This is a genomic window from Nesterenkonia sp. E16_10 (assembly GCF_017347085.1).
Taxonomy (GTDB): domain Bacteria; phylum Actinomycetota; class Actinomycetes; order Actinomycetales; family Micrococcaceae; genus Nesterenkonia.
The window spans coordinates 1-95,239 of record NZ_JADPSA010000024.1 but is presented as its reverse complement, the minus strand read 5'-3'; the positions used below and the strand labels follow the sequence as shown (position 1 = coordinate 95,239).

Annotated in this window: 88 protein-coding genes, 2 tRNA genes and 1 pseudogene; 66 read left to right on the top strand and 25 right to left on the bottom strand. The window is 68.0% G+C overall.

The genetic code is table 11. The features are described 5' to 3' along the window. Both I2487_RS08575 and I2487_RS08570 read right to left on the bottom strand, forming a co-directional pair. Positions 1-1,237: glycosyltransferase family protein (locus tag I2487_RS08575; RefSeq protein WP_207170713.1), on the bottom strand; the 1,237-nt coding region annotated here is incomplete at its 3' end. A gap of 123 nt (positions 1,238-1,360) precedes the next feature. Next, positions 1,361-1,741: a DUF1844 domain-containing protein gene (locus tag I2487_RS08570; RefSeq protein ID WP_207170714.1), complete on the bottom strand. Its 381-nt coding sequence runs from the start codon at positions 1,739-1,741 to the stop codon at positions 1,361-1,363. Between the two features lie 136 nt (positions 1,742-1,877). On the opposite strand from I2487_RS08570, the gene infC reads away from it, so the two are divergent. The 5 genes from infC to I2487_RS08545 all read left to right on the top strand — a co-directional run bounded on the left by infC (position 1,878) and on the right by I2487_RS08545 (position 4,885). Further along, positions 1,878-2,588 carry a translation initiation factor IF-3 gene (infC, locus tag I2487_RS08565; protein WP_084479376.1) on the top strand — a complete coding sequence of 237 codons (711 nt, stop codon included), beginning with the start codon at positions 1,878-1,880 and terminating at the stop codon, positions 2,586-2,588. 257 nt (positions 2,589-2,845) lie between these two features. Next, positions 2,846-3,040 carry a 50S ribosomal protein L35 gene (rpmI, locus tag I2487_RS08560; protein ID WP_036474096.1) on the top strand — a complete coding sequence of 65 codons (195 nt, stop codon included), beginning with the start codon at positions 2,846-2,848 and terminating at the stop codon, positions 3,038-3,040. Positions 3,041-3,089: 49 nt separating this feature from the next. After that, positions 3,090-3,470 (top strand): 50S ribosomal protein L20, encoded by a 381-nt coding sequence (gene rplT, locus I2487_RS08555; RefSeq protein ID WP_058888465.1) that lies wholly within the window; start codon positions 3,090-3,092, stop codon positions 3,468-3,470. A gap of 138 nt (positions 3,471-3,608) precedes the next feature. Continuing rightward, positions 3,609-4,583, top strand: coding sequence for a TrmH family RNA methyltransferase (locus tag I2487_RS08550; RefSeq protein ID WP_207170715.1), 975 nt, complete (start codon positions 3,609-3,611; stop codon positions 4,581-4,583). Continuing rightward, positions 4,580-4,885, top strand: coding sequence for an RNHCP domain-containing protein (locus I2487_RS08545; protein ID WP_207170716.1), 306 nt, complete (start codon positions 4,580-4,582; stop codon positions 4,883-4,885). Before I2487_RS08550 ends, I2487_RS08545 begins: the two co-directional genes overlap by 4 nt. Positions 4,886-4,920: 35 nt before the next feature. Here I2487_RS08545 and I2487_RS08540 read toward each other — a convergent pair whose 3' ends face one another. Next, positions 4,921-5,496, bottom strand: a complete 576-nt coding sequence (locus I2487_RS08540; RefSeq protein ID WP_255546130.1) for a DNA-3-methyladenine glycosylase I — start codon at positions 5,494-5,496, stop codon at positions 4,921-4,923. A gap of 197 nt (positions 5,497-5,693) precedes the next feature. Here I2487_RS08540 and I2487_RS08535 point away from each other — a divergent pair, with 197 nt between their 5' ends. Continuing rightward, positions 5,694-7,796, top strand: a complete 2,103-nt coding sequence (locus tag I2487_RS08535) for a S9 family peptidase (protein WP_207170717.1) — start codon at positions 5,694-5,696, stop codon at positions 7,794-7,796. A 160-nt stretch (positions 7,797-7,956) separates the two neighbouring features. On the opposite strand, the gene thpD is transcribed toward I2487_RS08535, so the two are convergent. The 3 genes from thpD to I2487_RS08520 all read right to left on the bottom strand — a co-directional run bounded on the left by thpD (position 7,957) and on the right by I2487_RS08520 (position 10,707). Then, positions 7,957-8,868, bottom strand: a complete 912-nt coding sequence (gene thpD / locus I2487_RS08530) for an ectoine hydroxylase (RefSeq protein WP_207170718.1) — start codon at positions 8,866-8,868, stop codon at positions 7,957-7,959. A 252-nt stretch (positions 8,869-9,120) separates the two neighbouring features. Beyond that, positions 9,121-9,462 carry an acylphosphatase gene (locus tag I2487_RS08525; RefSeq protein ID WP_207170719.1) on the bottom strand — a complete coding sequence of 114 codons (342 nt, stop codon included), beginning with the start codon at positions 9,460-9,462 and terminating at the stop codon, positions 9,121-9,123. A gap of 75 nt (positions 9,463-9,537) precedes the next feature. After that, positions 9,538-10,707 (bottom strand): amidohydrolase, encoded by a 1,170-nt coding sequence (locus tag I2487_RS08520; RefSeq protein WP_207170720.1) that lies wholly within the window; start codon positions 10,705-10,707, stop codon positions 9,538-9,540. Positions 10,708-10,802: 95 nt separating this feature from the next. Between I2487_RS08520 and I2487_RS08515 the strand changes: the two genes are divergently transcribed. The 23 genes from I2487_RS08515 (at position 10,803) to I2487_RS08405 (ending at position 38,981) form a co-directional block, all read left to right on the top strand. After that, the gene (locus I2487_RS08515; RefSeq protein WP_207170721.1) at positions 10,803-11,759 is read left to right on the top strand and encodes a cation diffusion facilitator family transporter; all 957 of its coding nucleotides are present in this window, start codon (positions 10,803-10,805) and stop codon (positions 11,757-11,759) included. Positions 11,760-11,836: 77 nt separating this feature from the next. Further along, complete coding sequence (locus I2487_RS08510) at positions 11,837-12,694, top strand: superoxide dismutase family protein (RefSeq protein WP_207170722.1); 858 nt, start codon at positions 11,837-11,839, stop codon at positions 12,692-12,694. Positions 12,695-12,908: 214 nt separating this feature from the next. Beyond that, on the top strand, positions 12,909-15,893 hold the full coding sequence (locus tag I2487_RS08505) for a DUF4040 family protein (RefSeq protein ID WP_207170723.1): 2,985 nt from the start codon (positions 12,909-12,911) through the stop codon (positions 15,891-15,893). After that, positions 15,890-16,453, top strand: a complete 564-nt coding sequence (locus I2487_RS08500; RefSeq protein ID WP_207170724.1) for a sodium:proton antiporter — start codon at positions 15,890-15,892, stop codon at positions 16,451-16,453. Before I2487_RS08505 ends, I2487_RS08500 begins: the two co-directional genes overlap by 4 nt. Beyond that, positions 16,450-18,054, top strand: a complete 1,605-nt coding sequence (locus tag I2487_RS08495) for a monovalent cation/H+ antiporter subunit D family protein (RefSeq protein WP_207170725.1) — start codon at positions 16,450-16,452, stop codon at positions 18,052-18,054. Before I2487_RS08500 ends, I2487_RS08495 begins: the two co-directional genes overlap by 4 nt. After that, on the top strand, positions 18,051-18,458 hold the full coding sequence (locus I2487_RS08490) for a Na+/H+ antiporter subunit E (RefSeq protein ID WP_207170726.1): 408 nt from the start codon (positions 18,051-18,053) through the stop codon (positions 18,456-18,458). The genes I2487_RS08495 and I2487_RS08490 overlap by 4 nt, the downstream gene beginning before the upstream one ends. Next, positions 18,455-18,721: an MrpF/PhaF family protein gene (locus tag I2487_RS08485; RefSeq protein WP_036474080.1), complete on the top strand. Its 267-nt coding sequence runs from the start codon at positions 18,455-18,457 to the stop codon at positions 18,719-18,721. The genes I2487_RS08490 and I2487_RS08485 overlap by 4 nt, the downstream gene beginning before the upstream one ends. After that, positions 18,721-19,080: a cation:proton antiporter gene (locus tag I2487_RS08480; protein ID WP_255546097.1), complete on the top strand. Its 360-nt coding sequence runs from the start codon at positions 18,721-18,723 to the stop codon at positions 19,078-19,080. The genes I2487_RS08485 and I2487_RS08480 overlap by 1 nt, the downstream gene beginning before the upstream one ends. Before the next feature lie 39 nt (positions 19,081-19,119). Continuing rightward, positions 19,120-20,391, top strand: a complete 1,272-nt coding sequence (locus I2487_RS08475; protein WP_207170727.1) for a YihY/virulence factor BrkB family protein — start codon at positions 19,120-19,122, stop codon at positions 20,389-20,391. Positions 20,392-20,848: 457 nt separating this feature from the next. Continuing rightward, a complete protein-coding gene (locus I2487_RS08470; protein WP_207170728.1) occupies positions 20,849-22,696 on the top strand; it encodes an ABC transporter substrate-binding protein in 1,848 nt (615 codons plus the stop codon). Positions 22,697-22,786: 90 nt separating this feature from the next. Then, positions 22,787-24,310, top strand: a complete 1,524-nt coding sequence (locus I2487_RS08465) for an ABC transporter permease subunit (RefSeq protein ID WP_207170729.1) — start codon at positions 22,787-22,789, stop codon at positions 24,308-24,310. After that, entirely contained in the window at positions 24,307-25,473 is a 1,167-nt protein-coding gene (locus tag I2487_RS08460) for an ABC transporter permease (protein ID WP_207170730.1), read from the top strand. Before I2487_RS08465 ends, I2487_RS08460 begins: the two co-directional genes overlap by 4 nt. Beyond that, entirely contained in the window at positions 25,473-27,206 is a 1,734-nt protein-coding gene (locus I2487_RS08455) for an ABC transporter ATP-binding protein (RefSeq protein ID WP_207170731.1), read from the top strand. Before I2487_RS08460 ends, I2487_RS08455 begins: the two co-directional genes overlap by 1 nt. Before the next feature lie 194 nt (positions 27,207-27,400). Continuing rightward, entirely contained in the window at positions 27,401-29,032 is a 1,632-nt protein-coding gene (locus I2487_RS08450) for a peptide ABC transporter substrate-binding protein (protein WP_207170732.1), read from the top strand. Positions 29,033-29,249: 217 nt separating this feature from the next. Continuing rightward, a complete protein-coding gene (locus I2487_RS08445; protein ID WP_207170733.1) occupies positions 29,250-30,176 on the top strand; it encodes an ABC transporter permease in 927 nt (308 codons plus the stop codon). Continuing rightward, entirely contained in the window at positions 30,169-31,107 is a 939-nt protein-coding gene (locus tag I2487_RS08440) for an ABC transporter permease (RefSeq protein WP_255546095.1), read from the top strand. Before I2487_RS08445 ends, I2487_RS08440 begins: the two co-directional genes overlap by 8 nt. 13 nt (positions 31,108-31,120) lie before the next feature. After that, complete coding sequence (locus I2487_RS08435; RefSeq protein WP_207170735.1) at positions 31,121-32,224, top strand: ABC transporter ATP-binding protein; 1,104 nt, start codon at positions 31,121-31,123, stop codon at positions 32,222-32,224. Then, positions 32,221-33,276 carry an ABC transporter ATP-binding protein gene (locus I2487_RS08430; RefSeq protein WP_207170736.1) on the top strand — a complete coding sequence of 352 codons (1,056 nt, stop codon included), beginning with the start codon at positions 32,221-32,223 and terminating at the stop codon, positions 33,274-33,276. The genes I2487_RS08435 and I2487_RS08430 overlap by 4 nt, the downstream gene beginning before the upstream one ends. Before the next feature lie 283 nt (positions 33,277-33,559). Continuing rightward, positions 33,560-35,506 (top strand): translational GTPase TypA, encoded by a 1,947-nt coding sequence (gene typA / locus I2487_RS08425; protein WP_207170737.1) that lies wholly within the window; start codon positions 33,560-33,562, stop codon positions 35,504-35,506. Next, positions 35,506-35,970, top strand: a complete 465-nt coding sequence (locus tag I2487_RS08420; protein ID WP_207170738.1) for a hypothetical protein — start codon at positions 35,506-35,508, stop codon at positions 35,968-35,970. Before typA ends, I2487_RS08420 begins: the two co-directional genes overlap by 1 nt. 38 nt (positions 35,971-36,008) lie before the next feature. Beyond that, entirely contained in the window at positions 36,009-36,329 is a 321-nt protein-coding gene (gene fdxA / locus I2487_RS08415) for a ferredoxin (RefSeq protein ID WP_036474056.1), read from the top strand. A gap of 58 nt (positions 36,330-36,387) precedes the next feature. Then, the gene (gene dapC, locus I2487_RS08410; protein WP_207170739.1) at positions 36,388-37,557 is read left to right on the top strand and encodes a succinyldiaminopimelate transaminase; all 1,170 of its coding nucleotides are present in this window, start codon (positions 36,388-36,390) and stop codon (positions 37,555-37,557) included. Positions 37,558-37,697: 140 nt separating this feature from the next. Continuing rightward, on the top strand, positions 37,698-38,981 hold the full coding sequence (locus I2487_RS08405; RefSeq protein WP_207170740.1) for a citrate synthase: 1,284 nt from the start codon (positions 37,698-37,700) through the stop codon (positions 38,979-38,981). Between the two features lie 147 nt (positions 38,982-39,128). On the opposite strand, the gene I2487_RS08400 is transcribed toward I2487_RS08405, so the two are convergent. Both I2487_RS08400 and dapD read right to left on the bottom strand, forming a co-directional pair. After that, on the bottom strand, positions 39,129-40,199 hold the full coding sequence (locus I2487_RS08400) for a hypothetical protein (RefSeq protein WP_207170741.1): 1,071 nt from the start codon (positions 40,197-40,199) through the stop codon (positions 39,129-39,131). 84 nt (positions 40,200-40,283) lie between these two features. Further along, positions 40,284-41,237 (bottom strand): 2,3,4,5-tetrahydropyridine-2,6-dicarboxylate N-succinyltransferase, encoded by a 954-nt coding sequence (dapD, locus tag I2487_RS08395; protein WP_207170742.1) that lies wholly within the window; start codon positions 41,235-41,237, stop codon positions 40,284-40,286. Between the two features lie 86 nt (positions 41,238-41,323). On the opposite strand from dapD, the gene dapE reads away from it, so the two are divergent. From dapE to I2487_RS08380, 3 genes are read left to right on the top strand one after another with little or no spacing between them, the layout of a single operon-like run. Then, entirely contained in the window at positions 41,324-42,457 is a 1,134-nt protein-coding gene (dapE, locus tag I2487_RS08390; protein WP_207170743.1) for a succinyl-diaminopimelate desuccinylase, read from the top strand. A 48-nt stretch (positions 42,458-42,505) separates the two neighbouring features. Further along, complete coding sequence (locus I2487_RS08385; RefSeq protein WP_207170744.1) at positions 42,506-43,219, top strand: SDR family oxidoreductase; 714 nt, start codon at positions 42,506-42,508, stop codon at positions 43,217-43,219. A gap of 10 nt (positions 43,220-43,229) precedes the next feature. Beyond that, positions 43,230-43,664, top strand: a complete 435-nt coding sequence (locus I2487_RS08380) for a GNAT family acetyltransferase (RefSeq protein ID WP_207170745.1) — start codon at positions 43,230-43,232, stop codon at positions 43,662-43,664. Positions 43,665-43,724: 60 nt separating this feature from the next. Here the strand turns inward: I2487_RS08380 and I2487_RS08375 are convergent, their stop codons facing one another. Continuing rightward, positions 43,725-44,330, bottom strand: a complete 606-nt coding sequence (locus I2487_RS08375; RefSeq protein WP_345941375.1) for an LOG family protein — start codon at positions 44,328-44,330, stop codon at positions 43,725-43,727. A 65-nt stretch (positions 44,331-44,395) separates the two neighbouring features. Here I2487_RS08375 and I2487_RS08370 point away from each other — a divergent pair. After that, positions 44,396-44,467 (top strand) — tRNA-Asn (locus tag I2487_RS08370). A 106-nt stretch (positions 44,468-44,573) separates the two neighbouring features. Continuing rightward, a complete protein-coding gene (gene purU, locus I2487_RS08365; RefSeq protein WP_207170746.1) occupies positions 44,574-45,449 on the top strand; it encodes a formyltetrahydrofolate deformylase in 876 nt (291 codons plus the stop codon). Between the two features lie 107 nt (positions 45,450-45,556). Here purU and I2487_RS08360 read toward each other — a convergent pair whose 3' ends face one another. Further along, positions 45,557-46,003 carry an Hsp20/alpha crystallin family protein gene (locus tag I2487_RS08360; RefSeq protein WP_207170788.1) on the bottom strand — a complete coding sequence of 149 codons (447 nt, stop codon included), beginning with the start codon at positions 46,001-46,003 and terminating at the stop codon, positions 45,557-45,559. Positions 46,004-46,231: 228 nt separating this feature from the next. Between I2487_RS08360 and I2487_RS15730 the strand changes: the two genes are divergently transcribed. Further along, entirely contained in the window at positions 46,232-47,098 is an 867-nt protein-coding gene (locus I2487_RS15730) for a siderophore-interacting protein (RefSeq protein ID WP_345941374.1), read from the top strand. 21 nt (positions 47,099-47,119) lie between these two features. Here I2487_RS15730 and I2487_RS08350 read toward each other — a convergent pair whose 3' ends face one another. After that, positions 47,120-47,566 carry an NINE protein gene (locus tag I2487_RS08350; RefSeq protein WP_207170747.1) on the bottom strand — a complete coding sequence of 149 codons (447 nt, stop codon included), beginning with the start codon at positions 47,564-47,566 and terminating at the stop codon, positions 47,120-47,122. A gap of 140 nt (positions 47,567-47,706) precedes the next feature. Here I2487_RS08350 and I2487_RS08345 point away from each other — a divergent pair, with 140 nt between their 5' ends. Genes I2487_RS08345 through I2487_RS08335 form a run of 3 tightly spaced genes read left to right on the top strand, consistent with a single transcriptional unit; the run spans position 47,707 to position 50,573 of the window. Further along, positions 47,707-48,660, top strand: a complete 954-nt coding sequence (locus I2487_RS08345; protein ID WP_207170748.1) for a phage holin family protein — start codon at positions 47,707-47,709, stop codon at positions 48,658-48,660. A 9-nt stretch (positions 48,661-48,669) separates the two neighbouring features. Next, the gene (locus I2487_RS08340; RefSeq protein ID WP_207170749.1) at positions 48,670-49,311 is read left to right on the top strand and encodes a CDP-alcohol phosphatidyltransferase family protein; all 642 of its coding nucleotides are present in this window, start codon (positions 48,670-48,672) and stop codon (positions 49,309-49,311) included. Then, complete coding sequence (locus I2487_RS08335) at positions 49,311-50,573, top strand: glycosyltransferase (protein WP_207170750.1); 1,263 nt, start codon at positions 49,311-49,313, stop codon at positions 50,571-50,573. The genes I2487_RS08340 and I2487_RS08335 overlap by 1 nt, the downstream gene beginning before the upstream one ends. A 34-nt stretch (positions 50,574-50,607) precedes the next feature. Here I2487_RS08335 and I2487_RS08330 read toward each other — a convergent pair whose 3' ends face one another. The 4 genes from I2487_RS08330 to I2487_RS08315 form a co-directional block, all read right to left on the bottom strand. Then, positions 50,608-51,867 carry a PQQ-dependent sugar dehydrogenase gene (locus I2487_RS08330; protein ID WP_207170751.1) on the bottom strand — a complete coding sequence of 420 codons (1,260 nt, stop codon included), beginning with the start codon at positions 51,865-51,867 and terminating at the stop codon, positions 50,608-50,610. Positions 51,868-51,981: 114 nt separating this feature from the next. Beyond that, positions 51,982-52,058, bottom strand: a tRNA-Ile gene (locus tag I2487_RS08325). 68 nt (positions 52,059-52,126) lie between these two features. Then, the gene (locus tag I2487_RS08320; RefSeq protein ID WP_036474028.1) at positions 52,127-52,513 is read right to left on the bottom strand and encodes a 6-pyruvoyl trahydropterin synthase family protein; all 387 of its coding nucleotides are present in this window, start codon (positions 52,511-52,513) and stop codon (positions 52,127-52,129) included. A 46-nt stretch (positions 52,514-52,559) separates the two neighbouring features. Continuing rightward, the gene (locus I2487_RS08315; protein WP_207170752.1) at positions 52,560-53,618 is read right to left on the bottom strand and encodes a zinc-dependent alcohol dehydrogenase; all 1,059 of its coding nucleotides are present in this window, start codon (positions 53,616-53,618) and stop codon (positions 52,560-52,562) included. A gap of 67 nt (positions 53,619-53,685) precedes the next feature. On the opposite strand from I2487_RS08315, the gene I2487_RS08310 reads away from it, so the two are divergent. Beyond that, positions 53,686-54,789, top strand: coding sequence for a glycosyltransferase (locus I2487_RS08310; protein ID WP_255546123.1), 1,104 nt, complete (start codon positions 53,686-53,688; stop codon positions 54,787-54,789). Between the two features lie 31 nt (positions 54,790-54,820). Here I2487_RS08310 and I2487_RS08305 read toward each other — a convergent pair whose 3' ends face one another. Together I2487_RS08305 and I2487_RS08300 are read right to left on the bottom strand one after the other, a co-directional pair. Further along, positions 54,821-56,053 (bottom strand): FUSC family protein, encoded by a 1,233-nt coding sequence (locus tag I2487_RS08305; protein ID WP_345941373.1) that lies wholly within the window; start codon positions 56,051-56,053, stop codon positions 54,821-54,823. A gap of 78 nt (positions 56,054-56,131) precedes the next feature. After that, positions 56,132-56,746 (bottom strand): murein hydrolase activator EnvC family protein, encoded by a 615-nt coding sequence (locus I2487_RS08300; protein WP_255546092.1) that lies wholly within the window; start codon positions 56,744-56,746, stop codon positions 56,132-56,134. 324 nt (positions 56,747-57,070) lie between these two features. Between I2487_RS08300 and rpsB the strand changes: the two genes are divergently transcribed. From rpsB to I2487_RS08265, 7 genes are all read left to right on the top strand, one after another. Beyond that, positions 57,071-57,967 carry a 30S ribosomal protein S2 gene (gene rpsB, locus I2487_RS08295; RefSeq protein WP_207170754.1) on the top strand — a complete coding sequence of 299 codons (897 nt, stop codon included), beginning with the start codon at positions 57,071-57,073 and terminating at the stop codon, positions 57,965-57,967. 19 nt (positions 57,968-57,986) lie between these two features. Continuing rightward, positions 57,987-58,826 carry a translation elongation factor Ts gene (gene tsf / locus I2487_RS08290; RefSeq protein ID WP_207170755.1) on the top strand — a complete coding sequence of 280 codons (840 nt, stop codon included), beginning with the start codon at positions 57,987-57,989 and terminating at the stop codon, positions 58,824-58,826. Positions 58,827-59,044: 218 nt separating this feature from the next. Beyond that, positions 59,045-59,767, top strand: a complete 723-nt coding sequence (pyrH, locus tag I2487_RS08285; RefSeq protein ID WP_207170756.1) for a UMP kinase — start codon at positions 59,045-59,047, stop codon at positions 59,765-59,767. A gap of 65 nt (positions 59,768-59,832) precedes the next feature. Further along, the gene (gene frr / locus I2487_RS08280; RefSeq protein WP_036474012.1) at positions 59,833-60,390 is read left to right on the top strand and encodes a ribosome recycling factor; all 558 of its coding nucleotides are present in this window, start codon (positions 59,833-59,835) and stop codon (positions 60,388-60,390) included. Next, on the top strand, positions 60,390-61,244 hold the full coding sequence (locus I2487_RS08275) for a phosphatidate cytidylyltransferase (RefSeq protein WP_207170757.1): 855 nt from the start codon (positions 60,390-60,392) through the stop codon (positions 61,242-61,244). Before frr ends, I2487_RS08275 begins: the two co-directional genes overlap by 1 nt. A gap of 2 nt (positions 61,245-61,246) precedes the next feature. Next, positions 61,247-61,804 carry a DivIVA domain-containing protein gene (locus tag I2487_RS08270; protein ID WP_255546089.1) on the top strand — a complete coding sequence of 186 codons (558 nt, stop codon included), beginning with the start codon at positions 61,247-61,249 and terminating at the stop codon, positions 61,802-61,804. Between the two features lie 202 nt (positions 61,805-62,006). Beyond that, positions 62,007-63,032 carry a putative endonuclease domain-containing protein gene (locus tag I2487_RS08265; RefSeq protein WP_207170759.1) on the top strand — a complete coding sequence of 342 codons (1,026 nt, stop codon included), beginning with the start codon at positions 62,007-62,009 and terminating at the stop codon, positions 63,030-63,032. 83 nt (positions 63,033-63,115) lie between these two features. Here the strand turns inward: I2487_RS08265 and I2487_RS08260 are convergent, their stop codons facing one another. Together I2487_RS08260 and I2487_RS08255 are read right to left on the bottom strand one after the other, a co-directional pair. Then, positions 63,116-64,774 (bottom strand): monocarboxylic acid transporter, encoded by a 1,659-nt coding sequence (locus I2487_RS08260; RefSeq protein ID WP_207170760.1) that lies wholly within the window; start codon positions 64,772-64,774, stop codon positions 63,116-63,118. Continuing rightward, on the bottom strand, positions 64,774-65,136 hold the full coding sequence (locus tag I2487_RS08255) for a DUF485 domain-containing protein (protein WP_207170761.1): 363 nt from the start codon (positions 65,134-65,136) through the stop codon (positions 64,774-64,776). Before I2487_RS08255 ends, I2487_RS08260 begins: the two co-directional genes overlap by 1 nt. A gap of 217 nt (positions 65,137-65,353) precedes the next feature. Here I2487_RS08255 and I2487_RS08250 point away from each other — a divergent pair, with 217 nt between their 5' ends. From I2487_RS08250 to I2487_RS08235, 4 genes are read left to right on the top strand one after another with little or no spacing between them, the layout of a single operon-like run. After that, positions 65,354-66,223 carry a sensor histidine kinase gene (locus I2487_RS08250; protein WP_345941372.1) on the top strand — a complete coding sequence of 290 codons (870 nt, stop codon included), beginning with the start codon at positions 65,354-65,356 and terminating at the stop codon, positions 66,221-66,223. Continuing rightward, complete coding sequence (locus I2487_RS08245) at positions 66,223-66,981, top strand: LytR/AlgR family response regulator transcription factor (RefSeq protein WP_207170763.1); 759 nt, start codon at positions 66,223-66,225, stop codon at positions 66,979-66,981. The genes I2487_RS08250 and I2487_RS08245 overlap by 1 nt, the downstream gene beginning before the upstream one ends. Continuing rightward, on the top strand, positions 66,981-67,517 hold the full coding sequence (locus I2487_RS08240; protein ID WP_207170764.1) for a hypothetical protein: 537 nt from the start codon (positions 66,981-66,983) through the stop codon (positions 67,515-67,517). The genes I2487_RS08245 and I2487_RS08240 overlap by 1 nt, the downstream gene beginning before the upstream one ends. Then, entirely contained in the window at positions 67,514-69,046 is a 1,533-nt protein-coding gene (locus I2487_RS08235; protein WP_345941371.1) for a sodium/solute symporter, read from the top strand. The genes I2487_RS08240 and I2487_RS08235 overlap by 4 nt, the downstream gene beginning before the upstream one ends. A gap of 79 nt (positions 69,047-69,125) precedes the next feature. On the opposite strand, the gene I2487_RS08230 is transcribed toward I2487_RS08235, so the two are convergent. Next, complete coding sequence (locus I2487_RS08230) at positions 69,126-70,280, bottom strand: Gfo/Idh/MocA family protein (RefSeq protein WP_207170766.1); 1,155 nt, start codon at positions 70,278-70,280, stop codon at positions 69,126-69,128. Between the two features lie 205 nt (positions 70,281-70,485). On the opposite strand from I2487_RS08230, the pseudogene I2487_RS15855 reads away from it, so the two are divergent. The 3 genes and pseudogenes from I2487_RS15855 (at position 70,486) to I2487_RS08215 (ending at position 75,589) form a co-directional block, all read left to right on the top strand. Then, a pseudogene (locus I2487_RS15855) lies at positions 70,486-73,004 on the top strand (glycosyltransferase family 2 protein). Beyond that, positions 73,001-74,614 carry a chitinase gene (locus I2487_RS08220; RefSeq protein ID WP_207170767.1) on the top strand — a complete coding sequence of 538 codons (1,614 nt, stop codon included), beginning with the start codon at positions 73,001-73,003 and terminating at the stop codon, positions 74,612-74,614. The pseudogene I2487_RS15855 and the gene I2487_RS08220 overlap by 4 nt, the downstream one beginning before the upstream one ends. 300 nt (positions 74,615-74,914) lie before the next feature. Continuing rightward, complete coding sequence (locus tag I2487_RS08215; RefSeq protein WP_207170768.1) at positions 74,915-75,589, top strand: RNA polymerase sigma factor; 675 nt, start codon at positions 74,915-74,917, stop codon at positions 75,587-75,589. Here I2487_RS08215 and I2487_RS08210 read toward each other — a convergent pair. Together I2487_RS08210 and I2487_RS08205 are read right to left on the bottom strand one after the other, a co-directional pair. After that, complete coding sequence (locus I2487_RS08210) at positions 75,586-78,294, bottom strand: BREX system ATP-binding domain-containing protein (RefSeq protein ID WP_207170769.1); 2,709 nt, start codon at positions 78,292-78,294, stop codon at positions 75,586-75,588. The genes I2487_RS08215 and I2487_RS08210 overlap by 4 nt on opposite strands. Before the next feature lie 135 nt (positions 78,295-78,429). Next, entirely contained in the window at positions 78,430-78,897 is a 468-nt protein-coding gene (locus tag I2487_RS08205) for a GNAT family N-acetyltransferase (RefSeq protein ID WP_051500887.1), read from the bottom strand. A gap of 109 nt (positions 78,898-79,006) precedes the next feature. Between I2487_RS08205 and dxr the strand changes: the two genes are divergently transcribed. The 5 genes from dxr (at position 79,007) to I2487_RS08180 (ending at position 85,154) form a co-directional block, all read left to right on the top strand. Further along, entirely contained in the window at positions 79,007-80,305 is a 1,299-nt protein-coding gene (dxr, locus tag I2487_RS08200; protein WP_207170770.1) for a 1-deoxy-D-xylulose-5-phosphate reductoisomerase, read from the top strand. Beyond that, positions 80,302-81,822 carry a M50 family metallopeptidase gene (locus I2487_RS08195; protein ID WP_207170771.1) on the top strand — a complete coding sequence of 507 codons (1,521 nt, stop codon included), beginning with the start codon at positions 80,302-80,304 and terminating at the stop codon, positions 81,820-81,822. The genes dxr and I2487_RS08195 overlap by 4 nt, the downstream gene beginning before the upstream one ends. Positions 81,823-81,964: 142 nt before the next feature. Further along, the gene (gene ispG / locus I2487_RS08190) at positions 81,965-83,113 is read left to right on the top strand and encodes a flavodoxin-dependent (E)-4-hydroxy-3-methylbut-2-enyl-diphosphate synthase (protein ID WP_218624215.1); all 1,149 of its coding nucleotides are present in this window, start codon (positions 81,965-81,967) and stop codon (positions 83,111-83,113) included. Beyond that, positions 83,088-83,981, top strand: a complete 894-nt coding sequence (locus tag I2487_RS08185; protein ID WP_345941368.1) for a GNAT family N-acetyltransferase — start codon at positions 83,088-83,090, stop codon at positions 83,979-83,981. Before ispG ends, I2487_RS08185 begins: the two co-directional genes overlap by 26 nt. Then, positions 83,982-85,154, top strand: coding sequence for a hypothetical protein (locus I2487_RS08180; protein ID WP_207170773.1), 1,173 nt, complete (start codon positions 83,982-83,984; stop codon positions 85,152-85,154). A 42-nt stretch (positions 85,155-85,196) separates the two neighbouring features. On the opposite strand, the gene I2487_RS08175 is transcribed toward I2487_RS08180, so the two are convergent. Next, positions 85,197-85,991, bottom strand: coding sequence for a TSUP family transporter (locus tag I2487_RS08175; protein WP_207170774.1), 795 nt, complete (start codon positions 85,989-85,991; stop codon positions 85,197-85,199). Positions 85,992-86,020: 29 nt separating this feature from the next. Beyond that, the gene (locus tag I2487_RS08170) at positions 86,021-87,826 is read right to left on the bottom strand and encodes a proline--tRNA ligase (RefSeq protein ID WP_207170775.1); all 1,806 of its coding nucleotides are present in this window, start codon (positions 87,824-87,826) and stop codon (positions 86,021-86,023) included. Positions 87,827-88,041: 215 nt separating this feature from the next. Here I2487_RS08170 and I2487_RS08165 point away from each other — a divergent pair, with 215 nt between their 5' ends. Next, positions 88,042-88,884, top strand: coding sequence for a winged helix-turn-helix domain-containing protein (locus I2487_RS08165; RefSeq protein ID WP_207170776.1), 843 nt, complete (start codon positions 88,042-88,044; stop codon positions 88,882-88,884). Between the two features lie 186 nt (positions 88,885-89,070). Continuing rightward, positions 89,071-90,525, top strand: coding sequence for a helix-turn-helix transcriptional regulator (locus I2487_RS08160; protein ID WP_207170777.1), 1,455 nt, complete (start codon positions 89,071-89,073; stop codon positions 90,523-90,525). 80 nt (positions 90,526-90,605) lie between these two features. Here the strand turns inward: I2487_RS08160 and I2487_RS08155 are convergent, their stop codons facing one another. Then, positions 90,606-90,992 carry an SHOCT domain-containing protein gene (locus I2487_RS08155; protein ID WP_207170778.1) on the bottom strand — a complete coding sequence of 129 codons (387 nt, stop codon included), beginning with the start codon at positions 90,990-90,992 and terminating at the stop codon, positions 90,606-90,608. A gap of 205 nt (positions 90,993-91,197) precedes the next feature. Between I2487_RS08155 and I2487_RS15645 the strand changes: the two genes are divergently transcribed. The 6 genes from I2487_RS15645 to I2487_RS08125 all read left to right on the top strand — a co-directional run. Then, positions 91,198-91,746, top strand: coding sequence for a DUF6325 family protein (locus tag I2487_RS15645; protein ID WP_207170779.1), 549 nt, complete (start codon positions 91,198-91,200; stop codon positions 91,744-91,746). Then, positions 91,743-92,156 carry an SHOCT domain-containing protein gene (locus tag I2487_RS08145; protein ID WP_207170780.1) on the top strand — a complete coding sequence of 138 codons (414 nt, stop codon included), beginning with the start codon at positions 91,743-91,745 and terminating at the stop codon, positions 92,154-92,156. The genes I2487_RS15645 and I2487_RS08145 overlap by 4 nt, the downstream gene beginning before the upstream one ends. A gap of 85 nt (positions 92,157-92,241) precedes the next feature. Continuing rightward, on the top strand, positions 92,242-92,787 hold the full coding sequence (gene rimP / locus I2487_RS08140; protein WP_207170781.1) for a ribosome maturation factor RimP: 546 nt from the start codon (positions 92,242-92,244) through the stop codon (positions 92,785-92,787). Between the two features lie 24 nt (positions 92,788-92,811). Further along, complete coding sequence (gene nusA, locus I2487_RS08135) at positions 92,812-93,789, top strand: transcription termination factor NusA (protein WP_207170782.1); 978 nt, start codon at positions 92,812-92,814, stop codon at positions 93,787-93,789. Between the two features lie 53 nt (positions 93,790-93,842). Then, positions 93,843-94,118 carry a YlxR family protein gene (locus tag I2487_RS08130; protein ID WP_207170783.1) on the top strand — a complete coding sequence of 92 codons (276 nt, stop codon included), beginning with the start codon at positions 93,843-93,845 and terminating at the stop codon, positions 94,116-94,118. Between the two features lie 225 nt (positions 94,119-94,343). Further along, a partial coding sequence (locus I2487_RS08125; RefSeq protein ID WP_207173030.1) for a translation initiation factor IF-2 N-terminal domain-containing protein occupies positions 94,344-95,239 on the top strand: 896 nt, incomplete at its 3' end.

Below are 95,239 nucleotides of genomic sequence, written 5' to 3'. Positions count from 1 at the left end.
CAGCCGGGGGTGCGGGGGTGGGAGGTGCGACGACGCGGAGAGCAGCAGCGCGCCGCACCGCAGGGGGCGCCGCCAGCGAGAGCTCCGCGGCGGCCAGTGCACCGATCCGGGTGAGCCCGTCCAGGTCCACGGCGTCGCGGTCGCACCGGCGGGTCACCGCGTCGACCAGCCACCGGCTCAGCGCCTCCGCGCTGAGCTCCTCCAGTGCGAGGGTGTCCACGGCGCCCACAGCGGCCAGGGCCTCGGCTCGCCGAGGCTGCTCGGCCCGACGGGTGGCGCGCGGCACCAGCAGCGCCGGGGTGGTGCTGGCCATGATCTCGGCCGTGGAGTTGTAGCCGGCCATCGAGACGACGGCGGCGGCCTCCCGCACCAGTGCCGGCACGTGCGGTGCCAGCCGGGTGACCTGGATCTGAGCTGCCTCGGGGGAGGCTGCGACGGCGCGCTCCACGCTGGCGTGGTCCTGGCGCGGCATCTGCGGCCCGGTCAGGATGATGTGCCGATGCCCCGCGGGGACCCGCGCCTGGGCGGCTGCCAGGGCCAGCCGGCCGCCGTCGGACCCTCCGCCGACCATGGAGAGCACGTAGGGCTTCGGTGCCCGGACGCTGGAGTCGCAGAGCTCATCGGTGGGGCGTCCGTGGCTGAGGTAGCCGGTGAACCGGGTCCGGGTGGCCAGCGGCTGCGGAATCTCACCGCTGATGATCGGGTTATAGACCGAGGGGTCACCGTAGACCCAGACCGCATGGTAGAACTGCGCGGCCGCCGAGGCCCCGCCGATCCGGTCCCACTCCGCCTGCGCCGCGGCCGGGGAGTCCAGCACCTCGCGCATCCCCAGCACGCAGCGGGTGCCTCGGGACCGAAGCCACTCCAGGGAGTCCAGCAGCTCCCCGTCGACCCCGAACGGGTGGCGGTCGGCGATGAAGAGATCGGGGGACATCGCCGTGATGGCCGCGGCCGCGGTGCAGCGGCGCAGCTCGGAGAGCCGCCCGTTGCTCACGTCGAGGTTCCGGGAGGCGTAGCCCTCAGCGGTCCGGGTGAACCCGGGCAGGACCAGCCAGTCCCAGCCCGGTGGCAGCGAGTCCGCGGTGGCATCGGGGTGTCCGGCGATCAGCAGCCCGCGCACCGGGTGCCCGGTCAGTCGCGGCAGGTCCGCGGCCAGGGCGTGGGCGAGAGCCCGATTGCGGCGGGCGTGGCCCAGGCCGACGGAGTCGTGGGAGTAGAGGACTACGGTGATGCTCATGGAAGACCACTCTGGTCACCGCAGGTGAAGCAGCGATGAGACCAGCATGAGAGTCTCTTCCGAGTTCTCTCATCCTGGTCTCATCTGATTCTCATGAAGACCTCAGCGCCTCATGAGGGAGGCTCAGTTGACCGGTCCGGTCCACTTCTCGCCGGGGCCCTTGCCGGGCGCATCCGGGACGCTGGACTCTTCGCGGAAGGCGAGCTGGAGCGAGCGCAGTCCGTCACGCAGCGGCGCGGCGTGGGTGGAACCGACCTCGGGAGCGGCGGCGGTGATCAGGCCGGCGAGTGCGGTGATCAGCTTGCGGGCCTCATCGAGGTCCTTGAGCTCCTCGGCCTTGGGGTCGTCGGCGAGGCCGGTCTTGACCGCGGCGGCACTCATCAGGTGCACGGCGACGGTGTTGATCAGCTCCACCGCGGGCACCTCGGAGATGTCGCGGGACCGCTGGTTGACCGCCTGGGCGAGATCGGATTCTCCGGCGTGGTTGTTCTGCTCACTCTGCATGCTGGTAAGCTTGTCACAGTCTCATCGGCCGCGCTAAACGCGCTCAACACCGCGAAATGCGCCCAGTTGAGCTCAACGAAGCGCTCCAGCCGATGTCTCCCCATTCACCGAATTCCTCACAACAGGAGCTAGACAGATCAGCGAACCACGCATCAACGAACGCATCCGCGTACCAGAAGTCCGTCTTGTCGGCCCCCAGGGGGAGCAGGTGGGTGTCGTACGCATTGAAGACGCCCTTCGTCTTGCCACTGAGTCGGATCTGGATCTGGTAGAGGTTGCGCCCCAGGCCAAGCCTCCCGTCTGCAAGCTGATGGATTTCGGCAAGTACAAGTATGAGGCTGCGGTCAAGGCCCGTGAGTCGCGGAAGAACCAGAGCACCACGGTGCTCAAGGAGGTCCGCTTCCGGCTGAAGATCGATGACCACGACTACAACACCAAGGTCGGTCACGCTCGCCGCTTCCTGGATGCCGGTGACAAGGTCAAGGCCATGATCCAGTTCCGCGGTCGCGAGCAGCAGCGTCCGGAGATGGGCGTGCGGCTCCTGCAGCGCTTCTCGCAGGACGTCGCTGATCTCGGCGCCGTGGAGTCCTCCCCGCGCCAGGACGGTCGCCATATGGTGATGGTCGTCGGTCCGCTCAAGACCAAGGCCGAGGCCAAGGCGATGGCGAAGAACCAGGCCAAGAAAGAGGATCCCGTCGAGGCTGATGCCGAGGCCGAGGCGCCCAAGGTCAAGAACGAGCGCCGCTCGCGGAAGAACGCCGAGCGGCTGCCTACGGAGAAGAAGGACGCGACGCCGCTCTCGAACTCCATGGCCGATTATCTGCCGGATGAGTTGAAGAACCTCTAGAGGCCTTCTCTCCTCACGGTGAACCCGCGCACCATTCTCATGACGTAGACTGGTGCGCTGGTCTGCGTGACGGCCCCACAGGGGGCGGTCACCACCACCCAAAAAGGGGTCCGAGGCGTGGATCCGTCGTGCTGCGCAAGCAGCGCCGGCCACGCTGGCCGACCCACCTCTGCGCCGCCGCACCAGCTGATGAGCCTCGGCTCACGGTGGGAGAGCACAGGCGCTGCAGGTCCGAACGACATAAGGAGAACGGCACCATGCCGAAGATGAAGACCCATAGCGGGGCCAAGAAGCGCTTCAAGCTGACCGGTTCCGGCAAGCTCAAGCGCCAGCAGGCCAACCGTCGCCACTACCTGGAGCACAAGTCTTCACGCCTGAAGCGCCGCCTGGCCGGAGACCACCTGGTCACCAAGGCCGACGAGAAGCGCATCAAGCGGATGCTGGGCATCTGAGCCTCAGCACATTCATCACCGAAGACTTTAAGACTCAAGGAGATATCACGTGGCACGTGTGAAGAGGGCCGTCAATGGTCATAAGAAGCGCCGCAAGGTCCTAGACAGGGCCTCCGGCTACCGCGGTCAGCGCTCACGCCTTTACCGCAAGGCGAAAGAGCAGCTGCTGCACTCGTACGTCTATAACTACCAGCACCGCAAGAAGCGCAAGGGTGACTTCCGCCGCCTGTGGATCCAGCGCATCAACGCTGCCGCCCGCTCGCACGGCATGACCTACAACCGCTTCATCCAGGGCCTGAAGGCCGCTGGAGTCGAGGTTGATCGCCGCATGCTGGCTGAGCTGGCCGTCTACGACGCCAACTCATTCGGCGTTCTGGTCGAGACCGCCCGCAAGGCGCTCCCGCAGGACGTCAACGCCGCTCGAGTCTGACTCGATCCGCGTGGCTGAAGGCGCCGTCTCCTCATCGGGGGCGGCGCCTTCTGCATGTGCGCGGCCGCTCGCGACAGCGCGCCGCTTGGCAGCACCCGTAGAAACATGAGCAGCCCCGAAGCAGGAGAAGAGAGAATCATGTCCCAGCACATCGACCCCGAGCTCGTCGACAACCCGAAGTCTGACCGCGTCCGTCGCGTGGCGGCTCTGGCCGGGCGCTCCGCGCGGCAGAAGCAGGGACTCTTCCTGGCGGAGGGGCCTCAGCCGGTCCGCGAAGCACTCACGATCTGGCTGCGCCAGTGGGAGCAGGAGCTGGGCCCGCAGCCCTTCCCCGAGCTGGACGCGCTCTTCTTTGATCCCGCCGCACTGGAGCGGCACCCCGATGTGCTCGCGCTGCTGGACCGGATGCGCGGGGTGCTGTTCAACCCGGAGACCCAGCTGCCTTCGAACGCCCGGCCGTTCCTGCGCGAGGCCACCCCCGAGGCGCTGCGCGCCATGGGCGACGCCGAGACCTCCCAGGGCATGCTCGCCGTCTGCCGCATCCCCTCGGTGAGCACGGCACGTGAAGCGCTGGACGCCCAGCTCGAGAAGGTCGCCCAGGGCACCGGGCAGGTCGCTGCGATGCTGCGCCTGCAGGACCCGGGCAATGCCGGCACGATCATCCGCACCGCGGATGCGGCCGGGGCCGGCGCCGTGGTGCTCTCTGCAGGGACCGTTGATCCCTGGAGCCCCAAGGTCGTGCGTTCGGCGGCGGGATCACACTTCCACGTGCCGATCTTCACCGGCATCGACGCCGCGGAGCTGACCGAGGCGGCTCGCGCCAAGGGCTTCCAGGTGCTCGCCGCCGACGGCCGGGGTGAGGTCCAGCTCGCCGAGCTCGCGACCCCTGCGGCCCCCACGCTGTGGCTGCTCGGTCACGAGGCCCACGGACTGACCCACGCCGAGCGTGAACTCGCCGATCAGCGCGTGGCGATCCCGCTCTTCGGGGCCGCCGAGTCCCTGAACGTGGCCACCGCGGCCACGGTGTGCATGTACTCCACCGCGATGGCTCAGCACGCGCTCTCCGCCGAGGCGCCAGCGTCCGAGGCCGGAGAGAGCGCACCCACGGCATGAGCCGGGAGGCCGAGAACACCGGCTTCGACTGCATCCACTGCGGGGAGCCGATTCCCAGACAGCTCGGTGGCAGCTATCGCAATCACTGCCCCCGCTGCCTGTACTCCCGGCATGTGGACATCGCTCCGGGGGACCGCGCCGCGAACTGTGGGGCCGCGATGGAGCCGGTGGGCGTGGACCACACCGGCAAGAAGGGCTTCCTGCTGCTGCACCGCTGCACCCGGTGCGGGCAGGTGGACCGGAACCGGCTCGCCCCGGACGATGACATGGACCGCGTGATCGAGCTGCAACGCCCGCACTGAGCTTCAGCGGCGCTGAGCTTCAAACGCCCTGAGGTTCAGCCGGGCTGGTTGGTGAACTGCACCCGCGAAGCCCCGCGGCGGTGCGAGCCTGCAAGGTGGGTGTCGACCATCCCGATGGCCTCCATCAGCGCGAAGGCCGTGGTGGGACCGACGAATCGGAACCCCTCGGCCTTCAGTCGCTTCGCCAGAGCCTCGGACTCCGCGGATCGCGTGGGCACCTGCTCCATGGTCTCCGGCACCGGAGTCTGCTCCGGCTTGAAGGACCAGATCAGCGCGGACAGGCCGCCGTGTTCCCGCAGCGCCAGGGTGGCGCGGGCATTGCCGATGGTCGCGGTGATCTTCCCACGATGTCGAATGATCCCGGCGTCCTGGAGCAGCCGCAGCACGTCCGCCTCGGTGAACTCCGCGACGGCCTCGGGATCGAATCCCGCGAAGGCGGCGCGGAAGTTCTCCCGCTTGGCCAGGATCGTGGACCAGGAGAGACCCGACTGGAAGCCCTCCAGGCTCAGGCGTTCGAACAGGCCCGGTTCATCGCGGATCGGCATGCCCCATTCGGTGTCGTAATAGCGCAGCATCATCTCGCTGCCCAGCGCCCAGGGCGTGCGGGCCAGCCCATCGGGACCGACCGCAGGTCCGGTCTCGACTGCGGTCGCTCGCGCGGGGGCCGGGCGATGGGTCGGTGAAGAGGTCAGCGAAGCGGTCGGCGCAGGATTCTGGTCAGAAGGCACGGCACCAGGGTATCCCGGCCCACCACGCCGGTAGTTGCATCTTGCAACCAGATGCTGCTCCGCGCTGGTAGAACAGCATCATGACGAACAGCACACCGACACAGCCCGGCCCGAGCATCTTCGCCGACCTGGACCACTACGTCAGCCACTCTCGGCTCAGCGGCCTCACGCTGAGCCCCGACGGCTCGCGGCTGGTCACCACGGTCTCCACCGTCAACACCGCAGGAGACGGCTACACCGGAGCGCTGTGGGAGATCGACCCGCAGGGCAGCCGCGCCGCGCGGCGGCTTACCCGCAGCGCCAAGGGCGAGGCGGCTCCGGTCTTCTCCGCCGAGGGTGACCTCTACTTCACCTCGGCCCGCCCGGGGGAGAAGCCCGAGGAGAAGGGCTCCGCGCTCTACAAGCTCCCGGCCGCCGGGGGTGAATCGATGCTGGTCAGCCGCAGGGCTGGCGGAGTGAGCCAGCCGCACTGCGCCCAGCGGGGATCCACCATTCTGCTGACCGCACCGCTGCTGCCGGGAGCGCGCAGCGAGCAGGACCAGGAGCAGCTGCACACCCGGCGCGAGGACGCCTCGGTCAAGGCGATCCTGCACACCGGCTACCCGGTCCGGTTCTGGGACCATGACCTCGGACCGGCCCGCCCGAGCCTGTTCGCGCTGGAGTCCGCGCCGGAGAACACCGAGCCCGACGACGCCGCCGCGCCGGCGTCCCAGGATTCCGAGCAGGCGAGCCTGCGCCACCTCACCGAGGGTCTCGGCGCACGCTTCGGCGGCGAGGTTCAGCTCAGCCCGGAGGGCGGTCTCGCACTGATCAGCGTCATCGTGCCGGAACCCCGGGCAGGTCAGCGCAACGCCCTGGCCGTGGTGGACATCGCCACCGGTGAACGTCGCATCATTGCCGATGAGCCCGGCTACACGTTCAGCGCCGGAGTGATCAGCCCGGATGGTCGGACCGCCGCTGTTCTGCGCTCGGCCCAGCCGACCCCGGAGCGGGCCCCGCAGCCGCAGCTGCACCTGCTGGATCTGGACACCGGGGAGCTGACCCGGCTCGCCGAGGCTGCAGACCTGTGGCTCAGCCCCGCGGCCTGGCTGCCGGACGGCTCTGCTATGCTCGCGCTGGCCGATCAGGGCGGTCGCGGCCCGGTGTTCCGGGTGGATGCCGCTTCCGGCGCGGTGCACCAGGTGACCACCGAGGACGCGACCTACTCCGCCGTCGTCGTGCACCCCAAGGGTCACACCGCCTACGGGGTGCGCTCGAGCTACGCCTTCCCCGAAGAGGTGGTCTCGATCGATCTCGCCACCGGTGAGGCCACGCGACTGCAGAACCCGCATCAGCGCCCGGAGCTCCCGGGCCGCCTGACCGAGGTCACCGCAGCCGGGACCGACGGCGCACCGGTGCGCGCCTGGCTCGCACTTCCCGAGCAGGCCTCCTCCACGCAGCCGGCGCCGCTGCTGCTCTGGATCCACGGCGGACCGCTGAATTCCTGGAACGCCTGGACCTGGCGCTGGAACCCCTGGCTGATGGTGGAGCAGGGCTACGCGGTGCTGCTTCCGGACCCGGCGCTCTCCACCGGGTACGGACAGGAGTTCGTCCAGCGCGGCTGGAACTCCTGGGGCGGCCACCCGTTCACCGATCTGATGGCGATCACCGATGTCACCGAGGCGCGCGAGGACATCGACCCCACGCGCACCGCGGCGATGGGCGGCTCCTTCGGCGGCTATATGGCCAACTGGATCGCCGGGCAGACCGACCGGTTCTCCGCCATCGTCACCCACGCCTCGCTGTGGGCGTTGGACCAGTTCGGACCGACCACGGACATGGCCTCCTACTGGCGCAACGAGCTCGACGAGCGGATGGCCGCCGAGCACTCGCCGCACCTGCATGTGGAGAAGATCGTGACCCCGATGCTGGTGATCCACGGCGACAAGGACTACCGGGTGCCGATCGGGGAGGGCCTGCGGCTCTGGTACGAGCTGCTCGCGAAGTCCGGGCTGCCTGCTGATCAGGACGGGCAGAGCGCGCACCGGTTCCTGTACTTCCCGGACGAGAACCACTGGGTGCTCAGTCCCGCCCACGCCAAGATCTGGTACCAGGTGGTCTCCGGCTTCCTCGCCGAGCACCTGCTCGGCGAGGCGGCGGTGCCACCGGAAGAACTGGGGCTCACTGCACCGGCTGCCGACTGACTCCGGCGCCCGCCCGCCCGCCCGCCCGGGCGGACAGGCGGAGCCGGTGAGACAGGCCCGGAGCCGGAGATGCATGCCCGGAGACGAAGATGCATGCCCCGAGACAAGGAGGCGGCCCTGGTCGGATGACCAGGGCCGCCTGCTCAGCTATGGAACTGGCTCAGCTCCCCGCAGGGGTGAAGTCCCGGCTGCCCAGGTGGGCGGGCCGTGGCTTCGCCGCGGCGAAGGGCTCGGTCGGCAGGTTCTCCACCGAGTTGTACACCAGGAACACATTGGACCGGGAGTAGGGCGTGACGTTGCCGTTGGAGGCGTGCATGCAGTTGCTGTCGAACATCACGGCACCGCCCGCGGGGCCTTCGAGCACGTCGATGCCGAAGCGATCCGCGAACTCGGTCAGGGTATCGGCGTCGGGGACCCCGGCGCCCTGCATCACCAGGGACTTCTCGTGGTTGTCCTCCGGGGTGGCGCCCACGGCGCTGATGAAGTGCTGGTGCGAGCCGGGCATGATCATCAGCGGACCGTTGAAGGAGTAGTTGTCCGTGAGTGAGATCGAGACCGAGACCGCTCGTGGGGCGGGCATGCCGTCCTCGGCGTGCCAGGTCTCGAAGTCCGAGTGCCAGGTGAAGTCCTTGCCGGTGAAGCTGGGCTTGTAGTTGATCCGGCTCTGGTGGATGTAGACCTCGGAGCCCAGGATCTGCTCGGCCCGCTTCACCACACGGGGATCGTTGGCGATCTTGGCGAAGATCTCGTTGGTGCGGTGGATGTCGAAGATCGAGCGGACCTCGTCGGACTTCGCCTCCACCACGGTGCGCTCGTCCTGCTTCACTGCAGGATCCTGAGCGAGCCGGCGGAGCTCCTGCTTGAACAGCGCAAGCTCCTCGGCGCTGATGAGCTGCTCGATGCTCAGGTAGCCCTTGTCCTCGAAGGAGGCCAGTTCGGCGGCCTCCAGCGGACCGTCCTGGGGCGATCCCTGCACCACCGGGTCTTCTCGGGCGATGACCTGCGTCTCGGTCTCGGTGCGGGTGGGGTAACGGTCGGCGATCGCCGCCGGGTGATTCATCGTCGTCGTCATTCTTGACCTTTCTGGTTCTGCATCAGATCTGTGTCTGGTTTCGTATCAGGTGATCTCGGGTCGCTTCGCACTCCGCGACATGGTCCCCGTGTCATGTGCTCGCAGGTGCCAGAAGCTGTCCTTCGACCGTAACAGGACAGTGATCTCGCGCAACTGCAGCGACGACCAGCGCGCAGACCTACCGGGCGCGCGGCTGCGGCCCACGGCCGGACGGGGCGCCGGGCTGCGGACCCCGCGGGAGCAGGAGCAGGGTCAGCGGCGGATCTCGAAGCCGGCCTGGGGCAGTGAAGCGAGGTCCGCCTCGGTGGCCTCGCGCTGTTCGACCTCCGCGACCTCGGCCGACTCGGGGCCCTTGCCGGCCCAGCGCAGCAGCGCGTCCACCGCCGGCCCGTCGCCACCGACCAGCAGCTCCACCGCCCCCTCGGCGGTGTTCCTGACCCAGCCGATCAGACCCAGGTCATCGGCCTCGGACTTCGCTGCCGCGCGATAGGACACGCCTTGGACCCTTCCGGTGATCCACAGGTGGGTGCCGGTGGTGCAGCCCGAGGGGGAGAGGGGCTGTTCGGCGTCGGGCGATGAGAGCGGTTCAGTCATGCGCCCAGTCAAACATCCTCACGGGTCAGCCACCAGGCCCCGGTCCTCGCCGGCGGGCGGACCGGCCGGCGAGGATCAGACTGCCGTCTCGGCGGTCTCCTGGGAGAACACCAGCTCGCCGTCGATCCAGGTCCGCTGCACCCGGTTGCGGGTGTCCAGCGGATCCCCGGACCACAGCGCCAGATCGGCATCCTTGCCCGGTTCCAGGGTTCCCACCCGATCCGCCACCCCGAGCACCTCGGCCGGGTTGATCGTGATCGCGCGCAGCGCCTCCACCGGGTCCATCCCCTCGCGCACCGCCAGGGCTGCCTGGTGGATCAGGAACTCGATGGGCACCACCGGGTGATCGGTGATGATCGAGACCTTCACCCCGGCGCGGGCCAGGATGCCCGGTGCCTTGGGGCTGCGGTCGCGGACCTCCACCTTGGAGCGGGAGACGATCATGGGTCCGTAGAGCACCGGAATGCCGCGCTCGGCGATGACGTCGGCGAGCTTATAGGACTCGGTGCCGTGGTCCAGGACCAGCTCGTAGCCGAACTCGTCGGCCAGGCGCAGGGCGGTGGCGATGTCATCGGCGCGGTGGCAGTGCTGGCGCCACGGGATCTTGCGGTCCAGCACCAGAGCCAGCGCCTCGGAGACCAGATCCGCGGGCCGGTCCGCCGGGTCCTTGGCCTGCCAGTTCTTGGCCTCGGTGAAGGCCTTGCGTATCGTCATCGCGACCCCGAGCCGGGTGTTTGGGGTCTGCTTGCGCTCTCCATAGACCCGCTTGGGGTTCTCGCCCAGCGCGGACTTCAGCCCGGAGGGGGAGCGCAGCACCATCTCATCGACGATCCGGCCCTGGGTCTTCAGCGCCACGGCGAGCCCGCCGATCGGATTGGCCGAGCCGGGGTTCACGTTCACCGTGGTGATCCCGGCGGCGCGGGCGTCGGCGAAGCCGAGCTCCGCCGGGTTGATCGCGTCCAGCGCGCGCACCGCAGCGGTGACCGGGTCGGTGGTCTCGTTGACATCGGCGCCGGCCCAGCCCTCGCCCTCCTCATGGACGCCCAGGTGGACATGGGCGTCGATCAGGCCGGGCAGCACCCAGCCGCCGGCCGCGTCGATCACCTCGTACCCGGCAGGGTGGTCCACCTCGGCTCCGAGCGCGGCGATCTTGCCCTCGGTGATCACCACGGAGCCGTCGAAGGGCTCGCCGCTGATCGGCAGGATGTGGGCATTGCTGATGACATAGTTTCTCTGAGCAACCATGCTGGGACTCTAGCGCACCGGCCTTGCTGAGAACGCTTCTGCGTCCGGCTCGCAGCTTAGGCGATCCCACGCGGACGCAGGACAATGGAGCCATCATGCACCACCACGATCACGGCGCCCCCGACGGGGCCGGGGCTTCCGCCTCGGCCGAGACCCCGGAGCGCGCGCGCTCCCACCGCCGCCGGCTCGCGATCGCCTGCGCGATCACGATCGGCATCGTGCTGGCCCAGGCCCTCGGCGCCTGGGTGACCGGTTCCCTCGCGCTGCTCACCGACGCGGTGCATTCGCTCACCGACAGCATCGGCCTCGGCGTCGCCCTGGTCGCGGCGGGCCTGATGTACCGGGCCGCCACGGCGCAGCGCACCTGGGGCTTCCGCCGGGTGGAGATCCTGGCCGGTCTGCTGCAGGCCACGCTGCTGCTGGGCGTGGGCATCTATGCCGCGGTGGAGGGGATCGGCCGGCTCAGCACCCCGCCGGTGATCCTGCACCTCGAGCTGCTGATCTTCGGCGCGCTGGGCCTGGCCGGCAACCTGATCTCGCTGCTGGTGCTCGCCTCGGGCCGCAAGGCCAACTTCAACATGCGCGCGGCGTTCCTGGAGGTCAGTGCGGACGCGCTGGGCTCGCTGGCGGTGATGCTGGCCGCCGTGGTCATCTGGACCACCGGCTGGCAGCAGGCCGACGCGGTCGCGGCGCTGGCCATCGCCGCACTGATCATCCCGCGGGCGCTGCTGCTGCTGCGCGAGACCGCCCGGGTGCTGCTGGAGTTCGCGCCGCGCGGGCTGGATCTGGAACAGGTCCGGGCGCACATGCTGGCCCAGGACCACGTCCAGGAGGTCCATGACCTGCATGCCTCCACGGTCGCCACCGGGCTGCCCGTGATCTCCGCCCATGTGGTGCTCGACGACGCCTGCTTCAGCGAGGGGTGTGTCCCGGAGACCCTGAACCGGCTGAAGACCTGCGTGGCCGAGCATTTCGACGTCGCGGTGGAACACTCCACCTTCCAGCTCGAGCCGCGCAGCATCGCGGCCGAGGAGACCCACACCCACGCCTGAGCGCCCCGCCCTGGGCAGCCCCGCCCAGCCTCCCCGAAACTCGTGGCGGCGCAGGAGGCCCGGTAGGCTGTGCGCTCATGAGCACTCGACCTCACCGATCCTCCGCGCGCAGAGTCCGCGGCCTCCCGCTGAGCGGGATCGCGCTCGCCGCAGCGCTGGCCCTGGCAGGCTGCGGTGGGGGAGACGCGAGCGAGGCTGAACCGGACGCCGAGCAGAACACCGCCGCGGACCCCGAGGACGCCCAGGCCGGCTCGGAGGCCGAAGCTGGAGCGGACGGCGGCGCCGAGGCTGGAGACGAGGTGCAGGACGCCGAGCTGCAGGGCGGTCCCGACGGCTCCGAGGAGCCCTTCGCCTCCGCGGCGCTCGCCGATGTGGCAGGCAACGACATCGGCACGGTGCGGTTCTCCGAGGTCGCCAACGGGGTGCTCATCGAGGCCGAGGTCCACGACCTCGACGCAGGCTTCCGCGGCATCACGCTGCATGAGCGCGGTGTCTGCGAGACCCAGTCCAGCTCCGAGTCCGGCGTGTTCGGCGACTTCGAGTCCTCCGGCGGCCACCTGGTCGGCAGCATGGAGGAGGACATGGGCATCGTCGACGGTGAGGAGGCCCCGCAGGAGGAGGCCCCCGAGACCGACCTCGATGACCTCGGCGAGGCGGCCCCGCCGGCCGAGCCCGAGGCGGTGACTCACCCGGACCATGCCGGAGACCTGCCGAATCTGCTGGTCAACCAGGACCGCACCGGCTGGCTGAGCCTGATCAGCGACCGTCTGGAGACCGAAGATCTGCTCGGGGACCAGGGCAGCTCCGTGATCATCCACGCCCAGCCCGACAACCACGGCAACGTCCCGGAACGCTACTTCGGCCCCGACGCCGAGACCCTGACCAGCGGAGACTCCGGCAACCGCGTGGCCTGCGGAGTCGTCGAAGAGCAGTAGGACACACTTGCCGTAGCACGGATCCCACCGGAGCATGGTCCGCCCTCCATGAGCAGGACGCAATTGCTGAGAGATCAGCCCGATAGATATAGTCGATCACTGGTGTGCCGGGAAGACTGGTCGGCGATGAGCTTCACCGCGCCGTTTCACCCGCACCGACTGGAGGCACCATGCACTCGCGAAGACCTTCCATGCCCTGGGCGGTGGTCCGCCCATGACGCTCATGGTGCTCCTGATGCTGACCCTGGCCCTGGTCCCGCTGGCCGTGCTGGTCCACCGTGCCGTGGGTCGCGACACCGGCTTCTTCGCGGCCGTGGCCCTGACCGGCATCGGCGTGGCCACGCTGCCGTGGCTGAGCACCCTGCTGGACGGGGGAGTGATTCAGGAGCACCTGCCCTGGATCCCCACCATCGACGTCGGCATCAGCCTGCGCCTGGACGGGCTCGGGATGGTCTTCCTGCTGCTGATCCTCTTCATCGGCGCCCTGGTGATGGCATACTCGGCCCGCTACTTCTCGGTCAAGAAGAAGACCGGCGACTATTACCTGTGGATGTTGATGTTCGTCTTCGCGATGAGCGGGATGGTCATCGCCGATGACCTGATCCTGCTCTTCGTGTTCTGGGAGTTCACCACGCTGTGCTCCTTCTTCCTGATCAACCGCTCCGGAGATAAGGCGCCGGCACCGGCGCAGCGCACGCTGCTGATCACCGCCGCCGGCGGGCTGGGCCTGCTCACCGCGGTGCTGCTGATCATCGTGGAGACCGGCACCACCTCGATGTCCGAGGCGCTGACGCACAGCGCCTGGCAGGACAACACCACCTTCACCTCCGTGGTCGCGGTGCTGATCGCGTTTGCCGCGTTCACCAAGTCCGCGCAGTTCCCGTTCCACCTGTGGCTGCCCGACGCTATGGTGGCCCCCGCCCCAGTCTCGGCGTACCTGCACGCCGCGGCCATGGTCAAGGCCGGCATCTACCTGCTGCTGCGCTTCTCCCCGGTCTTCGAAGCGTCCACGCTCTGGCAGGTGCTCCTGATCAGCTCCGGTCTGACCACCGCGCTGATGGGTGCGCTCTTCGCGCTGCAGCGCCACGACATCAAAGAGATCATGGCCTACTCCACGGTCTCTCAGCTGGGCTTCCTGGTCGCCGTCATCGGCATCGGCACCCCCACCGCGCTGGTCGCCGCCACGATCCACGTGGTCGCCCACGCACTGTTCAAATCCGCGCTGTTCATGATGGTCGGCATCATCGAACATGAGGCACACTCGCGAGACATCCGCCGGCTCAACGGGCTGAGCAGGACCATGCGCATCTCGCTGGTGATCACCCTGATCTCCTCACTCTCCATGGCCGGGGTTCCGCCGCTGCTGGGCTTCGTCTCCAAGGAGCACCTGCTGGCAGGGTTCCTCTCTGCAGACATGCCCGCCGCGCTGACCTGGACGCTGACCTCCATGGCGGTGCTCGCCGCCATCGGCACCTTCGCCTACTGCGGTCGGATCGTGCTCGGCGCGTTCACCAGCTACACCGGCGCCGGGTCCAAGGACGAGTACCACGAGCCGATCGATCCCAGCACGCCGCACGAGGCCCCAGCCAGCTTCTACCTCCCGGCGCTGCTGCCTGCCGCCGCAGGTCTGGTGCTGGGCTTCATCCCGTTCGTCTTCGACGGGCTGATCACCCGGGCCGGTGAGGACGCCCAGACCGGAACCTATGCGGCGGAGTTCGCACTCTGGCACGGCTTCAACACCGAGCTGATGCTCTCCGGGGTGATCGTCGGCGGCGGCCTGCTCGCCGTGGTGGTGCGCGCCCGGCTCGACAACCTCATCCCACGGCGGATCCTGCCGTTCACCGGCGTGGAAGTGGTCGAGTCCATGCGCCTGGGAACCATCAACTTCGGCCGCCGGGTCGGAGACATCACCCGCAGCGACGTGCACGGGGTCCACCTCGCCGCACCGGGCATCCTGCTGGCCGGCCTGTTCATCTCCGGCATGATCGCGGCACCGGTGGTCGGGGAGTTCGAGCCCGGCAATACCCGGATGACCGACTGGGTGCTGATCGGGCTGCTGGTCTGCTTCCTGGCCGGCACCGTGATCGCCGAGAACCGCGCGGCCGCCGTCGTCCTGGCCGGCGGCGCCGGGTTCGTGGTCGCCGCCTGGTACTTCGCGCTGGGCGCGGTGGACGTGGGCATGACCCAGCTGCTCGTGGAGATCCTCACCGTGGTGGTGCTGGTCCTGGTGCTGCGCAAGCTGCCCAAACGCTTCCACAAGGTCACCCGAACCCGACGCGGCGTCTCCATCGCCGTGGCCCTGGCCTTCGGCGTGATGGCCTTCGCCGCCACCTTCGCGCTCACCGGCCGACGCGGGCAGACTCCGATCGCCGAGTGGTACCTGCTCAACACCTACGAGGAGACCGGGGCGCTGAACGTGGTGAACTCGATCCTGGTGGACTTCCGCGCGCTGGACACCTTCGGAGAGCTCACGGTGCTCGGCGTGGCGGGCTTCGCGATCCTGGCGCTGCTGAACTCATCCTTCGCCACCTCGGACAACGAGCCGCCCGCCTCACGGCAGTGGTCGGGGACCCCGCTGGACCACGCCGGGGACAACACCACCGCGATGCGCAGCGTGTTCAACTGGATGGCGCCGTTCATCGTGCTGCTCTCGCTGATCCTGCTGCTGCGCGGGCACTACGAGTCCGGCGGCGGGTTCATCGCCGCACTGGTCGCCGGCGGCTTCTTCGCGCTGCGCTACCTGGTCGCGCCCTCGGACACCTCGGTGAAGCTGCGCTTCGACTACGCGCTGGTCATCGTCGGCGGCATCATCACCGGCGCGGCCATCGGCCTGGCCGGCTACCTCGAGGGCTCCTATCTGCGCCCGATCGTGATCGCCGAGGGACTCCCGATGCCCTGGGGCTCCGACGCCGGGTTCTCGCTCACCACGGCGCTGATCTTCGACGTCGGCATCTACCTCGCCGTGATCGGTGCGGTGCTGGTGGCGCTGGACCGCCTCGGTCAGGCCCAGCGCTACCCGGCGGAGCTGCTCAAGGCGCACCGCCGCGCCCACGGCACCAGCGAGGCCGAGCTCTCCACGCTGAAGGTCCCGGCCGGCTATCACGCCGACCCCGGCGACCTGCCCTTCGAGGTGCAGTCGGAGGAGCCCCGACCAGGGGGCCATGACCAGATCAAGCCGGGAGGGGTGAACGACCGATGAGCATCGCCATCGCCGTCGGGCTGCTCACCGCCGCCGCCGTCTATCTGTTCATGCAGCGCGGCATGGTGCGGATCGTGCTGGGCTTCGTCCTGGCCAGCCATGCAGCAAACCTGGTGTTCTTCGCGGCGGGCAACACCGCCTACCGTGGGGTGCCCTATATCGGCTCCGGGGAGCTCGGCGAACAGGCCGACCCGCTCCCGCAGGCCTTCGTGCTGACCGCCATCGTGATCGCCTTCTCCATCACCATGTTCATGGTGACCCTGGCGATCACCACCACCACCGACGACGACACCGAGGACGTCGAGGTCTCCCCGGCGCTGCTGCTCGCCGCGGACCGCGGCGACACCAACGACGCCGGCTACTTCGGTCTGACCACCGAGTCCGGTGACATCGTGGTGGACCGCGGAGAGGACGAGACCGGAGACCCCTGGCCGGAGAAGCCCTCCGGTACGGGCATGGCCTCAGGGGTGGAGAACTCCGACCCCGCCGCACCGAGTGCGGCAACACCAGACGCAGAAGCCTCACAGGCTGAGACGACACGGGAGGGGGAGACCCGATGACCGAGATCCTTCCTCCGCTGCTGCCGCTGGCGGTCGGTGTTCCGCTGCTGCTCGCCGCGCTCGGTGTGGCGCTGCGCAAGAAGCGCCTGGCCCGCCACATCATCAGCCTCGGCACCCTGGCTGCATTGTTCGTCTTCGCGGTGCTGCTGGTGATCGCCACCGGTGACGGCACCGTGCTGGTCCATCAGGTCGGGCTCTGGGACTACGGCGTCTCGATCCCGTTCGTGGTCGACGCGCTCTCCGCGCTGGTGCTGATGATCATGTCGGTGCTGGCGATCGCCAGCGTGCTCTTCGCCATGGCCACCCACGAGGCGCGGGCACGGTTCTTCCACCCCTTCGTGCTGGTGCTCATGGCCGGAGTCTCCGGCGCCCTGATGACCGGTGACATCTTCAACCTCTTCGTGTTCATCGAGGTGATGCTGCTGCCCTCCTACGGCCTGCTGGCCATGATGGGGGCCAAGCTCGGCGCCCACGGTGCGCGGATCTATGTCTCGGTGAACCTGCTGGCCTCCACGCTGCTGCTGGTGGGCATCGCCCTGGTCTACGCGACCGCGGGCACCGTGAACCTGGCGGAGCTGCATGGGGCGGGCAAGGAAGACCCTGCCGTGGCTCTGGCCGGCGGCGTGGTGCTCAGCGCCATCGCGATCAAGGCCGCGGTGGTGCCGGTGCATGGCTGGCTGACCCGCACCTACGCGATGACCTCTCCGGCGGTCACCGCGCTGTTCTCGGGGATCCACACCAAGGTCGCGATCTACGTGATCTACCGGATCTACTCCCTTCTCTTCGACGGCGACGAGCGCTTCCTCTGGGTGGCGCTGGTGATCACCTCCGCCACGATGCTCATCGGCGTCCTGGGTGCGGTGGGGGAGAAGACCACCCGATCCATCCTGGTCTTCCACATGATCAGCCAGATCGGCTACATCCTGATCGGCGTCGGACTGTTCACCCTGCTGGGCCTCACCGCCGCGATCTTCTACCTGCTTCATCACATGATCGTGAAGGCCTCGCTGTTCCTCTCCACCGGTGCGATCGAGGAGACCTACGGCACCGGAGAGATCGACAAGCTCGGTGGGATGCTCAAACGCGAGCCGCTGATCGCGGTCACCTTCATGGTGGCCGCCCTCTCGCTCGCCGGGCTGCCGCCCTTCTCCGGGTTCGTCGCGAAGTTCGCGATCATCCAGGCGACCCTGGCCGAATCGCATTACTGGGTGGCCGCCGTCGCGGTGGTGGTCTCGGTCTTCACGCTGCTCTCGATGCTCAAGATCTGGACCGGGGTCTTCATGGGATCCGAGCCCGATGACCTTCAGGAGCGTGCGCTGACCTACCAGCAGCGGATGCACGGCAAGCGCTACCTGCGGGTCCAGGCACAGGCGGAGACCCCCACGCTGACCATCGGACCGCCGACGGCGACCACCTCCGCGGTGCTCGCGGGCAAGCAGGCGGTCAAGGTGCCGTTCAAGCTGATCTTCCCGGCGATCCTGCTGGCCGCGATCACCCTGTTCTTCGGACTCGGGGCCGAGCTGCTGATGGGCTGGTCGGAGACCGCGGCAGAGAACCTGCTGAACCCAATGGACTATGTGAGGGCGGTGAGCGGAGCATGATGAGCTGGCCATTTCGGATCATCGGATTCCTCTTCTGGTATGCCAAGGAGTTCATCACCTCGAACGTCACGGTGACCGCCGAGGTGCTGCGCCCGCGCAGACGCGCCAAGATGCGGCCCGCGATCGTCGCGGTCCCGGCGGCCTCGCGCAGCGACAGCGAGTGGACGATGATCTCCTCACTGATCACGCTGACCCCGGGCACGCTGACCATCACGATCTCCAAGGAGCACAAGATCCTCTACGTGCACGGCATGTTCGTGGAGAACCGCGGCCAGCTGGTGGCCGAGATCCAGGAGATGGAGGACCGGATGCTGCGCGCGATGCGACGAGCTCCCGGAGATCTCACCCGCCCGACCGAGCTGCCGGTGGTCCGTCCGATGGACGAGGCAGGTGAGAGCCGATGATCTCCGAATGGACGCTTGAGGTCGCGCTGATCCTGCTGGCCATCGGCATGGTCATCGCCGCGGTGCGCGGGCTGCTCGGGCCCCGCACCATGGACCGTGCCGTGGCCGCCGACCTGATCTTCTTCGCCACCATCGGCTTCGTCGCCCTGATCGGACTGCGCACCAATATCGAGGCGCTCTTCGACATCATCCTCATCGCCACGCTGCTGGGCTTCATGGCCGCGCTGTCCATGGCACGACTCGGATCCGGAGGTCGCCGCTGATGACACTCGCTGATATTGCAGACATCCTCGGCCTGGTGTTCATCTTCCTGGGCATCGCCACGATCATCATCTCGGCGATCGGCCTGTTCAAGCTGCCCGATCTGTACCTGCGCGCCTCCGCCGTGGGCACCTCGGCCGGGCTCGGGGTGGCGTCGATCGTCCTGGGTGCGCTGCTGATGGACTTCAGCGGCTTGAACCTGGTCAAGGCGATCATCGCGATCATCGCTCAGCTGCTCACCTCAGCGGTGGGATCCATGGCCATCGCCCGGGCCGGCTATCTCAACAATGCGCTGCCGGCACCGATCACCCATATCGATGAGCTGGCCCTGACCAGACGCGAGGTGTCAGGGGGTCGCTGAACAGTTGGTCCTGAGAACACATGCGGATAGTTTGAGTCCATGAGCACTCATTCCGACCCGCAGGGTCACTCCGAGAACACCAGCCCGGCCAGTCAGGCCGCTGGTGCCCTGAAGCCGCACCGCGCCTCGCGGCACCAGATCGAGGACACCGGCCGGTCCGGCGCGACCGTGCACCAAGGCGACAAGCTGCGAGTAGGCACGCTCTCGGCGGCGGCCGACCAGCCCTATATGGTCAAGAACCGCCAGCGTGAGGACTTCGAAGAATCCGTCTCCGGGGACAGCGAGGATCATAAGACCTCCTCACCCGTGAAGCTGACCGGCACCACCTGGAAGTACAGCGCCAAACGCACCCTGACGGAGTTCGGCCGCGACAGCTGCACGGATCTCGCCGCGGGTCTGACCTACTACGCGGTGCTCTCGGTCTTCCCCGCGTTGATCGCGCTGGTCTCGCTGATGTCCTTCGTCGGCGAGGAGGAGCGGACCCAGGAGTTCCTGCTCTCCACCGCCGCGCAGATGGTCGAATCGCAGACGATGGATCAGATCCGGGACCCCATCATCGCGATCACCAGCGTCCAGGGAGCAGGCATCGGACTGGCACTGGGCATCCTCACCGCGCTGTGGACCGCCTCGAACTACGTCAACGCCTTCTCCCGGTCGATGAACCGGATCTACGAGGTGGAGGAGGGGCGCTCGATGCTGAAGCTGCGTCCGATCTTCTACCTGGTCACCGCCGGGCTCCTGGTGCTGGTGGCGACGGCGGTGTTCCTGCTGCTGACCTCCGGGCCGATCGCGCGGGCCGTGGGGGACACGGTCGGGCTCGGCGAGACCGCGGTGGCGATCTTCAACTGGGGCACCTATCCGGCGCTGCTGCTGGTGGCGGCGATCTGCATCGCCATGCTGTACCACGTGACGCCGAATCTGCGTCAGCCCGGAGTCCGCTGGATCTCCGCCGGCGCGGTGCTGGCGATCCTGGTCATGGTGCTCGCGACCGCCGCGGTGTTCTTCTACGTCTCGAACTTCAGCAACTATGAGGCCACCTACGGTGCGCTGGCCGGCGTCATCATCTTCTTGCTCTGGGTCTACATCATGAACCTGGTGCTGCTGCTGGGCGCGGAATTCGACTCTGAGCTGGAGCGCGGACGTCAGCTCCAGAGTGGCATCGAGGCCGAACGCACCATCATGCTTCCCCCGCGGGACATGGGCGCTGCAGAGAAGAAGTCCAAGAAGTACGAAGACGTCGTGGCGCAGGGTCAGGCGCTGCGCCTGAGCCAGGGTGAGACCTCCGACCCGGAGACTTCCTGGCGGCGCTGAGCGCAGCAGTGTGCACCTGCGCGTAACACTGTGACTTATTCGGCGAAGAGTCGGGTTACCGATCAGTAGTCCAAGACCGAGTTGAATATTGCGGACAAGTTTCACGTAGCAGAGTGGCGCTACTCACTCATTCCGCGGACATGTGACCGCCTGGTAACTCCCGTGCGATTCCCTGGGCGGAATCGCACGGGAGTTTCTCTGTCTCAGGGTGGTCGTTGCATGTTTCACACATGTTTTCGAGCGGAGTTCGGGGCCCAGGGCGGCGGTGACCTGGATCACTCGGCAGCCCGTTGCGCCGGGTAACGATTTCATCACGCGAGCCGATTTGGCGATCCGATCGAGCGGGCCGACCGTAGTCTGGTTCGCACATTGAACCGGTGTTAGGTAGGTCACCTTCTCGAGGGATGAGGGGACGACGGCGCACCGGTCACATCGCATTGAAGGATGAGGAGCAACTGTGAAACTGAGGAAACTCTCTGCGGCGACGGCCATTCTGGCCACGGGCGCACTCGTGCTCTCCGGCTGCACCCCCGACGGAGGCAACGGCGACGCCGAGGCCGAGGACACATCCAACGGCGAAAACGGCGAGACCAGCGGCAACACCGACGCTTTCAGTGCCGAGGGCCAGCAGTACACCACCGAGCCGGAGGACACCGGCAAGGCCGACACCAGCGATCTGGAGACCATGGAGGACGAGATCTCCGTCTCCATGGGTGAGATCGAGTTCGTGGGCTACAACGGCAGCACGCCGGAGAGCTACAGCGTCTACAACTCCACCGTGGTCAACCGGATCTTCGAGGGCTTCGGCTACTGGGGCACCGACAACGTCTGGTACGCCAACGAGGACTTCGGCTCCTACGAGGTGATCAGCGAGGATCCCTTCACCGTGGAGTACACCATCGGCGAGGACGTCTCCTGGTCCGACGGCACCCCGGTGACCGTGGCGGACTACGTGCTGGACTGGGCGTACCAGAACGCCTCGCTGACCAACTCCGACGATGAGCCGCTGTTCAACGGCATCTCCCAGACCTACGGCGAACGCGTCCTGGAGGGTCCGCAGGGCGATCCCGACGGCAAGACCTTCACCATCGAATACAGCGAGCCCTTCGCCGACTGGGAGATCATGGTGAACTCCACGCTGCCGGCGCACGTGGTCGCCGAGCAGAGCGATCTCGAGCTCGAGGAGCTCGTCACCGCGGTCCGCGAGGCCGACACCGAGGCGCTGGAGCCGGTGGCCGAGTTCTGGAACGACGGCTGGCTGACCGATCCCGGCACCCTGCCGGACGAGGAGCTCATCCCGGTCACCGGTCCGTACACGCTGGACAACTGGCAGGCCGGTGAGTCCCTGACCATCACCGCCAATGAGGAGTACTGGGGCAACGCTCCGGGCACCGAGCGGATCGTCTTCCGCTTCGTCAACGACGGCCAGCACGTCCAGGCCCTGGAGAACGGCGACCTCAACGTCGCCCGCCCGCAGGCCACCGTGGACACCCGCGGCCAGCTCGAGCGCCTCGAGGATCAGATCGTGCTGCACGAGGGCGAGGCAGCCACCTGGGAGCACCTGGACTTCAACTTCAACGACGGTCCCTTCTCCGAGAGCCTGGAGCTGCGCGAGGCCTTCGCCATGTGCGTGCCGCGCCAGCAGATCGTCTCCAACCTCATCGAACCGGTGAACCCCGAGGCCTCGGTGCTCAATGCCCGTGAATCCTTGACCTTCGAGGAGAACTACGAGGACATCGTCGCCGAGAGCTACGACGGCACCTATGACGAGGTCGATGTCGAGGGCGCCGCTGAGATCCTCGAGGCTGAGGACGCGGTCGGCACCGAGGTCCGGATCGGCTATGCCGGCCCGAACCCGCGCCGCACCGACACGGTGGCCGAGATCAAGGCCTCCTGTGATGAAGCAGGATTCGAGATCGTGGACTCCGGCTCCGAGGACTTCTTCGGTCCGGGCGGCGCCCAGGAGACCGGGGACTATGAGGTCGCACTCTTCGCCTGGGCCGGTTCCGGCCAGGTCGTCTCGGGACAGAACATCTACTCCACGGATCGCCCGCAGAACTACGGCGGCTACTCCAACGAGACCGTGGATGACCTGTTTAACCAGCTCGCCACGACCGAGGACGCTGACGAGCAGCAGGAGATCATCATCGGAATCGAGCAGGAGCTCTGGGGAGACCTGTTCGGGATCCCGCTCTACGTGCACCCGCAGCTCTCCGGCTCCGACATCTCGATCAGCAACGTCCGCGACACCGCATCGCAGGACCAGATCGTCTGGAACGCCGAGCAGTGGCAGCGCGCTGAGTGAGTCCAGCAGTTCCCAGGTCCCCGCGGCTGAATAACTCAGCCCAGCAGGACCGATGCTTCCCCTGCAGCTCGTGGAAGGTACAACCACCCCGTGTACAGCTATGTTCTGAAACGTCTCCTCAGCGCCATCGCGGTGCTCTTCGGCGCCTCTCTTCTCGTCTTCGTCCTGGTGATCAACTCCGGTGATCCGCTCCAGGAGCTTCGCGAGTCCAATGCGGAGAATGTCGAATTCCTGATCCAGCAGCGCATCTCCTTCATGAATCTCGACGAGCCCTGGTACTCCCGGTACTGGATCTGGCTCACCGGGATCGCCGGCTGCGCCGTCGGTGCCTGTGAATTCGGCACCAATATGAGCGGGCAGGACGTCGGAGCGATGGTCGCGAACTCCGCCTCCTCCACGCTGCGCCTGGTCTTCATCGCCACCATCCTCTCGATCATCATCGGCATCCTCACCGGCATCGTCACCGCCATCCGGCAGTACTCCTCGCTGGACTACGCCGTCTCCTTCTTCGTCTTCCTCTTCTTTTCGCTCCCGGTCTTCTGGGCCGCAGTGCTGGCCAAGGACTGGATGGGCATCACGTACAACAACTGGCTGCGAGAACCACAGTTCAGCTGGACGCAGATCATCGTCGTGGGTGTGGTCGCCGCGATCCTGGTGCCGCTGATCATCGGTGGCTCCGCCCGACGGCGTCTGCTCACCGGTGCGGTGATGTTCGGCTTCGTCCTGGTGGTCATGCCGCTGATGGACTCGCTGAACTACGCCCGCGAACCTCGCCTGGGTCCCGCGGTCATCACGCTGCTGGGCATCGGCCTGGCCTTCGGGCTCACCGCTCTGCTCTCCGGGCTGAACAACCGCAGGGTGCTGTACTCGGCGCTGACCGTGGTCGGGGTGGGCCTGGTCTCCTACTACGCCACCTTCTGGCTGCTGATCGAGCCGCCCGGCGGCTGGCTGACCGTGATCGGGCTGTTCCTGGTCACCATCGCCGTGGCGGTGCTGATCGGCCGGACCATGGGCGGTCACGCCAAGGGTCAGGCCGTGGCCGTCAGCGTGATCACCGCCTCGCTGTTCGCGGTGATGGTGCTGCTGGATCACTTCATGCGGGCCTGGCCCGGATTCCTCGGCCTGAAGCCGCGACCGATCGCCACGATCGGCTCCTCCTCGCCGAACTTCAGCGGGGACTTCTGGGAGGTCGCCCTGGACCAGGGCACACAGCTGGTGCTGCCCACCACGATCCTGATGCTGGTCTCGGTGGCCACCTACACCCGCTACACCCGCAGCTCCATGCTGGAGGCCGTGAACCAGGACTACATCCGCACGGCACGCGCCAAGGGAGTCAATGAGCGCACGGTGGTCTTCAAGCACGCCTTCCGCAACTCGATGATCCCGCTGACCACCATCGTGGCCTTCGACTTCGCCGGACTGATCGGCGGGGCGGTGGTCGTCGAGCAGGTCTTCGGCTGGTCCGGCATGGGCAACATGTTCGTCACCGGCCTGAGCAGCTCAGACCCCGCGCCCGTCATGGCGTTCACCCTCATCACCGGCGCCGCCGCGGTGCTGTTCAACCTGATTGCGGACCTCATGTATGCGGTCCTGGATCCGAGGATTAGAGTATGAGCCAGTCAACACCCCCCATTCCGCCCGAGGACGTGCGCAGCGCCGCCGAGGCCGAGGACGCCAAGCTTGCCAGCGCGCAGCGCTCCTATTCCCAGGGCCAGCTGGTCCGGCGCAGGTTCTTCGCGCACAAGCCCGCCGTGGTCTCCATGGTGGTCTTGGCCTTCATCATCCTGCTCTCGATCACCTCCATCGGCTTCTCCGGCCAGGGCACCGGCTGGTGGTCCAAGAGCTTCCTGTCCACCGGTCTCACGGTCGACGGCGGCCGTCCCACCATGTTCAACGGGGCCTTCCTCGGCGAGCACCCCTTCGGCCAGGACAGCATCGGGCGGGACTACTTCGCCATGGTCATGCGCGGCACCCAGCAGTCGCTGCTGGTCGCCATAGGCGTGGCGCTGTCCTCCACGGTGCTCGGTGTGCTTGTCGGGGCGCTGGCCGGCTACTTCCGCGGCTGGATCGAAGCGGTGCTGATGCGGATCACCGATGTGGTGATCGTGGTCCCGCTGCTGGCCCTGGCCGCCGTCTTCGGCGCCTACGCCCAGGGCCTCCCCGGTGGCACGCTCACGCTGGCGCTCGCCATCGGACTGGCCACCTGGACCGGCACCGCCCGCCTGGTCCGCGCGGAGATCCTCTCGCTGCGCGAGAAGGAATATGTCTCCGCAGCAGTGGCCATGGGTGCCCACCCGGCGCGCATCATCCTCAAGCACATGCTGCCCAACAGCATCGGGGTGATCGTGGTCAACGCCACCTTCGCCATCGCCACCGCCATCCTCTTGGAGACCACGCTGTCCTACCTCGGATTCGGCGTGCAGGCCCCGGAGACCTCGCTCGGCGCCCTGATCCAGAACAACCAGAACGCCTTCACCACCCGACCCTGGCTCTTCTGGTTCCCCGGGCTCTTCATCATCGCCATCGCGCTGAGCGTGAACTTCATCGGCGACGGCCTGCGCGATGCCATCGACCCGCGGCAGAAGCGCTCCGGCGCCAGCCGACCCGGCTGGCGGACAGCCTTCGGTCTGCTGGGCCGGTCCACCGCCGAGGAGCGGGCCGGCAAGCAGGTCTCGGAGCTCTCCGGAGGTCCCACCCAGATGCAGCCACCCGCCGGCATGACCGACCACGGCCCAGACTTCGGCCACGATCCCACCGACGAGAAGAGGGACTCCTGATGCCCGCACCAGTGCTGAGCTATAAGGACATCCGCGTCAGCTTCGCCACCGAGTTCGGCGACGTCGACGCGGTCAAGGGGGTCTCCTTCGAGGTTATGCCCGGTGAGGTGGTCGCCGTCGTCGGTGAATCCGGATCGGGCAAGTCCGTGACCTCCTCCACCGCGATGGGACTGCTGCCGGAGAACGCCAGCGTGGAGGGTGAGGTCCTGCTCGAGGGCCGCAATGTGCTCAAGATGTCCACCGCCGAGCTGCGCCGGCTGCGCGGCTCCGACATCAGCATGGTCTTCCAGGAGCCGATGACAGCGCTGAACCCGGTGCTGCGCGTCTCGGATCAGCTGGTGGAGGCGCTGCAGGTCCACGAGGTCGCCTTCGGGAGTGAGGCGCTGGAGAAGGCCATCGAGCTGCTCGAACGCGTGGGCATCCCGGAGGCCCGGACCAAGATCCGGCAGTACCCGCATCAGTTCTCCGGTGGCCAGCGGCAGCGCATCGTGATCGCCATGGCCATCGCCTGCGGGCCCAAGGTGATCATCGCCGATGAGCCCACCACCGCCCTGGACGTCACGGTCCAGGCCGAGATCCTCGATCTGCTGCGCGAGCTCAAGCAGGAGCTCAACACCGGGATCCTGCTGATCACCCACAACATGGGCGTGGTCGCAGATATGGCGGACCGCGTGGTGGTGATGCTCAACGGCGAGGTGGTGGAGACCGGCCCGGTGGCGAAGATCCTCGGTCACCCGGAGCACCCCTATACCCGGCGCCTGCTTGCGGCGATGCCGCTGCTGCGCGAGGCGGGGGACCCCTCGCTGGAACTGGAGCAGGAGCAGGAGCGGGTCAGCGTCAGCGAGCGTGCCGCGAGTGAGGCCCGCCACGGGACCGCCACAGGCAAGGGTTCAGGTGCGGCCTCGCCCGTGCCTGCGGCGCTCGAGGCCAAGGATGTCGCGCTGGAGTACAAGTTTCGGCGCAAGGCCACCCGAGTGGTGCATGACCTGAACTTCATCGTCCAGCCCGGGGAGATCATGGGCCTGGTGGGGGAGTCCGGTTCGGGCAAGTCCACCGTGGCCAAGGCGGTCCTGGGCCTGCTCGATGTGGCCGAGGGTGAGCTGCGCGTGCGCGGTGAGAACATGCCCACGCTGCCGTCGAAGCAGAAGAAGGCGCTCAAGCGGGAGATCGGGGTGGTCTTCCAGGACCCGGCGGCCTCACTGGATCCGCGGTTCCCGATCGGTGACATCATCACCGAGCCCATGGTGGTGCACAAAGAGGGGGACAAGAACTCCCGCATGGCACGGGCCCGGGAGCTCCTCGACGCCGTCCGACTTCCCTCCAGCGTGCTCAACCGGTACCCGCATGAGCTCTCCGGAGGCCAGCGGCAGCGCATCTCTATCGCCCGCGCGCTGACCCTGAACCCCACGCTGCTGATCGCCGACGAACCCACCTCGGCCCTGGACGTCTCGGTGCAGGCAGCGGTGCTGGAGCTGTTCTCCGAGCTGCAGCAGCACTATGGCTTTGCCTGCCTCTTCGTCAGCCATGATCTCGCGGTGGTCGACTCGCTCGCGCATAAGGTGCTGGTCATGCAGAACGGCCGCACCGTGGAGCAGGGGACCACGGATCAGGTGCTGCGCCATGCGAAGGAGTCCTACACTCAGCAGCTGCTCGCGGCGGCACCGGTTCCGAATCCCGAGGTCCAGGCTCGACGCCGGACAGAACGGCAGCGACTGCTCGCCGCGCTGGGCTGAACAGCGAGCTGGGCTGAAAACCGCGCTCCAGGCCCGGTCTGGGTAGCACATGACACACGGTCACATGTACGGAACCTGAAACACAGCTGAAAAACTCCCCTGCTAAACTCGCTCCCACAGGTGACCCACGCAACACTCTCGCGCGGACCACCGTTTGCCCATAAAGCTCGCATCTTCTCGAGGAGTAACCGAATATGCACGTCAACAAGACCTCTCGTCGCTCTCGCGCGACGGGTGCGCTCGCCGTGACCGCAGCCGCAGCCCTGGTGCTGTCGGCCTGCGGCGGCGGCGACAACGGCGGGGACAACGGCGAAGCCGCCGAAGGCGTCGAAGGCGGCGGCACCGTCTCGGCCTATAACTGCGAACCACAGTTCCTGGTCCCCGCGAACTCCACCGAGGTCTGCGGCTCCTGGGTCCTCGGCTCGCTGTTCACCGGACTGACCCAGACCGACTTCGACACCTACGAGCCCACCGCGGGCGTGGCCGAGTCCTGGGACACCGAGGACAACGTGACCTGGACCTTCACGCTGGGTGAGGACTGGACCTTCCACGACGGCGAAGCGATCACCGCGCAGACCTTCGTGGACACCTACAACTGGGCCGTGGATCCGGACAACGCCCAGCAGAGCGCCAACTTCTTCGACAACTTCCTGGGCTACCAGGAGGTCGTCGACGGCGACGCCGAGGAGATGGAAGGCGTCCGCGCGGTCGATGACTACACCCTCGAGATCGAGCTCACCGAGCCCTTCTCCCCGCTGCCCGACATGCTGACCTACACGGCCTTCTACCCGATGCCCTCGGTGGCCTACGACGACATCGAGGCCTTCGAGCAGGCCCCGGTCGGCAACGGTCGCTACCAGATGGACGGCGAGTGGGAGCACGACCAGCAGATCGCGGTGAACCGCTTCGAGGACTGGGCCGGGGAAAACCCGGGTCTTCCCGAGCGCATCGAATGGATGATCTACTCCGAGGTCGACACCGCCTACCTCGACGTCCAGGCCGGCAACCTCGACATCCTCGACGCCGCCCCGGCAAACCGCCGCACCACGGTGGAAGCCGACTTCGGCGACAACGCGCAGGACTTCGACACCTCGGCGTTCACCTACCTGGGCTTCCCGCTGTACCAGGAAGAGTTCCAGGACGCCGATGTGCGTCACGCGCTCTCCATGGCGATCGATCGCGAACTGATCATCGACAACATCTTCGACGGCGCGCAGACCCCGGCGGAGAACATCATTCCGCCGGATCTGATCGAGGGCAACGAGAACACCTGCGAGTACTGCCAGTACGATCCCGAGGCAGCCGCAGAGCTCTACGAGGAAGCAGGCGGCCCCGAGGAGCTGACCGTCTACTTCAACTCCGGCGCAAGCCACGAGGACTGGGTCGAGGCCGTGGCCAACCAGTGGCGCGACAACCTGGGTATCGAGGACATCACCTTCGAGTCCCTGGAGTTCGCCCAGTACCTGGGTCTGCATGACGAGCAGGAGATCACCGGACCCTACCGGCTGGGCTGGACGCTGTCCTACCCCAGCGCGCAGTACGCGATGGAGCCGATCTACACCACGGGTGTCTCCTCGAACTACGCCGACTACTCCTCCGAGGAGTTCGATGATCTGATCAGCCAGGCCAATGCCGAGACCGATCCCGATGCCGCGGCCGAGCTCTACACCGACGCCGAGGCGATCCTCCTGGAGGACATGCCGGTCATCCCGATGTGGTTCACCAACTACCAGGTGGTGCACAGCGACCGGATCGATGGAGAGTCCCTCTTCATGGACCAGGCCACCTTCACCCGCCTGGAGCAGGTGGTGGTGACCCAGGAGTAATCCTGGAATCCCTCAGAGGCGCGGCCTGCGTGAGTATTCGCGCAGGTCGCGCCTCTGGCATGTCGGCACGTCCAGGATCGGCCTCCCAGGATTCCTGGAAATCCCATCCGACTCCCTATCATTGATCGCGGCGTCGCCCTCGGCTTCGGAGAGGACCTCTCCGCCGAGACAGACGCTCGGCGCACCCGCGCCACCGCCCGCACCCACAAGGACAGCAATGACCCGCTATATCATTCGGCGTCTGCTCCAGTTCATCCCGGTCATCCTCATCTCCACGTTGATCGTCTATGCACTGGTGTTCGCCATTCCCGGTGACCCGATTCGGGCACTGGCCGGAGATCGCCCGATGAGCGACGCCGTCCGGGAGACCCTGCGCGAGCAGTACAACCTGGACGATCCGTTCCTCATCCAGTACTTCAAGTACATCTGGGGCATCGTCACCGCCCTGGACTTCGGCTCGACCTTCAACGGCCGCCCGGTCACCGACATCATCGAGCAGCGACTGCCGGTCACCGCGACCCTGGCCCTGGTGACCCTGGTGATCCAGACGCTCATGGGCATCATCGCCGGCATCCTCGCCGCGCTCTATCGCGACCGGTTCTTCGATCGCTTCGTCCAGGTCTCCACCGTGGCCATGGTGGCGCTGCCCACCCTGGTCATCGGCTTCCTGCTGCAGCTGATCTTCGGGTTGAATCTGGGCTGGTTCCCGATCGCGGGCGTCAACAACGGGGTCTCCAGCTATATCCTGCCGGCACTGACCATGGCGGCGGTCTCCACCGGCATCCTGGCCCGGCTGGTGCGCAGCGAGCTGCTGGACTCGCTGAAGTCCGACTATGTCCGCACCGCCACCGCGAAGGGCATGAAGCGCAGCCGGGTGATCACCCGCCACGGTCTGCGCAACTCGCTGATCCCCGCGGTCACCTTCATCGGCGCCGACCTGGCGAGCATGCTGGGCGGCTCCATCATCGTGGAGACGATCTTCAACCTCCCCGGACTGGGCCAGCAGGTCTTCGCCTCCATCCAGGGGCAGGAGGGCACCGTCGTCGTCGGCATCGTGACCCTCTTCGTGCTCTTCTTCGTGGTGATCAACCTGATCGTTGATCTCCTCTATGGCCTTCTCGACCCAAGGATCCGTTATGAGTGAGACACACCGCCCCGAAGCGCGCGTGGAGCCGATCGATTCCACGATCGAACCTGCAGGGGAGCCCGCCAAGAACAAGAAGGTCGAGGAGGCGAGCCTGCTCGCCGATGCCTGGCGCTCGCTGCGGAAGAACCCCTGGTTCATCATCTCCGCGGTGCTGCTGGTGCTCTTCCTGTCCATGGCGATCTTCCCGCAGCTCTTCACCAACAACGATCCGCGCGAGTGCCTGCTCGGACGCAGCCGTCAGGCACCCTCGGCCGAACACTGGTTCGGCACCGATATCCAGGGCTGTGACTACTACAGTCGAGTGATCTACGGTGCCCGGAACTCCATCGCGGTGGGCTTCATCGTCGCGATCGGCACCTTCATCATCGCCGTGCTGCTCGGCCTGGTGGCCGGCTACTTCGGCTCCTGGGTCGACGCCGTGATCTCCCGCTTCACCGATATGGTCTTCGCCGTGCCCTATATCCTGGGCGCCCTGGTGTTCCTCAACGTGCTGGAGTCCCGCGGAGTGCGCGAGGTCGCCTTCGTGCTGATCGTCTTCATGTGGCCGACCATGACGCGTCTGATGCGCGGCTCGGTGATCTCGGTGGTCAACTCCGAGTTCGTCCTCGCCGCCCGCGCCCTGGGCGCCGGACCGATCACCATCATGCGCCGGCACATCCTGCCCAACTCGCTGGGACCGGTGATCGGCTACGCCACGGTGTTCACCGGCATCATCATCGGCGCCGAGGCCACGCTGACCTTCCTCGGCGTGGGCCTGCAGCTGCCGGCCATCTCCTGGGGACTGCAGCTCTCCGACGCGCAGCCGTTCCTGCAGACCGTGCCACACCTGCTGCTGTTCCCGGTGATCTTCGTGGGCCTCACCGTGTTCGCGTTCATGACCATGGGTGACGCGATCCGCGACGCCCTTGACCCCAAATCCAAGAAGTGAAGGGCTGGATCTGATGACTGAATCCCAGACCTCGACCGGGCTCACCCCCGGGACCCGACCTGGCGACGCGCCGCTGCTGGAGGTCAAGGACCTTCAGGTGGAGTTCCGCACCAAGGCCGGCGTGGCCAAGGCCATCAACGGGCTGAACTTCACCCTGCACGCGGGGGAGACCCTCGCGATCCTGGGTGAGTCCGGCTCCGGCAAGTCCGTGACCGCACAGACCATCATGGGCATCCTGGACATGCCCCCGGGCAAGATCGCCGGCGGTGAGATCCGCTACCGCGGCGAGGACCTGCTGAGCATGCCCGAGGAGTCCCGGCGCAGGCTGCGCGGGGTCAAGATCGCCATGATCTTCCAGGACGCGCTGTCCTCGCTGAACCCGGTGCTGCCGGTGGGCTGGCAGATCGCCGAGATGTTCCGGGTCCACCGCGGACTCAAGCGCAAAGAGGCCAAGGTCAAGGCCGTGGAGATGATGCAGCGCGTGGGCATCCCCGGCGCCGAGGAGCGGGCGGGGGACTTCCCGCACCAGTTCTCCGGCGGCATGCGCCAGCGCATCATGATCGCGATGGCCATCGCCCTGGACCCCGACGTGCTGATCGCCGATGAGCCCACCACCGCCCTGGACGTCACCGTCCAGGCCCAGGTGATGCGGCTGCTGAAGGATCTGCAGACCGAGTTCAACATGGGCCTGATCCTGATCACCCACGATCTCGGCGTGGTCGCCGACGTCGCGGACAAGATCGCGGTGATGTACTCCGGACGTGTGATGGAGGCCGCCGATGTCTACGAGATCTACGGCAAGCCCGGGCACCCCTACACCCAGGGCCTGCTGAACTCGATCCCACGGATCGACGACGAGGGCGGACGGCTCCGCGCGATCTCGGGGCTGCCGCCCTCGCTGACCGATATGCCGCCGGGCTGCCCGTTCAACCCGCGCTGCGAGTTCGCCACCGACCGCTGCCGGACCGAACGCCCGGAGCTGCGCCCGGTCGCGGACGGGCACCTCTCGGCCTGTCACTACGCCGAGGACGTCTACGCCGGCACCGCCACCCGCACCCGCCGCCCGTCACCCACCGGCGCCGGAATGATCGACGTCTCCGAGGAGGCACCACAATGAGCCTGTCAGTTCCCGCCGCCGCTGCGGACCCCTTCGCCGACAAGCCCTCGGTGCTCGAGGTCGACGGCCTGGTCAAACACTTCCCGATCACCCAGGGCATCGTCTTCCAGCGCAAGGTCGGGGCGGTGAAGGCCGTGGACGGGGTGAGCTTCAACCTGCGCGAGGGCGAGACCCTGGGCATCGTGGGGGAGTCCGGCTGCGGCAAGTCCACCCTGGCGAAGCTGCTGATGCGACTGGAGGAGCCCGACGCCGGCAGCGTCAAGTTCCGCGGCGAGGACTTCCTCTCGGTCAAGGGCGATGAGCTGCGCCGGCTGCGCCGGAAGATCCAGATCATCTTCCAGGACCCCTACACCTCGCTGAACCCGCGCATGTCGGTGGGCGACATCATCGCCGAGCCGTTCAAGCTGCACCCGGAGGAGAAGCCCAAGCAGGGCATCCGCAACCGGGTCAAGGAGCTGCTGGACCTCGTCGGGCTGAACCCGGAGCACATCAACCGCTACCCGCATCAGTTCTCCGGCGGTCAGCGCCAGCGGATCGGGATCGCCCGCGGCCTGGCCCTGAACCCCGACGTCATCATCTGCGACGAGCCGGTCTCCGCACTCGACGTCTCGGTCCAGGCCCAGGTGATGAACCTGCTCGATGACCTGCAGAAGGAGTTCGGTCTCAGCTACATCTTCATCGCCCATGACCTCTCGGTGGTCCGGCACATCTCCGACCGGGTCGGCGTGATGTACCTGGGCAAGCTGGCTGAGCTGGGCACCCAGGACGAGATCTACTCCGGCCCGGCGCACCCCTACACCCAGGCGCTGCTCTCCGCCGTGCCGCTGCCGGACCCCACCTTGCGCGGGGCCCGGGAGCAGATCGTGCTGCAGGGCGATCCGCCGAACCCGGCGAACCCGCCCTCGGGCTGCCGCTTCCGCACCCGCTGCTGGAAGGCGACCGAGATCTGCGCCACCCAGGAGCCGGAACTGATCTCCCGAGGTCAGATCACCCAGCTCAGCGCCTGCCACCACGCGGAGCAGAACGAGAAGGTCATCCCGGCCCACGGCTAGTCCGCGGATCGCACACCCTGCGCGCGCCTCCGGGCGGGGGAGAGCCCCTGTCTGGAGGCGCTGCGCATACCCGGGTGAGCAGCATCATTGCCGGTCTCGCCGCTCGAGGCCGTACACTGGAATGGTGTGGTCGCGCACGGCCGTGTTGCTGTGCGCTCTGACCCACCCCAAACCACACTGTTGAACCACATGTAGAACCACGACGTGCCATGGACGAGTCAAGACAGGACATCGACCGACCAGACACGTCACACTCTCCTCTATGGAAGGCGTTGCCCCACTTATGACCACTGCTGCCGCTCGTACACTTGCAGGCACTGACGAGCGCCAGGATCTGCGCAACGTCGCCATCGTCGCTCACGTCGACCACGGCAAGACCACTCTGGTCGATGCCATGCTGACTCAGACCCGAGACGCCGGTGCGCACGGCGCCCTCGAGGAGCGGGTCATGGACTCCGGCGAGCTCGAGAAGGAAAAGGGCATCACGATCCTGGCCAAGAACACCACCGTGTTCTACTCCGGTCCGGCCGCCACGAAGCACGCCGGCATGGACCAGGTCACCATCAACGTGATCGACACCCCCGGTCACGCCGACTTCGGCGGCGAGGTCGAGCGCGGTCTCTCCATGGTCGACGGTGTGGTGCTCCTGGTGGACGCCTCCGAGGGCCCGCTGCCCCAGACTCGCTTCGTGCTGCGCAAGGCACTCAATGCCCAGCTTCCGGTGATCCTGGTCGTGAACAAGACCGACCGCCCCGATGCGCGCATCGACGGCGTCGTCTCCGACACCATGGACCTGCTGCTCGGCCTGGCCTCCGACGTCGCCGAGGAGAACCCCGAGCTGAACCTGGACTCGGTGCTCGACGTCCCCGTGGTCTTTGCCTCCGGCCGAGAAGGCCGCGCCTCGAAGAACCAGCCCGAGGACGGCGGAATGCCGGACAGCGACGACCTCGAGCCGCTCTTCGACACCATCCTTGAGCACGTCCCGGCCCCGAAGTACGACGCCGAGGAAGTCCTCCAGGCTCACGTCACCAACCTCGACGCCTCCCCGTTCCTCGGCCGCCTGGCCCTGCTGCGCATCTTCAACGGCACGCTGAAGAAGAACCAGCAGGTCGCCTGGGCCCGCAAGGACGGCACCATGAAGACGGTGAAGATCACCGAGCTGCTCGCCACCAAGGGCCTGGAGCGGGTCTCTGCAGACTCCGCCGGACCCGGTGAGATCGTCGCCGTCGCCGGCATCTCCGACATCATGATCGGTGAGACCCTCACCGACCTGGAGAACCCCAAGCCGCTGCCGACCATCACCGTGGATGATCCCGCGATCTCCATGACCATCGGCATCAACACCTCGCCGATGGCCGGCCGGGTCAAGGGTGCGAAGGTCACCGCCCGCCAGGTGAAGGATCGCCTGGACAAGGAGCTCATCGGCAACGTCTCGCTCAAGGTCTTCCCGACCGAGCGCCCCGACACCTGGGAGGTCCAGGGCCGAGGCGAGCTCGCGCTGGCGATCCTGGTCGAGCAGATGCGCCGTGAAGGCTTCGAGCTGACCGTGGGCAAGCCCCAGGTGGTCACCCGGGAGATCGACGGCAAGCTGCACGAGCCCATGGAGAACATGATCGTGGACTCTCCCGAGGAGTTCATGGGTGCGATCACCCAGCTCATGGCCGCCCGCAAGGGAACCATGACCACGATGACCAACAACGGCACCGGCTGGATCCGCATGGAGTTCATGGTGCCGGCTCGCGGCCTCATCGGCTTCCGCACCAAGTTCCTCACCGACACCCGCGGCGCCGGCATCGCCTCCTCCTACGCCGCAGGCTACGAGCCGTGGAAGGGCCTGATCGAGTACCGCACCTCCGGTTCGCTGATCTCCGACCGCACCGGCACGGCGACCCCGTTCGCCATGATCAACCTGCAGGAGCGCGGCACCTTCTTTGTGGACCCGCAGGAAGAGGTCTACGAGGGCATGGTCGTCGGCGAGAACGCCCGCCACGACGACATGGAGGTCAACATCACGAAGGAGAAGAAGCTCACCAACATGCGTGCAGCGGCTGCCGACTCCTTCGAGGGTCTGACCCCGCCGACCAAGCTGACCCTCGAGGAGTCCCTCGAGTTCGCCAACGAGGACGAGTGCGTGGAGGTCACCCCGCATTCCATCCGCATCCGCAAGGTCATCCTGAACTCCTCCGAGCGCATGCGTGACACGCGCAAGAAGAAGAGCGCTTCACAGTAATGACCACCCCGCAGGACACCGCGGCACCCTCGCGGAGAAGCTCGCTGCGACCAGCGCTGCTGGGCGTCTGCTTCTCCGCAGGGGTGGTCCTCGGGATCCTGGGCACCGTGCTGCACGGCAACATCGTGATGCTCGGGTCCACCGAGACCGGGACCGTGCTGCCCTGGGGTGCGGTGCTGGCCCTGCTGATGTGCCTGATGGCGCAGCTGTGGGCCGGGCTGAAGAGCGGCTCGCTGCTGGAACCGATGCTGATGGGCGTGACCACGTTCACCGTGGCCTCGATCGCCTACCTCTGGCCCGGACCGGATCAGCTGGTGGTGCCCTACAGCCCCGAGGCCATGGCGCTGCTGCCCGGGCCTACACTGGCCTCGGTGATCTGGTGGCTGGGCACCGCAGCGGTGACCCTGATCAGCATGGTCCTGGTCAAATGGATCCTGGTGCGGGACCGCGCCGTATCTCGGTAGACTCGACTTACGCACTCGAAGAAAGATAAGAGGAGTCCATGACGTACATCATTGCCCTTCCTTGCGTGGATCTGAAGGACAAGGCCTGCATCGATGAATGTCCGGTGGACTGCATCTATGAAGGGGACCGGATGCTCTACATCCACCCCGACGAATGCGTCGACTGCGGTGCCTGCGAGCCGGTCTGCCCGGTGGAGGCCATCTACTACGAGGACGACACCCCCTCGCAGTGGTCCGAGTACTACCGCGCCAACGTCGAGTTCTTCGACGAGGTCGGTTCTCCCGGCGGCGCGGCCAAGGTCGGGCTGATCCCGAAGGACCACGAGATCGTCGCGGCCCTGCCCCCGCAGCAGCAGTGACCACCCCGGCGCACTGATCTTCCCGGCGCACTGATCATCCATCCCAGCGGAGGCCCTCATGCTGACTCTTCCTGAGTACCCCTGGGACGCCATGGCTCCCTACCTTCAGAAGGCGCGGCAGCACCCCGCGGGAATCGTCAACCTCTCCATCGGCACCCCGGTGGACCCCACCCCTGAGGTGATCCAGGCGGCGCTCACGGCCGCCGCCGACGCCCCGGGGTACCCGACCACCCACGGCACGCTCGCGCTGCGCGAAGCCATCGCCGGCTGGTTCGCCCGACGGCGCGGGGTCACCGGCCTGGACCCGGAGAACATCCTGCCCACCGTGGGCTCCAAGGAGCTCGTGGCCTGGCTGCCGACCCTGCTGGGACTCGGCGCCCGCGCCGGGGCCGGCGCCTCCGACGTCGTGCTGCGCCCACTGGTGGCCTACCCGACCTATGACATCGGCGCGCAGATCGCCGGCGCCACCCCGCTGGCCACCGACGATCCGTTCAGCCTCGACGAGGAGACGCTGCAGCGGGTCAAGCTGATCTGGATCAACTCACCCTCGAACCCCACCGGCGCGGTGGCCGGGGCCGAATGGATGCGCGAGGTGGTCCAGCTCGCCCGCCGCATCGGCGCCGTGGTCGCCTCCGACGAGTGCTATGCCGAGCTGCCCTGGGAGGTCGCCGGGGATGACGTCCCCTCGGTCCTGGACCCCCGGGTCTGCGGCACCGACCCGGAGACCGGCGCACCCGACCACCGCGGACTGCTCGCGGTGTACTCGGCGTCGAAACAGTCCAATATCGCCGGCTACCGCGCCGCCTTCGCCGCGGGCTGCCCGGAGGTGATCAGCGGGCTGATCAACACCCGCAAGCACGCCGGGATGATCGTGCCTGCCCCGGTCCAGGCCGCGCTGGCGGCGGCGCTGAACGACGACGCCCACGTGGCCGCCCAGCGCGAGCTCTACCGGCGGCGTCGGGCCCTGATGGTGCCCGCGCTGCAGGCCGCCGGTCTGCAGATCGAAGACTCTGTCGCGGGACTCTACCTCTGGTGCCGCGCCGCCGAGGCTGAGCCCTCCGCCCGCACGGCGGAGGACACCTGGGCGCTGGTGGATCAGATGGCCCAGCGCGGGATCCTGGTGGGTCCCGGGGTGTTCTACGGGGAGCAGGGCAACGGGTACATCCGGGTGGCGCTGACCGCCACGGACGAGCGGATCGCCGCCGCGGCCGCACGACTCACGGGCTGAGCTGGGCGCTTCCGCGCGACCCGAGGCGATCCGGCGCAGGTTACACCCGATGCCGTGAACCGTGACACAACTGGCAACCACCTGTGACCAAGCGGTAGGTTTGTCATGATGTCCCCCTAGTGTGTCTGATAAGGAGACCCATGACTGAGCAGTCTTCTGCCCGCCTGAATTATCAGGGGGGAGATCTTGAACTACCCGTGCAGCCCTCCGTGGAGGGCAATGTCGGCCTCGGCATCGCACCCCTGCTGAAGACCACCGGCGCGGTCACCTATGACCCCGGCTTCATGAACACTGCGAATGCGCAGTCGGCGATCACCTACATCGACGGCGATGAAGGCATCCTGCGCTACCGCGGCTACCCCATCGAGCAGCTCGCGGAGAAGTCCAGCTTCCTCGAGGTCTCCTACCTGCTGATCTACGGCGAGCTGCCCACCCAGCAGCAGCTCACCGACTTCGACACCGTCACCCGTCGGCACACCCTGCTCCACGAGGAGCTGCGCGACTTCTTCGGCGGCTTCCCGCGCGACGCGCACCCGATGCCGGTGCTCTCCTCCGCGGTCTCGGCGCTCTCCACCTACTATCCCGACTCGCTGGATCCCTTCAACAAGGACCACGTGGAGCGCTCCACCTACCGGATGCTCGCGAAGGTTCCCACCATCGCGGCCTACGCGTATAAGAAGTCCATCGGCCAGCCGATGCTCTACCCGGACAACAACCTGACCCTGGTCGAGAACCTGCTCCGCGGCTGCTTCGGCGTGCCCGCCGAGCAGTACGAGCTGGACCCGGACATCGTCAAGGCCCTGGACACGCTGCTGATCCTGCACGCGGACCACGAGCAGAACTGCTCCACCTCCACCGTGCGCCTGGTCGGGTCTTCGCAGGCGAACCTCTTCGCCTCGGTCTCCGCGGGCATCAACGCGCTCTACGGTCCCGCCCACGGCGGCGCCAACGAGGCCGTGCTGGGCATGCTGCGCCAGATCCAGTCCGGCGACGTCAGCCCGGAGGCCTTCATGGAGAAGGTCAAGAACAAGGAGGCCGGGGTCCGGCTCATGGGCTTCGGACACCGGGTGTACAAGAACTACGACCCGCGCGCCCGCGTGGTCAAGGGCCTGGCCGATGACCTGCTGGCCAAGCTCGGCGGCGACGACGAGCTCTTCGACATCGCCCAGCGCCTGGAGCAGAAGGCGCTGGAGGATGACTACTTCATCGAGCGCAAGCTCTACCCGAACGTGGACTTCTACACCGGCCTGATCTACAAGGCGATGGGCTTCCCGGAGAAGATGTTCACCGTGCTCTTCGCGCTGGGCCGGCTTCCCGGCTGGATCGCGCAGTGGCGGGAGATGATCGAGGATCCCTCGACGAAGATCGGTCGGCCCCGCCAGATCTACATCGGCGAGCCCGAGCGTCACTACCCGGGAGTCTGACCTCCCACCTCCCGTCCCCTCCCGTCCCCTCCGTTGAGCGGCGGATTCTACGAGTATCTGAGGCCGAAAAGGCCCATAGATGGTCGTAGAATCCGCCACTCAACGCGTTGGGGGGCAACGCGTTGGGGGGGCAACGCGTTAAGGGGGTCAGCGGCGGGAGAATCCGATCTCCACGTCCTCGCTGACCGTCTCCACCCGCTCCCAGCGGCCCGAATCCCGGTGCCACTCGTACGCCCCGGCGTGGACCGACTGGACCCCGTAGGTCTCTGCGGCGGCCACGGCCCACTGCGCCACCAGCCACTCCGGCTCGCTGCGCTCGGCCGCGTCCTCCTCGGTCGCGTCCTCTTCCGCAGCCTCGGTGGCCCCGGCCTCCTCCGCCACCTCGCTCACCGAGACCCGCACCACGGCGGAATCTCCGGAGCCCTCCACCTCGGTCGCCTCCTCGCCGAGCATCCCGGACAGCGAGGACTGAAGCTCACCGCGCAGGCCCTCGGCGTCCGGGCCGGGGACCTCGAGCTGGCTGAGCTGACAGGTCATCACCATGGGCTGCAGACCAGCCAGGGGACGGGCGAAGGCCCGCGCGAGCTCCTCGTGCTGCGGGTAGAACGTGGGGTTCTGCGGCCGGCCCAGCGCCTCGGCGGCCTCCTCGAGCCCCAGCTCGGGTGACCACGCCTCCTCGCCGCCGTCCTCGCGGCTCTGGATCAGCCGGGCGTAGAAGTCCTCGGCGGTGGTGGGGGTGGAGCTGGTCGCCTTCACGGCGTCCCACTGCGGACCCCCGTCGGCGAAGAGCACCGGGGCGGGCGCGCCCGGGTCCTCCTCTGAATCAGCAGGCTCAGCAGCCTCCGCCTCCTCGGCGTCGACCTCCTCGGTCTCCTCCTCCACAGGGTCCGCCCGGTCGTCCAGGTTCGTCTCCTGCAGCGAGATCGCGATCGCGTCGGTGGCAGCCTGGACCGGCAGCTCCCGCTCCGCCGCGCCCGCCGCGAGGTGCGCGGCCGCATAGGTCTGGGCCGGGGTGAGCCGGTGCTCCACCTCGCCCACCGTCACCGAGCAGCGCTCATCGAGGAGATACTCGTTCTCCTCGATGAGCTGCCAGGCCCCGTAGCCGGTGGCTCCCACGGCGGCCGCCACCACGGCGATGGCCGCGACGGCCTTGACGCGACGCCGCCGCCGATGCACGGTGCGGGTGACGGTGATGGGGCGATCAGCGCGACGGCTCATCGAAGACCTCTCGACTCAGGTGGCTCGGGTTCGGCTCAGGGGTTCGCTCGGCAGCGACTCAGTGGCTGCCTGCGCAGCGGCCGCTCAGTTGCGGTGCAGGGCGGCGTTGAGCTCGACCTTCGCGCCCTTTCGCGGCACTGCCTGGACCGCACCGGTCACGGAGTCTCGGCGGAAGAGCAGGTTCGGCACGCCGGAGAGCGCCGAGGCCTTCACGGTGTCTGTCACGCTGCGATCATCACCGAGCACCGAGACCTTGGTGCCGGCGGTCACGTAGAGCCCGGCCTCGATCACGCAGTCATCGCCGACCGAGATGCCCACGCCGGAGTTCGCGCCCAGCAGCACGCGCTCACCCAGGGTGATCTTCTCCTTGCCGCCGCCGGAGAGGGTGCCCATGATGGAGGCGCCGCCGCCGATGTCGGTGCCGTCGCCGACCACGACCCCGGCCGAGATGCGACCTTCCACCATGGAGGTGCCCAGCGTGCCGGCGTTGAAGTTCACGAAGCCCTCGTGCATCACGGTGGTGCCCTCGGCAAGGTGCGCGCCCAGGCGGACCCGGTCCGCGTCGCCGATGCGCACACCGGAGGGGGTCACGTAGTCCACCAGGCGGGGGAACTTGTCGATCGAGTGCACGCTGACATGCCCGCGGGAGCGCAGCTTCAGCCGGGTGGTCTCGAAGTCGGCCACCGCGCAGGGCCCGAAGTTGGTCCAGACCACGTTGCTCAGGTGCCCGAAGATGCCATCGAGGTTGATGCTGCGCGGCTTGACCAGCCGGTGGGAGAGCAGGTGCAGACGCAGCCAGACATCAGAGGCCGAGCTCGCCTCGGCGTCCAGATCGGACTCCACCGAGACCACCTGGGTGGTGACCCCACGGTCGGGATCCTCACCGGCGGCGGCCTGCAGGGCGGCGATCAGCTCGGCGTCGTCGTTCTCGGACAGAGGGGCCATCACGGGGCGCGGGAACCAGGTGTCCAGGACGGTGCCGTCGGTGGTCACCGTGGCGAGGCCATGGCCGGATGCGGTTCGAATGTCTGTGCTCATGGCACCATCCTACTTTTTCCTGCGCGCCAGCCCATCAGCCGCTCCCGCGGGTCCCACGCGCGGGGGCGTTCGCCTAGGCTGAACGAATGGATATCCGTGCACTGCTCTCCGGCGACGTCGCCGCGCTCACCGAGGCGATCATCGGCTGCGAATCCGTCTCCGGCAACGAGAAGACGCTGGCCGACGCCGTCGAAGCGGCACTCCAGGACCTGCCGGGACTGAGCCTGCACCGCGACGGCGACACCGTGATCGCGCGCACCGAGACCGGTGCCGCGCAGCGGATCATCCTCGCCGGGCACCTGGACACGGTCCCGCTGCCCACCACCCCGGGCTCCCGCGGCACCGTGCCGCCGCGCTGGGAGCAGGCCGACGGCGCCGAGGTGCTCTACGGCCGGGGCGCCACCGATATGAAGGGCGGCGTGGCGGTGCAGCTGAAGCTGGCCGAGGACGTCGCGACGCACCTCTCCGCAGGTGGTTCCCTGGGCCGGGACATCACGTGGGTCTTCTACGACCACGAGGAGGTCGAGGCCAGCAAGTCCGGGCTCGGCCGGGTGCTCTCCGAAGTCCCAGAGCTGCTGGACGGTGACTTCGCGGTGCTGCTGGAGCCCACCCACGGGGTGGTCGAGGGCGGCTGCAACGGCACCTGCCGCTTCGAGGTCACGATCCCCGGAGTCGCTGCACACTCGGGGCGGGCCTGGATGGGGGAGAACGCGATCCACGGCACCGCCGGACTGCTCCGGGTCCTGAGCGAGTACAGCCCGAAGACCATCACGGTGGAAGGCCTGGACTACCGCGAGGGTCTCAATGCGGTGCGGATCCGCGGCGGCGTGGCCGGCAATGTCATCCCCGACTCCACGGTGGTGGAGATCAACTACCGCTTCGCCCCGGACAAGACCGAGGAGCAGGCCCACGCCCACGTCCGCGAGGTCCTGGCCGAGGCCGGAATCAGCGAGGACCAGCAGCGGGTCACCGACAGCTCGGCTGCGGCGCGCCCCGGGCTGGATCATCCCGCGGCCCAGGCATTCATCGATGCAGTGGGCGGAGTGCCGATGCCCAAGTACGGCTGGACCGATGTGGCGCGGTTCTCGGCCCGAGGAGTCCCCGCGGTGAACTTCGGCCCGGGGGACCCGCTGCTGGCGCACTCCGACGACGAACACGTCACCGCGCAGGCGCTGCGGGACTGCCACACCGCGCTGCATCGCTGGCTGCTGGGCGGCTGAGCCGGCGGCGGCCGGCGGGCGGCCGAGCAGATCCTCTAGGCTGATCTCATGACCGAAGAGCAGACCCTCAGCACTCGTCCCGTCGCGCTGGTCACCGGCGCCTCCCGCGGGATCGGCAGGGCCATCGCCGTCGAGCTTGGCCGCGATCATCACATCCTGGTCGGCGGGACGAACCCGGAGACCGTGGATGCCGTGGTCCAGGCGCTGCCCAGCGCCGAACCCTTTCTGGTGGACCTGACCGACCTCGACGCCATCGCCCCCGCGCTGCAGGCGGCCGGACTCACCCGGCTCGACGTGCTGGTCCACTCCGCCGGGCTGGCCTGGATGAACCCGGTCGCAGAGACCTCCCCGGCCCAGTTCCAGGAGATGTTCACCGTCAACGTCTTCGCCGTCGCCGAGCTGACCCGCGCCGCGCTGCCTCTGCTGCGCGCCTCCGCAGGACAGCTGCTGAGCATCAACTCCGGGGCGGGATTCACCGCCGGCCCCGGCAGCTCGATGTACTCCGGGACCAAGTTTGCGCTGCGCGCGCTCACCGATGCGCTGCGCGAGGAGGAGCGAGGCCAGGTCAAGGTCACCTCGATCCACCCGGGCCGGGTGGACACCGACATGCAGGTCGCCCTGCAGGAGTCCATGGGCAACAAGGACTACGACGGCGGCATCTACATCTCCCCGCAGGCGATCGCCGAGGCCGCGCGCACCGTGGTGGACATGGAGGACGCCTCCATGGTGGAGAGCATCTCCATCCGGCCGGTGCAGAAGTAGCAGCCGCGAGGTGACCGACCCGCGCATCACGGAGCTGCCGCTGGAACTGGTGGACGCCGCCGTCGCCCTCTGGCGGCAGACCGGACTCACCCGACCCTGGAACGACCCGCACCAGGACTGCCTGCGCGCCCTGACCGGTGAGGAGTCCACGGTGCTTATCGCCCGAGACGCCGCGGGGGAGTTGGTGGGCACCGTGATGGTCGGACAGGACGGTCACCGCGGCTGGATCTACTACCTCGCCGTGGATGAACGGCTGCAGGGCCAGGGGCTCGGCAAGCAGCTCCTCGCCGGGGCGGAGGACTGGCTTCGTCGCCGCGGTGTGCCCAAGCTGATGCTCATGGTGCGCCAGGAGAACGCGGCCGTGCAGGACTTCTACCGGGGGCTGGGCTACACCGACCAGGACACCGTGGTGCTGGGCCGCTGGCTGGACCGCGACCTGGACTGAGGGTCGGGCTGGGCTCAAGCTGAGCTTGGCTGACGCTGAGCTGAAGCTGACGGCTGGGCGTCAGTGCCCGAGGGGAGGCGTCCAGGCGCGCAGCTGGGAGATCAGGTCCTGCGGGTCGCTGCTGATCACCAGGGCCTCGCGACGCCAGGCAGACATGAAGCCCTCATCGACCATGTGATCGACCATGGCCAGCAGCGGATCCCAGAACCCCTTGACGTTATAGAGCCCCACGGGCTTCGCGTGCAGCCCCAGGTACTGCCAGGTCCACACCTCGAAGAACTCCTCAAGGGTTCCCATGCCGCCGGGCAGCGCGATGAAGCCGTGACCGAGGTCCGCCATCCGGGACTTCCGAGAATGCATGTCAGGCACGATCTCCAAGGAGGTCAGCCCATGGTGTCCCACCTCGCGGCCGATCAGCACCTCCGGGATGATCCCGTGGACCTCGCCGCCGGCCTCCAGGGCGGCGTCGGCGATCTGCCCCATCAGCCCGACCTTGCCTCCGCCGTAGACCACGGCGATGCCGGCTCCGGCCAGCGCGGTGCCGAGCCGGCGGACCTCCTCGGTGTAGTCCAGGTCGGATCCGGAGGCGGAGCCGGTGAAGACCGTGAGAGCATTGAACCTCGGGGCAGGGGCCGTCGCGGGGGTGTCGAGAGAGATAGGCGTCACGACTCCATGATTCCACAGCGATTTCCCTGTGGCCGGGAACCCCTGTTAGACTTTTCCAGTCGCAATCCTCCATAGCTCAACGGCAGAGCACTCGACTGTTAATCGAGCGGTTGTTGGTTCGAATCCAACTGGGGGAGCAGATCCGCCCTCGCCCTTACGGGCGGGGGCGTTTTTCATGCCATAGTGTTTTTCCTGCGACGCTGCTGCGCCGCACTGACCTGGTGAACCCGATTCGGAGACTTGATGCGCGCCCCTGAGACGAAGACCCATGACATCGCCCGGCTGATCATCTCCTGCCCGGATCAGCCAGGGATCGTGGCGGCCGTCTCAGAGCTCATCGCCGAGGTCGGCGGCAACATCATCAGCCTCGACCAGTACTCCACCGGCGTGGAAGACGGTCGGTTCTTCCAGCGCACGGTGTTCCACCTGCCGGGCCTCGCCGCGGCCAAGCCAGCGGTGGAGCAGGCGATCCAGACCAAGCTGGCCGACCGGTTCTCCATGGACTATTCACTCTCTGCGGCCGATCAGCCCAAGCGGGTGGCGATCTTCGCCTCCAAGACCGACCACTGCCTGCTGGACCTGCTCTGGCGGCACCGGCGCGGCGAGATCCCGATGGACATCGTCATGGTCATCTCCAATCACGCCGACCTCGCCGAGGATGTGCGGCCCTTCGGGATCCCGTACTTCCACGTGCCGGTGGCCAACGGGGACAAGGCCGCGGCCGAGGCCCGGCATCTGGAGCTGCTGCGGGGCAACGTCGACATGATCGTGCTTGCCCGGTACATGCAGATCATCTCCGAGGACTTCCTCGAGCAGGTCGGGGCTCCGGTGATCAACATCCACCACAGCTTCCTGCCCGCCTTCATCGGCGCAGGCCCGTACCAGAAGGCCGCGGACCGCGGCGTGAAGCTGATCGGCGCCACCGCGCACTACGTGACCAAGGACCTCGACGAGGGCCCGATCATCGAGCAGGACGTCATCCGGGTCTCACACAGCGACGACGTCGCCCAGCTCACCCGCTTCGGCGCCGACGTCGAACGTGCCGTGCTCTCCCGCGCGGTGAAGTGGCACTGCGAAGACCGCGTCATCCGCAACGGCAGCACCACGATCGTCTTCTGATCCCACCCACCCCCAACTCGTCGAGGGGCGGATTCTCCGAGCAGTTTGGGCCCTAAGGCCCATGAGATGCCCGGAAAATCCGCCCCTCAACGGTGAAGGGCTGGGGATCAGGAGTCGAGCTTCTTTTCGCGCTCGGTGGAGGAGATCGCGATCTTGCGCGGCGCCTCGGCGGCGTAGACCCCGGCTGCGCGGACCGTGAGCACTCCGGATTCGTAGGATGCGGAGATTGCGTCGCTCGAGATCTCGCCCGGCAGGGTGATCGTGCGGGAGAAGGACCCGTAGCGCACCTCGCGCAGCCCTTCAGCCTCGGTCTCGCTCCGGCGCTCCCCGGAGACGGTGAGCGTGCGCCCGGTCAGTTCGACGGCGACGTCCTTGTCCGGATCGATCCCGGGCAGATCAGCGCGCAGGACCAGGTCCTCGCCTTCGCGGTGGGCATCCACTGCCGGAACGAACCCGGCCTGGCGCTGGGAGGCGTCCATCGAAGGGGCCCGCACGGAGCGGAAGACATCGTCGATCAGGGCGAAGGGGTCCAGGCGGGTCAGAGAGTTGTTCATCACGGCAATCAGCTCCTTGTACTCATTGCTCTACGGGACAGGGTCAATGCCTTGCGGCGACGGTTCCAACGAAACCTGAGTCCAGTATATTCCTAACTTGAGCGCGATGCACTCAACTTTTTCCGGGGGACTGCGAGCCGGATTCGCGCATGGATATCTGTCGCAATACAGTGCCGCTCCGCTGAGGTTCCCCTGCGCCGGACCGTCGGGTTCGATTAGAGTGCCGGGGTGTCCAAGTCAAAGAAAACGCGCGTCCAGCACGTCCTCACGGTCGATGCGAAGAAGCAGCTCAGCCCGCACATGATCCGGCTGGTCCTAGGTGGTCCTGGATTCGAGGCGATCGAGTTCAAGTCTGTGGGGGAGTCGCCCGCCACGGATCAATACATCAAGCTGCTCTTCCTGCCCCAAGGCACTGAGGCGGCCGGCCTGCCCGAGGATGTCGATCTCAGCCGTCCCTATGACATGGACGCGTTGCGCGAGCAGCTGAGCACCGAGCAGATGCCGGCGACCCGGACCTACACGATCCGGCACGTGGACCATGCCAACTCACAGATCTGGGTGGACTTCGTGGTCCATGGCGAGGTCGGTCGCGCCGGAGTCTGGGCGAAGCACGCGCAGGTCGGGGACCAGATCAGCTTCTTCGGACCCGGCAGTGGCTACGCCCCGCGCGAGGAGGCCGCATGGCACCTGCTGGCCGGAGATGAGGCTGCGCTGCCCGCGATCGCCTCCGCGCTGGAATCAATGGGTGAGGATGCCCGCGGCGTCGCCGTCGTCGAGGTGCGCGACGCTTCGGAACGTCAGCCCTTGGACGTCCCCGCAGGGATGGACCTGGTGTGGCTGCACCGTGAGGCGGACTTCAGTCCCGAGACCACGATGCTCGCGCAGTACCTGGAGGAGCTGAGTGTCCCGGACGGTGACGTGCAGGTCTTCGTGCACGGCGAACGCGCCCAGATGAAGCGGATCCGCAAGATGCTGGTGAATCAGAAGGGCCTGGATCGCAAGGCCATGTCGCTTTCGGCCTACTGGGCGCATGGCCGGATCGAGGATCAGTTCCAGGCCGAGAAGCGCACCCCGGCGGGTCAGATCGAGGACTGAACCCTCAGGGTCGGGTTCAGCTCAGCCCGCCACCCCGGAGCTGGTGCCCAGCACCAGGGCAAAGACCAGTCCGATCGCCAGCAGCAGCATCGTGATCGCCGAGCACAGGCCGGCTCGCTCGCGATGCCCGGCCAGTCTCAGGTCATCACGGTCACGCATCGACCCGGTGAGGATCATGATCAGGTCGATCAGGGTCCAGGCGAAGACGATCGTGATGCAGAGCAGGCCCAGGTTCGACTGCCCCGCGACCATCAGCCCGACGGCGCCGATGCTCGCCAGCGCCATCAGCGAGGCCGTGATCGGGCGGCTCAGGTACCAGCGGTGAGCCCCCGTGGGGCCCAGGAGAAGTGTCAGGAGCCAGGCGGTCACAAAACGTTTCTTCGAGGTCGGCTGGGTCTCGTACGCCCGCTGGTCAGCCTCGGTATAGGTGTTGGCATAGAGCTCTTCGAAGTCGTACTGGTCAGCCATGTCTCTCATCGTATAGGTGGTAGTTTGTAGTGAACTGAACACCCACCCCTGAGCACCATGAACACTACGGAGGCGCAGTCTTGTCTCAGCCAGGAATCGGCCGCACGAAGGGCACGGCGCCCCGGACATCATTGCTCGACGTGATCAAGGTCGTACTGCGACTCGGCCCCAAACAGATCAACGACGAGATTCAGCTGGCCATCGCCCAGATGAAGACCAAGGGAGTGGCAGCAGGCATCGCCGTGGCCCTCATGGTGGTGGGCGTGGTCTTTCTCGCTTTCCTCGTGGTCGCGCTCATCGTCGCCGCCGTCGCTGCGCTTTCGCTGATCTTCGAGCTCTGGGCCGCCGCACTGATCGTGGCCGGGGTCTTCCTGGTCATCGCGCTGATCTTTGCGCTCATCGGGCTGCTCAAGCTTAAGAAGACGCTCCCGCTGCTGCCCGAAGACGCTATCCGCGGCTTCCGCCTCGATCTCGGGGTGGCCCGCGAGGGCACCCGGTTTGATCCGCAGAGCCTGGAGCAGGCTGATTCAGAGAAGCGCCGCCAGAAGGAAGAGTCCAAGCGCCAGGCCGCCGAACAGGCCAAGAAGGACGCGAAGACCCCCGGTGCCGGGTCCCCGACGCCTCCCACCTACAGCGAGCTGCTGCGCCGCACCGGCCTGCGCCGGGACCACCTGGCCTCACTGCAGGACCAGATCACCTCCGGCACCCGCAACATCGCCGAGGGCGCCAAGGGTCGGGCGCAGAGCCTTCAGGACAAGGCCGAGAACATCGGTTCCAAGGTCCGCGGCGGCAACAAGCCCAAGTCCACTTCTGCCGACTCCTCGCCGAAGGTCCGCGGCCGCAACAAGCCCAAGACCAGCCAGGCCGACTCCTCGGCGAAGACCCGCGGCGCGGCCGGTGCACCGGTGAGCGTCCCGTCCGCCGAGCCTAAGATCGAGGGTGTCCCCGCCGCGCGGGGTGCCGACTCCGCAGGCCAGGAGTCCGGCGCGCACGTCGCCGGTGAGTTTGTGGCCGCTCGGTGGAAGCCGCTCGCCGTCGTGGCAGGTTCTGCCGCCGCGGGTGCCGTCTTCCTCCGCGAGCTTGTGAAGAAATAAACTGTCCCGGTGAGACTGATCGGTGCCGGGACCCAGGATGGTTTCGAGTACACCATGCGCGAGACGTTCTGGACCGCGCCGAACATCGTGACCGTGCTGCGCGCACTGCTGATCCCGGTGTTTGTGGTGCTCGTGGCCCGCGACGAGTACCTGGCGGCGTTCTGGGTGCTGGTCGTCCTCTCCGGCACGGATTGGATCGACGGGTACATCGCTCGGCGCTTCGATCAGATGTCCACCGTGGGGCAGTGGCTGGACCCGTTGGCCGACCGGCTCGCGCTGATCATCGTCAGCGCCACCCTGGCCAGCTTCGGCATCGTGCCGATCTGGGTGGTGCTCGCCGTGGTCATCCCGGACCTGGTCCTCTCGGTCAACACCTACCTGCTCTTCAAGGGGCCCCCGCCGCTGAAGGTCACCGTGCTCGGCAAGCTGCGCACCGCGTGCCTGCTGATCGGTTTGCCGATGGCGCTGCTGGGGTCCACCGGGATGCTGCGCGAGAGCCTCGTGCCCGACGTCGCCTTCGTGCTGCTGGCGCTCGGCGCGGGGATGCATATCGTTGCGTCCATCGACTACTTCATCAAAGCCCGCCGCGAGGCGGGGCGGCTGCGCCGTGAACAGGCCCGACCGGGCATCGAGGAGGATTCGACCGGCTGATGGTGAACGCTGTGCCCCCTGAGGCTCCCCGAGAAGATGTCGCCGAGAACCCCCCGGGGGAGCCCGCCGAGAAGCCCCCGGCCAAGCTCCGGATCCTGATCGCCGCCGACACCTACCCGCCCGACGTCAACGGTGCCGCGGTGTTCAGCCACCGGCTCGCGAAGAACATGGCGGCGCGCGGTCACGAGGTTCACATCGCCGCCGCACGGACCAGTCGCGGCCCCGACCTGGTGGAAGAGACCGAAGAGGCCACTGTGCACCGGTTCCGGTCGTTCAAGGCCCCGACGCATGAGTACATCCGGCTCTGCCTGCCCTGGCTGGTGGAGCCCGCGATGGGACGGCTGATGGACGAGCTGCAGCCCGACGTCGTCCACGCCCAGTGCCACTACATGATCGGCAAGGCCGCGATCGACGCCGCCGCCGAGCGCGGACTGCGCACCATCGCGACCAACCACTTCATGCCCGAGAACCTGGATCCGTTCCTGCCGTTCCCCGGCTGGTTCCGCAGGATCGTGGCGAAGAACTCTTGGCGAGACATGGGTCGGCTGATGGGCAAGGCGGCAGTGGTGACCACCCCGACCCCGCTCGCGGCGCAGACCATGATGGAGCGGGCCGGATTCGAGAAGGTGCTCCCGCTCTCCAACGGGATCGACGTCGAGTATTACCGCCAGCGGCCCGACGAGGTGCTGAACCTGCCCGAGAGGCCCACGGTGCTCTTCGTGGGTCGTCTCGCGGTGGAGAAGAACGTGGACGTGCTCATCGAAGCGATCGGCAAGACGGATCCGGCGCTGGGGATCGGGCTGGACATCGTCGGTGACGGCGAGCAGCGCGATCGGCTGGCCGCGCAGATCCAGGAGCTGGGCCTGGGGGATCGGGTACGGATGCGCGGCCATGTGGGGGAGGACGCGCTGCGCCGGGCCTATCTTGAGGCCGATGTCTTTTGCCAGCCCGGGACCGCCGAGCTGCAGTCGCTGGTCTCCCTGGAAGCCATGTCCTCCGGACTTCCCGTGGTGCTCGCCGACGCTCTGGCTCTGCCGCACCTGGTCGAGGAGGGCGTCAACGGCTACCTCTTCGAGCCTGGCAACTCCGCGCATCTTGCGGCCCGGCTGGAGCAGTTGTTCGCTACCGGTCCCGAGCAGCGCACCGCGATGGGCGAGCGCAGCCGCGAGCGGGCCGGCCGGCACAGCCTCAACACCACGATGAACGCCTTTGAGAAGCTCTACCGCGGTGCCGACTGGATCGAAAGCCGGTACACGCCGTAGCGGAGGTCATTCCGCTGGGGTCAGAGCGCCGGGGTCACTCTGGTGGGGTCAGGCGCAGCAGCTCGGCGCCGTCGCCGTCTTCGATGATCCAGATGCTTCCGTCCGGGGCCTGTTCCACATCGCGGATCCGCGCACCCATCTCCCAGAGCTCTTCTTCCCCGGCCTGATCCCCGTCGAGCTCCACGCGGACCAGCGCTTCTCCGGAGAGAGCGCCCATGAAGGCGCTGCCGGACCAGTCCGGGAACATCTCGCCCTGGTAGATCATCAGGCTGCCGGGGGAGATGGAGGGGGTCCACCAGGCGGCGGGAGGCGCGAAGCCGTCACCCTCGGTGTGGTCGGGGATCTCGGCACCGCTGTATTGCGAGCCGTTGGAGGCTTCGGGCCAGCCGTAGTTCTCACCGGCCTCCAGCAGGTTCAGCTCATCGCCGCCCTCGGGTCCCATCTCGGAGACCCAGAGCTGCCCCTCGGCGTCGAAGTCGATGCCCAGCGGATTGCGGTGACCGTAGGTGAAGATCTCCTCGGTGACATCGCCGTCCTCGGCGAAGGGATTCTCCGGGAACGGCTCGCCCTCCGGGGTCAGCCGCATCACCTTGCCCAGGCCGCTGTCCAGATCCTGCGCCGGGTCCAGCTGCTGACGATCCCCGGAGGTCACGAAGAGCTGCTCGCCGTCCGGGCTGAATGCCAGCCGGTGCGAGAAGTGGCCCGACCCGGAGGTCTTCGGGTCCTGTTCCCAGATGATTGTGAGGTCCTGCAGCTCCGCGCTGTCTTCGGAGTCCACCAGCGTTGCGTGTCCGACCACGGCGCCGGTGCCGGCCTCCGAAGAGTTGATCCAGCTCAGATAGACCCGCCGGCTCTCTTCAAAGTCGGGGGCCGCGACGACGTCGCCCAGCCCACCCTGGCCGTCGACCACGATGTCCTCCGGCAGGCCGGCCACGCTGAGGTCCTCGGAGGCGTCCGTCTCGGCTGTGCCGCGCAGGAAGAGCTCGCCGTAACGGCTGGTGATCAGCATCTGCTCGCCACCGGGCAGGAACTCCAGCGCCCAGGGGGCGTCATAGCTGCCCCGGGATTCGGTGCCGAACGGCGGCGCATCCGAGTCGGGGGAGGCCTCCGGGTCATCAGCCTCCGGTGCCGCCGGCTCCGTGGCGTCGTCGGCGTCGGTCCCGGTGTCCGTCTCGGGGCTGGTCTGGGTGCCCGCTTCGCTGCCACTCTCGGGCTGCTCTGCAGCGGGCTCGGCGCATCCGATGAGCAGCATCGAGGTGAGGATTCCGGCAGATATCGCTGGTAGACGTCCCATGACCTGACCCTAGTCCACACCGATGTGCGGCCGGCACGTATGACGAAGCCCACCAGGGCCTGCAGGCCGGACCGGATCCTGCTCGGTCCGTCACGTGCAGGGTGATGCCCGCTCTGGTAGGGCGTCTGGGACTTGAACCCAGGACAAAAGGATTATGAGTCCTCTGCTCTAACCAACTGAGCTAACGCCCCTCGGGTCCTCGCGGGCGACGGTGGGTCGACTCGCCAGGACACTCGGACATACTACCGAGCCTGCCGGTCTAGAGCTGAACCCAGACGGAGGCGCGAGCCCGGGGATGTTCCTCGGCCTGCACCTCCAGGGCCGTGAGCCCGTGGTCGGCGGGCAGCTCTGCGGCCAGCGTCTCGGCGATGTGCTCGATGATCACCTCGGTGGTCGTGAACTTCCCGGCCAGCGCCTCCAGCTCGTCCAGGTTCTTATAGCGCAGCGGCTCCAGAGTCGCGGCCAGCAGCTCGGTGGCGGCGCCGATGTCCAGGACCACGCCGTACTCGTTCAGGCCATCCCGGAAGAAGCTGGCCTGGATGCTGAGCGTGGCCCCGTGCAGGTTCTGCGCCGGTCCGAAGAACGGATCCTGCAGGCTGTGGGCGATCATGATGTGGTCATCGACGGTCAGGCGGAAGCGGCTCATGGTTCTCCTTGGAGGGTGGTGGATGAGAGTGGTCGCGGCACGGGGATCATCCGACGGCGTGATGCGCGGCGAGCGGGTGATCGATCACATGCAGGATCTGGTCCCGGGTCCAGGGGGCCCCGGCGGCGACGTCCTGCATCACGCTCGGCAGCTCGGCCAGCGGCGAGTGCCCGCTGATCAGCAGGTCGAAGCGGGAGTCGAGCAGATCCAGCGCCGTGGCGAGGCGCTGGCCGCGGGTCCGTCGCATCCGGCGAGGACCCGGCACCTGACCGACCTGGGTCGCGACGATCCGGAGTCGGCGGGCGTGGAAGTCGGCTCCCAGCGGGACCTGCTGGTCTCCGGTGCCGTACCAGGACTGCTCCACCACCACAGCGTCCTCGCCGGCCAGCCGCAGCGCGGTCGCGAGCCCGGCGGAGCTGGCCGAGCTGTGCAGCACCACATCGTTGTCCACGCCCGCCGCCTCCGGGGTGACCGCCTCCAGGCCCAGGGATTCGATGAAGGCGCGCCGCTCGGCGTCGATCTCGACGACCTGCAGCCGCTGCAGCGCCAGCTTCGAGGCCAGCAGCGCGGTGGTCAGCCCGATCAGTCCGCCGCCGACGACGGCGACCCGGTCACCGACCATCACGGTGCCCTCCCAGAGCCCGTTGAGTCCGACCTCGCCGATCCCGGCGAGCAGCGCCCGCTGCGGCGGGCAGCCCTCGGGCAGCACATGGGCGGCGGACTCGGGGACGACCACATGCTCGCGGTGCCCGGCCAGGGTGAAGACCGTCTGCCCGATCAGGGCCTGGCTGCCGCGCCGGACCACCCCGACGTTGAGGTAGCCGTGGGAGACCGGGAAGGGCAGCTCGCCGAGCTGGAAGGGTGCCTGCATGATCTCGGTGATGTTGCTCGGCACCTCGCCGCGATGCACCAGCGACTCGGTGCCGCGCGAGATCCCGCTGTGCAGGGTCTCGATCAGCAGCTCACCGGGGAGGGGCTCCGGGAGTGGAACCTCGCGCAGCCCTCCGGTCTCGGCCGCCTCGGTCCAGTACTGGCGGGAGGTTTCCGGTGCCGGGCCGTGGCCCGGGCCATCCGCACTGACACCTGTGAAGCTCAACTCGCTCATGACCCTCATCATGCCAGAGGTGTCCACTCCGGTGCCCCGCAGACGGCTGTGCCAGAATCGGCATGTGCTGAAGCTCTTCTTCGACTGCCGGTACACCCGGACCCAGGTCCACGACGGCATCTCCCGATTCACCGCCTCCCTCGTGGAGGCCGCCGCCGAACAGGCCGATGTCACCATGCTGATCAGCGACCCCGAGCAGCTGAACCTGCTCCCGGACCTTGCGCATCTGCAGATATCCTCGCCCACCTCGGCCCGAGAGCCATGGGTTTCCCGGCAGATCAACCCACACCGCCCCGATGTGGTGTTCTCCCCGATGCAGACCATGGGCGGCCGGGGCAGGAACTACCCGTTGATCCTCACCCTGCATGACCTGATCTACTACGCCCACCGGACCCCGCCGCGGGATCTGCCGGCACTGGTGCGCCTGGGCTGGCGCGCCTATCACCTCTCCTACCTGCCGCAGCGGCTGGTGCTGAACCAGGCCGACGCCGTCGCGACCGTCTCCGAGACCACCCGTGGGCTGATCCGCGAGCACCGGCTGACCCGCAGACCGGTGGAGCTGATCTCCAATGCCCCACCATCGGTGGAGCGCCCCCGGGATCCCGCCGAGGCGCCGCGGAAGGAGCTCGTCTATATGGGCTCCTTCATGGGATATAAGAACGTCGAGGCCGTCATCGCGGGCCTGAACCGGCTGCCCGGCTACACGTTGCATCTGTGCAGCCCGATCCAGCCGCCGCGAGAGGCCCAGCTTCGGGCGCTGGCGAGAGATCCGGAGCAGCTGGTCTTCCACCGCGGAATCTCCGAGGCCGACTACCGCGCGCTGCTGCGGCGAGGCAGCGCTCTGGTGACGCTCTCGGCGGCGGAGGGCTATGGGCTGCCCGTGGTGGAGGCGATGGCTCACGGCACCCCCGTGGTGCTCTCAGACCTGCCGATCTTCCACGAGATCGGCGGAGCGGCGGCCGCCGAGGCTGGCGCCCAGGTGGTCTCCGGGAGTGACCCTGAAGCCTTTGCCCGGGCGGTTCGCCGTCTCGAGGAGCCTGGGACCTTTGCCCGCGCCTCTCGTGCGTCCCGGGCTCGGAGCCTCGAGTTCGCCTGGGAGGACTCCGCCGCGGCGCTCGTCGCCCTGGGGGAGCGGCTGGCCGACCACGGGCAGGCAGCCCGAGAGGGCTGACCCAGGACCAGCCCCGGGGGCCGGCGGCCCTCTAGTGGGAGACGACCGGGTTCTCGGAGGTTCCCTCGCGGGCCTGGCGCGCCGAGGCGACATCGTCGACGACGACCACGATATGGCGCACGCTGGAGATCAAGGACCCGTAGAGCGGCCAGGAATCGCCCGGAAGCCCCTGGCCCTGTGACATCTCCGCGGAGAGCGAGCTCAGGTTCTCGTGCAGCGAAGCGACCTCCGCATCCGGGTCGGCGATCGCCCGACCGGCATCACCGACGATCTGCGCCCACTGTCCACGGAACCTGTGGTCCCACTCGCCGTCGGTGTAGGTGGCCTCGCGCAGAGTGCGCGCCAGGTGACGCAGGTGCGAGATGCCCTCGTCGGCGCGTTCCAGGATCTCCTCGTAGCTGGCCTCTTCGGCGTTCCAGCTGCTCACCTTCAGGCTCTGCATGCCCTGGCGGGCCCGCGGGTTGGCGCGGCGAGATTCGCGGGCGAAGCGGACCACAGTCCAGGCCGAGTTCAGCTCCCGGGTCATCGACTCGGTCTCCTGGAACCAGGCCTCGGCCTTGTCGGTGTCCCAGGAATCGGAGAATTCTTCGGAGATGCTCACCAGCACGCTGCCCATGCGCTCGTTGATGCTGTCCACGTACCGGCCGGCCTGTTTGTCCCGCAGCGGCGGAATGATCAGCAGATTCACCAGGAGCCCGGCCGCCACGCCGACGGCGACTTCGAGGATGCGATCATCGAGCAGCGGAGCCTGATCATCGAAGCCGCTGGCCAGCACGAAGATCGCGGTGGTGGCGATCGCGATCCCCTCGTCTCGGATCCAGGAGATCCGGGCGGCGGCCACCCCGACCAGCAGGGCCAGGGCGAAGGTCCACAGGCTGACGCCGAGCAGATGCCCGATCAGGAAGGAGAGTCCGACGCCGATCGTGGAGGCGATGGTGGTCTGCACGCCGCGGGAGAGCGAACGGTGCACCGTGGCGTGGACCGTCAGCAGCGCCGTCCAGGGAGCGAGGAACGCCAGTTCTGATTCCAGCACCGAGCTGGAGACCCACCAGGCGGCGGTGCCCGCGATCACAGTCTTGAGGATCTGCAGCACATCGGTGAGGAACTCGGGCCGCTGCAGCAGGTTCCGGAGCTTGCCGGTGCTGACCTGCGGGGTGGGTCCACGCTCGCGGTTCCTCTGGTCCTGGTCCTGGTCCTGGTCCTGGTGCTGGCTCTGGCTTTGGTGCTGGCTCTGGTGCCGCGCGTCCTCAGACGGTCGGGCCACGGGTCCTCCTCGGGTAGTGATCTGCCTGCGAGGTGACAATATTGTGCCATCGTCGCGGCGGCAACTGCACCGGTGGCCTCAGTCCCCGCCCAGCGGCAGCAGGATTGACGGTTCCGCGTCACCGGTGAGCAGCAGCGGGTTGATGTATTCCCCGTCAAGCCGCACTCCCCAGTGCAGACAGGGCGCCTCGCAGTGGCCCGCGCCGGTCGCGAGGCTCCCCACCGGGTCCCCGGCGCTGACCCGATCCCCGACCTCCAAGACGGTCTCCACGGGTTCGAAGGAGCTGAGGTAGCCGTCGCCGTGGCGGATGGAGAGCACCGGGCGGTCCACCACCACGCCGGCGAAGCTGATCTCACCATCGGCGGGAGCTCTGATGTTCGCTCCACCGGAGAGCGGACCGAGATCCACCCCGCGGTGACCGGCACCCCAGGGAGCGGGTGGCCTGGCAAAGGGGCGCAGCTCATCTGCGACCACCGGCAGCCGCCACAGTGCCGCGGCCGGCGCGGCCCCCGCGGCGGAGGAAACCTCCGCCGAGACTGCCGAGACAGCCGGGAGCCCGCCCAGTCCAAGCAGCAGCGCAACACCCAGTGCAGTGACTTTCGCCCCGGTGATCCCTCGCCCGCCCGCGCCCATGGACCCAGCCTGGAGCACCCCGATCCGGGATCCCCGCCAATCCGCCGATGTGTGGAGCATCCAGGCCGCTGACGGATCCTCGAGGCGGTTGGGGAAAACGCCGTCGAACCGCTAAGCTGAACCCCAGCAGTTGACCTGTGCATGCCGAGGCGTGCCTGGATCAGCTGACTACGCGCAGGAGCTGCCCGAGCGATCGGGGCGTTTCTCATCGGTCCACACCCAGCTGTTCCTTACCTTGGAACAGCCGTGCGGCGAGAACGCGAGACCCCTCCCTCTTCTGCCAGGAGCCCGAGAGAACCGGGCCATTGTCCAACCGAGAAATCCAGCCGGAGCTGCATGAGGCATGTCCTCCATGTTCCAAGCCCGGCATTGAAAGGAAATACCATGCCTGTCGTCACCATGCGCCAGCTGCTCGACTCCGGTGTCCACTTCGGTCACCAGACTCGCCGCTGGAACCCGAAGATGAAGCGCTTCATCTTCACCGAGCGCAACGGTATCTACATCGTTGACCTCCAGCAGTCCCTGACCTACATCGACACTGCTTACGAGTTCGTCAAGCAGACCGTCGCCCACGGCGGCTCCGTCCTCTTCGTCGGCACCAAGAAGCAGGGCCAGGAAGCCATCGCCGAGCAGGCCACCCGCGTCGGTCAGCCCTACGTCAACCACCGCTGGCTCGGCGGCATGCTGACCAACTTCCAGACGGTCTCCAAGCGCGTGCAGCGCATGAAGGAGCTGGAGGAGATCGACTTCGACGACGTCGCAGGCTCCGGTCACACCAAGAAGGAACTGCTGCTGATGCGCCGCGAGCTCACCAAGCTGCAGTCGAACCTCGGTGGTATCCGCAACCTGACCAAGACCCCCTCCGCGGTCTGGATCGTCGATACCAACAAGGAGCACCTGGCGGTCGACGAGGCCAAGAAGCTGGGCATCCCCGTGATCGCCATCCTCGACACCAACTGCGATCCCGATGACGTCCAGTACCCGATCCCGGGCAACGACGACGCCATCCGGTCCGTGGACCTGCTGACCCGCGTGATCGCCGACGCCGTGGCCGATGGCCTCATGGCTCGCGAGAACAAGCGCGGCGGCGGCTCCGGCACTGCTGCCGAGCCGATGGCCGAGTGGGAGCGCGAGCTGCTCGAGCAGCACGCCACTGAGAAGTCTGCCGAGGCTGAGAAGTCCGCCAAGACCGAGCAGGCCGAGGAGCCCGCCAAGTCTGAGCAGGCTGCAGAGGCACCCGCTGCAGAGTCCACCGAAGCTCCCGCTGAAGAAGCCAAGTAGAGAGAGGAACTGCTTTTCTATGGCGAACTACACCGCTGCAGACATCAAGGCCCTGCGTGAGCGCACCGGCGCCGGCATGATGGACGTGAAGAAGGCTCTCGACGAGACCGACGGCGATACCGAGAAGGCCCTCGAGGCCATCCGGATCCGCGGACTCAAGGGTGCCGCCAAGCGCGAGGGCCGCTCCGCCGCTGAGGGCCTGGTCACCGCCAAGGTCGTCAACGGCACCAAGGGTTTCCTGATCGAGATCAACGCCGAGACCGACTTCGTGGCCAAGTCCGCGAAGTTCGTCGCGCTGGCCGACAAGGTCCTGGAGACCGCAGTCGCCCACGACGTGACCACCGTGGAGGCGCTCCTGGAGGCCGACGTCGAGGGCAAGAAGCTCGTCGACTTCGTCACCGAAGAGGGAGCGATCCTCGGCGAGAAGGTCGTCGTGCGTCGCCTTGCCACGGTAGAGGGTGCCTTCGTGGACGCCTACCTGCACAAGACCTCCAAGGACCTTCCGGCTCAGGTCGGCGTGCTCTTCGCCGTCGACGCCGACTCGGATCAGGCCAAGGAGGCTGCCCACGACATCGCGGTGCACGCCGCCGCGCTGTCCCCGCAGTTCCTGACCCGTGACGAGGTCCCCGCGGAGACCGTGGCCGACGAGCGCCGCATCGCCGAGGAGACCGCACGGGCTGAGAACAAGCCCGAGCAGGCGATGACCAAGATCATCGAAGGACGCACCAACGCGTACTTCAAGGACAACGTGCTGGTCGACCAGCCGTTCGCCAAGGACCCCAAGAAGACCGTCACCCAGGTCCTCGAGTCCGCCGGCACGTCCGCCAAGGGTCTGGCTCGCTTCCGCGTCGGAGCCTGAGACTCAAGACAGCTGAGACTCAACGCACCTGAACTGCGAAGCCGCTGACCATTAGACTGGTCGCAGCTCAACAGTTCAGACGTCAAGGGGGTGACCACTTCACACGAGGTGGTCACCCCCTTTTCCGTGCCTGCGCCCGCCCGCACGAGTACGCAACAGCGTCGCGGCAGCGTCCCGCAACCGCAACACCCCGCCCCACGATCCCCTGGAGGACACCCATGACCGCAGAGACACCGACACACCGCCGCCGAGTGCTCCTGAAGCTCTCCGGAGAGGTCTTCGGCGGAGGCGCAGTGGGAGTCGATCCGGCCACGGTCCGCGGGATCGCCGAGCAGATCGCGGCGGTCAAGGGTCAGGTGGAGGTCTCCGTCGTCGTCGGCGGCGGCAACTTCTTCCGCGGCGCCGAGCTCTCCCGGGCCGGCATGGACCGGGCCCGCGCCGACTACATCGGCATGCTGGGCACCGTGATGAACGCGCTGGCGCTGCAGGACTTCCTGGAGCAGGCCGGCCAGCCCACCCGCGTGCAGACCGCCATCACCATGGGCCAGGTCGCCGAGTCCTACATCCCGCTGCGCGCCGTGCGGCACATGGAGAAGGACCGGGTCGTCGTCTTCGGCGCCGGTGCGGGCATGCCCTACTTCTCCACCGACACCGTCTGCGCGCAGCGCGCCCTGGAGACCCGGTCCGACATGGTCCTGATGGCCAAGTCCGGCGTGGACGGGGTCTACACGGCTGACCCGAAGACCAACCCGGACGCGCAGAAGCTGGATCACCTGACCTACGGGGATGCGCTGCGCAAGAACATCCGAGTGATGGACCAGACCGCGATGACCATGTGCAACGACAATGACCTCAACATGCGGGTGTTCGGCATGGAGGGGGAGGGCAACGTGACCCGCGCCCTGCTCGGCGAGGAGATCGGCACGCTGGTCACCCCCTGACCTGGTGCCCCCGACTAGACTGAAGCCCTACTCCATCCGCAACGTCATCCCCTAAGGAGACCCCCGTGATTGATGAGACCCTGGCAGACGCCAAGGAGCAGTTCGAACGAGCAGTCGAGGCCACCTCGGTCGACTTCAGCACCGTGCGCACCGGCCGCGCCAACCCCGCGATCTACTCCCGCGTGCTGGTGGACTACTACGGATCCGCCACACCGCTGCAGCAGCTGGCCTCCTTCGCCACCCCGGACGCCAAGACCATCCTGATCACCCCCTTCGACATCTCCGCGATGCGCGACATCGAGCGGGCGCTCTCGGATTCGGAGATCGGCGCCAACCCCTCCAACGACGGCAAGCAGATCCGGATCACGATCCCGGACCTCACCGAGGAGCGCCGCAAGGAGTACGTGAAGCTGATCAAGTCCAAGGGCGAGGACCACAAGGTCTCGGTGCGCAACACCCGGCGCAAGTCCAAGGAGATCATCGAGAAGGCCATCAAGGACGGCGAGGTCGGCAAGGACGACGGCGAGCGGGGCACCAAAGAGCTCGAGATCCTCACCAAGACCTATGTCGAGAAGATCGACGAGATGAGCAAGCGCAAGGAAGCTGAGCTGCTCGAGGTCTGATGGCGGGAAAAGCTGGGAGGAACCTGCCCGCAGCCATCATCACCGGCATCGTCCTGCTGGTACCCGCACTGCTCGGGATCTTCTTCTTCGAGCTGATGCTGATCTTCGTCTGGACGATCCTGCTCTCGATGGGTGTCTGGGAGGTGGCCCGCGCGCTCGAGACGCGCGTCGCCCCCACCGGACACCAGCTGCGGCTCCCCAAGATCCCGCTGTTCCTCGGCGCCATCTCCATGCCCACCGCCGCCTACTTCGGCGGGGTGGAGGCGCTGACGCTGGCGCTGATGGCCACCGCACTGGCCATCGTCGTCGCGGCCGCCCTGTGGAAGGTCTCCGATCCTGGACGCTCCATCCTGTCCTCGATCTTCGTGGCCAGCTGGGTGCCGTTCATGATGTCCTTCGCGGTGCTGCTGCTGAACCTGGAGCAGGGCGACTGGCGGCTCGTCGTCGTCGTGCTGCTGGTGGTCTCCAATGACACGTTCGGCTATATCTTCGGCGTGTTCTTCGGCAAGCACCCGATGGCGCCGAAGATCAGTCCCAAGAAGTCCTGGGAGGGCTTCGGCGGCTCGCTGCTCGGCGCCACCGGCGTCGGGGTGCTGGCCTCCTGGCTGATCTTCGATGAACCGGTCTACGTCGGTGCGGTGCTCGCGGTCGCCGTGGTCATCGCCTCCACCGCGGGCGACTTCTCCGAGTCGATGGTCAAGCGTGAGCTCGGCATCAAGGACATGTCCCGGCTGCTGCCGGGACACGGCGGCGTGATGGATCGGCTGGATTCCCTGGTCTTCGCGATGCCCACCGCGTTCTTCGTGGTCGTGGCGTTCAACGGCGATGCCGGGGGAGTGCCACTAGGATTATGACCATGGCGAACGAGACGGCACTGTTCACGCTCCTGAATGATCAGGAGCAGGGGTACAACCGCGATGAGGTGGACGAGTTCATGGCACGGGCCCGGGTGGCCTATGACTCCGGGGAGGGCATGGCGCTCTCCCAGATCCGTGACGCGAGCTTCTCCATGACCGGGGGCGGCTACGATCCGGCTGAGGTCGACGGCGCGCTGGACCGGCTCGAGGACGCCTTCGCGAGCGCCGAGCGGGACAAGTACGTCGATGCCCACGGCGAGGACGCCTGGTACGAGATGCTCGCCGAACGCGCCGAGCCGCTGCGCGGGAGGCTCTCCCGCCCGGACGGGAAGCGCTTCCGCGAGCCCGCGCACTCGTCCTCCAACGGCTACCGCAAGGAGCAGGTGGACGAGCTGTGCCGGCAGCTCGAGCAGTACCTCGACGGCGAGAACCCGATGAGCGTGGACGAGGTCCGCACGATCACCTTCACCGGCGCCCACGGCCACAGCGGCTACGACGAGGCCCAGGTGGACGCCTTCCTGGACAAGATGACCGAGATCATGGCCTCCGTCGGCTGACCCTCCCTCCCTTTTCTCGTTGAGGGGCGGATTTTGCGAGTAGTTCATGGGGTTTGTGGCCCTAGATGCTCGGAGAATCCGCCCCTCAACGCGTAGGGGACTAGAGTCCAGCAGTTTTCCCCAGGGCGTGGTGACCCGCCTGCCGTGCACAGACTCGGCCGCTGTCCCCGGTTGAGCCGCAATCGGGTGTGCACTGACTCCCGTGGAGTCACTGAGCACACCTCAAGACGGCCGTCGTCGCCCCGCGATCTTCGTGCCCCCGGAGGGACGACGACGGGCGCGCCTCCAGGCCGGAGGGATGGAGCGACGCGATCTCGAGCATTCCCGGGCGAACGATCTCCTGCGCCAGCTCACCCACGGCGTCTATTCGGGCACGGGGCTGCCGAACGAGCCGGAGGCTGATCCGGTCCGCGCACTGCTGCAGGGACTCACCGAGTCCACCTCGCGTGTGGTCAGCTTCGAGACGGCGGGCCGGCTGTGGGGGCTGATCCCGGGTGAGGTCGGAGCACCGTTGCATATCAGCAGCCCCGCGGGTGGCCCTCGCGTGCAGCGCCCGCACCTGGTGGTGGGACATCGGATCACGGTCCCGGAGCAGTTCGTGCTCGAGCTCGGCGGCATCCGGGTGACCAGCCCGGCCTGGACCTGGTTGGACCTGGCGCTGGAGGGCCCGACGGGTCCCAAGGGCCCTCGGGGCGGTGAGGTGGAGCGTGCCGTGATCCTGGGTGATCAGGTGGTGCGTCGCCCGCGCGGAGAGTATGGCGAGACCGGCAGGGAGCTGGCCAGCATCGCTGAACTCCGTGAAGCGATCCGAGCCCGTGGAAAGACCAGGGGGATCAGGGCTGTGCGGGAGTCGCTGGGGCTGATCCGAGAAGGCGTCGATTCCCCGCAGGAGGCCCGACTGCGGTATTTCATGCACCTCGCAGGCCTGCCGGAGCCGCTGGTGAACCCGGTGGTCCGGCATCCCAGCGGGTTCCCGTGGTTCGAGCCCGATCTGGCGATCGGAGCGTTCCTCGTCGCGATCCAGTACGAGGGTGAGGAGTTCCATTCCACCCCGCACAGCGTGCGCAAGGATGTGCGGCGCAGCGAGGTCACCGAGCAGCTGGGCTGGGTCGAGGTCAGGATCACGGCGGACCATATGGCCGACCAGGGACGCCGCGCCATCCAGCGCATCCAGCGCGCCCTGATCCAACGGGGGTGGCGTCCGGAAAGGCCGACCACACACAGTTGAGGGGCGGATTCTCCGAGCATCTGACGCCGTTCCCGGCCTCAAGTACTCGTAGAATCCGCCCCTCAACGATCAGGCGCGGCTGCTTAGTGCTCTGCGGCCTTCTCGGCGCCCACGCCGGTCAGCGACCGGATCTCCATCTCGGCCTGCTTGGCAGGATCCTCGGAGACCTTCGAGGTCATCGAACCGATCCAGCCCAGCAGGAAGGCCAGTGGGATCGAGACGAGACCTGGGTTGGTCAGCGGGTACAGCGCCAGATCGATCTCCGGGAAGAACGAGGTGTCCCGGCCCCAGACCACGGGGGAGAAGGCGATCAGCAGCAGCGCCGAGCCGAGTCCGCCGTACATGGACCACAGCGCGCCACGGGTGGTGAAGCGCTTCCAGAACAGCGAGTACAGGATCGTGGGCAGGTTCGCCGAGGCGGCGACCGCGAAGGCCAGCGCCACCAGGAATGCCACGTTCTGACCCTGTGCGCCGATGCCGCCGAGGATCGCGAGGATCCCGACCACGATCACGGTCATCTTGGCTGCCTTGACCTCGCCGGCGGAGTCGATCTTGCCCTTCTTGATCACCTGGGCGTAGACGTCGTGGGCGAAGGAGGCCGAGGCCGTGATCGTCAGTCCCGCGACCACCGCAAGGATGGTGGCGAAGGCGACGGCGGCGATGAAGCCCAGCAGGAACGTGCCGCCGAGCTCGTAGGCCAGCAGCGGGGCCGCAGAGTTCTGCCCGCCCGGTGCCGCCAGGATCGTCTCGGTGTCCAGCAGTGCTGCTGCGCCGTAGCCCAGCACCAGGGTGAACAGGTAGAACGCGCCGATCAGGGCGATGGCCACCACGACGGACTTACGTGCGTCCTTGGCGGTCGGGACCGTGTAGAAGCGGATCAGCACGTGTGGCAGGGCGGCGGTGCCCAGCACCAGCGCGATGCCCAGGGACATGAAGTCCAGCTTGGTGAACAGGTCGGCGCCGTACTGCAGGCCCGGCTCGAGCAGAGCTGCCTCACCGGTGTTCTCCACCGCCGAGCCGAGCAGCTCGGAGAAGTTGAAGCCGTAGAGCGCCAGGACCCAGATGGTCATGACGGCGGAGCCCGCGATCAGCAGCGTGGCCTTGATGATCTGGACCCAGGTGGTGCCCTTCATGCCGCCGATGAAGACGTAGAAGATCATCAGGGAGCCGACCACCGCGATGATCAGCGACTGCCCGAGCCCGCTCTCGATGCCGAGCAGCAGCGCGACCAGCGCGCCTGCGCCGGCCATCTGGGCCAGCAGGTAGAACAGGCAGACCGCGAGGGTGGAGATGGCGGCCGCGATCCGGACCGGCTGCTGGCGCAAACGGAAGCTGAGCACGTCGGCCATGGTGAACTTGCCGGTGTTGCGCATCAGCTCGGCCACCAGCAGCAGCGCGATCAGCCAGGCGACCAGGAAGCCGATGGAGTACAGGAATCCGTCGTAGCCGTAGATCGCGATGGCGCCCACGATGCCCAGGAAGGACGCCGCGGAGAGGTAGTCCCCGGCGATGGCGGTGCCGTTCTGCGTGCCGGAGAAGGAGCGCCCGCCGGCGTAGTAGTCCGCGGCGGTGCTGGTGTTCTTCGAGGCACGGATCACGAAGAACAGCGTGACGCCCACGAAGACCAGGAAGATGGAGATGTTCGCCAGCGGGCTGCCGACGTCGGAGCCTGCCTCGGCGGCGGCCGTGGCCAGCGGGGTGAGGCCTGCCTCGATGCTGGATGCGGGGAAAAGGGAGTTCATCAGTGCTTGTCCTCCTCAGGAAGGCCCGCGCCTCGGGCTTCGAGCTCGAGCCGGATCGCCGAGGATTTCGGGTCCATCTTCGAGTTGCTGAACCAGACATAGAGTCCGGTGATCACGAACGTGGTGAGGAACTGCGCGAGTCCCAGCACCAGGCCGAGGTTGATGTTGCCCCAGACCGGGATCGCCATGACGTCCGGAAAGAACGCGGCGGTGATCACGAAGGCGATGTACCAGATGAGGAAGAACGCGGTCATCGGGAAGACGAAGCTCCGGTGCGTCCTGCGAAGCTCCTGGAAGTCTTCGCGCGCCTGCACCTCCTGGTAGTCAACGGGCCCCGCGTTGGGGGCATTGACTTGGGTCATGTCGGCTCCTTCATCAGTAGCGTCGGCCCGCGGTTGTGGGCCTCGGTCACGTGTGTGTATCTCAAGAGTGCAGTGTGATCCGGGTCACGGTCGACCTGAGGGCGCGCTCATGCGATGAGCGGCATCGGATTAGCGACGAGTGGTCGTCCGGACGCTCTCGAGGTCGGAATGGTGAGCTGTGCAACAGATCGCCCCCTGCGCTCATAGGATGAGCACGATGGACTTTCTGACCGAGCTCGCGCCCCTGGTGCTCGCCCTTGCCCTGGTGGTCGGGGTGATCCTGGCCGCCGTCCTGCTCTACCGCACCCACGACGACGCCGGGCCCGCCGGCGCGCGGGAGGCCGTGATCAGTCCGGAGGTGCGGGCGCAGCTGAGTGAGGCGGAGGAGTCGCTGCGGCGCCAACTCGTGGAGGCGGAGCTGCGCTCGCTGCGGGCGCAGATCTCCCCGCATTTCATCTACAACAGCCTCAACGCCATCGCCGCGACGATCCCCACCGATCCTGTCCGAGCGCGGGAGCTGGTGCTCGACTTCGCGGACTTCACCCGCTACAGCCTGCGCGCCGAAGGCGAGTTCACCACGCTGCGCGAGGAGCTGGCCGCCGTCGAGAGCTATGTGCTGCTGGAGAAGGCCCGCTTCGGTGATCGCATTCAGGTGAAGCTGCAGATCGCCCCGGAGGTGCTCGGCGTGCGGATCCCCTTCCTCGCGGTGCAGCCCCTGGTGGAGAACGCGGTGCGCCACGGAATGGATTCCGAGGCCGGCTCCGGCACGGTCTGGCTGCGCGCCGCGGACACCGCGACCCACGCCGAGATCAGCGTGGAGGACGATGGTCAGGGCGCCGATCCTGAAGCGATGCGGCAGGTGCTCCACGGAGAGGCCGGCAACGCCCACATCGGGGTGCGTAACGTGGACCTGCGACTTCGCCAGGCCTACGGCGGAGCCGCCGGGCTGGTGGTGGAGACCGCTCCCGGGGCCGGGATGAAGGTCTCCATGCGGGTCCCGAAGTTCCAGCCCGCCCCGTTCCAGCCCGACCCGTTCCATCGAGAACCGCCCCAACAAGAACCGGCCCAGCCCCAGGAAGGAACCTGATGGAAGCGAATTCGGCTCCGCAGGGACTGAGCGTCCTGGTGGTCGACGACGAGCCGCTGGCGCTGTCGCAGATGAAGTGGATGCTCGACGCCGAGCCCCAGGCCGGCGAGGTCTTCACCGCATCGGATGCACGCAGCGCGGAACAGGTGCTGCAGAGGCAGCGCATCGACGTGGTGCTGCTCGACATCCATATGCCCGGCATGAGCGGCCTGGCGCTGGCCCGCAGGTTGCGAGATCTCCCGGCGGCCGAGCCCCAGGCCGCAGTCGGACCCCAGGTGATCTTCGTGACCGCGGACGCTCATCCCGCGGTGGAGGCGTTCGAGCTCGAGGCCCGGGACTATCTGCTCAAGCCGGTGCGCGCCGAGCGGCTCACCGAGGCACTGCGCCGGGCGACGGCGGCCAGCGAGGCTGCCGCGCAGGATCGCCCCGAACCGGTCAGGGTCTCGGTGCTGCAGGGTGACTCCACGGTGCTGGTCAAGCTGCAGGACATCCGCTGGGTCCAGGCCCATGGTGACTATGCCCGGCTCCACACCCAGGCCGGCACCTATCTGCTGCGCACCCCGCTGGCGGAGCTGGCCGAGGAGTGGCAGGAGCACGGGTTCATCCGGACCCACCGTTCCTCGCTGGTCAACGTCATCCACGTGCAGCGGGTCACCCGTCGGCAGGGACGGATGCTGATCGAGGTTCCGGGTGCCGAGCTCGAGGTCAGTCGGCGGCTGATGCCCCAGGTGCGCGAGCGCCTGGAGGCTGGCCGCTGATGAGCGACACCGACTCAGCCGCGCACCCGGCCGCCGCCGACTCAGCCGCGCACCCGGCTGCCGCGCCGTCGTTCCCGCCGCGGACCGCAGTGCGCGGACCCCAGGCGGAGCCCACCGTGCGCGAGGCGCTGCTGACCCGCAGCCAGGCGGCTGACCACGCACGGACCGCCGGTGCAGACTCCGACCAGCGGGCCCAGGCGGTGCGAGGCCTGATGCGCGCCCAGCTGCGACTCGCGCTGATCCTCGGCGTCGGATTCTTCTGCGCCGTGGTGCTGATCAGCCTGCTGCTGGTGACCACCGGGTTCGGGTCGCTCACGCTCTGGGGTGTGCCGCTGGCCTGGGCCGTGCCCGGCGTCGGGTTCTTCCCTGTGCTGCTGGTCCTGGCCGGGCTTTTCCGCCGGCGTGCTGAGCTCAATGAGCAGCGATGGGCGGAGGTCCTGGGGCTCAGCCTGCAGAGCTCCGTCTCGACGGCAGCCCCGCAGGCAGCCCTGAAGACCACCCCGAATCCCCGTCCCGGATCAGGGGCTCCACGGTGACCGGGGAGCAGATCGCCGTCCTGGCCGCCGTCGCGCTGGTGTGCGCGGTGACCCTGCTGCTGGGCGGTCCTGGCTTCTCGCGCAGCACCGGCGACTTCTTCGTGGCCTCCCGCCGCGTCCCGCCCTGGATGAATGCCTCCGCGATCGCCGGGGAGTTCCTCTCCGCCGCCAGCTTCCTCGGCGTGGCCGGACTGATCCTGGCCCACGGAACCTATGGACTGTGGTTCCCCGTGGGCTACACCGCGGGCTTCCTGATCGTGCTGCTCTTCATGGCCGCCCCGCTGCGCCGCTCCGGGGCCTATACGATCCCAGACTTCGTGGTGCTGCGCTTCCGCTCCGCCATGATGCGGCGAATGACGGTCCTCGTGGTGGTCGCCGCCGGTTGGCTCTACATCGTCCCGCAGCTGCACGGCGCCTCGATCGCGCTCTCGGCCACCGGCGGCGCGCCCGGCTGGGTGGGGCCGCTGCTGGTCGCCCTGGTGGTGCTCTTCGTGGTGCTCACCGGCGGCATGCGGTCGGTGACCCTGGCCCAGGCGGTCCAGTACTGGGTGAAGCTGACCGCGCTGCTGGTGCCCACGGTGTTCATCCTGCTCCAGGTCGGGTTCTGGGAGCGGCTGGAGCTGCCCGAGTTCCACGGCGCCTGGTCTGCCGGGCTGGCCACGCTGGGCGGCACCGGGGACCAGTGGGGGGACTTCTCCCGGAGCCTCTCGGTGCTCGTGGCGCTGATGATGGGCACCCTCGGGCTGCCCCACGTGCTGGTGCGCTTCTACACCAACCCCGACGGCGCCGCCGCCCGCCGCACCACCACATTCCTGCTGGGGCTGCTCGTGCTCTTCTACCTGCTGCCGGTGCTGCTCGGGGTCATCGCCCGGATGGTCTGGGGGACGACGGCGGCGGCGGGCGAGCTGGCGGGCACCGGCGGGCTCAGCCATGACACCGCCATCCTGCGCCTGCCGGCGGCGGTGTTCGACGGCCTGGCCAGCGATCTGCTGACCGCGCTGATCGCCGGGGGAGCCTTCGCGGCCTTCCTCTCGACCACCTCGGGGCTGGTGGTCTCGGTCTCCGGGGTGCTCTCCCAGGAGTTCTTCTCCGGCACGGTGCGTGGGTTCCGGCTCGGCGCGCTGCTGGCGATCACGGTCCCGCTGGTGGTGGGATCGGCGACCTCGGAGCTCGCGCTTGCCGGCGCGGTGGCGATGGTGTTCACCTTCACCGCCTCCGCGCTGGCTCCGGTGATGCTGCTCGGGGTCTGGTGGCGCGGGCTCACCGCCCAGGGCGCGTTCTGGGGGATGGCGGCGGGGGCGGTGAGCTCCTTGGCCGCGCAGGTGCTGGGCCTGAGCCTGGGGGAGGGGCCGGTCCAGGACGGCCCGCTGCAGCTGCTGGTGTCCCCGGCGCTGTGGTGCGTCCCGCTGGCCTTCGCGGTGACCGTGCTGGTGAGCCGGTTCGGAGCTGGACAGCCGCCGAGCCACACCGAAGCCGTGATGGCTCTGCTGCACACCCCGGAGATCGTGGCGGCGCGGCCGAGCCGTTGACCTCAGCCCGCCTCGAGTCCCGCCCGGCGCGCAGCCCGCCTCGAGTCTCGCCCCGTCCCGCCCCGCCCCGCTTCGAGCCCTAGCGGCGCCGCGGCTCGCCGGGGTAGCGCAGTCCGATCTGCGCCCGGATCTCGTCCAGGGTGCCCATGATCCGCACCGAGTCGTCCACGCTGAGCAGCTCCGAGGTGAGCAGCCCGCGAGCCACATAGTCCTGCGCCGCGAGCGCCTGATGCTGCATGCCGACCCCATGGCGGGCGGACTCATAGCGCTCCAACAACGTGCCGTCCGCGGCGCGGTGACTGAAGTCTGCGGAGGTGTACCAGACCCCATCGATGTCGATCCGCCCCTCGGTCCCGACGATATGGGCGGTGTTGGGACCCTTGGCGCGCGATGAGGTCGTCGTCGTCGAGAGCGCCCCGGAGAGGTGGGTCATCACGGTGGCGACCTCGGTGTCCACGCCGGTGGCGCCGAAGTGGGCGGCGGCCTGGATGCTGATCGGTTCACCCAGGATGTCCCAGGCGAAGGAGATCGGGTAGATGCCCAGGTCCAGCAGGGCACCACCGCCCAGGCTCGGCGCATTGATCCGGTGCTCGGGATCGGTGGGCAGCGACTGGGTGTGATCGGCGAAGACCGTGCGGACCTCGCCGATCCCACCGGCCGCGATGATCTCGTGGATCCGGCGGATATGCGGCAGGTACCGGGTCCACATCGCCTCCATGACCAGCAGTCCGTGGCGAGCGGCGATCTCGCGCAGCTCCACGGCCTCGGCACGGTTGAGCGTGAAGGGCTTCTCCACCAGCACATGCTTGCCGGCCTCCAGCGCCATCCCGGCGGTCACGCGGTGCATCGGATGCGGCGTGGCCACGTAGATGATGTCGACCTCGGGGTCGGCCACGAGCGCCTCGTAGGAGCCATGGGCACGCGGGATCCCATAGGTGTCGGCGAAGCGCTGAGCGGACTCCTCGGATCGAGAGCCGACGGCGCGGACGTCGAGTCCGGCGAGCACGGCGTCGGCGGTGAACTGTCCGGCGATGAATCCGGTGGCCAGGATGCCCCAGCGCAGTCCCTTGCGCGGCGGAGTCGGAGCCGGGGCCGCCGGGTCTGTCTCGGGCTGGGCCCCGCCGGGGGCCCCGCCGGGGGACTCGCGGCGGGACTCGCGAGGGGACTCACGGGAGTGGGCTGGGTCGGTGGGGGAGTCTTCCGGGAATGCGGGTGTTGCCTGGCTCACAGTCATGGGGCTGAGAATACACCGAGGAGGGGTTTTCTCGATCCGGTTGATTCGGACAATGGTCCGCACAGCGGAGAAATCCTAGGGTGGCACCCCAGGGCGCCAGGGGTATGTGGACTTTAGTCTATAAAGCGCACCAGGGTCCGCCGGCCCGTTCACCGGCGGACCCACCCTCTGCAGGTCTCCTGCCCGACCTCCGGGAAGCCCCACCATGACTGTTCCTCCCCGCTCCTCCGTGTCTGCCGGCGGCTCGACCGCTGCCAGCTCCTCCACCTCCAGCTCGGCTGCCGGTTCCCGCACCCGCTCCGCGGCGACCCCGCGACGTCGTCGTCAGCTCGGCGCCGAGCGGCGCACCGAACCCTTATCGGTGGTGCATCCGCGGCCGAGCCTGCGCCGGATCGTGTTGAGCCGCCTGGCGATCCTCGCCACCGTGCTGGCCTGGGTCGGCTACGTGGTCAGCACCGTGCTCTGGCAGTTCCTGGAGTACGGCTCGCAGAACTTCCGCTTCACCATGGAGACCGTGGGCTACCTGCTGGTGGTGACCATGCTGACCTTCTCGGCCCTGATGTACCTCGTGGCCCGGCACGGCGCGCTGCTGCGCTTCCGCTCCCACCGCCGGGCCTCCCGGGTGGAGCTCGACGCCCACTTCAGCGGACAGAGCTCGGTCTCTGCGCGCTCCGAGGTCGACTCCCCGATGATCGTGCTGGTGCCCTCCTACGCCGAGGAGCCGGGAGTGGTGCGTCAGACCCTGTGGTCCGCGGCGCTGCAGGAATACCCCGCGATCCACGTGGTGCTGCTCATCGACGACGCCCCCGACTCGCAGAGCCCTGCGCTGGAGCGGACCCGAGGCCTGGCCGCAGAGATCGAGGCCGCCCTGAAGAAGCCCGGAACCCGGATGTCGGACGCCCAGGTCGTCTACGAGATGGGACTCTCCCAGGGACAGCCGGTGAACTCGCTGCAGGTGCTGACCCTCGCCGGGCACTACTCCTGGGGTGCGGACTGGCTGCGCCAGATGGCGGCGGAGGAGTCCCGCGCCGATCATGTGGACGACTTCTTCTGCACCCAGGTCCTGGGCGGCCTCACCGCCGAGCTCGCGGCCACCGCAGAGGCCCTCGTGATGGCCGCAACGGCCCAGGAGCTGCCCTCCGCAGAGCGGATGCTGCAGCTGCACCGCCGGCTCACCTGGATCTTCACCGCCGAGCTCAGCAGCTTCGAGCGCAAGACCTACACGAACCTCTCCCACGAGGCGAATAAGGCCATGAACCTCAACGCCTACCTCGGGCTCCTCGGCGGGGAGTACAAGGCGGAGCTGAGCTTCTCGGGGACCGCGCTGCGCCCGGTCCAGCCCGGAGAGGCCCCGGACCTCAGCGTGGCCGACGCCGAGTTCGTGCTCACCCTCGACGCCGACTCGCTGCTGCTGCCGGAATACTGCCTGCGCCTGGTCCACCTGCTGGAACAGCCGGGCAACGAGCGGATCGCGGTCACCCAGACTCCGTACTCCTCCTTCCGGGGCGCCGGCACACGGATCGAGCGCCTGGCCGGGGCGACCACCGACATCCAGCACCTGCTCCACAGGGGATGAGCCACGCCGGGGCGACCTTCTGGGTGGGAGCCAATGCGGTCATCCGGACCGCGGCGTTGCAGGACATCGCCGAGACCAGCTGGGAGAACGGGGTGCTGGTGAAGCGCTTCGTGCAGGACCGCACGGTCATCGAGGACACCGAATCCAGCATCGACCTGGGAACCCACGGCTGGACGCTGATGAACTACCCCGAGCGGCTGTCCTACAGCGCCACCCCGCCGGACTTCGGCTCCCTGGTGGTTCAGCGGCGCCGCTGGGCCAACGGCGGACTGCTGATCCTGCCCAAGCTGGTGCGCGAGCTGCGCGCCCGGCGTCGTCGGGGCGAGCAGATCCGGCTGACCGAGGTGATGCTGCGGCTGAACTACATGGCCTCGATCGCCTGGGCCTCCCTGGGGCTGATCTTCCTGCTCGCCTACCCCTATGACTCACGGCTGCTCAGCCCGCTGATCCTGCTGGCCGCGCTGCCCTACTTCCTGACCATGGGGGCCGACCTGCGGGAGTGCGGGTACAGGTTCTCTGACATCTTCCGGATCTACGGGTTCAACCTGATCCTGCTCCCGGTGAATCTGGCCGGCGTGCTCAAGTCCCTGCAGCAGGCGCTGACCGGAGAGAAGATCCCCTTCGCCCGCACCCCGAAGGTCAAGGATCGCACCGCTGCCCCCTGGATCTACGCGGTCGCGCCGGTGCTGATCGTCGGGTTCTCGCTGCTGACCCTGTGGCGCGACATCGGGCAGCAGAACTGGGGCAACGCCGCCTTCGCCGCCTTCAACGCCTTCTGGGGCACCTGGGCGTTCATCGCCTATATCGGACCCTGGAACGCGTTCATGGATGTGGCGCTCGCGATCCGCAGCTGGTTCTACGTCGAAGACGCCAAGACCTCCCGGCGACCGGCCAAGACCTCCAGGAAGGCGCACGCCGCGCCATCGGTCCCCGGTCAGCTGGACTGGCGACTGGTCCTGGACGAAGGCATCCTCGGCACCTGGTCAGCCCCTCGCGGGCCGCAGACCGACGGTCACCCGAAGCGCATCAGCTCCGCCTCGCCCGCGGTGCTGCGACCGCTGACCAGCCAGAAGCTCACCTATCAGCCCCTGTCGCTCGCCCGGCCGTCGGCAGACCGATCCCGCAGCGCCCAGGAGGAAAACGCATGAGCACCACAGCACGACTCTCCCCATGGCGAGTCACCCTCGCCGTCATCATTGTGCTGGCCACCGCGGTGGCCGGAGTCCTAGGAGCCCGCATGTACGAAGCCCGAGCCGCACAGGAGCCGGCCTCGCACTGGTTCGCCGGCTATGTCGATGTCACCGCCACTCCGAGCTACGCCTTCGAGGAGGGGTCCGTGGATGCCGAGGGCCACGTGTCCGACGTCGTGCTCTCCTTCATCGTCGCCGATGAGGCCGGGACCTGTACGCCCAGCTGGGGGACCTACTACGGCCTCGACGAGGCCGGCGCAGAGCTCGACCTGGACCGTCGCATTCAACGGCTGCGTGAACAGGGGGCCGGAGTCGTGGTCTCCTTCGGCGGCGCGATGAATCAGGAGCTGGCCACGGTCTGTGAGTCTCCGGAGGAGCTCGCCGAGGCCTACTTGGCGGTGATCGAGCGCTACGACCTGGACACCATCGATCTGGACATCGAGGGCCCCGCACTCGAGGACCCGGAGAGCAATGCGATGCGCGCCGAAGCGGTGGCGCTGCTGCAGAAGCGGCTCGCCGCCGCGGGCAAGCCGCTTGCGGTGTGGCTCACGCTGCCGGTGATCCCCAGCGGACTGACCGCTGACGGGCGGGACGTGGTGATCGGGATGCTGGACTCGGGCGCCGACCTGGCCGGGGTGAACCTGATGACCATGAACTACGGCCAGGCACGGGATTCACGCTCCATGTTCGACGTCTCCGCGGCCTCCCTGCGCTCCACCCACCGGCAGCTGGGCATCATGTACGAGCAGGCCGGGATCCCGCTGAGCAGCGCCTCACTGTGGGGCAAGCTGGGCGCGACTCCCATGGTCGGGCAGAACGACGTGGTGGACGAGGTCTTCACGGTCGATGACGCGCAGCGTTTCAACGAGTTCGCACTGGAGAACGGAATCGGTCGGATGTCCATGTGGTCGCTGAACCGGGATGCGACCTGCGGGCCGAACTACCCCGACACCTCACGGGTCTCCGATGCCTGCAGCGGGGTCGATCAGGGTGAGCTGCGCTTTGCTGAGGTGCTCAGTCAGAGCTACACCGGTCATGCTGCGGAGGCCGCCTCGGCCACCACCACGCCCGATCCTGCCGCCGCGGCCCCGGCCGAGGATGACCCGGAGACCAGCCCCTATCCCATCTGGACCGAAGAGGCGTCCTACCTGGAGGGCACCAAGATCGTCTGGCACCGCAACGTCTACGAGGCGAAGTGGTGGACCCGCGGAGAGCTCCCGGACAACCCGGTGCTCGAGGCCTGGGACACCCCGTGGGAGCTGATCGGGCCGGTCCTGCCCGGGGAGACCCCGATGCCGGTCTTCACCGTGGAGAAGGGCACCTACCCGGCCTGGAAGGGCTCGACCGCCTATGAGAAGGGTGACCGGGTGCTCGCCGAGGGAACGCCGTATGAGGCGAAGTGGTGGACCGAGGGAGACAGTCCCGACGCCTCACAGGGTGATCCGGACAGCTCGCCCTGGGTGCCGCTGACCGCCGAGGACGTCGCCGAGGACGCCGAGGACGCCGAGGACTCCGAAGATGCCGACGTCGCAGAGGACGCCGAGGACGCTGCCGAAGACTCCAAATAGCAGCCTTGCCTCGGCGACAGAGGCGGCCCCTGGGTGATCCCGCAGGATCCTCCAGGGGCCGCTTCTGCTCGCGGATGCTGGGAATCGGCCTGGCGGCATCGCTGCGCGGCCCCCCGAGCCCCATGTTTCGGCAAGAAGTCCAAAGACCCCGGGAAACCTAGGGCAGCACCCCAGGGCGCACACCCAGGTATCGACTTTAGTCTCTACATAGCACCAGGGTCCGCCGGCCCGTTCCCCGGCGGGCCCGCCCCCTGCAAGATTCTGCACGATCCCTCTGGTCCTATCTACGGGATGTCTCCAATGTCTATCTCTCCTCTCGCCGGCCCTTTCGCCTTCGACCCGAAGCGCGCCCCCACTCTCAGCCAGATCATCGCCCGGCCCGCAGGTGCCCTGGGCATCAAGACTCCCCATGCCGCGGCGCCGCCGAAGCAGGCCGCCGAGGACGCGCCCTTCGACGTGCGCGAGGCCTACGCCGCCCACGGAGCCGCCCTCTTCGCGTTCGCGTTCAACGGGCTGGGTGACCGGACCGACGCCGAAGACTGCGTCCAGGAGGCGTTCATCCGGGCCTGGAAGGGCAGGGAGCGCTACAGCAGCTCGCGGGGCTCGGTGCGCACCTGGCTCTTCGCCATCGAGCGGAACCTGATCATCGACGCTCTGCGGGCTCGGTCCCGGCGTCCGTCGCCCTCGGGGGAGCAGAACATCGAATCGGCCAGTGAGCCGGTGACCGAGGATCAGCTCATCGTGGAGCGGCTGGCCATCTATGAGGCGCTGACCGGGCTCAGCATTGAACACCGGGAGGTGATCGTGGCCGTCAAGCTGGACGGCATGGGCTACCAGGAGCTCTCGGAGCGCACCGGCATTCCGGTGGCGACGCTGCGCACCCGGATGTACTACGGGCTGAAGTCACTGCGCAGGACGCTCGGCGCGGACGCTCGCGACGGCGCCGACCCCTTCGCGCTGCAGCCGCTCGGTTAGATGCGGCGGAGCCCGGGGGAGAATCCTGGCGCCTGCTCTGGTGGGGCGGTGCGCTGGGAGGCCACCGCCGCGGCGGTCCAGAGCTCGCGCCGGGAGGACATCCCGAGCTTCGGCAGAAGGTTGGACACGTGATACTCCACGGTCTTCTTCGACACGAACAGGCTCTCGGAGATCTCGCGATTGGTCCGTCCCTGGGAGATCAGGTGGGCGATGTCGCGCTCCCGGGGCGTCAAAGAGGCGTAGCGGCCGGCCACGGAGAGCAGCCTGCTCTTCACCGCGCCCAGTTCCGAAGAAGCGCCGAGCTGGGCGAAGATGTCTCGCGCCGCCTCGAGCTGCTCATCGGCCTCTGCATGCTCGCCGCATTCGCGGTGCGCGATCCCGAGGCTGTGGTGGAGCCGGGCCTTGGTGTGCGGGAAGTCTGTGGCGAGCCATATCGCCGCCCGGTAGTCCGCCACCGCCGCCCTGAAGTCCCCGCGCTGTGCGGCGAGCTTCGCCCGCAGGGCCTGCGGGTGGCCATAGGGGAGGGGCAGCGCGGGTCGCAGCGCCACCTGTTGCGAGAACACCTCCAGGAGTCGGCCAGCCTCGGCGATCTGGGCCCGGCTCGGGTTCTCGAGGTCCAGCAGCGCCTCGATCTCCAGGGCTCGCCAGCCGATCAGACCCACCTCTTCGGCCCAGGTGCTCAATCTGCTGCGCCTGAAGTCCGCGATCACGTCGAGGGCCCGCGCGTGGTCCTGGGACATTCGAGCGGTCCAGGCCATGGCGGTCATGACGTTATAGAGCGGCAGAGCGGCCGAGGTCGTCACATGGTGACTGAGCCAGTCGGTGTGTTCCGCGGCCGCCGTCTCATCGGCATGGGCGACGGCGGCCATGGCCAGCACCGCGTGAGAACTGGCCAGGCCGCGCCAGTCGGAGCTGGTCCGGGCCATCGAGATCACCCGTTCCGCGCGCAAGATCGCATCGCTCCAGCGGCCCAGCTGAAACTCGATCATGGCCTGTTCGGCCATCCCGCGCTGCGCCGCACCGGGGACCACCCGATGATGCCGTCCTGCCTCGGCGCGCTCCAGATCATCCAGGGCCGCGGCGATATGGCCGGCGTAGTAGTGCACCCTGGCCCGGAAGTAGAGCGCATCCGTGTGCTCGGCAGTGCCGGCGGCCTGGATCAGGAAATCATCCAGCCGGACGACGGACTCCTCCACCGCGCCCGCATTCCACAGCGCGTAGATCTCATGCATGGTCAGCACGCGGCCCAGGACCTTGTCGATGGGAGTCGAGGGTGTGATCTCCAGCAGGCGCAGCTCGGCCACGGCGGCCTGCGCGGCCTGCGCATCGGAGGCGGCGATCTCCACGGTGCACAGCAGGATCAGCATCCGCCACCGGGTGAGGCTCTCGATGTGCTGCCCTGCCCCAGGGGCGCGCAGCTCACTGTGCAGCAGCCGTCGGGCCTCGGTGAGCTGACCGGTGAAGAAGGCCAGCCCAGCCTGGAACAGCGTCACCATGACCTGGTCTTCGAGCAGGCCGATCTCCGTATGGAGGTCGAGCACGCCGTTCGGGTCCTCCGCGATGGCCATCGTGAGACTCGCCGAGACCATTCGGCGCGCACGTTCGGATCCGCGACTGACGCTCATGGCCAGCGAGAGGTACTCCGCACTGGTCAAGTAGTTCCCAGCCTCCAGCGCCTCGAGCGCGCTGGCCTCGAACTCGTCGCCCAGCACTGGATCTCCCTCGGAGGAGGCGGCGGCACATTGGTGGCGGGATCGAGCGAGACCGGTCGTGCGCTCAGCCAGCAGCTCATGCAGGCGCTGGCGGCGGGCAGGCTCGATCAGGGCCTGGGCGGTCTGCCGCCATGCCTCGTCGGCGAGTCTCACCTCGCGTCCGTTGCCGCTCAGGATCGGGTGCAGCGCGTCGACCAGGTCAGCGGCGTCCACCGGGGCGGCAAGGTCGGGGCGGGCGGCCTGCAGCGCGAGAACGGCGGCCTCGGCCGCGACCTCGGCCCGAGAGTCGCCGGTGTCCACAGCCAGGACTTCCAGGAAGGTCCGCAGGCAGGGTTCCATCCGCTCGAGCTCGGGCCGCAGAAATGCCCGGGAGATCGCGGACCGTTCCGCGGCCTCGATGTGCGCCCCTGCCTCTGCCAGTCGCAGGGCGACACCGGGGTTGCCCGCCGCGCTGAGGTGCACCGCGGCGAGGGTCTCCTCGTTGAGCTGGTGACCGTGCTGGCGCAGCAGCCTGCCCAGCTCATGGCGCGTGATGCCGCGCAGCGTGACCCGGGTTCCGGTGTGCGCGGACATCCTCGCCAGCCTGCGGGTGAGCGGATCGGTCGTGGGGGAGGAGGCCAGCAGGATCAGCACCGGGGCACCGGCGTTGCGGGTCAGCGACGCCTGATCCACCAGTTGTTCCAGAGCGTGCTTCGCCTCGGCCGAGGACCGGTGGAGGTCATCGACGACCACGCAATAAGGGCCGGGTCCGTGCGTCTGCAGGGACTCGCACACTCCCCGGAAAGGGGTCAGATCCGCAAGTGAGAGCACGTTCAGGCCGGCGCCGGCGGCGCGTTCCCGTGCCTCGGAGGCCAGCGCGGACTTCCCTGAGCCCACGGTCCCTTCAAGGAAGCAGACACCGCTGTGGCCGGCAAGGGTGCGATGGATCGCGCGCAGCACCTTGGCGCGCTCGGAGTCTCGACCGATCACGATTCTGGCAGCAGATGCTTTCACGTGCATGACCCCCGTTGGGTTCAAGACGCCACGTCAGCGGCGTTGGACACATGGTAGCCGCAGGTCAGGACAATGTTGTGCTGATGTCGCTGCCAAAGACCGTCTGGTGGTGCCGCGGTGGGGGCGCCGAGGGGCTCAGCCCAGCTGCAGGATCTTCTCCTGCACGACCTTGGCGCGCACGTTGGAGAAGCTGGATTCCTCGCCGGTCTCGGTGAAGCCCAGCGACTCCAGGATCTTGAGCGTGCCGAGGTTGTCCACCACCACCCGGGCGGTGACCGGGCGTTCGGGAAACTCGGTGAGGAACTTCTGCACGGCCTCGGTGGTGATGCCCTGGCCCCAGAAGCGCTTCTCGATCCAGAAGGTGATCTCGCGGCTGGCCTCGTCTTCGAAGGCGGCGATCGAGCCCACGGGCTGGCCGTCGCTCTCGATGGTGCGCACGATGATGTCATCGGAGTTCAGCAGCTCGCCCCAATGGTGATCGAAGACGCTGCGGTCCTTGGGGTTGGTCGAGGCGAAGGCGGCCATATGGGCCGCATCGGCATCCTGCTGGAACACGAAGAACTGTTCCAGGTCCTCGGTCTCCACTGCACGCAGTGTGATCATCGGTGAGGCTCCTTCATCGGCTTGTGGCCGCATGGGTCTGCAACTGCTGTGTGACCAGCGTACTGTGCACGCCCATCACGGGCGACCTCGGTGCGCCATAATGGTGCCTATGGCTTCCCCCAAGCGCCGCGTGGCGATCCTCGGTTCCACCGGTTCCATCGGAACCCAGGCGCTGCGGGTCATCGCCGCACATCCGGACCGATTCGAGGTCGTCGCGCTCGCGGCCGGCTCCAATGCCGCGCTGCTGGCCGAACAGGCCATCGCCACCGGCGCGCGCCTGGTCGGGATCGCCGACGACGCCGCGGCCAGCGAGCTTCGCGCCGCGCTGACCGCCGGCCGATCAGACTCAGCCACGGCTCCCGGCAGCTCCGCCTCCTCCCACTCAGCCGGCCGCCCCGAGATCCTCACCGGTGAAGAGGCTGCCGTGCAGATCGCCGCGGAATCCGGTGCCGACGTCGTGCTCAACGGGATGACGGGATCCATCGGTCTGCGCCCCACCCTCGCCGCGCTGCGCTCCGGCGCCACCCTCGCGCTGGCGAACAAGGAGTCCCTGGTGGTCGGCGGCGCGCTGGTCGCCGCGGCGCTGCAGCGCCCGGGGCAGCTGGTCCCGGTGGACTCGGAACACTCGGCGCTGGCCCAGGCCCTGAGCTCCGGCCGGCATGAGCGCGGACTCTGCTCCATCCCCGCAGACGGCACCACCCGGCTCAGCGGCACCTCGGAGGTCTCCAGCCTGGTGGTCACCGCCTCCGGAGGGCCCTTCCGCGGCTGGGACGCCGCGGCGCTCGCCGAGGTCACTCCGGCCCAGGCGCTGAAGCACCCGAACTACACGATGGGCCGAGTGGTCACCACCAACTCCGCCACGATGGTGAACAAGGCGCTGGAGGTGATCGAGGCGCACCTGCTCTTCGACATCGCGCTGGACGACATCCAGACCGTGGTGCACCCGCAGCAGTGGATCCACTCGATGGTCACGTTCCAGGACGGCTCCACCATCGCCCAGGCCGGTCACCCGCGGATGCTGATCCCGATCGCGCTGGGCCTGTCCTGGCCGGAACGGCTCGAGCAGATCGACGCGCCCATCGACTGGACCCAGGCCATGCAATGGGACTTCGAGCCGCTGGACGATCAGGCCTTTCCCGCCGTGGCTCTGGCCAAGGCCGCCTGCGCCGCCTCACCGACCCATATGGCGGTCTACAACGCGGCCAACGAACAGGCCGTGGACGCCTTCCACGCCGGACGGCTCGGCTTCCCGGGCATCGTGGCCACGGTGGAGGCGACCCTGGAGCGCCACCAGCCCGGCAGCAGTTCCGCCGCGCCCTCTCTCGAGGAGGTCCTGGACGTCGAACGCTGGGCGAGAGGCGCCGCCGAGGAGCGCATCGCCGCCGGATCGGTCCAGGTGCGCGCATGATCGCGCTGCTGATGATCGCTGGCATCGTGATCGTCGCTCTCGGGATCGCGCTGTCCATCGCGCTGCATGAGATCGGGCATCTGCTGCCCGCCAAGCTCTTCAAGGTCCGTGTCACCCAGTACATGGTCGGCTTCGGCCCCACACTGTGGTCCCGGCGCCGCGGTGAGACCGAGTACGGGGTCAAGGCGATCCCGCTGGGCGGCTACGTCGCGATGATCGGGATGTACCCGCCGCCGGATGAGACCGGAACGCTGAACCACCCGGCCGAGGGTGAGCATGAATCCGCGGAGAATCCTGCGGCCGAGGACGCCGCACCGAAGGACCACGCCCCGCGGGATCCCTACCTGCGCGAGGTCGGCGCCCAGTACGGCGCCCCGGCAACGTCCTCCCCGGCCGCAGGGTCCGAGGGCGGGTCCGGAACCACCACCAAGACGGTGCGCTCGCAGTCCACCGGAATCTTCCAGCAGCTCTCGACCGAGGCGCGCGAGGTCGCCGCCGAGGATCTGCGGCCGGGGGACGAAGACCGGATGTTCTACCGGCTGCCCATCTGGAAGCGGATCATCATCATGCTCGGCGGCCCGGCCATGAACGGTCTGATCGCGCTGGCGCTGACCGCCGGGATCATCTCCTTCCACGGCACCGCCGAGCCGAACACCACGGTCCGGGAGGTCTTTGAGTGCGTGGTCTCCGCCGACGCCGCCGACGCCGGGCAGACCGAATGCACCGACGAGGACCCCGCCGGACCCGCCTTTGAGGCAGGCCTGCGTCCGGGGGACCAGATCCTCGCCTTCAACGGCGAGCCGGTGGCGACCTGGGATGAGCTCACCGCGCTGATCCGGGAATCCGCCGATGAGTCCAGCGAGGTCAGCTACGTCCGCGACGGTGAAGAGACCACCACCACGCTGACCCCGATCCTCACCGAGCGCCCGATCAGCGACGGACTGGGCCGTGCCCAGCGCGACGACGACGGCTCGCTGATCACCGAACCGGTGGGCTTCATCGGGATGGGTGCCGATCAGGAGATCGTCCAGCAGCCGTTCTGGGAGGCCGGGCCCACGGTCTGGGAACAGTCCAAGGCGGTGGGCGCCGTCGTCGCGAACCTGCCGGTGCGCCTCTACGACGTCGCGGTCTCCACCTTCACCTCCGCCGAGCGGGACCCCGACGGGCCGCTCTCGGTGGTCGGTGTGGGCCGGATCGCCGGGGAGCTCTCCGCGCAGGAGGAGATCCCGCTGGAGTCCCGCTTCGCCTCGCTGATCTCCCTGGTGGCCGGGGTCAACGTCGCGCTGATGGTGTTCAACCTGATCCCGCTGCTGCCGCTCGACGGCGGCCATGTGGCCGGGGCGCTCTATGAGGGCCTGCGCCGGCGCCTGGCCAAGCTGCTGGGTCGCCCGGATCCGGGCCCCTTCGACATCTCCAAGCTGCTTCCGCTGACCTATGTGGTCGCCGGAATGCTCCTGGTCATGGGCGTGTTGTTGATCTATGCGGATATCGTGAACCCGATCCGTCTCTTCGACTAGCCGCGTCCACGCCGGGCGGTACCATTGAGTAGGCGGGGGACTCCCGCCGATGCGCCAAGAAGATGTATGAGAACCACGGCGTCTGACCGACGTCGAAGCCCAAGATCCATCAGGAGAGTCTGTGCCCGCGATCAACCTCGGAATGCCCTCCGCGCCGCCGCCAGTGCTGGCGCCGCGCCGGAAGACGCGCAACTTCCATGTCGGATCAGTAGGCGTGGGCAGTGATCACCGGGTCTCGGTCCAGTCGATGACGACCACCAAGACCCACGACATCAACGGCACCCTGCAGCAGATCGCCGAGCTGACCGCCTCGGGCTGTGACATCGTGCGTGTGGCCTGCCCCACGGACAAGGACGCCGAGGCGCTGAAGATCATCGCGATGAAGTCACAGATCCCGGTGATCGCCGACATCCACTTCCAGCCCAAATACGTGTTCGCGGCCATCGAGGCCGGCTGCGGGGCTGTGCGCGTGAACCCCGGCAACATCCGCCAGTTCGACGACAAGGTCGGCGAGATCGCCAAGGCCGCCAGTGACGCCGGGGTCTCGATCCGCATCGGCGTCAACGCCGGGTCCCTGGACAAGCGGGTCATGGACAAATACGGCAAGGCCACGCCCGAGGCGCTGGTGGAGTCCGCCGTCTGGGAGGCCTCGCTGTTCGAGGAGCACGGCTTCCACGACTTCAAGATCTCGGTCAAGCACAACGACCCGGTGGTCATGGTCCAGGCCTACCAGATGCTCGCCGAGCGCGGCGACTGGCCCCTGCACCTGGGCGTCACCGAGGCCGGACCGGCCTTCCAGGGCACGATCAAGTCCTCCGTGGCCTTCGGCGCGCTGCTCGCCCAGGGCATCGGCGACACCATCCGGGTCTCGCTCTCGGCCCCGCCGGCCGAGGAGGTCAAGGTGGGCAACCAGCTCCTGGAGTCGCTGAACCTGCGCCCGCGCAAGCTCGAGATCGTCTCCTGCCCCTCCTGCGGACGCGCCCAGGTCGATGTCTACACCCTCGCCGACGACGTCACGGCCGGACTCGAGGGCATGACCGTGCCGCTCCGCGTGGCCGTCATGGGCTGCGTGGTCAACGGACCCGGTGAGGCCCGCGACGCGGACCTCGGCGTGGCCTCCGGCAACGGCAAGGGGCAGATCTTCGTCAAGGGCGAGGTCATCAAGACCGTCCCCGAGGACCAGATCGTCGAGACCCTGATCGAAGAAGCCAACCGACTGGCCGAAGAGATGGAACGCGAATCCGATGGAGATGCTCAGGCAGCGAGTGCCCCTGTGGTCTCCGTCAGCTGACGCCGCAGCCGCCCGCGTGCACCGCGCCACCCGCGGCAGCGTCCGCGTGCTCGGACACGGCGACACTCCGGCGCTGGAGAAGCTGCTCGCAGCCGACCCGGTGGCCAACGTCTCCGTCACCGCGACCGTGAGCGCCCGCCGCTCTGCCGGCCCCGGGAAGGGACGCAACGGCGCCGTGGTGCTCGGGATCGACGGCGAGAACGGGCTGCTCGCGGCCTGCTGGACCGGAAGCAACATCATCCCCGTCGGGGCCAGCGCCGCCCAGGGGGCACTCTTCGGCGAAGCCGTCGCCGCGATGCGCCGCCGGGTGGCGTCCATCTACGGCGAGGCCGAGGCCTGCCTGGCGCTCTTCGAGGCCACCGGCTGGACCGGTGCCCGCGACGTCAGGCCCGACCAGCCGCTGATGGCGACCACCGCGCCCTCCGCGGTGGAGCCGCTGGCAGGGGCCCGGCTCTCCGCGTCCGGGGACTTCCCCCGGTTGGAGAAGGCCAGCGCGGCGATGTTCACCGAGGAGCTGGGATTCTCCCCCTACGCCCAGGGTGGAAGCCAGTACCGGGAGCGCGTGCGCGGACTCATCAACGCCGGGCACTCGATCATCGCGGTGGACCCTGAGACCTCCGAGATCGTGTTCAAGGCTGAGTTCGGGGCGGTCAGCCCCGAGGTGGTCCAGGTCCAGGGCGTGTGGGTGCGGCCGAGCCACCGCGGACGCGGCCTCGCCGGCCCTGGGATGGCCGCCGTCATCGAGCAGGGACTCAAGCTGGCGCCCACGGTGAGCCTGTATGTGAACAGCTACAACACGGCGGCGATTCGGACCTACGAGCGTGTTGGATTCACCCAGGTGGGGACCTTCGCGACCATACTGTTCTAGATGACTTTCTTCCCCTCCTCTCCTGCTGCGCGCCGCCGCGCCGGTGCCGCGCTCGGACTCCTCGGGATGCTGCTGCTCACCGGCTGTGAGTCCACGCCCGCGGAGCAGCCTGGCACACCGGCGGCCGAGCCCGGCACCAGCAGCGGCGGCGTCGGCCAGCAGGTCCCGGAGCCTGCCGGCAATCAGCTCTCCCACGAGGAGATGCGTGAGCAGCTGGAAGCCCGGTACCCGGATGCCGCGTTGAGCGACACCACGGACTACTGGGCGGGGCTGCGGGATGTCGAGACCGAGCTGCAGCGACTGGTGGTGGACCCCCCGGAGTGCAAGCAGTTCGTCGTGCGCTCTGCGGTCCCGGTGCCGGCGGGCGCGCTGGTGGCCTTTGCTGATGGCACGGCCCCGGCCGCCGAGGATCAGCAGTCTGAGGAGCAGGGCGAGGAGGACCAGTCTGAGGACCAGTCTGAGCAGCAGGGCGAGGAGGACCAGTCTGAGGAGCAGGGTGGATCCGAGGGCGAACCCGAGGCCGGGGCGAACCAGCCCGGGGGAGACTCCTCCGGAATGCGCATCCAGCTGGCCAGCACCGAGGAGGACGACTCCGCCGAGGCTGAATCGGCGGAAGATGAATCCGAGGACGGTGGCTCCGAGAACGGTGACTCTGAGAGCAGCGACCCTGAGAACGCTGATCCGGAGAACGGTGATTCCGAGAACGGTGACTCTGAGGGCAGCGACCCTGAGGACGCTGATTCCGAGGGCGGTGGCTCCGATGATGAGGAGGAGTCCGAGCCGGTCACCGTGGACCTGCCCGAGCAGCGCCAGGCCCTGATCCTGAGCTTCCGTGACTGGCGCGCCGCCGACGCCCACCTCGCCGCGGAGCAGGACGGACTGGAGTCCTGCGACTCCTACACCGCCAGCCGCGGGGAAGAGGACTCCGTGGAGACCTCGACCTCGGTGGACCCTGTGGAGGTCTCCTCCGATGCCGAGGCCGCACTGGGCACCACCACGCGGATCAGCTCGGAGGGCGAGCGTGAGGACAGCGCCGCGATCACCCTGCGCGGCGGCTCACATATCGTCACGGTCACGGTCCCGCTGAGCGAGGGGCTCTCCGAGGACGAGGCCGAGGTCGCCGTGGAAGAGCTCGAGGCCGAGGCCGTCGAGCTGCTCGAGAGCCTGGACTGAGCCGCGGCGCAGGGCCTCCGGACCCATATCCGGCGGTCCTGCTCAGCCGAAGAGGTCCACGGCCACGTCGTAGCCCAGCTTGATCACCAGGGCGAAGACCACCACCAGGAACACCACCCGGATGAACTTGGAGCCCTTGGCGATGGCCATCCGCGCGCCCAGGTAGCCTCCGGCCATGTTCGCCGCGCCCAGCACCAGCCCCAGGCCGATGAACACATGCCCGGCCGGGAAGAAGTAGAGCAGCGCACCGAGATTCGTGGCCACATTGACCACCTTCGCCTGAGCCGAGGAGTTCAGGAAGTTGTAGCCCAACACCGTCACCAGGGCGATGACCAGGAATGTGCCGGTGCCGGGTCCGAGCACCCCGTCATAGAAGCCCACGATCAGCCCGATGCTCACCGCGCGCGCCAGGTGGCCCATCCCGACGTGGCGCAGCTTCTCCAGCTGGCCGACGTGGGGCTTCACCGCGGTGAACACTCCCACGCCGATCAGCGCGAGCAGGATCAGCGGCAGGATGATCCGCTCCGGAAGCGAGGCGGCGACCACCGCGCCGCCGTAGCTGGCCAGCAGCGCGGCCGCGGCCATGGGCAGGGCTGTGGCCATGGAGGGCTTGACCCGCCGCGCGTAGGTGATCGCCGACGTCGTCGTGCCGAAGATGGAGCCCAGCTTATTGGTGGCCAGCGCCTGGACCGGAGTGATCCCGGGGACCATCAGCAGCGCCGGCAGCTGCAGCAGCCCGCCGCCGCCGACGACGGCGTCCACCCACCCGGCCGCGAAGCCTGCCAGGATCAGCAGCAGCAGCGTCACCCAGGTGATCTCGAGGCCGCCACCGATCACAAGATCAGCAGCGGCCTCGAGGGCTTCGCTCAGCGCAGGCCCTTGACGTGTTCGAGCACCGCCGCCGCGGCTTCGGCCACCGGGACCTCACGGGATTCACCGGAGCGGCGATCCTTGAGCTCGATGGTGCCGTTCTTCAGGCCGCGGCCCACGGTGACCAGCATCGGGACCCCGAGCAGCTCGGCGTCACCGAACTTCACGCCGGGGGAGACCTTGGGCCGGTCGTCATAGATCGCGCTCAGGCCGGCGTCCTCGAGCTCGCCGATCAGCGCCTCGGCTGCGGCGAAGACCTCTTCGCCCTTGCCGGTGGCGACCAGGTGCACGTCGGCCGGGGCGATGGCACGGGGCCAGATCAGGCCCTTGTCATCGTGGGTGGCCTCGGCGATCGCGGCCAGGGCGCGGGTCACGCCGAAGCCGTAGGAGCCCATGGTCACGGTCGCGAGCTTGCCGTTGACGTCGAGGACCTGCAGACCCAGCGCCTCGGCATAGCGGGTGCCGAGGTGGAAGATGTGGCCCATCTCGATGCCGCGGCGGGTGCGCAGCGGACCGGAGCCGTCCGGAGCCGGGTCACCGGATTCCACGACCACCGATTCGATGACGCCGTCCCAGCCGAAGTCACGCCCGGCGACCAGTCCGAACACGTGCTGATCGGCCTCGTTGGCGCCGGTGATCCAGCTGGTGCCCGAGACCACGCGCGGGTCCACCAGGTAGCTGATGCCGGTGCTCCCCGCTTCACCCAGGACCGGGGCGTCCAAGGACAGACCGGGGCCGATGTAGCCGCGCACGAGTCCGGGGTGCTTCTTGAGGTCGCCCTCGTTCGCGGCCTCCAGGGCCACCTCGCCGCCGACGCCGAGCAGTCCGCCGATGGTGGCCTCGGCGCGCTTCAGGTCCACCTCGCGGCTGCCGGGCACGCCGAGCACCACGATGCGACGGGTGCCGTCGGGCAGCACCGCCGCGACCACCACGTTCTTCAGCGTGTCTGCTGCGGTCCAGGCGCGGTCGGCCCGGGGCTGGTGGGTGTTGGCGGCGTCGACCAGAGTGGCGATGGTGTCGGTGCCTGGGGTGTGGTGCACCTGGGCGGCGGGCAGCTCGGAGTAGTCCAGCGGCTCCGGGGCAGGGGTGGTGACGGCCTCGACGTTGGCACGGAAGCCGCCGTCGGACTCCACGAAGGTGTCCTCGCCGATGTCGCAGGGGAAGAGGAACTCCTCGGAGGCCGATCCGCCCATCGCACCCGCCTGGGCGTTGACCGGGACCACCGGCAGGCCGAGGCGGTCGAAGATGCGCAGATAGGCCTCGCGGTGCGCGGCGTAGGCGGCGCTCTGGTCCTCTTCGGTGAGCGCGAAGGAATAGGAGTCCTTCATGATGAACTCGCGACCGCGCAGCAGTCCGGCCCGGGGGCGTGCTTCATCGCGGTACTTGGTCTGGATCTGGTAGATCGAGAGCGGCAGGTCCTTATAGGAGCTGTAGAGGTCCTTCACCAGCAGGGTGAAGACCTCTTCATGGGTGGGCGCCAGCAGATAGTCCGCCTCTTTGCGGTCCTTGAGCCGGAAGATCCCGTCGCCGTAGTCGTCCCAGCGGCCGGTGGCCTCGTAAGGCTCCTTGGGCAGCAGGGCGGGGAAGTGCACCTCCTGGGCGCCGATCCGGTTCATCTCCTCGCGGACGATCGCCTCGATCTTCCGCAGCACGCTCAGCCCCAGCGGCAGCCAGGTGTAGACGCCCGGGGCGGCGCGGCGGATGTATCCGGCGCGGACCAGCAGCTGGTGGCTGGCGACCTCGGCGTCGGCCGGATTGTCGCGCAGCGTGCGGAGGAACAGGTGAGACAGGCGGAGCGGCACAGGTGAACTCGTTTCCGGTGAGGGATCTTCTACCGGCCCAAGTCTAAGGGGCGCTCGCAGCTGGACTCCCACCGGTCGTCGGGCAACCCTGCCATGCCGCCGCGCGGCGTGGCTATACTCCGAGCGTGGCCGTCTCGAGGCCAGCGCATTCGACAGTGCCATGGGCCCGCTATCGCATTCCGGCCAGTCGACCGGAGGCACTGTCACGTCCTCGCGTGAGCGCGGCCATCGAAGCCGCGGTCTCAGGCCATCGGATCAGCGTGATCAGCGCCCCCAGCGGTCACGGCAAGACCCGGGCGGCGGCCGAATGGGCGGCGCGGCAGCCGCGCCCCGTCGCCTGGCTCAGCCTGGGCCCGACCGACGACGACCCGGCCGTGCTCACCTCCGGCGTGGTCACCGCGCTGCGCGGACTGCTGCCCGCCCAGCAGGAGCTGGGCGAGGCCCTGGGGCGGCTGGATCCGGGTGCCGAGGTGAACCGGCTCTACAACCAGATCTGCCGGACCTTCGAGCAGGCCCGCGGGGTCTGCGTCCTGGTGATCGACGACGCCCAGCGAGCCGCCGGCCAGCTCGGAGCGGGACTGCTGGGCATGCTCGTGGAGGAGGCCCCCGAGAGCCTGCGACTGGTGCTCCTGGGAACCACTGCGATCGAGGGCTGGTTGGCGAAGCAGCTTCTGGAGGGCTCGGCAGTCCAGCTGGCGGCGCAGGATCTGGCCTTCGACCGCTCCGAGACCGAGGGCCTGCTGAAGCGATTCGGCGGTCGCCTGGACGCGCGCGAGGTGCTCGAGGACACGCAGGGCTGGCCGATAGCGGTGCAGGTGGCAGCGCTGGCCAGCCAGCGGCCCTCGCCAGCGCAGGACAGTCTCGAGGACCTGTTGCGCAGCTACGTTCAGACCCAGATCCTCGATGGGCTCGGCGACTCGCTCGCGGTCTTCGTGCTCACCACGACCGTCTGCACCGAGCTGACCGCCGGGCTCGCCACCGCGATGTCCGGTCGGCAGGATGCGGCGGCGATGCTGGAGGAACTCGTCGACCGCGGCATCTTCCTGAGCCGGCACTGAGGATCGGAGGAGGCCCCGGTCTACCGGTGGCATCCGATCTTCGCTCGGCAGTGCACCCAGATCCTGCTTCGCCAGGATCCGACGGCGCTGAACCTCATCCACCGCAGGGCCGGGGAGCATCTGTGCTCCACCGACCCCCTGAGGGCGCTGCGCCACTTCGAGGCCGCTGATGACCCGGACCGCGCCATGGAGGTCCTGGTCGAGAACTGGTTGGAACTGATCATCGGGGATCACGCCGCGCAGGTCGCCACGTTCTGCGCGGGGCTTCCGCGGGGTCTCTCCGCCGCCGCCGCGGCCCAGCTCATCCTGGCCTGCGCCGAAGAGGCCATCGGTGAACACCATGAGGCACGCGCCCGGTTCCACAGGGTGCTGGACGCGCTGCCGGAGCAAGGGACGGACCAGGAGGTGGGATCCATCCTCCGGGTGGCGCGGCTGCTGCTCACCGATGACCCGAAGGCGGCGCTGGAGGCGACCAAGGACGTCCACGCGTGGCTCGCGGTGGCGGGGGAGTACGAGGGACGGGAGCGGGTCGCGGTGCTGTTCCTGCTGACCTGGACCGAGCTGCGGCTTCGGCTGCACCCCGCCTCGGCTCCCGAGATCATGTCTGCCGCCGCTCGCGAGTGGGCAGCGATGCACGAGACACACCTGGAGCGCAGCGCGCTGGGCAGTCTCGCCATGATTCATCTGTGCGACGGGAGAAACTCCCGGGCCCGGCGCATTCTGCGAGAGGTCGATGCACCGATTCAGGCCTCGGCCGCGACACTGACCGCCTACGAGGGCAGTGCACTGGGCACCGCATCGGGACTGCTGGCCTACTGGTCCGCGGACTTCGAGAACGCGGCTGCCTGGTTCACTCGAATCCTTGAGGCGGGAGACCTCCCGGTTCCGCTGGGTGGTGCGGTGCGCGCATTCCTGGCCTTCAGTGCGGCCGGTGCCCGCGATCCAGCCCTGTGCCGACGTGCCGCCGCTGAGCTGGAGGCGGTGTCGCCGGAGGAGGTCCAGGGAGCCCAGTGGCCGATCTTCCGGGATGCGGCGCATGCCGTGCTGGCGGAAGCCGCTGGTCAACGACCGAGGGCGCTGGTGCTGGTGGCGCGACATACGGAGGCGGCAGACCTGCCGATGATCGGGGTCGTGCTGGCCGGGGTGCTGCGTCGAGCCGGGGATCCCGCGGGCGCCTTCCGGCTGCTGTCACGGCATCGCGCCTTCCTGGGGGTCTCCTATGTGGCGATCTCCGCGAGAATCTCTGCCGCCCTGGTCCACCGGATGCATGGAGAGCCCGAGGTGGCCCACGAATACTGCGAGTACGCCCTGGACATCGCGGAGCGCGAAGACATCCGAGCGCCGTTCTGCGACGGGGACCTGAAGCTCCGCCTGCTGCTCACAGACCATCTGACCCGACGCACGTCGCATGAGGCGTTCATCGCCGGCGCCCTGACCGCCGAACAGAGCAGCCAGGGGCTTCTCGCTGCCCTGTCCGGCCGGGAGGTCGAGGTGTACCGCCTGCTGCAGACCTCCATGACCCTCCACGAGATCGCAGAGGCGCTGAGCGTCTCGGTGAACACGGTCAAGACCCACCAGCGAGCGATCCACCGCAAGCTGGGGGTCCGGACCCGTCGCGAGGCTCAGCAGCTCGCCCCCTAGATCCGCAGCCCCGGCCCTGAACGCGCCGACTCTGAACGCGCCAGCCCTGAACGCGGGGCTCCCGACCGACCGTGCCAGGCTCAGGCGAGGACGCGGGCCTTCAAGGACTGGAACTCATACTCGGTGATGGTGCCTTGTTCGCGCATCTGCGCCGCCTTCTCGATCTCCACGCTGGGACTGCTCACGCCCACTTCCCGCAGACGAGCCAGCAGCGCCTCGTGATGCCGCTGGTCGGCAGCGGCTCCACGCTCGGCCATGCCGCTGCCACGAGCGATGAGATAGACCAGTGCCGTGATGAAGGGGAAGAAGATCAGACAGAACACCCAGACGGCCTTTGCGAAACCGCCGAGCTCCCGGTCCCGGAAGATGTCTCCGATGATGCTGAACAGGACCATCAGATAGGCCACGAAGACGAAGGCCCAGACGAACCACCAGATGATGGACCAGAACGATTCCCAGAATTCCATGACACTGCCCTTCTGTGCGGTATGCCGTTCTCGTCAGGATTGACACCTTGAGAGTCACATAGACCGCCGACGAGCGGGCCCACGCTCACCCGTTCTGGGTGAGCGGAACCGGGCATCGTGTTCGGCTCTGCGAACATCGGTGCAGACGCTCCATGCGTTGCAGGACTCTGCCAGAACGAAGGAGACCACTGAAGAGGATGAGGCCATGCCTGACTTCCGATATGGACCCGTGGAGCTCTATCTGATCGTCTTCGACGCCGAGCGGCCCGCGCCCGGATGCCTGGCACCGTTGCTGGGGGTGCTCGCTTCCGGAATGGTGCGACTGCTGGATCTGGTCACCGTGAGCAAGAACCACAGCGGCGAGGTGAGGATGCTTGATCTCCCCAGCCGGGAGCTCTTGGGTCTGGATTGGCAGGGCCTGGATCGGCTGGGCCTGGATCGGCAGGTTCCCCCGCGACCGCATCCGGCGCGAACGGATCCGGATCGGCAGGACCGGGACCGGCAGGGTTGGACGGTGGGACCCGACCCCGTGACCGAGGGGCTGATCGGGGAGGAGGACCTCGCCGACCTTGCCGCGCCGCTGGCCCCTGGATCCTCTGCGGCGGTGCTGGCACTGGAGCTCAGAGTCGAGCTGGCCCTTGCGGAGCGGCTCGCCCCCGGCCGGGCGCAGGTGCTGCGCAGCGCGCAGATACCGGCCCCGGTGGTCAACGCGCTCATCGACCTGTACAACCCGGTGGAAGGAACCTCGCCATGATCATCGAACGCAGAGGACGCCCGGGCCTGATCGGACTGGCGGAGCGCACCTCGGCGCTGGCTGGATCCACCTCGGCGCTGGCTGGATCCACCTCGGCGCTGGCTGGATCCACCTCGGCGCTCGCTGGATCCAGCTCGGCCCTGACCGGTCAGGTCGAGGTCGACGAACAGCGCCGGGATCGTGAGGAGCAGGAGCAGTACTCAGCCGCCCACCAGCAGGCGCGCATCGAGACGGCCGCGCTGGCGGCGCTGGCCCATGCCGCCCCACCCGCCCCCGCAGCACCGGCGCAGCTCTCCGCGTCAGGTGGCGCCAGCCTGCTCGATGACCTCCAGAGGCTGGCCGAGCTGCGACGATCCGGGCTGCTCAGCGAGGAGGAGTTCGCGGCCGGAAAGGCCAAGCTGCTGCGCTGAGCCGCCCGCCGCCCCGGCGGTAGGCGGTGCGTTGAGTCTCAGGCACAATAGAGACGCACCGCAGACCACCACTGATAGGACCGTCATGGCCACCGCCCCCCGCCCCACCGGCGAGCAGCGCTTCAAGGACGCCCGCACCGCGAAGATCGCCGAGCTGATCACCGACACGATCACCGCCCAGGGGCTGCACCTCGAGGAGATCGAGCTCGTCGCCAACGGGCCCACCACCACGCTGAAGGTCTCGGTGGATATGCTCACCGGCACCGAACAGGTGGATCTGGACACCATCGCCGAAGTCTCCCAGGCGATCTCGGCCCGCTTCGACGAGGACGACGTGCTTCCCGAGCTGGAGAGCTACGACCTGGAGGTCTCCACCCCCGGCGCGACCCGCCCGCTCACCACACAGCGGCACTTCGAGCGCAATCTGGGGCGGCTGCTGGAGATCACTCAGACCGGGCACAGCCCGATCCTGGCCCGGCTCCAGTCGGTCGAGGACGGCGCCATCACCGTGGTCGAGCAGAAGCCGAGCCCCAAGAAGGGGATGCCGGTGAAGTACGGAGACCCCGCACGGATCAATCTCTCGGCCATCGACCAGGCACGAGTGCAGGTAGAGTTTTCCCATACGCAGTAGATACTGGCTTAACCGGAGGCACAAGTGGATATCGATATGAGCGCACTGCGCATGCTTGTCAAAGAGCGCGAGATCCCGCTGCAGCGGCTGATCCCCGCCATCGAACAGGCGCTGGTGCTGGCTTACCACAAATCGCCCGGAGCACTGCAGCACGCCCGCGCCGAGATCGATCAGTCCACGGGACATGTCACGGTCTGGGCCAAGGAGCAGGACGAGGACGGCACCTTCATCGGGGAGTTCGACGACACCCCCCGAGACTTCGGCCGAGTCGCCGCCTCCACCGCCCGCCAGGTGATCATGCAGCGGATCCGCGACGCCGAGGATGATCAGGTCCTGGGCCAGTTCAAGGGCCGCGAGGGCGAGCTGATCTCTGGCACCATCCAGCAGGGCCGCAACCCCAAGATGATCCAGGTGGACCTGGGCAGCGTCGAGGCGCTGCTGCCCCCGCAGGAGCATGTGCCCGGTGAGGAGTACATCCACGGTCACCGGATCCGCGCCTTCGTCGTCGACGTCCACCGCGGCATGCGCGGGCCCTCGATCACGCTCTCCCGCTCACACCCGGGCCTGGTGAAGAAGCTCTTCGAGCACGAGGTCCCCGAGATCGCCGACGGCTCCGTGGAGATCACCGCCATCGCCAGGGAGGCCGGGCACCGCACGAAGATCGCGGTGCGCGCCCACCAGTCCGGGATCAACGCCAAGGGAGCCTGCATCGGCTCCATGGGCTCCCGCGTCCGGGCGGTCATGAACGAGCTCAACGACGAGAAGATCGACATCATCGATCACTCCGACGACGCGGCCGAGTTCATCGCCCACGCACTCTCGCCCTCGAAGGTGAAGTCGGTGACCATCCTGGATGAGGCCACGCGCAGCGCCCGGGTGGTGGTCCCGGACTATCAGCTCTCCCTGGCCATCGGCAAGGAGGGCCAGAACGCCCGGCTCGCCGCGAAGCTCACCGGCTGGCGGATCGACATCGTCTCCGACGCGACCCTCGCGGCACCCTGAGCGCCGCCGACTCCGACGTTTCTGCTCGACGCCGCCGGAAGGGGTAGACTGTCATGGTTCCAGTGCGTACCTGTATCGGCTGTCGTCGTGAGGTCGCGCAGGATAAAGCAATAAGGCTCGCACTCGACGTGGCCCAGACCGCCGATTCCGCCCCGCCTCTGGTGGTGGCGGACACCGCCCGGGTTCTTCCCGGACGAGGCGCCTGGCTGCACCCGCAGCGCGAGTGCTTCGAGACCGCGCTCAAGCGCAAGGCCTTCAACCGGGCCTTCCGCCGGACCGTGGACCCGAGGACGCTCGATCTGCACGACATTATCGGCACCAACGGCTGACAGCGCCCCCCCTCGCAGCAATGCGGAGGATCGGGTGGAGGAAGCCAGAAAGCGGGTTCAGAGAGATGGATCCCCGATGAAGACTGACGCATGAGTTCGCAGCGATGACCCATCACGGCAACTCCGTCACGGTTTCAGAACAGTTCAAACGGCCTGCGCCGATGAACCGCTGACATCAGCCCCGCTGGTGCCAGCGGGAATGCGCGGGCCAGATTAAGGAGAAATGTGGCCAAGGCCCGCGTACACGAGCTCGCCAAAGAGCTCGGCATCACCTCGAAAGAAGCCCTCGCGAAACTGCAGGGCATGGGCGAATTTGTGAAGTCGCCCTCATCCACCGTGGAGCCCCCGGTGGCGAAGAAGCTGCGTCAGGCCTTCCCTGACGCCAAGCCCGCCTCCGACGCCTCCGCGTCCAACGGCTCCGCTCGTCCAGAGGCGAAGAAGTCCGACGGCGCCTCCGCGCCTGCCGCTGACAGCTCGTCCTCGGCGCAGCCCGGCTCCTCCGCACCCCGCCCCGGCGGTTTCAAGCCCGGCCCCCGGCCCGGCCCGAAGCCTGCCGCTGCCCCTGAACCAGAGGCCCCGGCAGCCGCTGCCCCCAAGGCACCGAAGGCTGAAGCTCCCCAGGCTGAGACGCCGAAGGCCGAGCAGAAGCCCGCCGCGAGCACCGAGGCCCCGGCTGAGAAGCCCGCCTCGAAGCCCGCCGCATCCGGCGCCAAGCCCGGCGGTCCCCGTCCGGGCAACAACCCCTACGCACCGAGCCAGGGCATGGGCGCCGAGCGCCAGGCCCCCCGGCCCGGCGGCACCGGCGGCCCTCGCCCCGGCCCCAAGCCGGCAGGACCCCGTCCGGGCAACAACCCGTTCGCACCCCAGCAGGGGATGCGCAATGAGCGCGGCGGCGGCCCCCGTCCTCGCGGCGGTCAGGGTGCCCCCGGTGGCGCACCCCGTCCGGGCGCACCCCGCCCGGCCGGCCCTGCCGGTTCACGTCCAGGCGCACCGGCAGCAGGCGGCGCAGCCCGCCCAGCACCGGCACGTCCGGGTGGTCCCAAGCCCTCGATGATGCCCAGCCAGGCCCCGGCGCCTGCCGGCGGTCGCCCCGGCGCCCCCGCCGGTGGTCCGCCACGCGG

What these genes read in the sequence shown, in the direction of transcription:
- I2487_RS08335 (WP_207170750.1), top strand. Translation starts at nt 49,311, where the DNA reads ATGGTGAACGCTGTGCCCCCTGAGGCTCCCCGAGAAGATGTCGCCGAG.
- I2487_RS08260 (WP_207170760.1), bottom strand. Translation starts at nt 64,774, where the DNA reads ATGAACTCCCTTTTCCCCGCATCCAGCATCGAGGCAGGCCTCACCCCG.
- I2487_RS08155 (WP_207170778.1), bottom strand. Translation starts at nt 90,992, where the DNA reads ATGGAATTCTGGGAATCGTTCTGGTCCATCATCTGGTGGTTCGTCTGG.
- I2487_RS08400 (WP_207170741.1), bottom strand. Translation starts at nt 40,199, where the DNA reads ATGAGCCGTCGCGCTGATCGCCCCATCACCGTCACCCGCACCGTGCAT.
- I2487_RS15645 (WP_207170779.1), top strand. Translation starts at nt 91,198, where the DNA reads ATGCCTGACTTCCGATATGGACCCGTGGAGCTCTATCTGATCGTCTTC.
- I2487_RS08505 (WP_207170723.1), top strand. Translation starts at nt 12,909, where the DNA reads ATGACGCTCATGGTGCTCCTGATGCTGACCCTGGCCCTGGTCCCGCTG.
- I2487_RS08315 (WP_207170752.1), bottom strand. Translation starts at nt 53,618, where the DNA reads ATGAGCGAGTTGAGCTTCACAGGTGTCAGTGCGGATGGCCCGGGCCAC.
- I2487_RS08460 (WP_207170730.1), top strand. Translation starts at nt 24,307, where the DNA reads ATGAGCCAGTCAACACCCCCCATTCCGCCCGAGGACGTGCGCAGCGCC.
- I2487_RS08495 (WP_207170725.1), top strand. Translation starts at nt 16,450, where the DNA reads ATGACCGAGATCCTTCCTCCGCTGCTGCCGCTGGCGGTCGGTGTTCCG.
- I2487_RS08520 (WP_207170720.1), bottom strand. Translation starts at nt 10,707, where the DNA reads ATGGTTGCTCAGAGAAACTATGTCATCAGCAATGCCCACATCCTGCCG.
- I2487_RS08220 (WP_207170767.1), top strand. Translation starts at nt 73,001, where the DNA reads ATGAGCACCACAGCACGACTCTCCCCATGGCGAGTCACCCTCGCCGTC.
- I2487_RS08300 (WP_255546092.1), bottom strand. Translation starts at nt 56,746, where the DNA reads ATGCTCCACACATCGGCGGATTGGCGGGGATCCCGGATCGGGGTGCTC.
- fdxA (WP_036474056.1), top strand. Translation starts at nt 36,009, where the DNA reads ATGACGTACATCATTGCCCTTCCTTGCGTGGATCTGAAGGACAAGGCC.
- pyrH (WP_207170756.1), top strand. Translation starts at nt 59,045, where the DNA reads ATGACCGCAGAGACACCGACACACCGCCGCCGAGTGCTCCTGAAGCTC.
- I2487_RS08405 (WP_207170740.1), top strand. Translation starts at nt 37,698, where the DNA reads ATGACTGAGCAGTCTTCTGCCCGCCTGAATTATCAGGGGGGAGATCTT.
- I2487_RS08445 (WP_207170733.1), top strand. Translation starts at nt 29,250, where the DNA reads ATGACCCGCTATATCATTCGGCGTCTGCTCCAGTTCATCCCGGTCATC.
- dapE (WP_207170743.1), top strand. Translation starts at nt 41,324, where the DNA reads ATGGATATCCGTGCACTGCTCTCCGGCGACGTCGCCGCGCTCACCGAG.
- I2487_RS08385 (WP_207170744.1), top strand. Translation starts at nt 42,506, where the DNA reads ATGACCGAAGAGCAGACCCTCAGCACTCGTCCCGTCGCGCTGGTCACC.
- I2487_RS08130 (WP_207170783.1), top strand. Translation starts at nt 93,843, where the DNA reads ATGGTTCCAGTGCGTACCTGTATCGGCTGTCGTCGTGAGGTCGCGCAG.
- purU (WP_207170746.1), top strand. Translation starts at nt 44,574, where the DNA reads ATGCGCGCCCCTGAGACGAAGACCCATGACATCGCCCGGCTGATCATC.
- I2487_RS08535 (WP_207170717.1), top strand. Translation starts at nt 5,694, where the DNA reads ATGACGAACAGCACACCGACACAGCCCGGCCCGAGCATCTTCGCCGAC.
- typA (WP_207170737.1), top strand. Translation starts at nt 33,560, where the DNA reads ATGACCACTGCTGCCGCTCGTACACTTGCAGGCACTGACGAGCGCCAG.
- I2487_RS08420 (WP_207170738.1), top strand. Translation starts at nt 35,506, where the DNA reads ATGACCACCCCGCAGGACACCGCGGCACCCTCGCGGAGAAGCTCGCTG.
- dapD (WP_207170742.1), bottom strand. Translation starts at nt 41,237, where the DNA reads ATGAGCACAGACATTCGAACCGCATCCGGCCATGGCCTCGCCACGGTG.
- I2487_RS08450 (WP_207170732.1), top strand. Translation starts at nt 27,401, where the DNA reads ATGCACGTCAACAAGACCTCTCGTCGCTCTCGCGCGACGGGTGCGCTC.
- I2487_RS08180 (WP_207170773.1), top strand. Translation starts at nt 83,982, where the DNA reads ATGACTTTCTTCCCCTCCTCTCCTGCTGCGCGCCGCCGCGCCGGTGCC.
- I2487_RS08500 (WP_207170724.1), top strand. Translation starts at nt 15,890, where the DNA reads ATGAGCATCGCCATCGCCGTCGGGCTGCTCACCGCCGCCGCCGTCTAT.
- rimP (WP_207170781.1), top strand. Translation starts at nt 92,242, where the DNA reads ATGGCCACCGCCCCCCGCCCCACCGGCGAGCAGCGCTTCAAGGACGCC.
- I2487_RS08240 (WP_207170764.1), top strand. Translation starts at nt 66,981, where the DNA reads ATGAGCGACACCGACTCAGCCGCGCACCCGGCCGCCGCCGACTCAGCC.
- I2487_RS08455 (WP_207170731.1), top strand. Translation starts at nt 25,473, where the DNA reads ATGCCCGCACCAGTGCTGAGCTATAAGGACATCCGCGTCAGCTTCGCC.
- I2487_RS08545 (WP_207170716.1), top strand. Translation starts at nt 4,580, where the DNA reads ATGAGCCGGGAGGCCGAGAACACCGGCTTCGACTGCATCCACTGCGGG.
- dapC (WP_207170739.1), top strand. Translation starts at nt 36,388, where the DNA reads ATGCTGACTCTTCCTGAGTACCCCTGGGACGCCATGGCTCCCTACCTT.
- I2487_RS08245 (WP_207170763.1), top strand. Translation starts at nt 66,223, where the DNA reads ATGGAAGCGAATTCGGCTCCGCAGGGACTGAGCGTCCTGGTGGTCGAC.
- rpsB (WP_207170754.1), top strand. Translation starts at nt 57,071, where the DNA reads ATGCCTGTCGTCACCATGCGCCAGCTGCTCGACTCCGGTGTCCACTTC.
- I2487_RS08430 (WP_207170736.1), top strand. Translation starts at nt 32,221, where the DNA reads ATGAGCCTGTCAGTTCCCGCCGCCGCTGCGGACCCCTTCGCCGACAAG.
- I2487_RS08480 (WP_255546097.1), top strand. Translation starts at nt 18,721, where the DNA reads ATGACACTCGCTGATATTGCAGACATCCTCGGCCTGGTGTTCATCTTC.
- I2487_RS08510 (WP_207170722.1), top strand. Translation starts at nt 11,837, where the DNA reads ATGAGCACTCGACCTCACCGATCCTCCGCGCGCAGAGTCCGCGGCCTC.
- I2487_RS08255 (WP_207170761.1), bottom strand. Translation starts at nt 65,136, where the DNA reads ATGACCCAAGTCAATGCCCCCAACGCGGGGCCCGTTGACTACCAGGAG.
- I2487_RS08550 (WP_207170715.1), top strand. Translation starts at nt 3,609, where the DNA reads ATGTCCCAGCACATCGACCCCGAGCTCGTCGACAACCCGAAGTCTGAC.
- tsf (WP_207170755.1), top strand. Translation starts at nt 57,987, where the DNA reads ATGGCGAACTACACCGCTGCAGACATCAAGGCCCTGCGTGAGCGCACC.
- I2487_RS08330 (WP_207170751.1), bottom strand. Translation starts at nt 51,867, where the DNA reads ATGGGACGTCTACCAGCGATATCTGCCGGAATCCTCACCTCGATGCTG.
- dxr (WP_207170770.1), top strand. Translation starts at nt 79,007, where the DNA reads ATGGCTTCCCCCAAGCGCCGCGTGGCGATCCTCGGTTCCACCGGTTCC.
- I2487_RS08320 (WP_036474028.1), bottom strand. Translation starts at nt 52,513, where the DNA reads ATGAGCCGCTTCCGCCTGACCGTCGATGACCACATCATGATCGCCCAC.
- I2487_RS08525 (WP_207170719.1), bottom strand. Translation starts at nt 9,462, where the DNA reads ATGACTGAACCGCTCTCATCGCCCGACGCCGAACAGCCCCTCTCCCCC.
- thpD (WP_207170718.1), bottom strand. Translation starts at nt 8,868, where the DNA reads ATGACGACGACGATGAATCACCCGGCGGCGATCGCCGACCGTTACCCC.
- I2487_RS08350 (WP_207170747.1), bottom strand. Translation starts at nt 47,566, where the DNA reads ATGGCTGACCAGTACGACTTCGAAGAGCTCTATGCCAACACCTATACC.
- I2487_RS08195 (WP_207170771.1), top strand. Translation starts at nt 80,302, where the DNA reads ATGATCGCGCTGCTGATGATCGCTGGCATCGTGATCGTCGCTCTCGGG.
- I2487_RS08270 (WP_255546089.1), top strand. Translation starts at nt 61,247, where the DNA reads ATGGCGAACGAGACGGCACTGTTCACGCTCCTGAATGATCAGGAGCAG.
- I2487_RS08515 (WP_207170721.1), top strand. Translation starts at nt 10,803, where the DNA reads ATGCACCACCACGATCACGGCGCCCCCGACGGGGCCGGGGCTTCCGCC.
- I2487_RS08475 (WP_207170727.1), top strand. Translation starts at nt 19,120, where the DNA reads ATGAGCACTCATTCCGACCCGCAGGGTCACTCCGAGAACACCAGCCCG.
- I2487_RS08570 (WP_207170714.1), bottom strand. Translation starts at nt 1,741, where the DNA reads ATGCAGAGTGAGCAGAACAACCACGCCGGAGAATCCGATCTCGCCCAG.
- I2487_RS08485 (WP_036474080.1), top strand. Translation starts at nt 18,455, where the DNA reads ATGATCTCCGAATGGACGCTTGAGGTCGCGCTGATCCTGCTGGCCATC.
- I2487_RS08275 (WP_207170757.1), top strand. Translation starts at nt 60,390, where the DNA reads ATGGCGGGAAAAGCTGGGAGGAACCTGCCCGCAGCCATCATCACCGGC.
- I2487_RS08230 (WP_207170766.1), bottom strand. Translation starts at nt 70,280, where the DNA reads ATGACTGTGAGCCAGGCAACACCCGCATTCCCGGAAGACTCCCCCACC.
- I2487_RS08215 (WP_207170768.1), top strand. Translation starts at nt 74,915, where the DNA reads ATGTCTATCTCTCCTCTCGCCGGCCCTTTCGCCTTCGACCCGAAGCGC.
- I2487_RS08360 (WP_207170788.1), bottom strand. Translation starts at nt 46,003, where the DNA reads ATGAACAACTCTCTGACCCGCCTGGACCCCTTCGCCCTGATCGACGAT.
- I2487_RS08250 (WP_345941372.1), top strand. Translation starts at nt 65,354, where the DNA reads ATGGACTTTCTGACCGAGCTCGCGCCCCTGGTGCTCGCCCTTGCCCTG.
- ispG (WP_218624215.1), top strand. Translation starts at nt 81,965, where the DNA reads ATGCCCTCCGCGCCGCCGCCAGTGCTGGCGCCGCGCCGGAAGACGCGC.
- I2487_RS08490 (WP_207170726.1), top strand. Translation starts at nt 18,051, where the DNA reads ATGATGAGCTGGCCATTTCGGATCATCGGATTCCTCTTCTGGTATGCC.
- I2487_RS08435 (WP_207170735.1), top strand. Translation starts at nt 31,121, where the DNA reads ATGACTGAATCCCAGACCTCGACCGGGCTCACCCCCGGGACCCGACCT.
- I2487_RS08205 (WP_051500887.1), bottom strand. Translation starts at nt 78,897, where the DNA reads ATGATCACACTGCGTGCAGTGGAGACCGAGGACCTGGAACAGTTCTTC.
- I2487_RS08160 (WP_207170777.1), top strand. Translation starts at nt 89,071, where the DNA reads ATGGAGGTCCTGGTCGAGAACTGGTTGGAACTGATCATCGGGGATCAC.
- I2487_RS08440 (WP_255546095.1), top strand. Translation starts at nt 30,169, where the DNA reads ATGAGTGAGACACACCGCCCCGAAGCGCGCGTGGAGCCGATCGATTCC.
- I2487_RS08145 (WP_207170780.1), top strand. Translation starts at nt 91,743, where the DNA reads ATGATCATCGAACGCAGAGGACGCCCGGGCCTGATCGGACTGGCGGAG.
- rpmI (WP_036474096.1), top strand. Translation starts at nt 2,846, where the DNA reads ATGCCGAAGATGAAGACCCATAGCGGGGCCAAGAAGCGCTTCAAGCTG.